Raw genomic sequence first — 113,734 nt, 5'->3', positions numbered from 1 at the left:
AAGATGCTGGTCCAGTTCGGGCGCAGCTCGTGCGGCTTGTCCGAGGCACGTTGCAACGAACTGCTAGCCAGCGTGCAAGACGGCATGACCCGCGCGATGGCAGAGCTTTCAGCGTATCAAAGCACTCACCCTGAATTCGCGGTGGTAGGGGAGAAGATGACTGCGGCGTGGACGGCAGGACTGGCCAAGAGTATCGCGGTGCAATGACCTTCCCGACTTAAGTCTACCGCCGCGCAATATCCGAAAAGTAAAACTTATCCAACGTATGCCGCGACTCGGTGTACTCGAACTGCCGCCCGTCCTGCAAAAACGTCTGGTTGCTCACCACGATCACATGGCTCTGACCTTCAAGGTCCAGGTGTGTCTGGTCGTCCTTGCTGCGCGGTAGGGCTTCGATGGTGCGTTGGGCGTAGGCGATTTGCAGTTGCAAGGACTGTTCGATAAACGCGTAGATCGACTGTTCGGCAATCGAGCGGTCCAACCCTGGGATCACGTCGGCCACGAAGTGGTTGATGTCGAGGATCACCCGTTTGCCGCCGATGCGCCGTACTCGTTTGATACGGGTGATCAGGGTGCCGGGTTCGGCTTCGATGTGTTGCAGCAGTGAGCCTTCCAGCGGGAATTGGGTGAACTCGACTACTTCAGTGCGTACGTCGTCGCCCAGGTCTGCGTGGGTTTCGTGGAAGCTGACGATGCCGCCGAGTTGGAACTCGATCGGGTTGGGCGACAACACGAAGGTGCCCTTGCCGTGGATCTTTTGCGCAAACCCGCGCTCCTGCAACTGCTCGATGGCCCGACGCACGGTGCCTCGGCTGGCCTGGTAGCTGTCCATCAATTCGGTTTCGGAGGGGAGGCGCGTGCCGCGTTGCAGGCGTTCAGTGGTGATGCTGGCAAGCAGATCCGTATAGATCTGGTTGTATTTGCTCATGGGGATGGCTCTTTGCCGGGGTTGCGGTCAAGGCAGGAACCTTAGTGGCCCGGCTGGGGTTTGTCCATTGGACCCTTGGTAAATCAGGGTCTCTGTAGGAGCGAGCTTGCTCGCGAAGGTCGTTAACGATGACGCGAAAGCCTGATACCCAACAGCGCCCTCAGGTTCTTCGCGAGCAAGCTCGCTCCTACAAAAAAACCAGGCACATAAACTTTTTGTAACTCGTACAGACGAGTTGTTGCTTTAACTCGTACAGACGAGTACTTTTGCCCTCGGCGTGCTGCCAATGACTGCCCCCAATAAAAAAAACCAAAGTGGAAACCAAGCATGAGCCACGACTATTCGACTATCGCCCGCGAGATTCTTGAAAACCTCGGGGGCACAGGCAACCTTGAGCAAGCTGCCCACTGTGTGACCCGCCTGCGCCTGGCGCTCAAGGACCCGAGCCTGGTCAACAGCAGCGCGCTGAACCAGGTCGATCTGGTCAAGGGCTCGTTCTTTACCGGCGGCCTGTTCCAGGTGGTGATCGGCCCCGGTGAAGTGGAGAAGGTCTACGCCGCCCTGCGCGAACAGACCGGCCTCGCCGCCGCGACCATTGCCGATGTGAAGAAGAAGGGCGCCGACAAGACCAACGCCATGCAGCGCCTGGTGCGGGTGTTCTCCGATGTGTTCATGCCCATCCTGCCCGCGTTGATCATCGCCGGCCTGTTGATGGGCGTGAACAACCTGATGGGCGCCAAGGGCATGTTCATCGAGGGCAAGACGCTGCTGGAGGCGTATCCGAACCTGGATGGCCTGTGGAGCCTGATCAACCTGATGGCCAACACCTCCTTCGTCTTCCTGCCGGCCCTGGTGGGCTGGTCGGCTGCGAAGCGGTTTGGCGGCAGCGAAATCCTCGGCATCGTGCTTGGCCTGATGCTGGTGCACCCGGACCTGCTCAACGCCTGGAACTACGGCAAGGCAGTCGCTGGTCTCGACGGCCAGAGCCTGCCGTACTTCGATATTTTCGGTTGGTTCAAGATTGAAAAAGTCGGCTATCAGGGCCAGATCCTGCCGATCCTGATGGCGGCCTACGTGATGAGCGTCATCGAGAAATGGCTACGGGCGCGGGTGCCCAACGCGATTCAACTGCTGGTCGTGCCGATCACTACCATCGTTGTCACGGGGGTACTGGCCCTGGCGATCATCGGCCCGGTAACCCGCCACCTCGGCATCCTGATCACCGAAGGCGTGGTCACCCTGTTTGACCTGGCACCGATGGTTGGCGGGGCGATTTTCGGATTGCTGTATGCGCCGCTGGTGATCACCGGCATGCACCACATGTTCCTCGCCGTGGACCTGCAACTGATCTCTACCCAGGGCGGCACCTTTATCTGGCCGATGATCGTGATGTCCAACCTGGCCCAGGGCAGCGCCGCGCTCGGTGTGTTCTACATGACCCGCAATGCGCGGGACAAAAGCATGGCCTCGACCTCGGCGATTTCTGCGTATTTCGGCATCACGGAACCTGCGATGTTCGGCGTGAACCTGCGCTTCAAGTTCCCGTTCTATGCCGCGCTGCTCGGCTCGGCACTGGGCAGCATTTTCCTGTCGCTGAACAAGGTCCAGGCGTCGGCCATCGGCGTCGGTGGCTTGCCTGGATTCATTTCGATCATTCCGCAGTACATCCCCAGTTTTGTGATCGGGATGGTGATCGCGATTGTCGTGCCGTTCGTTTTGACCTGTGCGTTGAGCATGAAGATTGTTCGGCCTGGGTATCGCGTTGCCTGATCCGGCGCAATCGGGGGCAAGTCGAGTCGTCGCACCGCCCCTCCCACATTGGAACGCATTTCAAATGTGGGAGGGGCGGTGCGACGACTCGACTTGCCGCCGATGAGGCCCGACAGGCCTGCTCAAAAATCAACTGAAGGAACCCACCATGCAAGACTGGCAACACTCGGTGATCTACCAGATCTACCCCAAAAGCTTCCACAGCCACGCGGGTAACGCCACCGGTGACCTGCTGGGCATTGTGGACAAACTCGACTACCTCAAGTGGCTGGGCGTCGACTGCCTGTGGATCACCCCGTTCCTGCGCTCGCCGCAACGCGACAACGGCTACGACATCAGTGACTACTACGCCATCGACCCCAGCTACGGGACCATGGCCGACTGCGACCTGCTGATCAGCGAAGCGGCCAAGCGCGGCATCAAGCTGATGCTCGACATCGTGGTCAACCACACCTCCATCGAACACGAATGGTTCCAGCAGGCGCGCAGCAGCCTCGACAACCCGTACCGCGACTTCTACATCTGGCGCGACCAGCCGAACAACTGGGAATCCAAGTTCGGCGGCTCGGCCTGGGAATACGAGGCGCAAACCGGCCAGTACTTCCTGCATCTGTTCGACCACACCCAGGCCGACCTGAATTGGGACAACCCCAAGGTGCGCGCCGAAGTGTTCAAGCTGATGCGCTTCTGGCGCGACAAGGGCGTGGGCGGCTTCCGCCTGGACGTGATCAACCTGATCTCCAAGCCCGCCGATTTTCCCGAGGACAGCACGGATGGCCGGCGCTTCTACACCGACGGCCCGAACGTGCACGAATACCTGCAGGAAATGCACCGCGAAGTCTTCGAAGGGCATGACCTGATCAACGTTGGCGAGATGTCGTCCACCAGCCTCGAGCATTGCATTCGCTACTCGAATCCTGCGTCGAAAGAACTGTCGATGACCTTCAACTTTCATCACCTGAAAGTCGATTACCCGAACCTGCAGAAGTGGGTAAAGGCCGACTTCGATTTCCTGCAACTCAAGCAGATCTTCTCTGACTGGCAACTGGGCATGCAGGCCGGCGGCGGCTGGAACGCTTTGTTCTGGTGCAACCACGACCAGCCGCGGGTGGTCTCGCGCTTCGGCAACGACGGCGAGCATCGCGTGGTCTCGGCCAAGATGCTCGCCACCGCGCTGCACTTTCTCCAGGGCACGCCGTATGTGTACCAGGGCGAAGAGTTGGGCATGACCAATCCGGGTTTCGACCGAATCGAGCAGTACCGCGATGTGGAGACCCTGAACATCTTCCGCCTCAAGCGCGATGCGGGGGAGTCCGCGGCGTCGAGCATGGCGGCGATCATGCAGAAGTCCCGCGACAACGGCCGTACGCCGATGCAGTGGCATGCCGGGGAAAACGCCGGTTTCAGTACCAGTGAACCCTGGATTGGCATTCCGGCCAATGCCTCCATCATCAACGTCGAAAGCCAACGGGATGACCCCGAGTCCGTGCTGCATCACTACCGCGCGTTGATTGCGTTGCGCCGTCATGAACCGCTGATCCAGGAAGGTATTTATCGCGAGCTGCTGCAAGGCCACTCGCAAGTCTGGGCGTACCTGCGCGAAGGCAATGGCGAACGCCTGCTGGTGCTGAACAACTTCTACGGCACGCTCTGCGAAATCCAACTGCCGGACAACGTGATCAACCAGGCGACCGAGCAACGCCTGCTGATCAGCAACTACCCCGACTGCCCTGTGCGAACGGGCACGGTTGCATTACGCCCTTACGAATCGTTCGTGCTCCACCTCAAGGACTGAGACCCGCTGTAACCCTGTGTGGGAGCACGGGGCGCTGCAAAAAACATAATAAAAAAATCGGAGTGCTTCATGAAAACAACAATAAAGCTGGGCCTCGTTGCGTCTTGCCTGGGCCTGCCGTTCGGCGCTCAAGCCCTGGAATTTGCCGGTTACCTGCGCAGCGGCGCGGGCACTTCCACGGGCAGCGGCCCGCAGCAGTGCTTCCAACTGCCGGGGGCGCAATCCAAGTACCGCCTGGGTAACGAATGCGAGCAATACGCCGAGCTGGAGCTGCGCCAGGACCTGCTCACCCTCGACGACGGCTCGGTGCTCAGCGTCGATGCCATGGCATCGCTCTACAACAAATACGACCGCGCGCTGAAGTTTCAGGGCGAAGACAACGGCACCGCGCGCATGCCGCAGATGTATGCGCAATGGTCCAACCTGCCAGCGCTTAATGGCGGTTCGCTGTGGGCCGGCCGGCGTTACTACAAACGTAATGACATCCATATCTCCGACTTCTACTACTGGAACCAGAGCGCCACGGGCGGTGGTATCGAGGACGTACTGATCGGCGACCTCAAGTACAGCTACGCCATTTCCCGTAAGGACAATCTGTACCAGAAGGAATACGCGACCCGTCATGACTTCAACGTTGCAGGCTTCAAGACCAACCCCGGCGGGGAGCTGGAGCTGGGCCTTAGCTACATCGAAAAAGCCGGCGGGCGTGACACCAACAGCGGCTGGGCAATCACCGCGCAGCACGTGCAAAAACCTTTCCTGGGCGGCAAGAACAAGTTCGCCTTGCAGTACGGCGAAGGCCCCGGCACCGGCCTGGGTTACACCGGCAATACCTTCCTGGACAACAGCAGCAAAAGTTACCGCGCCGTGGAGTTTTTCGACTGGCAGGTGACCCCGCGTTTCGGTGGGCAGATCGAAGCGGTATACCAGAAGGATATTCGTCCGGGCAGCCAGGACCAGACCTGGATGTCCCTCGGTGTGCGCCCGGCGTATGCCATCAGCGAGCAGTTCAAACTGGTCACCGAGCTTGGGCATGATCAGGTCGAGGCTACGGGTGGGACGCGCAAGCTGAGCAAGTTCACCTTCGCCCCGACCTGGTCGCCCAAAGGCCCGGATTTCTGGGCTCGGCCGGAAGTGCGCTTGTACTACACCTATGCCACCTGGAACGAAGCGGCCAAGCGTGCGGCGAATGAATTGGCGGCGGGATCGGCGCTGTCCGATACCGGCTCGTATGGCACGGCGCGGCATGGCTCGAACTTCGGCGTGCAAGTCGAGTACTGGTGGAAATAAACATAGGGTTGTTCGCGGACCGATAATGTGGGAGCGGGCTTGCTCGCGAAGGCGGTGTATCAGCTATACATGCCGTGACTGACACACCGCATTCGCGAGCAAGCCCGCTCCCACACTTGATCTTCGTCACCTCAGGACTTGTATCCACCCAATGATTTTTATAGAACAAAACAACAGGTGAAGTCATGACCACAACGCAACCCCTGGAATTGCTGGCGCCCTTGTCGGGTGTGCTGCTGGCGCTGGACAAGGTGCCCGACCCGGTCTTCTCCAGCCGCCTGATCGGCGATGGCCTGTGCATCGACCCCACGTCGCAGACCCTCTGCGCGCCATTGGCCGGGACGATCAGCAATATCCAGGACAGTGGCCATGCCGTCAGCATCACCGACGACAACGGCGTCCAGGTGCTCATGCACATCGGCCTGGACACCGTGAACCTGGCGGGCAAGGGCTTCACCCGGTTGGTGCAGGAAGGCCAGCGGGTGGAGGCCGGGCAGCCGTTGATCGAATTCGATGCCGACTATGTGGCGCTCCATGCGCGCAGTCTGCTGACCTTGATGCTGGTGGTCAGCGGCGAGCCGTTCAGTGTGTTGGCAACCGATCTTGTGGCGGTCGGCCAACCGCTGCTGCAGTTATCCCCAGGTGAAGCCGTTGACGCAGTGGACGAGGAGGAGGGCGATGCGTTGTTCTCCAAACCGCTGACCTTGCCCAATGCCAACGGTTTGCACGCCCGCCCGGCGGCGGTATTCGCCCAGGCCGCGAAGGGCTTCAAGGCGAGCATCTACCTGCACAAGCAAACCCAGAGCGCCAACGCCAAATCGCTGGTGGCGATCATGGCGCTGCAAACCGTGCACGGCGACACGTTGCAGGTGAGCGCCGCGGGTGAGGATGCCGAAGGGGCGATCAAGGCGCTGGTGGCCTTGTTGGCTGAAGGTTGTGGCGAGGTAGTGGCGAGCGTTGCCGAGCCGTTGGCAACGCAGTCGTCGGCGACCTTGCTACGGGGTGTGTGTGCATCGCCGGGTTCGGCGTTTGGCCAGGTCGTTCAAGTGACCGAGCCTGAGCTGACTATCACTGAACAAGGCGCGGGTGAAGCCACTGAGCGTGCTGCTTTGGCGCGTGGCCTGCGGGCTGCCACCGAGGCATTGCAGGCGCTGCGGGACAAGGCTGCTGGCAGTGCCCAGGCCGAGATTTTCCGCGCTCACCAGGAATTGCTCGAAGACCCGACCTTGCTGGAACAAGCCCACAGTTTGTTGGCGGAGGGCAAGAGCGCCGCGTTTGCCTGGAACAGTGCCACGCTTGCGACCGTCAAGCTGTTCCAGGGGCTGGGCAATGCGCTGATCGCCGAACGCGCGGCAGACCTGGCGGACGTCGGCCAGCGCGTACTGAAACTGATCCTGGGCATCCAGGACAGTGCCTGGGACTTGCCGGAGCGTTCGATCCTCATCGCCGAGCAATTGACCCCTTCGCAGACGGCCGGCCTGGATACCCGCAAAGTGCTGGGGTTCGTCACGGTCGGCGGTGGAGCGACCAGCCACGTCGCGATCCTGGCCCGTGCCCTTGGCCTGCCGGCCATTTGCGGTGTTTCCACCCAAGTGCTGGGGTTGGCTAACGGCAAGCAGGTACTGCTCGACGCTGACAAAGGCGAGCTGCACCTGGAGCCGAACCTGGCCGAGATCGAGCAGTTGGAAGCGACTCGCAGGCAACAGGTGCTGCGCCATCAGCACGATGTGGCGCAGGCGTCGTTGCCCGCCACTACCCGCGACGGTCATCACGTCGAAGTCACCGCCAACGTGGCCTCCTTGCAGGAAGTGGAGCAATCCCTGACCCTCGGTGGTGAAGGCGTCGGCCTGCTGCGTTCGGAATTCCTCTACCTGGACCGCAACCGTGCGCCAGGCCCCGATGAACAAGCAGCCACCTACACGGCCATCGCCCGTGCCCTGGGCTCCGAGCGCAACCTGGTGGTGCGCACCCTGGACGTCGGTGGCGACAAGCCGTTGGCCTATGTGCCGATGGATGCCGAAACCAACCCGTTCCTCGGCCTGCGCGGTATTCGCCTGTGCCTGGAACGTCCTGAGCTGCTGCACGAACAGTTCCGCGCGATCCTTGCCAGCGCGGGCTTTGCGCGGCTGCACATCATGTTGCCAATGGTCAGCCTGCTGTCGGAGCTGCACCTGGCGCGCAAGATTCTGGAAGAGGAAGCGCTGGCGCTGGGGCTTACCGAGCTGCCGAAGCTGGGCATCATGATTGAAGTACCGTCCGCCGCGCTGATGGCGGATGTGTTCGCGCCCCACGTGGATTTCTTCTCCATCGGCACCAACGACCTGACCCAATACACCCTGGCCATGGACCGCGACCACCCGCGCCTGGCCAGCCAGGCCGACAGCTTCCACCCGGCGGTGTTGCGCCTGATCGCCACCACCGTCAAGGCCGCCCATGCCCATGGCAAGTGGGTAGGGGTGTGCGGTGCGCTGGCCTCCGAAGCACTGGCCGTGCCGATGCTGATCGGGCTGGGCGTGGACGAGTTGTCAGTCAGCGTGCCGCTGATCCCCACCATCAAGGCCACCGTGCGCGAACTGGACCTGGCCGACTGCCAGATCATCGCCCGCCAAGTGTTGGGCCTGGAAGAAGCAGCCCAAGTGCGTGAGGCCCTGCGCCAATATCACGCAGCTACCGTTGAAACCTCACCTGTCATGGAGCTTTGAGCATGTTCGAGAAATTGCAGCGGGCGTTCTGGAAGGCCCTGACGCCGGACTTGATTGCCGAGACGGCCACTGCGCCGACGCAGAGCCTGTTGTCGGCCGAGGTGCTGAACGCGTTGGGTGGGGCGGATAACCTCAAGTCGCAGCAGCGTGTGGCGCTGACGCGGGTGCGGGTGCAGTTGCAGGATATGGGGCGGGTGGATGAGGGGGCGTTGAAGGCGGCGGGAGTACCGGCGGTGATGGTGCTGGCGGGCGGCTTGGTCCACCTGCTCACCGGCCTCTAAACCAGGTAGAAATCCCAATGTGGGAGGGGGCTTGCCCCCGATTGCAATGTATCTGTCAGCTTAGTTGTAACTGACACACCGCTATCGGGGGCAAGCCCCCTCCCACCGGGTTTTGCTGTGTTCTTACAACTGCGGGTTGTCTTCCGGCGGCTTGGTCTTGTCGATACCCGGCACATGCAAGTTGCCTTCGACCACCTGGTTGCCCTCCAGCTGCGGCTGGGTCACCCAGGTGAGGATGTCGTAGTAACGCCGGATGTTCGCCACAAAGTGCACCGGCTCACCGCCTCGTGCATAGCCGTAGCGGGTCTTGCTGTACCACTGCTTCTGCGACAGGCGCGGCAGCATCTTTTTCACATCCAGCCACTTGTTCGGGTTCAGGCCTTCGCGCTTGGCCAGGGTGCGCGCATCCTCCAGGTGACCGGTGCCGACGTTGTAGGCGGCGAGGGCAAACCAGGTGCGATCCGGCTCGGCGATGCTGTCGTCCAGTTCATCCTTGATCTTGGCCAGGTACTTGGCGCCGCCCATGATGCTTTGCTTGGGGTCCAGTCGGTTGGACACGCCCATGGCCTGGGCGGTGTTCTGGGTCAGCATCATCAGGCCGCGCACGCCGGTCTTGGAGGTGACGGCTGGCTGCCACAGCGATTCCTGATAGCCGATGGCCGCCAATAGGCGCCAATCGACCTTTTCTTCCTTGGCATAGGCGCGGAAGTGTTTCTCGTACTTGGGCAAACGCTGCTGCAGATGCTGGGCGAAGGTGTAGGCGCCCACATAGCCGAGTACATCGACGTGCCCGTAGTAGCGGTCTTTCAGGCGCTGCAACGTGCCGTTCTTTTCGACTTTATCCAAGTAGCTGTTGATCTCGTTGAGCAGGCTGTTGTCTTCACCGGCAGCCACGGCCCAGCTCTGGTTGCTGGCATCGCCGAGGTCGAACGCCACGCGCACGTTGGGGAAGTACACCTGGTTCATCGCCACTTCGTTGGAGTCCACCAGGGTCAGGTCGATTTGCCCCTCGTCCACCATGCGCAGCAGGTCGACCACCTCAACGGCGTCGGATTCTTCGTATTCAATCGCAGGATTCTGCTTTTTAAGCGCCGCCAGTTGCTCGGCGTGGGTGCTGCCCTTGAGCACCATGATCTTCTTGCCCACCAAGTCCGCCGCGTTCGTCGGGCGGGACTGGCCATTGCGGTAGATGATCTGCGGGGTGACTTCAAGGTAAGGGTGGGAGAAACGCACCTGCGCCTTGCGCTGTTCGCTGCTGACCAGGCCGGCGGCGGCGAGAACCGGGCCGTTGGGTTTGCCCAGCTGGCCGAACAGGTCGTCGAGGTTGTCGGCGGTCTCGATCTCCAGCTTCACGCCCAGGTCGTCGGCGAAGCGCTTGACCAGTTCGTACTCGAAACCGGTTTCACCGTTGCGGTCCTGGAAATAAGTCGCCGGGCTGTTCCGGGTGATCACCCGCAATACGCCATCCTCCTTGATTCGCTCGAGCGTGCTGGGTTTATCAACACAGGCGCTGAGCATCAGGAAGAGTCCGGTGGCGATGAGCCATTTGGCGCATCGCGGTCGCAAAGCCGTTGGGGAGAACATCTGCGCAGTATACGCAAACGGCCCACGGCGCCATATCTCGACAGCATGGGCGTTGTCTGCTAGCGCCGGAAAAACTGTGCTGCAACCCGCAGAAACGCTGCTTGGCGAGGGATTGTGACGGTTAAAATAACTGCGCCGAATGCCCTCCATGACCCCGCGAAAGGGGTGTAATCCGGCCAACTGACGTTCGGCGGCAGCCACCGGTAGCGTTTCGGGTGCCGTTGGCGGCGGTTTACGCTAGAATGCACGGCCTCAAAGCACACCCCCTTCCCGAGGCTGTCCCGAAGATGTTGATCCTGCGCGGCGCTCCTGCCCTTTCTGCCTTTCGCCACAGCAAACTCCTTGAGCAACTGAGCCAGAAGGTTCCAGCTGTTACAGGCCTGTACGCTGAATTTGCTCACTTCGCCGACGTTACCGGCGTATTGACCGCCGACGAACAGCAAGTGCTCGCACGCCTTCTGAAGTACGGCCCAAGCGTTCCCGTTCAAGAGCCGACGGGCCGCTTGTTCCTGGTTCTGCCACGGTTCGGCACCATCTCGCCTTGGTCGAGCAAGGCCAGCGATATCGCCCGCAATTGCGGCTTGGAGAAAATCCAGCGCCTGGAGCGTGGTATCGCTTTCTATGTCGCCGGCCAGTTCAGCGATGCCGAGGCCGAGCTGATCGCCAGCAGCCTGCATGACCGCATGACCCAGATCATCGTCAGCCAGCTGGAACAGGCTGCCGGCCTGTTCAGCCACGCCGAGCCCAAGCCGCTGACCGCGATTGACGTGCTCGGCGGTGGCCGCGCCGCCCTCGAGAAGGCCAACACCGAACTGGGCCTGGCCCTGGCCGAAGACGAGATCGACTACCTGGTCAACGCCTTCAACGGCTTGAAGCGCAACCCGCACGACATCGAACTGATGATGTTTGCCCAGGCCAACTCCGAGCACTGCCGTCACAAGATCTTCAACGCCAGTTGGGATATCGACGGCGAAAGCCAGGAAAAAAGCCTGTTCGGCATGATCAAGAACACCTACGTGATGCACAGCGAAGGCGTTCTGTCGGCTTATAAAGACAACGCCTCGGTCATCGTCGGCTCCGTCGCCGGCCGTTTCTTCCCGGACCCTGAGACCCGCCAGTACGGCGCGGTGCAGGAGCCGGTGCACATCCTGATGAAGGTTGAAACCCACAACCACCCGACTGCGATTGCCCCGTTCCCGGGTGCAGCCACCGGTTCCGGCGGCGAAATCCGTGACGAAGGCGCTACCGGCCGTGGCGCCAAGCCCAAGGCGGGCCTCACCGGTTTCACCGTGTCCAACCTGCAGATCCCAGGCTTTGAACAGCCATGGGAAGTGCCGTACGGCAAGCCTGAGCGCATCGTTACCGCGCTCGACATCATGATCGAAGGCCCGCTGGGCGGCGCCGCGTTCAACAACGAATTCGGGCGTCCGGCGCTGACCGGTTACTTCCGTACTTTCGAACAGTCCATCACCACCCCGCGTGGCGATGAAGTGCGCGGCTACCACAAGCCAATCATGTTGGCCGGCGGCATGGGCAACATCCGTGAAGAACACGTCAAGAAAGGCGAGATCCTGGTCGGCTCCAAGCTGATCGTGCTCGGCGGCCCGGCGATGTTGATCGGCCTCGGCGGCGGCGCCGCTTCTTCCATGGCCACCGGCACCAGCTCGGCAGACCTGGACTTCGCTTCCGTACAGCGCGAAAACCCAGAGATGGAACGCCGCTGCCAGGAAGTCATCGACCGTTGCTGGCAGTTGGGTGACAAGAACCCGATCAGCTTCATCCATGACGTTGGCGCGGGCGGTTTGTCCAACGCCTTCCCGGAACTGGTCAACGATGGCGACCGCGGTGGCCGCTTCGAATTGCGCAATATTCCAAACGACGAGCCGGGCATGGCCCCGCACGAAATCTGGAGCAACGAATCCCAGGAACGCTACGTGCTGGCCGTTGGCGCAGAAGACTTCGCGCGCTTCCAAGCCATCTGCGAGCGTGAGCGCTGCCCGTTCGCCGTGGTCGGCGAAGCCACTGCCGAGCCGCAACTGACGGTCACCGACAGCCACTTCGGCAACAGCCCGGTGGACATGCCGCTCGAAGTGCTGCTGGGCAAAGCCCCGCGCATGCACCGTTCAGCTGTGCGTGAAGCCGAGTTGGGCGATGATTTCGACCCAAGCACGCTGGAACTGGCCGACAGCATCGAACGCGTGTTGCACCACCCGGCCGTGGCGAGCAAAAGCTTCCTGATCACCATCGGCGACCGCACCATCACTGGCCTGGTTGCCCGTGACCAAATGGTCGGCCCGTGGCAGGTTCCGGTGGCCGACGTTGCCGTCACCGCCACCAGCTTCGACGTCTACACCGGTGAAGCCATGGCCATGGGCGAGCGTACCCCGCTGGCCCTGCTCGACGCTCCTGCGTCGGGCCGCATGGCCATTGGTGAAACCCTCACCAACATCGCCGCGTCGCGCATCGGCAAGCTGTCCGACATCAAGTTGTCGGCCAACTGGATGTCCGCTGCCGGTCACCCGGGTGAAGATGCGCGCCTGTACGACACCGTCAAGGCGGTCGGCATGGAGTTGTGCCCTGAGCTGGGTATCACCATTCCGGTGGGCAAGGACTCCATGTCCATGGCCACCCGTTGGAACGAAGACGGCGTCGACAAGACAGTCACCTCGCCGCTCTCGCTGATCGTCACCGGTTTTGCACCGGTCACCGACATCCGCCAGACCCTGACCCCGCAACTGCGCATGGACAAGGGCACCACCGACCTGATCCTGATCGACCTGGGCCGTGGCCAGAACCGCATGGGCGCCTCGATCCTGGCACAGACCCATGGCAAGCTCGGCAAGCAGGCACCGGACGTCGATGACGCCGAAGACCTCAAAGCCTTCTTCGCCGTGATCCAGGGCCTCAATGCCGACGGCCACCTGCTGGCTTACCACGACCGTTCCGATGGTGGTCTGCTGACCAGCGTCGTCGAAATGGCCTTCGCCGGTCACTGCGGCCTGAACATCGTGCTCGACAGCGTTGCCGAGGCAGCGTGCGAGATCAACGGCATCCTGTTCAACGAAGAGCTGGGCGCAGTGATCCAGGTGCGCCAGGACGCTACCCCGGACGTACTTGCACAGTTCAGCGCCGCCGGCCTGGACGACTGCGTGGCCGTGATCGGCCAGCCGATCAACAACGGCGAGATCAACATCTCGTTCAATGGCGACACCGTGTTTGCCGGCCAGCGCCGCTTGCTGCAACGCCAGTGGGCCGAGACCAGCTACCAGATCCAGCGCCTGCGTGACAACGCCGACTGCGCCGAGCAGGAATTCGACGTGATCCTGGAAGAAGACAACCCGGGCCTGAGCATCAAGCTCAGCTTCGACGTCAACCAGGACATAGCCGCGCCTTACATCAAGAAAGGCATTCGCCCACAGGTTGCCGTGCTGCGTGAGCAGGGCGTCAACGGCCAGGTGGAAATGGCGGCCGCGTTCGACCGTGCCGGCTTCAATGCGATCGACGTGCACATGAGCGACATCCTCGCTGGTCGCGTTGACCTCAACGAGTTCAAAGGCCTGGTGGCCTGCGGCGGTTTCTCCTACGGCGACGTGCTGGGTGCCGGTGAAGGCTGGGCCAAATCGGCCCTGTTCAACAGCCGTGCGCGTGATGCGTTCCAGGGCTTCTTCGAGCGCAACGACAGCTTCACCCTGGGTGTGTGCAACGGTTGCCAGATGATGTCCAACCTCAGCGAGCTGATCCCGGGCAGCGAGTTCTGGCCGCACTTCGTGCGTAACCGTTCCGAACAGTTCGAAGCCCGCGTTGCGATGGTGCAGGTGCAGGAGTCCAACTCGATCTTCCTGCAAGGCATGGCCGGTTCGCGCATGCCAATCGCCATCGCCCACGGTGAAGGCCACGCTGAATTCTCCAGCGAAGAAGCCTTGCTGGAAGCCGACCTGTCCGGTTGCGTGGCCATGCGTTTCGTCGACAACCACGGCAAGGTCACCGAGACCTACCCGGCCAACCCGAACGGCTCGCCGCGCGGGATCACCGGCCTCACCAGCCGCGACGGTCGTGTGACCATCATGATGCCGCACCCGGAGCGTGTATTCCGCGCCGTGCAGAACTCGTGGCGCCCGGAAGAGTGGAACGAAGACGGTGCCTGGATGCGCATGTTCCGTAACGCCCGCGTGTGGGTGAACTAAGGCCGTGTACAAGCTCAGCTTCTTCGTGCCCGACAGCCATGTGGAGACGGTGAAAGCCGCCGTCTTTGCCGCTGGCGGCGGGCGCATCGGCAACTACGACAACTGCGCCTGGCAGGTGCTGGGCCAGGGCCAATTCCGCGCGTTGGACGGCAGCCAGCCGTTTATTGGGCAGGTGGGCCAGGTTGAAGTGGTTGAGGAGTGGAAGGTTGAGCTGGTGGTGGCGGATGAGTTGATTGTGGCTGTAGTGGCTGCGTTGAAACTCAGTCACCCCTACGAGACACCGGCGTATGAGGTGTGGCAGTTGGCGGACTTTTGATTCGCTGGCTGCAAAAACAAGAAACCCGCTGGGCCAGTTTGGTCAGTGGGTTTTTTGTTGGCTGTGAGGGCCCATTCGCGAGCAAGCCCGCTCCCACATTCGACTGCATTCCTCCAGGGTAAACGCGATCGAATGTGGGAGCGGGCTTGCTCGCGAAGACGTCGGCACAGGCACCTCAGATCTTTTCCACAAGCCTTTCAGGTTGTCCCTCGGAACTCCTCTCACTAATCTTGATCGTTCCCACGCTCCGCGTGGGAACGCATCCTGTGACGCTCTGCGTCACCCATGTGCAGGGTTGTGGACGCGGAGCGTCCGGGGCGGCATTCCCACGCAGAGCGTGGGAACGATCGGTCAGGCGTTGATTGGGCGGGTAACCAGGCGCTCCAGCGCCTCTCCCAATCCGCTGGCCTTGCCACCAATCAACAGGTGCCAAACGCCGCTATCCAGTTGGCTCACACCCTGGCAACCCAGCGCCGTCAGGTCCGCTTCAGATAGCACCGAATCATCCCCCAGTTCCACCCGCAAGCGGGTCATCGCCACCGCTTCCAGCTGCCGCACATTCGCGCGGCCGCCTAAAGCATTCAGCCACTTCTCGGCTTCCTGCACATTCACCGCCACCGGCTTATCCACAGGGGAAACCTTCACCGGCGCACTGGCAACAAACGAAGGCATGGCCAGCCGAATCTCATCGGCGATGCTATCCGCCATCGGCCCGACCACGACCTGCAAGCTGCCGCCGTTCCCTGGCCGGACCACGGCCATGGCGCCCAGCGCTTTCAACTCTGCATCTACGGCCTTGTTGCGATCCACCATGTCCAACCGCAGGCGCGTGGTGCAGGCGCCGACGCTCAGCAAATTCTGCGCACCGCCCAAGGCCTGGATGTAGGCCAATGCGCGTTGGTTATCGGTCATCACCTCAGCCTGCACCACCTGGATATCTTCCCGCCCTGGCGTCTTCAGGTTGAACCGACGAATGCAGTAGTTGAACACGCTGTAATAGATCAGCGCATAAGCCAAGCCAACCGGGAACACCAGCCAGCCATTGGTGGACTTGCCCCAACCCAGCACCATGTCGATAAAGCCGCCGGAGAAGGTGAACCCAAGGTGGATGTTCAGCAGGTTGGTGACCGCCATCGACAGGCCGGTCAGCACCGCATGGATCAGGTACAAAAACGGCGCGAGGAACATGAACGCAAATTCAATCGGCTCGGTCACCCCGGTCAGGAACGAGGTCAGCGCCATCGACAGGAAAATCCCGCCCATCACTTTGCGGCGTTCCGGCAAGGCGTTGCGGTACATCGCCAGGCACGCAGCCGGCAGGCCAAACAGCATCACCGGGAACATGCCGGTCATGAACTGGCCGCCTTTGGGGTCGCCGGCGAAGTAGCGGGTCAGGTCTCCGGTCACCACGGCACCGGTCACCGGGTCGGTAAAGGTGCCGAACACAAACCACGCCATGTTGTTGAGGATATGGTGCAGGCCGGTGACGATCAGCAGGCGGTTGAACACGCCAAACACGAAGGCGCCGAGGCTGCCGCTCTCCATCAGCAACACGCCGAAGCTGTTGATGCCGTGCTGGATCGGCGGCCAGATCAGGCCAAAGATCACGCCCAGTGCCACCGCCGAAAACCCGGTGACAATCGGCACGAACCGTCGCCCACCAAAGAACGCCAGGTACTCCGGCAGCTTGATGTCCTTGAAGCGGTTATACAGCCCGCCTGCCATCAGGCCGCTGGCAATACCGGCGAGCATGCCCATGTTGATGGTCGAGTCCATCACCTTGAGCGTGGAAACCATCACCAGGTAACCAATCGCCCCGGCCAGGCCGGCCGTGCCGTTGTTGTCGCGGGCAAAACCCACGGCGATGCCGATGGCGAAGATCAGCGCCAGGTTGGCGAAGATCGCCTGCCCGGCGTCGTGCATCACCGCGATGTTCAAAAGATCCGTATCACCCAGGCGCAGCAGCAGGCCGGCGATCGGCAGGATCGCAATCGGCAGCATCAGTGCACGGCCCAGGCGTTGCAGGCCTTCGATAAAATGTTGGTACATGGCGAGTCTCCTTTTGTTGTTGTTATCAGCTCAGCGGCCAGTGGTGTTGACAGGCTTGGCGAACGGCCTTGGCGCTGCTCAGGTCGAGCAGGCCCTGGCTCAGTTGCCGGCATTGCGCCGCGTCCAGGTGGCGGACGCGGTCCTTGATTTCCCCGATCTGTGGCGGGCTCACCGACAGCTCGCTGACCCCCAGGCCGACCAGTACCGGCGTGGCCAGCGGGTCGGAAGCGAGGGCACCGCACACGCCGACCCAGCGCCCGTGTTTCGCAGCGCCTGCGCAGGTCTGGGCGATCAGCCGCAGCAGCGCCGGGTGCAGCGCATCGACGCGGGCGGCGAGGCCGGCGTGGTCGCGGTCCATGGCCAGGGTGTACTGGGACAGGTCATTAGTGCCGATGGATAAAAAGTCCGCGTGCCTGGCCAGTTGCTCGGCCATCAATGCCGCGGCGGGCACTTCGATCATCACGCCCAGTTCGGGGCGCTGGGTCAGTTCCAGCTCGGCGCACAACTCGTCCAGGCGTTGGCGGATCTGCAGCAGTTCATCCACTTCGCTGACCATCGGCAGCAGGATGCGGCAGCGTTCCAGCGGGCTGACTTGCAGCAGCGCCCGCAGTTGCTGGTCGAGCAGTTCCGGGCGTACCTGGGCCATGCGGATACCGCGCAGGCCCAGCACCGGGTTGGCCTCGACCGGCAGTGGCAGGTAGTCGAGCTGCTTGTCGCCACCTACGTCGATGGTGCGGATGATCACCGACTTGTCGCCCATGGCATCCAGCACGGCCTGGTAGGCCTGGCGTTGTTCCTGTTCGTCCGGCGCGGTGCGGCGGTCGACGAAGAGAAACTCGGTGCGCAGCAGGCCGACGCCATCAGCGCCGTTTTCAAACGCCACCTGGGCTTCGGCACTCGAGGCGACATTCGCCGCGACTTCGATGCCCACGCCATCGGTGGTACGCGCCGGTTGTTGGGCCTGCGCTTGTTGTTGCTGGCGCCGCAGGTTTTGCGCGTCGCGAATCTGGTGGACTTCGGCGTGGCGCGCGTCGCTGGGGGCCAGTTCCAGGCGGCCGTTGGCGGCGTCGAGGACCACCCGTTGGCCTTGGGGCACGTCGAGTACTTCGGCGCCCAGCGCGACCACACAGGGCAAGCCTTTACCACGGGCCAAAATAGCCACATGGGAAGTGGCGCCGCCTTCGGCCATGCAGATGCCGGCGGCATTTTGCGCGCTCAGTTGCAGCAGGTCGGACGGGGTCAGTTCGTGGGCGCTGACAATCGCACCGGCGGGCAATTCGAAGTGCCAGGCTTCGCCCAGCAGTACGCGCAGTACCCGTTGTTGCAGGTCGCGCAGGTCGTTGGCGCGTTCGGCAAACAGTGGTTTGCCCAACGCCAGCAACACGGCACATTGCGCCTGGATCGCATCGCGCCAGGCATGGGTGGCGGCGCTGCCGTGCTCGATGGCGCCGGTGGCGGCGTCCAGCAGGGTCGGGTCTTCCAGCAGGGCGAGGTGGGCGGCGAATATGTCTTCTTCCTCGACGTTCTTGCGTTGGCGCGCGTGCTCCAGGGTGCTGCGGATTTCGCTGCGCACTTGCTCCAGGGCGGCGTCCAGGCGTTGCAGTTGCTCGTCGGCAGCATGCTTGCCGGTGTCTGCCGGCAGTTCGATACCGGTCAGGCGAAACAGCGGCCCGCAGACCAGGCCCGGTGCGGCACATACGCCTTGCAACACACCGACTTCGGTATTGACCCGACGGGGCGCGGCGACGACTGGGGCGTGGTGTTCTTCGTTGATCACGGCTGACAAGGCCGCGACCACCGCCTGCATCGCCGCCTCGGCATCCTTGCCGCGACAGCTCACACGCACCTCATCGCCTTCGCCAATCCCCAGGCCCAGCAAACCGATCAGGCTGTCACACGAGGCGGTTTTATTGCCAAAGTGCAGCGAGGCCTGGCTGCTGAAACCCTGCGCAGCCTTGCGCACCAACGCCGCCGGGCGGGCATGCAAACCACCACGATGGGTGATGCGTACGCGGGCGCTGGCTTCACCCGCCGAGTTATCCAAAGACGCCGAAACCGACGCGGCCAAACGCGCCACAATCTGCAACAACGGCTCACCGACCTTGACCGTTCTAGCCGCCACCGAGCGCAACTCGAAGCGCTCGCCATTGGTCAGGATGATCAGGCTGACCAGGCTCTTGCACTGGCGCGCAATGCGGTCCAGATCAAATTGCACCAATGCCTGGCCCTTGCTAACGCGCGCGCCGTCCTTGACCAGCAAGGCAAAGCCTTCGCCGTTCAGTTCCACTGTATCGATGCCCACATGCATCAACACTTCGGCACCGTTATCGGCACGGATCGTCAGCGCATGCCCGGTGCGGGCGACGTGGATGATCACCCCGTCACATGGCGCATGCAGGCAATCGTTCAACGGGTCGATGGCAATGCCGTCGCCCATGGCGCCGCTGGCGAACACTTCGTCGGGAACATTGCCCAGGGCCAACACCGGTCCGCTGAGGGGGGCGCTGAGGGTCAGGTCATTATTGTTGTTGGACATGGGCACGGTACTCATCAGGAAAACGCCACTCAGTGAGTGCGGGTAACTTTGCTCAGGTGACGCGGCTGGTCCGGGTCCATGCCCCGGGCTTCAGCCAGGCCAGCGGCCATCACGTAAAAGCTTTGGATGGCCAGGATCGGGTCCAAACTCGGGTGTTCGGCGCGGGTCAGGGTCAGGTCGCGCTCGGCGATGTCGTCCGGCGCGGCCAGCAACACGCGGGCACCGCGTTGGCGCATATCGGCGGCCAGGCTCAACAGGCCCGCCTGCTCGGCGCCACGCGGGGCGAACACCAGCAGGGGGTAGTTATCGCCAATCAAGGCCATCGGGCCGTGGCGCACCTCGGCGCTGCTGAAGGCTTCGGCCTGGATCGCCGAGGTTTCCTTGAGCTTGAGCGCGGCTTCCTGGGCGATGGCAAAACCGGCGCCTCGACCGATCACCATCAGTTGCTGGCAGTCGCGCAGGGCGTCGATGGCGACCGTCCAGTCCTGCTTGGCGGCGGCACGCAGTTCGTCCGGCAGGGCGCGGCAGGCTTGGAGCAAATCGGCTTCCTGGTTCCAGTGGCCAATCAGCAGCGCGCTGGCACTCAGGGTGGCGATAAAACTTTTGGTGGCGGCAACGCTTTGCTCCGTCCCGGCGCACAGCGGCACATGGAATTCACAGGCGGCTTCCAGCGGCGAGTCTTCGGCGTTGACCAGCGAAATGCTCAGGGCGCCGCGTTTGCGCAGCAGGCGCAAGCTGTTGACCAGGTCCGGGCTTTGCCCCGACTGCGAGAAACCGAACGCCACTTGGCCGCTGACTTTCAACGGGGCTTGCAGCAGGGTCACCACCGACATCGGCAGCGACGCCACTGGAATGCCCACGTGTTGCATGGCCAGGTAGGCGAAGTAGCTGGCGGCGTGGTCGGAGCTGCCCCGGGCGATGGTCATCGCCACTTGCGGCGGCTGGCGGCGCAGGCGACCGGCGACGTCTTCCAGCAGCGGGTCCAGGCGTTGCAATTGCGCCGATACGGCGTCGCAGGAGGCCAGGGCCTCTTCAAGCATTTTTGAAGTCAATGGTTTCTCCTTCGACCATTACGTCGGTGAGTGTCAGGGAGCGGTCCAGGCGTACGCAGTCGGCGAAGCTGCCGGGTTGCAGGCGGCCGCGTTCTTCCAGGCCCAGGTAGTCCGCAGGAAATTGCGACAGGCGTTGTGAGGCTTCGCTGATGGGCAGGCCGATCTTCACCAGGTTGCGCAGCGCCTGGTCCATGGTCAGCGTGCTGCCGGCCAGGGTGCCGTCGGCCAGGCGCACGCCGCCCAGGCATTTGGTCACGGTGTGGCTGCCCAGCTTGTACTCGCCATCGGGCATGCCAGCGGCAGCCGTAGAATCAGTGACGCAGTACAGGCATGGGATCGAGCGCAGTGCCACGCGCATGGCGCCGGGGTGCACGTGCAGTAAATCCGGGATCAATTCGGCGTACTTGGCGTGTGCCAGCGCGGCGCCGACGATGCCTGGCTCGCGGTGATGCAGCGGGCTCATGGCGTTGTACAAATGGGTGAAGCTGGTGGCGCCGGCAGCAAGGGCGGCGACGCCTTCTTCATAGCTGCCCAGGGTGTGGCCGATCTGCATGCGCACGCCGCGTTCGCTGAGGGCGCGGATCAAGCCGTCATGCCCGGCGATCTCCGGGGCGATGGTGATTACGCGGATCGGTGCCAGGCGCAGGTAGGCTTCCACTTCGGCCATCAACGCGGTGTGGGCGAAGTTGGGTTGGGCACCGAGTTTTCCCGGATTGATGTAGGGGCCTTCCAGGTGCACACCCAGTACGCGGGCGCTGCCCGTCGGACGCTGTTCGCAGAAGGTGCCGAGTTGGCCGAGTACGCTGGAAATTTCATCCACCGGTGCAGTCATGGTCGTGGCCAGCAGAGAAGTCGTACCGAAACGCACGTGGGTGCGGGTGATGGTCTCGAAGGCATCGCTGCCTTCCATGATGTCCTTGCCACCACCGCCGTGGACGTGCAGGTCGATAAAACCTGGCAACAGGTAGGGCCGGTCGTTGTCAGCCGGGTCGCAGGGGGCGCCTTCGATGGCGATCACTTTGCCGTGCTCGTGCACCAGGCGGCCGCGAATCCAGCCGTTGGGCGTGAGGATGTTGTCTTCGGACATGGGCAGTTCTCTAGATTCGCAGTTCAGCGGAATAGTCATGGCGGCGCAGCTCTGCGACGAAGTCGTAGTAGTCGTTGCGGCAGTAGGTGTCGGTGATTTCAATCGGCGTGTTGTCGGCGGTGTAGCCGACCCGGGTCATCAGCAGCATGGCGGTGCCGGGGGCAATGCCGACCAGCTTGGCGAACTCTTCAGAGGCGTTGATCGCCTGCACATGCTGCAGGGCACGCACGATGGGTTTGCCGATGCTTTCGAGGTATTCGTACAGCGAATTGCCAATGCCTTGCGGGTGCGGCAGTACCGAGGCGGGCAGGGTGCTCATTTCAATCGCCATCACCGTGTCATCAGCCTTACGCAAGCGTTTGAGGCGTGCCACTTTATCGGCGGGCGACAGGCCCAGGCGGATCATCTCTTCGTGGGTCGGCTGGGTCAGTTCACGCTCCAGCCATTGGGAGCTGGGTACAAAACCCTTGAGCCGCAGCATTTCGCTGAACCCCGACAGGCGCGACAGCGGCTGTTCCAAGCGTGGCGATATATAGGTGCCGGAGCCTTGATTACGGCGGATCAGCCCTTGGGCAAACAACACTTCCAGCGCCTTGCGAGCGGTGACTCGCGAGATGCTCAATTGCTCGCTGAGGACGCGCTCCGAGGGCAGGGCCTGTTCGGAGGTCCACTGGCCGGCATGGATCGCTGCTTCCAGTTTGCGCGCCAATTGCAGGTACAGCGGCGTGGATTGTTTATCGTCGGGGCGCAGGGCCAGGATGGGGTTCATCTGTCAGGTTTCCGATGCGGTTATTGGAGTGTTGTCGCCCGGTATTGGCCGGAAATTAATACCACTTAAATACCATGTCAATGCAGCCAAAACGGTGCAAATAGTGATTTCAGGGCTCCTCAATGGGTCCTGATATCAAGTGGTATTAGAGAGGTCTTTATCGAGCACAGAACGGCGCAGCCCGCGGGGGAGAACTGGTATTCACCGGCGGGCGCAGAGTGGGGCGGGAGTTTTTTTTGAATTATTTTACGAACGGTACGAGATTACGGACGAATCTCGATCAGTGTGCCGTCCTTGACCAGGTTCCAGACTTCACGCATGTCCACGTTGCGCATGCCGATGCAGCCGTCGGTCCAGTCCAGGGTGTGGAACCACTGCTCCGGGTAATCCTCGGTGTCAGGGGTGCCGTGGATCATGATCATGCTGCCGGGTTTCACGCCTTCGCGGCGGGCGCGTGCGGCGTCGCTGATATTCGGGTAGGAGATGTGCATGGCTAGGTTGAAGCGGTCGCTGGTCTTGCGCCAGTCGATCCAGTAAAGCCCTTCTGGCGTGCGGCGGTCACCCTCGATCAGCTTGTGGCCCTTGGGGTTCTTGCCCAGGGAAATACGGTAGGTCTTGAGCGGCTTGCCGTCATTGATCAACTGCAACTGATGGGCGGACTTGAGCACCAGGACCTTTTCGACGGTCTTGCCGCCCAGGGTTTCCACGGTCGAGGCTGATGACAGGGTCGCGAACGACAGGCAGATAAGGGCAAGCAGCCAACGCATTAAAACGGTATCCCTGGTCATGGAGCGGGCAACACCCGCGGCTCTACCGCCTCGCTGCGCACCGGGAACGCCTGTTGCCGACGGTCAGCGAAATAGTATTCGAGGGTACGCCCGACTGTGCGGAACGCCAGCTCGGACCAAGGGATGTCGGCTTCGTCGAACAGCTGCACTTCCAGGCTTTCGGGGCCGGCGGCGAAGTCCAGGTCAAGCAGGTCGGCGCGGTAGAAAATATGCACCTGATTGATATGCGGCACGTCGATCAGCGTGTAGATGCTCAGGTTGTGCACGCGGGCGCAGGCTTCTTCCAGGGTTTCGCGCATGGCGGCCTGTTCCACGGTCTCGCCGTTCTCCATGAAGCCGGCGGGCAGGGTCCAGTAACCCAGGCGCGGTTCGATGGCGCGGCGGCACAGCAGCACTTTGTCGCCCCACACCGGCACCGTGCCAGCAACGATATTGGGGTTCTGGTAGTGGATGGTCGAGCAGTGATCACACACAAAGCGCAGGCGGCCGTCGCCTTCGGGGATGCGTTGGGTAACCGGTTTACCGCACTGGCTGCAGAAATTCATGCTGGGGTTCCTGGAAAGTGCGCCTATCTTGGCGTGACGGGCAGGGCGCTGCAAGTTGTCGTTTAGCGACACCGGGCGGGTTTTGGGGTTGGGCACCTGCGTGCTTTGGTGCATGATGCAAGGTAGCCAACAGACCGAGATGACTCATGCTGGACGAGCTACTTCGCCGGGTAAGCAACCACACCCCCCACCTGCTTGAAACCGACGGGCGTTTCCCCGAGGCCGCGGTGTTGGTGCCGATTACCCGCAGTGACGAACCTGAGCTGATCCTGACCCTGCGCGCCAGCGGCCTGTCGACCCATGGTGGCGAAGTGGCCTTTCCCGGCGGGCGCCGCGACCCCGAAGACCCGGACCTGATCTTCACCGCGCTGCGCGAGGCCGAAGAAGAAATCGGCCTGCCGCCCGGCCTGGTGGAAGTCATCGGCCCGCTGAGCCCCTTGATCTCCCTGCATGGCATTCGGGTTACGCCGTATGTCGGCGTCATACCCGATTACGTCGAATACCTGGCCAACGATGCCGAAATTGCCGCGGTTTTCAGCGTGCCGTTGGACTTCTTCCGACAGGACCCGCGCGAACATACCCACCGGATCGATTACCAGGGCCGCAGTTGGTACGTGCCCAGCTATCGGTTTGGCGAATACAAGATCTGGGGGCTGACGGCGATCATGATTGTCGAGCTGATCAACCTGCTCTATGACGACGCCAAGATCAGCCTGCATCAACCGCCCAAGAGTTTTATCAATACCTAAGCCATCGCTTGAATGGCACCGCCGTGAGGAAAAACCATGAAATACCGCCTGGGCGACGCCCGCGTCGAGACTCATCCGCAGAGCTGGGTAGCGCCGAATGCCACGCTGGTGGGCAAGGTCAAGCTGGAGGAGGGCGCCAACGTCTGGTTCAACGCGGTGTTGCGTGGCGACAACGAACTGATCCTGATCGGCAAGAACAGCAACGTGCAGGACGGCAGCGTGATGCACACCGACATGGGCTACCCGCTGACCCTCGGCACCGGCGTGACCATCGGCCATAACGCCATGTTGCACGGTTGCACGGTGGACGATTACAGCCTGATCGGCATCAATGCGGTGATCCTCAACGGCGCCAAGATCGGCAAGCACTGCATCATCGGCGCCAATTCGCTGATCGGTGAAGGCAAGGAAATTCCCGATGGTTCGCTGGTGATGGGCTCGCCGGGCAAGGTGGTGCGTGAACTGACCGACGCGCAGAAACGCATGCTCGAGGCCAGCGCCGCGCACTATGTGCATAACTCGCAGCGTTATGCGCGGGATCTGGTCGAGCAGGAAGAATGAACCCGATTGAACGTCCTGTTGCGTCGCCGTGCGTGAGTATTTGCGCGCTGGACGATGACGACATTTGTACCGGCTGCCAGCGGACCGTGGATGAGATTACGCGCTGGAGCCGCATGGATAATGCCGAGCGTCGGGTGGTGCTGGGGTTATGTCATGAGCGGGCGCTGGCGAGTGGGTTGGTGTGGATGATGCCTGAGCGCTCGGGCAACTGATCGATCGCTATCGGGGGCAAGCCCCCTCCCACATTTTGACCGCATTCCTACAGATTAAACGCGGTCACCTGTGGGAGGGGGCTTGCCCCCGATAGGGTCCACCCAGACGACATATTTTAAAATGTGAAGTACCCTGTGCCCCTTGTTCACAGGTCCACTCCCATGCTCTTCCTGATCGCCTACATCAGCAGCGTCGTGCTGATCAACTTCGCCTTCTCCACCGCCCCGCACCTGGACGTCATCTGGTCCGCCTGGGGTGGCCTGGTCTTTATCCTGCGCGACATGGTGCAAACCCGCTTCGGCCACGGCGCAATTATTGCCATGCTGGCGGCGCTGGTGCTGTCGTACGTCACGTCCGACCCCGCCATTGCCCTGGCCAGCGCCACGGCGTTCGCGGTGTCCGAGTGTATCGACTGGCTGGTGTTCAGCATCACCAAGCGCCCGCTGCACGACCGCCTGTGGATCAGTTCGGCGCTGAGCATTCCCCTCGATACCTTTATCTTCTTCGGCCTGATCGGCGCGCTTACCCCGGCGGTGGCGGGGACTGCGCTGGTGTCGAAGTTCGCCGGGGTCACGGTGGTGTGGCTGATCATGGCCTGGCGCATCCGCAAGCGCGCCGTCGCCAACTGAGGCCAATTCCTGCAGTTCATGTAAAATGCCGGCCTTTCTCCCAATGATCCGCTCCCCTGAGGACCTGAGATGACCCGAATCGGAACTCCATTGTCGCCAACCGCGACCCGCGTTTTGCTGTGTGGCTGCGGTGAGCTGGGCAAGGAAGTGGTAATCGAACTGCAGCGCCTGGGCGTTGAAGTGATTGCCGTGGATCGCTACGCCAACGCGCCGGCCATGCAGGTTGCGCACCGTAGCCACGTGATCAACATGCTCGACGGCGCCGCGCTGCGTGCGGTGATCGAGGCGGAAAAACCGCACTTTATCGTGCCGGAAATCGAAGCCATCGCCACCGCCACCCTGGTGGAATTGGAAGCCGAAGGCTTCACCGTGATCCCGACCGCGCGCGCCACCTCGCTGACCATGAACCGCGAAGGCATCCGCCGCCTGGCCGCCGAAGAGTTGGACCTGCCAACCTCGCCGTACCACTTCGCCGATACCTTCGAAGACTACAGCAAGGCCGTGCAGGACCTGGGCTTCCCGTGCGTGGTCAAGCCGGTGATGAGTTCGTCGGGCAAGGGCCAGAGCCTGCTGCGCAGCGTCGATGACGTGCAGAAAGCCTGGGACTACGCCCAGGAAGGCGGCCGTGCAGGTAAAGGCCGCGTGATCATCGAAGGCTTTATCGACTTCGACTACGAAATCACCCTGCTGACTGTGCGCCACATCGGCGGCACCACCTTCTGTGCGCCAGTCGGCCACCGTCAGGAGAAGGGCGACTACCAGGAATCCTGGCAGCCACAGGCCATGAGCCCGATTGCCCTGGCCGAATCCGAGCGCGTTGCCAAGGCGGTGACCGAGGCCCTGGGTGGCCGTGGCCTGTTTGGCGTGGAGCTGTTCATCAAGGGCGATCAGGTGTGGTTCAGCGAAGTGTCGCCACGCCCGCATGACACGGGTTTGGTGACCCTGATTTCCCAGGACCTGTCGCAGTTCGCGCTGCACGCTCGCGCCATTCTCGGCCTGCCGATCCCGTTGATCCGTCAGTTCGGGCCTTCGGCCTCGGCGGTGATCCTGGTGGAAGGGCAGTCGACCCAGACGGCGTTCGCCAACTTGGGCGCTGCGTTGAGCGAACCTGATACCGCGCTGCGCCTGTTCGGCAAGCCCGAAGTGAATGGCCAGCGCCGCATGGGCGTGGCGTTGGCGCGGGACGAGTCGATTGAAGCGGCTCGGGCCAAAGCGACCCGTGCCTCCAAAGCGGTTGTAGTAGAGCTCTAAAAGCATCGGGGGCAAGCCCCTCCCACACTTGATCCAGTTCACAGCGTTAGATTTGTGAATACATCCAAATGTGGGAGGGGGCTTGCCCCCGATAGCGGTCTATCAGGCGACCTTGTTCAAGTCATTGTTCCGCGTCTCTTTCAGGCACAGCACAGCAATCAGGCTGAGCAACGCCGCCGCCGACACATACCCACCGACATAACTCAGCCCACCCATCGCCACCAGCTTGGTCGCGAAGAACGGTGCGGCGGATGCCCCCACAATTCCCCCCAGGTTATACGCCGCCGAAGCGCCGGTATAACGCACGCGGGTCGGGAACAGTTCCGGCAACAGCGCGCCCATCGGTGCGAACGTCACGCCCATCAGGAACAGCTCCAGCGCCAGGAACAGCGCCACCGCCCAGGTCGAACCGTGGGTGAGCAATGGCTCCATGGTAAAGCCCGACAGAATCGCCAGGATCGCACCGACAATCAGCACCGGTTTGCGTCCGTAACGATCACTCGCCAGGGCTGCCAGCGGAGTCGCCAGGCCCATGAACAGCACCGCAAAGCACAGCAGGCCGAGGAAGGTCTCGCGGCTGTAGCCCAGGGTTGAAACGCCATAACTCAGGGAAAACGCAGTGGTGATGTAAAACAACGCATAGCACACCACCATTGACGCAGCGCCCAGCAACACCGGCAGCCAATGCTGGCTGAACAGTTCCACCAACGGCACTTTGACCGGCGCTTCCTTGGCGACGGCGTTGGCGAACACCGGCGTCTCGTGCAACTTCAGCCGTGCGTACAGGCCTACCATCACCAGCGCCGCGCTGAGGATGAACGGGATGCGCCAGCCCCAACTGCGGAATTGCTCATCGCTGAGACTCATGGCCAGGATCAGGAACAAGCCGTTGGCTGCCAGGAACCCGATCGAAGGGCCGAGCTGCGGGAACATGCCGAACCAGGCGCGTTTGCCCTTGGGCGCATTCTCGGTCGCCAGCAGCGCCGCACCGCCCCATTCGCCGCCCAGGCCCAGGCCCTGGCCGAAACGCAGCACGCACAACAGGATCGGCGCCCACGCCCCGATGCTGTCATAACCGGGCAACAAACCGATCAGCGTGGTGCACACGCCCATCAGCAGCAGCGAGGCCACCAGGGTCGATTTTCGCCCGATACGGTCGCCAAAGTGACCGAACAGCGCCGACCCCAGTGGGCGGGCGATGAAGGCGATACCGAAGGTCAGGAACGACGCCAGCATCTGCGCGGTGCCGGAGGTCTGCGGGAAGAACACCGGGCCGATCACCAGCGCAGCGGCCGTGGCGTAGATATAGAAGTCGTAGAACTCGATGGCGGTGCCGACGATGCTCGCCGTGGCGACCCGTGCGGTCGAGTTGGTCGGGGCAGCGGCGGGCGCGGCCTCGTTGTAGGTGGTGCTCATGGTGGTATCCCTGACGGTCATTGCGCGTTTGGACGCGGATTATTATTGGTCGAACTCCCATGGATCAGGGTAGCGCGCGGGGCGGCTCGGGATGGGAGCGAACACCGGTCAGACGCGGTATGGCGGTGCCAGGACGCGTTCAGTGCGGGTAGCACGCGGTCGGGCGGGGCTCTGGTAAGCCGTCCCGATTATAGGAAGGGGTTTGAACATACAACAAGTCAAAATGTGGGAGGGGGCTTGCCCCCGATAGCTGTGTATCAGCCACTTGATGCGGCGACTGACACTCGGCCATCGGGGGCAAGCCCCCTCCCACATTATTTGATTGTGTTTTTGCCTGTGAATTAAGCGGCGACCGGCATCCGGCTGGTATGCCAGATCAGCACCTTGCTCACCCGGTTGTCCTCGGTCTCGAGGATTTCCAGGCGGTAGCGGCCGATCTTCAGGCACACCGCGCAGTCCGGAATGGTCTCCAGCGCTTCGGTCACCAGGCCATTGAGGGTCTTGGGGCCGTCGCTGGGCAGGTGCCAGTTCAGGCTCTTGTTCAATTCGCGGATCGAGGCGGCGCCGTCGATGATGTAGCGGCCATCCGGTTGCGCTTCGATATGCGGGTTGTCCGCACTTTGTTCGCTTTCAAATTCACCGACGATTTCTTCGAGAATGTCTTCCAGGGTCACGATGCCGAGTACTTCGCCGTATTCATCCACCACCATGCCCAGGCGGCGCTGCTGTTTGTGGAAGTTCAGCAGTTGCAGTTGCAGCGGGGTGCTTTCCGGGACGAAGTAGGGCTCGTGGCAGGCGGCGAGCAATGCCTCTTTGGTCAGGCTGGCGTCGGGCAACAGGTGCTGGATCTGCCGCGTGTTGAGTACGGCTTCGACCTGGTTGATGTCGCTGTGGAATACCGGCAGCCGCGTACGCTGGGAGGTGCGCAGTTGTTCGATGATCTCCTCGATGTCGTCATCCAGGTTGATGCCGTCCACCTCGCTGCGAGGCACCAGGATGTCGTTGACGGTGATGTTGTCCAGGGCATGGATGCCTGGCATGCCGGGGGTGCGCCCTTCGGCGACCTCGGGTTCGGGTTCTTCATCATGGTCAGGCAGCGGTTCGTCGCTTTTCTTCACCATGCCGGTCTTGCGCGCAAACGGGCGCAGCAGCAACAGACTGATACCGTTGAGCAGCCAGGCCAGGGGGTAGACGATTTTCAGTGGCACGCCCAGTAGCGTATTGCCGAAGCCCAGTACCGCTTGCGGATAGCGTGTGGCCAGGGCACGGGGCAGGTAGTCGGCCAGTATCAGCAGGATCGCGCAGGAGATCAGCCAGCCGAGCCATGGCCCGTTCTGCGCCCAGGCGTAAATGGCCAGCAGCGTGCACAGGATGACCACGGCGGCGCGACACAGGCTGTTGCACAGGATCAGGCTATTGCGCGGAAAGCTCAGGCGGGTGGCCGCCTTGTCCCCCTGGCGTGTACCGGGGCGCAGGGCCAGCAAATGTTGCTGGGCGGCCTCGATGGCGGTGAACAGCGCGGCCCACAATACCAGCAGGGCGATTACCGCGAGCATCGGCTCCAAGGGCAAGTTGTCCATGATCGCCGCCCGTCAGATATGCAGGATGTATTCGCGAACCAGCTTGCTGCCGAAATAGGCCAGCATCAGCAGGCAGAAACCGGCCAGGGTCCAGCGAATCGCCTTGTGCCCGCGCCAGCCGAGGCGATTGCGGCCCCACAGCAGGACGCTGAACACGATCCAGGCCAGGCAGGCCAGCAGGGTCTTATGTACCAGGTGCTGGGCGAACAGGTTTTCGAAGAACAGCCAGCCGGAGATCAGCGACAGCGAGAGCAGGGTCCAGCCGGCCCACAGGAAGCCGAACAGCAGGCTTTCCATGGTTTGCAGCGGCGGGAAGTTCTTGATCAGCCCGGAGGGGTGCTTGTGCTTGAGCTGGTGGTCCTGCAGCAGCAGGAGCAAGGCCTGGAACACCGCGATGGTGAACATGCCATAGGCCAGGATCGACAGCAGGATGTGGGCGAGGATGCCCGGCTCTTCATCAATCACCGGCACCGTGCCGGTGGGCGCGAATTGCGCCAGCAGCACCGTCAGCATGCCCAGCGGGAAGAGCAGCACCAGCAGGTTTTCGACCGGGATCCGGTAACAGGCCATCAGGGTCAGCGCGATGACGGCCGCCGCGATCAGGCTGGCGGCACTGAAAAAGTCCAGGGCCAGGCCGACCGGCGTCATCAAGTGCGTGAACAGGCTCGCCGCATGGGCGAGCAAGGCGAGGACACCAAGGCCTACCAACAGGCGTTTGTCCGCCTTGGTGCCCTGGGCCAGACGAGTGCCCTGATAGACGGTCGCAGCGGCGTACAAGATGGCGGCGGCGAGGCTGGGTAGCAAACTGGGTGACAAAGGGAGCATAAATCCTGTTAGGCAAGCCCGAAAGGCGCTGAGTTTGGCATACCCCCGCGCAACACGAAAGACTCCCGGGCCAGACAGCGGGTGTGCATGGACGCAGTCTTCGCTATAATCCGCGACCTGCCCACGCCGCAGGCTCGCCGAGCGCTGTTTTTAATAGCGATTTACCACAGCCTGGGCCGCCATTACCTCGGTCTATGAATAGGGCCTGAAAGGATCGCGCATGTTTGAAAATCTGACTGACCGTCTCTCGCAGACGCTGCGCCACGTTACCGGCAAGGCCAAGCTGACCGAGGACAATATTAAAGACACCCTGCGTGAAGTGCGCATGGCGTTGCTGGAAGCCGACGTGGCCTTGCCGGTGGTGAAGGACTTCGTCAACTCGGTCAAAGAGCGCGCGGTGGGCACCGAAGTGTCCCGCAGCCTGACCCCAGGCCAGGCGTTCGTGAAGATCGTCCAGGCCGAACTCGAAAGCCTGATGGGCGCGGCCAATGAAGACTTGAACCTCAGTGCGGTGCCGCCGGCTGTCGTCTTGATGGCGGGTCTGCAAGGTGCGGGTAAGACCACCACCGCCGGCAAGCTGGCGCGCTTCCTTAAAGAGCGCAAGAAGAAGTCCGTGATGGTAGTGTCGGCCGACGTGTACCGTCCGGCCGCTATCAAGCAGCTGGAAATGCTCGCAGGCGAAGTGGGCGTGACCTTTTTCCCGTCCGACCTGAGCCAGAAGCCGGTCGACATCGCCAACGCTGCCATTAAAGAAGCCAAGCTCAAGTTCATCGACGTGGTCATCGTCGATACCGCCGGCCGCCTGCACATCGATGAAGAGATGATGGGCGAGATCAAGGCGTTGCATGCCGCGATCAACCCGGTCGAGACGCTGTTCGTGGTCGACGCCATGACCGGCCAGGACGCGGCCAACACCGCCAAGGCCTTCGGCGACGCACTGCCGCTGACCGGCGTGATCCTGACCAAGGTCGACGGCGATGCCCGTGGCGGTGCCGCGCTGTCGGTACGTGCCATCACCGGCAAGCCGATCAAGTTCATCGGTATGGGCGAGAAGAGCGAAGCGCTCGAACCGTTCCACCCTGAGCGTATCGCCTCGCGTATCCTCGGCATGGGCGACGTGCTCAGCCTGATCGAACAGGCCGAAGCCACCCTCGACAAGGACAAGGCCGACAAGCTGGCCAAGAAACTGAAGAAGGGCAAGGGCTTCGACCTCGAAGACTTCCGCGACCAACTGCAACAGATGAAGAACATGGGCGGCCTCGGCGGCCTGATGGACAAGCTGCCGAACATCGGCGGTGTGAACCTGGCGCAGATGGGCAATGCCCAGGGCGCGGCAGAGAAGCAGTTCAAGCAGATGGAAGCCATCATCAACTCCATGACCCCGGCCGAGCGCCGCGACCCTGAGCTGATCAGCGGTTCGCGCAAGCGTCGGATCGCCATGGGTTCCGGCACCCAGGTGCAGGACATCGGTCGCTTGATCAAGCAACACAAGCAGATGCAGAAGATGATGAAGAAATTCTCCGCCAAGGGCGGTATGGCCAAGATGATGCGCGGCATGGGCGGTATGTTGCCCGGCGGCGGCATGCCTAAAATGTAAAGTATTCGAGCGGGAGCCCAGCTCCTGCTCCGACCCACAGGGATGTGGGATCTCCAGCAAACCCGCCGTTGGCGGGCGCTGACTCGCCGTTTTAACCGACGGCTCTATAGCAGATCTGAGTGGCACGCTGATAGGCGCCAGAAAAAGACATTTGCAAAAGTCCGGATATTCCTTAGAATATGCGGCCTTTCGGGCACCTATGCCCGCTGTGCATTTAGATTTGCAGCACCGACTACAGGAACGATGTTCACATGCTAACAATCCGTCTTGCCCTTGGCGGCTCCAAAAAGCGCCCGTTTTACCACTTGACCGTAACCGACAGCCGCAACCCGCGCGACGGTTCGCACAAGGAACAGGTTGGCTTCTTCAACCCTGTTGCTCGTGGTCAAGAAGTTCGTCTGTCCGTGAACCAAGAGCGCGTAGCCTACTGGCTGAGCGTGGGTGCACAGCCATCCGAGCGCGTTGCAAAACTGTTGAAGGACTCGGCTAAGGCCGCAGCCTGAGCAATATGAACGCGACGCCAGCTGTTGCTGATGATTTGATCGTTATCGGCAAGATTTACTCGGTTCATGGCGTTCGCGGCGAAGTGAAGGTGTATTCCTTTACTGATCCGACTGAAAACCTGTTGCAGTACAAAACCTGGACGCTCAAGCGCGAGGGTAGTGTGAAACAGGTCGAGCTGGTCAGTGGACGCGGGAGCGACAAGTTCCTGGTCGCAAAGCTCAAGGGTCTTGATGATCGTGAGGAAGCTCGTCTTCTGGCCGGTTATGAGATCTGCGTGCCGCGCAACCTGTTCCCTGAATTGACCGACGGCGAGTACTACTGGTACCAGCTGGAAGGTCTGAAGGTTATTGATCAACTCGGGCAACTGTTCGGGAAAATCGATCATCTTCTGGAAACCGGCGCCAATGATGTAATGGTGGTCAAGCCTTGCGCTGGCAGCCTGGATGATCGCGAACGCCTGTTGCCGTATACCGAGCAATGCGTGTTGGCCGTCGACCTGGCAGCGGGCGAGATGAAGGTGGAATGGGACGCGGACTTCTAGGCGTGGCTAATTTGCGCATTGAAGTGATCAGTTTGTTTCCCGAGATGTTTTCCGCCATCAGCGAGTACGGCATCACCAGTCGGGCGGTGAAACAGGGGCTGTTGCAGCTTACCTGTTGGAACCCGCGAGACTACACGACGGATCGACATCACACTGTGGACGATCGCCCATTTGGCGGTGGTCCGGGCATGGTGATGAAGATCAAGCCCCTGCAAGACGCGTTGGTTCAGGCCAAGGCCGCTGCCGGGGAGAAGGCGAAGGTGATTTACCTGTCCCCTCAAGGCCGTCAGCTGAAACAGGCTGGGGTCCGCGAACTGGCGAATGAGGAAGCACTGATCCTGATTGCCGGTCGCTATGAAGGCATTGACGAGCGTTTTATTGAAGCTCATGTCGATGAAGAGTGGTCGATTGGGGACTATGTCCTGTCTGGCGGCGAGCTGCCGGCGATGGTCCTGATAGATGCGGTTACACGACTGCTGCCTGGAGCTTTAGGGCATGCGGACTCCGCGGAGGAAGATTCCTTCACGGATGGTTTGCTGGATTGCCCGCACTACACCCGACCGGAGGTGTATGCGGATCAGCGTGTTCCCGACGTATTGCTAAGTGGCAATCACGCACACATCCGGCGTTGGCGTTTACAGCAGTCCCTTGGTCGGACCTATGAACGACGCGCCGATCTTCTGGAAAGCCGCTCGCTTTCTGGAGAAGAGAAGAAGCTGCTCGAGGAATACATCCTCGCGCGGGACGATAGTTAACAACGTATCGATGGTAGGTCCATTGACTTACCTTAGGAGCACAGCATGACTAACAAAATCATCCTTGCACTCGAAGCAGAGCAGATGACCAAAGAGATCCCTACCTTTGCCCCGGGCGACACCATTGTCGTTCAGGTGAAAGTGAAGGAAGGCGACCGTTCGCGTCTGCAAGCGTTCGAAGGCGTGGTAATCGCCAAGCGTAACCGTGGTGTGAACAGTGCTTTCACTGTTCGTAAAATCTCCAACGGTGTTGGCGTAGAGCGTACTTTCCAGACCTACAGCCCGCAAATCGACAGCATGGCCGTCAAGCGTCGCGGTGACGTACGTAAAGCCAAGCTGTACTACCTGCGTGACCTGTCCGGTAAAGCAGCTCGCATCAAGGAAAAACTGGCTTAAGTCCAGTTTCCCGATGCAGAAAAAAGCAGCCTACGGGCTGCTTTTTTGTGCCTGAAATTTGTCCCTTTCCCGGTATTTGTCCATGACCACCCGTCTTGAAGAAATCCAGCGTCGCACCGACCTGTCCGTCACCCACGTGACCAAGGCTGTGTTCCCGCCGACCACCAACCACCACAACACCTTGTTCGGTGGCACCGCCTTGGCGTGGATGGATGAAGTGTCGTTCATCACGGCCACGCGTTTTTGCCGGTTGCCGCTGGTGACCGTCTCTACCGACCGTATCGATTTCAATCACGCCATCCCGGCGGGTTCCATCGTCGAGCTGATCGGCCGTGTGATCAAGGTCGGCAACACCAGCCTCAAGGTCGAGGTGGAAGTGTTCGTCGAGAGCATGAGTGCCGATGGTCGCGAAAAGGCGATCCAGGGTGTGTTCAGTTTTGTGGCCATTGATGCGGACAAGCGCCCGGTACCGGTGCTGCCTGGATTTGTAGACTGATTCAGATCGAGTCGCGGCCATCGGGGGCAAGCCCCCTCCCACATTTGGAACGCATTCCTCTGTGGGAGGGGGCTTGCCCGCGATAGGATGTCGCTGACAACACCTTTTCCAAGTGCGAACCCCCATGCCTGCCATTGACCATCCATTGATCGACCGTTTCCTCGACGCCCTGTGGCTGGAAAAAGGCCTCTCGGACAACACGCGCCAGGCTTACCGCAGCGACCTTGCGCTGTTCAATGGTTGGTTGCAGGAGAAAAACCTCGAGCTGATCAACGCCGGCCGCGAGCTGATTCTCGACCACTTGGCCTGGCGTCTGGAACAGAACTACAAGCCACGTTCCACCGCACGATTTCTTTCCGGCGTGCGTGGTTTTTATCGCTATCTGTTGCGGGAAAAGCTGATCGCCCTCGACCCCACCCTGCAAGTGGATATGCCACAACTTGGCAGGCCATTGCCCAAATCCCTGTCGGAAGCCGACGTGGAGGCGTTGCTCGCCGCCCCCGACCTCAGCGAGGCCATCGGTCAACGCGACCGCGCCATGCTCGAAGTGCTCTACGCCTGTGGCCTGCGGGTGACCGAGCTGATCAGCCTGACCCTGGAGCAAGTCAACCTGCGCCAGGGCGTGTTGCGGGTGATGGGCAAGGGCAGCAAGGAGCGCCTGGTGCCAATGGGCGAGGAGGCGATTGTGTGGGTCGAGCGCTATATGCGCGATGCCCGCAGCGAACTGCTCGGCGGACGTCCTAGCGATGTGCTGTTTCCCAGCCTGCGTGGCGAGCAGATGACACGCCAGACCTTCTGGCACCGCATCAAGCACCAGGCCAAGGTCGCCGGGATCGGCAAGGCGCTGTCACCCCACACGCTGCGCCATGCATTCGCCACGCATTTGCTCAACCACGGTGCGGATTTGCGTGTGGTGCAGATGCTGCTCGGGCACAGCGACTTGTCCACCACCCAGATCTACACCCACGTGGCGCGCGCGCGTTTGCAGGATATGCACGCCAAGCACCACCCGCGAGGCTGAAAACGTCCAATTTATCCGGCCACGGGCTGCCCTGCGGCCCAACTGTGGTAGGCTTTGTCGGTTAGCAAAGGGGACGACCCAGACCTGTGTTTCCAAGCAGTGTTACTGCCCGTCCCTGCATCTGCCTTCAGGAGTTCCCATGCGCTTGACCCAGATTATTGCCGCCGCAGCCATTGCGTTGGTTTCCACCTTTGCCTTCGCCGATGACGCTGCCGAGCAGACCATCCGCAAGAGCCTGGCCAACCTGCAGCTCGACACCCCGATCGAGAGCATCAGCGCCAGCCCGATGGCCGGCCTGTACGAAGTCAAACTCAAGGGCAGCCGCGTGTTGTATGCCAGTGCCGATGGTCAATACATCGTCCAGGGCTACCTGTTCCAGTTGAAGGATGGCAAGCCGGTCAACCTGACTGAAAAAGCCGAACGCCTGGGCGTGTCCAAGCTGATCAATGGCATTCCAGTGGCCGAGACTGTGGTTTACCCGGCTATCGGTGAGACCAAGACCCACATCACCGTGTTCACCGACACCACCTGCCCGTACTGCCACAAGCTGCACGCCGAAGTGCCTGCGTTGAACAAGCTGGGTGTGGAGGTGCGCTACGTTGCGTTCCCGCGCCAGGGCCTGGGTTCGCCGGGTGACGAGCAGTTGCAGGCAGTATGGTGCTCGGCCGACAAGAAAGCGGCGATGGACAAGATGGTCGACGGCAAGGAAATCAAGGCCGCCAAATGCGCCAACCCGGTTTCCAAGCAGTTTGCCCTGGGACAGTCCATCGGCGTCAACGGCACACCGGCCATCGTTTTGGCTGACGGCCAAGTGATTCCGGGCTACCAGCCGGCACCACAAGTTGCGAAACTGGCGCTGAGTGCCAAATAAACCAGCATCGTCGAACCTTTGACGATCATGGCCTGTGGACAAGTCGACAGGTCATTAATTGAAAGCCGCAGTCGTGCGGCTGTTTTCCACGGCCGACCTCGCGTCGGCCGTTTCATGGGGAGTTCTTCAGTGAAACCGGTCAAAGTAGGCATCTGTGGGTTAGGGACCGTCGGTGGCGGCACCTTCAACGTACTTCAGCGTAATGCTGAAGAAATTTCCCGCCGTGCAGGTCGCGGGATTGAAGTGGCGCAAATTGCCACGCGTTCGCCAAAGCCTCAGTTCGAAACGACCGGTATTGCGATTACCAACGATGTCTTCGCCGTGGCCACCAACCCTGAAATCGATATCGTCATCGAGCTGGTGGGCGGCTACACCGTGGCCCGCGAGTTGGTGCTCAAGGCCATCGAGAACGGCAAGCACGTGGTTACCGCCAACAAGGCGCTGATCGCGGTGCACGGCAACGAGATCTTCGCCAAGGCGCGCGAGAAGGGCGTGATCGTGGCATTCGAAGCCGCCGTGGCCGGTGGCATCCCGGTAATCAAGGCGATCCGTGAAGGCCTCTCCGCCAACCGCATCAACTGGGTGGCCGGCATCATCAACGGCACCGGCAACTTCATCCTCACCGAAATGCGCGAGAAGGGTCGCACCTTCGAAGACGTTCTCGCCGAGGCCCAGGCCCTGGGTTACGCCGAAGCCGACCCGACCTTTGACGTGGAAGGTATCGACGCGGCGCACAAGCTGACCATCCTGGCGTCCATCGCCTTTGGTATCCCGCTGCAGTTCGACAAGGCCTACACCGAAGGCATCACCAAGCTGACCACCGCCGACGTGAACTACGCCGAAGCCCTGGGCTACCGCATCAAGCACCTGGGCGTTGCGCGCAGCACCTCAGCCGGTATCGAGTTGCGTGTGCACCCGACGCTGATCCCGGCCGACCGCCTGATCGCCAACGTCAATGGCGTGATGAACGCGGTGATGGTCAACGGTGACGCCGCCGGTTCCACGTTGTTCTACGGCGCAGGCGCCGGCATGGAGCCAACCGCTTCGTCGGTGATCGCCGACCTGGTGGACGTGGTGCGTGCGATGACCAGCGACCCGGAAAACCGCGTGCCGCACCTGGCCTTCCAGCCGGACTCGCTGTCGGCCCACCCGATCCTGCCGATCGAAGCCTGCGAAAGCGCCTACTACCTGCGCATCCAGGCCCAGGATCACCCGGGCGTATTGGCCCAGGTGGCGAGCATCCTGTCCGAGCGCGGTATCAATATCGAGTCGATCATGCAGAAGGAAGTCGAGGAGCAAAACGGCCAGGTGCCGATGATCCTGCTGACTCACCGCGTGCTTGAACAGCACATCAACGATGCCATCGCCGCCCTGGAAGCCCTGCAAGGCGTGGTCGGCCCGGTGGTGCGGATTCGCGTCGAACACCTGAACTAATGGTTTTGCGGCAAGGGCCCCGCTGCTTCGGCGGCCCTTGTTCAAAAATGCTCTAGAGGAGCCAGTCATGCGTTATATCAGCACCCGCGGCCAGGCACCGGCCCTGAATTTCGAAGACGTCCTGCTCGCAGGCCTTGCCACTGACGGTGGCCTGTACGTGCCGGAAAACCTGCCACGCTTCACCCAGGAAGAGATCGCTTCGTGGGCCGGCCTGCCGTACCACGAGCTGGCCTTCCGGGTGATGCGCCCGTTCGTCACCGGCAGCATTCCCGACGCCGATTTCAAGAAGATCCTCGAAGAAACCTACGGCGTGTTTTCCCACAACGCCATCGCGCCTCTGCGCCAACTGAATGGTAACGAGTGGGTGCTGGAGCTGTTCCACGGCCCGACCCTGGCGTTCAAGGACTTCGCCCTGCAACTGCTGGGGCGCCTGCTGGATTATGTGCTGGAGAAGCGCGGCGAGCGCGTGGTGATCATCGGTGCCACCTCCGGTGATACCGGTTCGGCGGCCATCGAAGGTTGCAAGCACTGCGAAAACGTCGACATCTTCATCCTGCACCCGCACAAGCGTGTGTCAGAAGTGCAGCGCCGCCAGATGACCACCATATTCGGCGAGAACATCCATAACATCGCCATCGAAGGCAACTTCGATGACTGCCAGGAAATGGTCAAGAACAGCTTCGCTGACCAGAGCTTCCTCAAAGGCACGCGCCTGGTGGCGGTGAACTCGATCAACTGGGCGCGGATCATGGCCCAGATCGTCTACTACTTCCATGCATCGCTGCAGTTGGGCGGCCCAGCGCGTTCGGTGTCGTTCTCGGTGCCGACCGGTAACTTCGGCGACATTTTCGCCGGTTACCTGGCGCGGAACATGGGCCTGCCGATCAACCAGTTGATCGTTGCCACCAACCGCAACGACATCCTGCACCGCTTCATGAGCGGCAACCAGTACGTCAAGGAAACGCTGCACGCGACCTTGTCGCCGTCCATGGACATCATGGTCTCGTCGAACTTCGAACGCCTGCTGTTCGACATGCACGGTCGCAACGGTGCGGCGATTGCCGGCTTGATGGACACTTTCAAGAGCGGCGGCGGTTTCAGCGTGGATGAAGAGCGCTGGAGCGAAACCCGCAAGCTGTTCGACTCCCTGGCCGTGGACGACGCGCAGACCTGCGAAACCATCGCTGAAGTCTATGCCCAGACCGGCGAGCTGCTCGACCCGCACACCGCCATCGGCGTGAAGGCCGCCCGCGAGTGCCGTCGCAGCCTGGATATCCCGATGGTCATCCTGGGCACCGCCCATCCGGTGAAATTCCCGGAAGCGGTGGAGAAGGCCGGTGTTGGCAAGGCGCTGGAGTTGCCGGTGCACCTGGCTGACCTGTTCGAGCGTGAAGAGCGTTGCACCGTGTTGGCCAATGACCTGAAGGCCGTGCAGGCGTTTGTGAGCCAGCATGGCAACCGGGGTAAGCCGTTGTAAGGCACACCGCGCAGACAAAAACGCCGCTTTCCCTTCCTTGGGTCAGCGGCGTTTTTCGTTTCTGGCAGGCCCCGTTTGGTACACGCGGCTATGTGAGTAGTTTCTGCACGATGGCCAAGACAGTGCTGAACGCCGTAAACATGGCCATGACTACGCCCAATGGATACCAGAAATTCTCACGGGTTATCTTGTGTGTCTCGGCAGTGAGTTTGCGTTGCTCGGCATAAATGCGTGATATGTCGGCGTGAATCTTCTCAAGCGCAGCTTGCTCTTTGTCGTGTTCAAGCATCGTATTTATCCTTCGCAATATGGGCCTTTTGACATGCGCTCCTGCCTGCAAGGCAAAGTAATCAGCGCCCACCGAGTATAGGATTCACCTTGGGCCTCAACGCCCGGAAACCCCAAAAAAGCCGCCCATTGCGTAAGCACTTATGTGCGACCGTTTTTTCGTTGTCATGTTGCAAGCGCATGCTGGAATCCGTCACCCCCTGACGGCCCCATAAAGACGATAAAGCGAACTTTCCTACGTCACAAACAGTCACTTAGGATAGATGCAGCTCCCGTTGAAACGATTGTTCCCGAACTATTGAGTGGTGATCGAGATGGAAAGTATCAGCCTATTGCTCGAAGAAGCACTGAGCCCTTATCAGGTTACGCTGACCACCTCTGGTGTGCAGGACGAGTGCCTGGTAACCGTGAAGAATCCTGCTGGCGCCATCGTGGTCGAGCGTGACGTCGACCGCGCCCAATTGATGGACAAGCGCATGCTGGTGGATGTGGTGGATTGCCTGCTGCGTGACATCAAAATTGCCGAAGGACGTCTGGAGCCCTCGGTCATCGCGGCCTTGCGCAACGCAGCCCAGACTCGCAACGCCACCGCCGCATGAAGAATTGTTTAACTGTGGAAACTTCCTACAGCGTGGCCGGTCAGATTTTGTAACAGCAAGAGCAAACATTGTGCTCCGGTGTTTGTGCCTTGCTGTACTGGTCTTTGTAGGCCACGTTTAACCCCAAAGTGTCTCCCCACTCTTTGGGGTTTCTTTTTGCCTGCGATTTGTCACGGCTCTGGCGAGTCCTGGAAAAAACTCGGGTTATCCCGCAGGTAATGGGTGCGCATGATCGGGTCCAGCCATGAGGCATACGACTGCTGCACTTGTTCCAGCGGGATCTCGCGCAGTATCTGGTCGATTCGTTTGATGGCCCGGCGCCCCTGGGGCGTATCCGAGCAGCCGATGTGCGTACGCTGATACGGCGCCGAGCCTTTGATCGGGTAGAAGCTCAGGTCATCCGAGGCGATGCCTTGCTGCATCGCGTGGTAGCGGATCTCCGGCCAGTAACCCAGCACGGCCTCCAAGCGACCCAGCCGCTGCATTTGTAACAGGCTGCCCAGTGCATCGTTGCCGTAGTGCAGCGCGAGTGTGTGCGTGTCGGCCTGTTTGAGCTGTGTATCAATAAGAGGCCCGTAGCTGCGCTCCGCAGTAGCGCCCACCCGTGCCTTGTGCGCATCGAGGAACGCCTGCAGGTCAAACTGGCCCTGGGAGATATAGGCGGCCATGGCTTCCTGCTGGCTGCGCCGGATCGTGATCCCATTGCTGGCGACCACAAAGGCCTGGTTGGAAAACACCACGTACCTGGCCCGCTCGGCGGTCCACAACAAGGAAGGATCACAGGTGAATGTGGGCTCGCGCAGCATTTGTGTGCCCCGTGCGCGATTGACGTGCAGCACTTGGTGCCGGTATTCCGGCAGGTGCTCGATCAGCCTCGGCAACAGTTGGTCCAGTGCGCCCTGGCCTTTGCGCGGGCCTTCGAAAATGGTCAGCGGCGGTAAATCGCGCAAAAGCCAGATCAGTGTGTCCTCGGCATTGGCCGGTAGAGGCCAGGCGCAGGCCATCATGATCGCGAGGTACAACTGAGCAACCCTACGGGCCATCAGATCACGCCTTTCTCGCGCAGACGCACAATGCCAGCAGCGTCATAACCCAGCCCGCCGAGCACTACGCTGTTATGTTCACCCAGTTGCGGCCCCACCCATTCACAGCTGCCCGGCGTTTCCGACAGCTTGGGCACGATGCCCGGCATCTTGAATTCCTTGCCGCCGGGAAGCTGGGCCTTGAGGAACATTTCCCTGGCGAGGAATTGCGGGTCGCCCAACATGTCCTCGGCACTGTAGATCCGGCTGGCAGGCACCTCGGCTTTGTTCAGCACGTCTATCACCTGATCCAGCGGCAGCGAGTTCACCCAACGATCGATCACTCCATACAGCTCGTCGCGGCGGCTATCACGCCCGTCGTTGCTGGCCAGTACCGGATCGTTGGCCAAATCTTCACGGTCGATGGCCGACATGAAACGCTTGAAGATCGCATCGCCATTGGCGCCGATCTGCACATGCTTGCCGTCGGCGCTCGTATGGATGGACGAAGGCGTGATGCCGGGCATGATGTTGCCGGTGCGTTCGCGAATAAAGCCGAACACGTCGAACTCCGGGATCATGCTTTCCATCATGGCGAAGATGGCTTCGTACAGCGCCACATCCACCACCTGGCCCAGGCCACCGTTGACCTCGCGATGACGCAGCGCCATCAGTGCGCCGATCACCGCCCACAACGCGGCAATCGAGTCGCCGATGGAAATGCCGGTGCGTACCGGCGGGCGGTCTTCGAAACCGGTGATATAGCGCAGGCCGCCCATGGATTCACCCACAGCACCGAACCCTGGCTGGTCTTTCATCGGCCCGGTCTGGCCAAAGCCGGAGAGACGCACCATCACCAACTTGGGGTTCAGCGCGTGCAGGGTCTCCCAACTCAGGCCGAGCTTTTCCAGCACGCCGGGGCGGAAGTTCTCGATCAGGATGTCGGCGTCCGCCAACAGCTTCTTGAGAATGGCCAGGCCGTCCGGGTGCTTGAGGTTCAGCGTCAGTGACTGCTTGTTGCGCGCCTGCACGAACCACCACAGTGAAGTGCCCTCGTACAACTTGCGCCATTTTCGCAGCGGGTCGCCGCCGTCCGGCGATTCGACCTTGATCACCTCGGCGCCGAATTCGGCGCAGATACGTGAGGCGAACGGGCCGGCGATCAGGGTGCCGAGTTCGATGACTTTCAGGCCGGCAAGCGGTTTGGCATTAAACGACATGAGGATCCTTGTCTGCGCAGGGCGGTGGTGTGATGCCTTTTAACATAGGCGAGCTGCCCAGGGCAGCGCCGGATTCGTTGATTGGCCTCGTCATCGGTTAGACTGGCCGCCTTTCCCTGTCTCTAGAAGCCCGTTCATGGCCCAGCCGTCCACGACCTACAAATTCGAACTCAACCTCACCGACCTCGACCGCTCGGTGTACGAGAGCGTCAAACAGACCATCGCCCGCCACCCGTCGGAAACCGAAGAGCGCATGACCGTGCGCCTGCTGGCCTACGCCCTCTGGTACAACGAGCAGTTGTCGTTCGGGCGTGGCCTGTCAGATGTAGACGAGCCAGCCCTGTGGGAAAAAAGCCTGGATGACCGGGTGTTGCACTGGATCGAAGTCGGCCAGCCCGATGCCGACCGCCTCACCTGGTGTTCGCGCCGCACCGAACGCACCAGCCTGCTGGCCTACGGCAGCTTGCGTGTGTGGGAAGGCAAGGTGGTGCCGGTGGCAAACAACCTGAAAAACGTACACATCGCTGCCGTGCCGCAGGAAGTCCTTGAGACCCTGGCCAAGGACATGCCGCGTGTTATCAAGTGGGACGTGATGATCAGCGAAGGCACGATCTTCGTCACCGACGACCGCGGCCAACACGAAGTACAACTGCAATGGCTGGTTGGCGAACGCGGTTGACTGTGGGCGCGCGCTGTTCTCTGTAGGAGCGAGCTTGCTCGCGAAAAATCTGAGGGCACCGCGTTCAACCAGGCACCCTGCGTCATCGTTGACCACCTTCGCGAGCAAGTTCGCTCCTACAGTCAATCAAAGAGAAGTCACCACCGCCCCATGCGTATCGACCCCCGCCCGTTGCCCGCCGTCCTGCCGTTTCTTGGTGAATTGCCGCCGCTGTTGACCCGTCTTTACGCCGCGCGCGGGGTACAGTCCGAGGCCGAACTGGATAAAAGCCTGGCGCGGTTGATTCCCTACCAGCAGCTCAAGGGCATCGACGCGGCGGTCGACCTGCTGGTGACAGCATTGGAGCAACGCCAACGCATCCTCATCGTCGGTGACTTCGATGCCGACGGCGCCACCGCCAGCACCGTGGGCACCTTGGGGCTCCGGTTGCTCGGCGCGGCCCATGTCGATTACCTGGTGCCCAACCGTTTCGAATACGGCTACGGCCTGACCCCGGAAATCGTCGCGGTGGCCCTGCAGCGCGAGCCGCAGTTGCTCATTACCGTGGACAATGGCATCTCCAGCGTCGAAGGTGTGGCAGCGGCGAAGGCTGCGGGGTTGCAGGTGCTGGTGACCGACCACCACTTGCCCGGCGACGAGTTGCCGGCGGCAGATGCCATCGTCAACCCGAACCAGCCCGGCTGTGAATTCCCGAGCAAGGCGCTGGCCGGCGTGGGCGTGATCTTCTACGTGCTGATGGCCTTGCGCGCGCGCCTGCGCAGCTTGGGGTGGTACGAGAACACGCCACAGCCAAACATCGGCGAGTTGCTCGACCTGGTCGCCCTGGGCAGCGTTGCTGACGTGGTGCCCCTGGACGCCAACAACCGCATCCTGGTGCATCAGGGGCTGGAGCGTATCCGCGCCGGTCGTGCACGGCCGGGGATCAAGGCGATCCTCGAGGTGGCCAAGCGCGACGCCGCGCGTATCACCTCAACCGATCTGGGCTTTATCCTCGGGCCGCGCCTGAACGCCGCCGGGCGCCTGGATGACATGAGCCTGGGCATCGAATGCCTGCTCACCACCGACGTTGCCGCCGCCCGTGAAATGGCGGCGCAACTGGACGGCATGAACCAGGACCGCAAATCCATCGAGCAAGGCATGCAGCGCGAGGCTCTGGCCCAGCTCAAGGACTTGCCGGTGGAGTCGATGCCCTACGGTTTGTGCCTGTTCGACCCGGAATGGCACCAAGGTGTGATCGGGATCCTGGCGTCACGCATGAAAGAGCGCTACTTCCGCCCGACCATCGCCTTCGCCGACGCCGGCGATGGCTTGCTCAAGGGCTCGGGGCGCTCGGTGCAGGGGTTCCATATCCGTGATGCCCTGGCGGTGGTCGCCAGCCAGCATCCGAACCTGATCAGCAAATACGGCGGTCACGCCATGGCGGCCGGGCTGACATTGCCCGAGGAAAACTTCCCGCTGTTTGCCGAAGCCTTCGATGCCGAAGTGCGTCGGCAACTGCGCGAAGAAGACCTGACCGGTCGTCTGCTGTCAGATGGCACGCTGGCGGTGGAAGAGTTTCACTTGGAGCTGGCTCGTGCGCTGCGGCATGCCGGGCCGTGGGGGCAGCACTTTCCCGAGCCGTTGTTTCATGGCGTGTTTCAGTTGGTGGAGCAGCGCGTCGTGGGCGAGCGGCACTTGAAAGTTGTGCTCAAGAGCGAATGCGGCTCCGTGAAGCTCGATGGCATTGCGTTTGGGGTGGACCGGGAGATTTGGCCGAACCCAACCGTGCGCTGGGTGGAATTGGCCTACAAGCTGGATGTGAACGAATTTCGCGGGAATGAGACCGTGCAGTTGATGATTGCGCACATCGAGCCACGTTAGATTTCACCAACACCACAAACCAATGTGGGAGGGGGCTTGCCCCCGATGCCGGTGGGTCAGCTACAGATAAGCTGACTGAAACACCGCTATCGGGGGCAAGCCCCCTCCCACATTTTGATGGGTGTAAGGCTCGGGCTTATTCGGTTTTGGTTTGGTGTTTGACGATGATATCCACCAACCGCTTGGCCAGCGCCGGGTAGTTCTCATCGAAGTGATGTCCACCTGGCAGCTTGATGGCTTCACCTACGGCCGTCTTGTCCGTGCAGCCACTCTCGTCGACTTCTTCGGCGCCGTAGATGCACACCACTTTGTCGGCCGGCAGCTTGGCCATTTCCGGGCCGGTGGCGGCTTCTTTGCCGGCATTGCCCAGCCAACCTTCCACTTCAATCTCGAAGCTGCCTGTGCGCGCAAACGCCAGCAGGATGATTGCGTCCACACGCTGCTGCTCGTTCTCCGGCAGGCGATTGTAGATGGCTGGCAATACATCGGCACCGAACGAATAGCCGGTCAGTACGAAGCGCTTGGTGCCCCATTTCTGACGGTAGTGCTGCATCAGCTCGGTGAGATCCTTGGCGCTTTGTTCGGGAGTCTTGTGCTGCCAGTAGTAGCGCAGGGTGTCGATACCCACCACCGGGTAGCCGATCTTGGCCATCTCGCCAGCCACGTCGCGGTCGAGGTCACGCCAGCCGCCGTCGCCGGACAGGAACAGGGTGACAGTGTCCTTGGCCTGGCCGGCCGGTACTTCAACCACCGGGATCGCCAGGCCACCGTTGTCGGAGCCCACCAGTTGCTTGCGCAACTCGTTGTTCAGCACTTGCGGGTAATGAATGTCGTAGTCGCTGATGCTGGTGGTGGCACGCGGTGTGTCACGGACGAAACTGGCGGCGTCATCCTCAGGGTTGTCGTTCCAGGCCACCAGCCAGTTGCCGTGGGCGGAAGTTTTCGGCAGCGGGTCGGTGCAGCCTGGCTGGGTCATGGCGAAGCCGACGGAGATGGCATTGGCCTTGTCGTCGGTCTGTGCCGCCAGCCAGCGCCAGGCCAGGCTTGCGCCGGGGCCGATGCCACTAACCAGCGTCGCCGGGCCCTTGAGCTGGCCCAGGGCGCTTTGCAGCGCTTGTTCCTGCAGTTTGCAGTCATCCTTGGGCAGGATCACCTGGACAATCTGCGCCTTGCCGCCTTGGCTCAAGGCAATCAGTTGACTGTCGGTCAGGGTTTCATCGGCCATCACGGCCACGGCCACGCGGGCTTTCGGCGTGCCGTTGGGGGTCACGCGGGTCATGACCGAACCATCGGCCTGGGGCAGTTGCTCCAGCACCGGTTGTGGGGCAGGGCGGTTCCAGTACCAATAGCCACCACCCAGGATCAGGGCGAGCAGCACTACAAAGGCCAATACATACCGCCAGGAGCGTCGAATCATCAGCGTTTCACCAATCCAGTCAAGCCGCCCGCGATCAGGGCGGCGGTATCGGCCAGTGCCACCAGCGGATCAAGTCCTGCGGGCACGGCCATGTAACGGGGTTCCCAGTCAGGCTGGAACTTGTCTTTGAAGCGGCGCAAACCTTGGAAGTTATACAGTTGCTCGCCACGGCGGAACACCATCGAGCCCAGGCGTTGGGTCAGCGGGGCGCCGCGTCGTGGTTGCAGGCCCGACAACGGCACCATGCCGAGGCTGAAGCGGGCGTAGCCGTGACTCTTATAGTGTTGAATCAGGCCGACCATCATGAATTCCATGGTCAGCTTGGGCGCGTCCGGGTGGGCGCGCATCAGGTCAAGACTGGCCAGGTCATGGTTGTAGGTCTCGAGCAGGTTGGCGAAGGCCACCGGGCGCCCTTCGAAGCGAATGATCGCTATGCGAAAGTGTTTGAGGTAGTCGTCGCTGAAGCGCCCCAGGGAAAAACCCTTTTCCCGCACGTTCTTGCCGGTCAGCCAGGCATCGGAGATCACCTTGAGCTCGTCCATCGGCGCCGTGCCCGGTTCGCAGATCTCCAGGGACAAGCCGTCCCGCGAGCCACGGTTCCAGGTGTAGCGCAGGTCCTTCATCTCTTTGCCCTTGGCTTCCAGGTCAAAGCGTTTCAGGTCGACGCGGGCTTCTTCGCCCAGCTTGATCGCGGTGAGGCCGATGTCCATGTAGTACGGCAGGTTCTCCGCGCGCACCTGGTAGAACACCGGGCGGGCGTGGTGGATGTCGCACAGGTCGCGGAACTGCCAGATCATCTCGGCGCGGGGTTGGGTCGGGCCGATAGGGTCGTACAACGCCACCAGGCTGCGACCGCGACGGGCGTACATCAGGAACGCTTCGTCGTTGGGGTGGAACAGCAGCGCCTTGTCACCGGTGAGCGCCAGGCCGCCATCAGGCTGGGAAGAGGCCATCAGGATCTTGCTGGCGCGCTCCAGTTCATCGGGTGTCGGCAAATGGATCACCGGGCGCGCGGTACGCAGCAGCCAGGTCAGGGACACGATCACCAGCAACACGGCGGCGCCGAGCAGCGAGCGCAGGCCACGGGGGGCGTTGGCGTCCAGGGTGAACTGCCACCACAGCTGGTGGCTGTACGGTACGTCCTGATAGGCGAACAGCAACAGCCAGATCGACGCTCCGAGCACACAGACACTGGCCACCAGGTACAGCGGCGAGAACGGCAGCTCGGTGAGGCGGCTGGCACGATAGAACGAGCGTCGGAAGATCGCCAGCAGGATCGCGGTCATCGTCATCAGGCTGGCTTCTTCCCAGTCGAAGCCTTTGAGCAGCGAGAGCAGGGCGCCCGCCAGCAAGAGCACCATAGTCAGCATCCAGGCGGCCGACAGGCGTCGACGCAGGCCTTGGGCCAACAGCAGGCACAACACGCCGATCAGGCTGGCGCCAAAGTGCGAGGCGTCAATCAGGCGGTGGGGAATCAGGAAGCCGATGTTTTCCAGGCGCGAGTCGATTTCGGGCGTGGCGCCAGAGAACAGCAGGACCACGCCGGACAGAAAAACCAGGACGGCCAGTACTGGCGCCGCCAGCCCCGAGGCGACCCGCAGGCTTTGCTGGGTCTGGAACAGGCGCTGCGCTTCGTTGACCAGCAGGAACACGCAGGCGATCAGCAGGGGCAGCACCACGTAGATCATGCGGTACAGCAGCAGGGCGGCGGCCAGTGGCGCGGCGCCCAGTTTGTCAGCGAAGGCCGCCAGCAGGATCGCTTCGAATACACCCACACCGCCCGGTACATGGCTGAGTACACCGGCGGCCAGCGCCAGCAGGTACACGAGCAGGAAGGGGCCGAAGGGCGGCGCCTCGGGCAGCAGCATATAAAGGACGGTAGCGGCGGCGGCAACGTCCAGTGCGGTAATGATCAGTTGCAGGAAGGTCAGGCGACGGCCCGGCAGGCGCAAGGTGCGGCGGCCGGCTTTGACCAACAGGTTGTCCGGGTAGGGTTGCTCCGGCAGGCGACGGCGATAAATGCCGATGCACAACACCGCCGACAACAGCAGCACCGCGCCGGCAATACCGCCCAGCACCGCTTGCGGCAAATGCAGGTAGGTCGATGCGGCGGGCAGGTTGCTCAGTGTTGCCAATGCAGCCAGTGGCGGCAGGGCAGTGCCCAGCGCCAGGCTGGCGAACACGGTCATATGGGCGACTTCGGATGCACCGATGCCATGGCGTGCATATAAGCGGTAGCGTACCGATCCGCCGGAAAGCATCGACAGGCCAATGGCATTGCCGATGGCGAACGCGGTAAAGCCGCCGAGGGCCAGGGTCTTGGCGGGCAGGTTTACGCCAGCATAGCGGGCGCCGGAGAATTCATAGCCCAATAGAATGACAAAACCGGCAACGGCTGCGGCAAACGCTCCCAGCAGCGCGGGCTTGGGCACTTCCAGGATCGAGTCGTGGAGGGCGTAGAGGTCCAGCTCCAGCAGCAGGTGGCGGCAGGCGATCAGGGCGATGGCAAACAGCAATAACGTGACGGCCAGCCCGATAGGTTGCCGGTACTTGCTCACCAGATCCAGCCAACGCAAGCGAGTGGGTGTGATCGGTTGTTCTGCTGTGACGGTGTCTTGTGGTTCAGACGAGTTGGCGCGCATCAATCACCTCGTGGATTGTGCGCGACAGGATGGAGGTATCCAGCCAAGTTACCAATCCCTATGGACAAAATAATTACAAATATTAACGCGTATCGCCGGGGGCGGCGACTGCGGCCATTGGTCGTAGAGGGCAGCGCTTGAGCATTGAGCATAGCTTGCAATGAGATGGACTCTACAAACCGTGTACGGTTTCATGAAAGATGCCATGCCATTGTTTCAGAAGAACTTTTTCACCGGATACAAAAAAGGCCACTCTTTCGAGTAGCCTTTTTTGATGTTTGGTTGCGGGAGCCGGATTTGAACCGACGACCTTCGGGTTATGAGCCCGACGAGCTACCAGACTGCTCCATCCCGCGTCTGTGGGCGGCATTCTACAGTCCAGCGGCGAGGTGTCAACCGTTAATGGGCCGATGGGTCAAATAAGTGTGAATTAGCCGTTGAATGTCGGCCATGCACCGTAAGTGCGCGAAGGGCAAAGATTTTTTGTCTTACAATTTTTGTACAGGACAAAACAGGCACGCACAAAAAAGGCCACTCTTTCGAGTAGCCTTTTTTGATGTTTGGTTGCGGGAGCCGGATTTGAACCGACGACCTTCGGGTTATGAGCCCGACGAGCTACCAGACTGCTCCATCCCGCGTCTGTGTGTCGGCATTCTACAGAGGAACGCCGGTGTGTCAACCTGTGAATTAAAGAAAAGCGCTTGTGGTTCAATCGCTTAGCTCTCCATAAAGACCCCTTGATACCCCGCGGGCCCAGTCTGGCCGAGGCTTTCAGCTCTATCGGAAGGCCGAATCCGATTGAGAAAATAAATTCATCCTCGAATTTTCCTACCGCTTAAGCGGAAGATTCAAACTACTGGTGCTATATACAGGTGTGAATGCGATACTGGCCACCCGTAGGTACATACCCCGTTTATATGACGCAGCGCAAAATCATCCACGTCGACTGTGATTGCTTCTACGCCGCCATCGAGATGCGCGATGACCCGAGCCTGGCGCAAAAACCGCTGGCAGTGGGCGGCTCGGCGGACCGGCGCGGCGTGATTGCCACCTGCAACTACGAGGCGCGCGCCTATGGCGTGCGCTCGGCCATGTCGTCGCGGCATGCCTTGAAGCTGTGCCCGGACCTGACCATCGTCAAGCCACGCATGGACGCTTATAAGGAAGCCTCCAAGGAAATCCAGACGATCTTTCGCGACTACACCGACCTGATCGAGCCGCTGTCGCTGGATGAGGCTTACCTGGATGTGTCCGACACCCCGCACTTTGGCGGCAGCGCCACGCGCATCGCCCAGGACATTCGTCGCCGTGTCTCCAACCAACTGCACATCACCGTATCCGCAGGCGTGGCGCCGAACAAGTTCCTGGCCAAGATCGCCAGCGACTGGAAGAAACCCAACGGCCTGTTTGTGATTACCCCGGACCAGGTCGAAGACTTTGTCTCACAGTTGCGGGTCAGCAAGTTGCACGGTGTGGGCAAGGTTACGGCCGATAAACTGGCGCGCCTGGGCATCGAAGACTGCTTGCAACTGCGCGAGTGGAACAAGCTGGCGCTGGTGCGCGAATTCGGCAGTTTTGGCGAGCGGTTGTGGAGCCTGGCGCGTGGGATCGATGACCGTGTGGTGCAGAACGACAGTCGTCGGCAATCGATCAGTGTGGAAAATACCTATGACGTGGACCTGCCGGACCTCTCAAGCTGCCTGGCCAAACTTCCCGAACTGATGGAGACCCTGGCCGGGCGCATGGCGCGCATCGATAGTAGTTACAGGGCGGGCAAGCCGTTCGTGAAGGTGAAGTTTCATGACTTTACCCAGACCACATTGGAGCAGTCCGGGGCAGGGCGGGACCTGGAGAGTTATCAACAGCTGCTGACGCAGGCGTTCAACCGGGGAGGGAAACCGGTGCGGTTGTTGGGGATTGGGGTGCGGTTGCTGGATTTAAGCAATGGCAACGAACAGCTCGAGTTCTCCTGGTAGAGACCGAGAACCACATGTGGGAGCGGGCTTGCTCGCGAATACGGAGTGTCAGTCACCAGATGCATTGACTGATCTACCGCATTCGCGAGCAAGCCCGCTCCCACATTAGATCTACAACATTTTTGAAGTCTTAGCGCGCGCCAGGATCCGCCACCAACCGCCCCGCATCCTTGGTCAGCGCTTGCAGGAATTCCTGCTGCAACTCGGGATCATTGCGCGTCAGTTCGATCAGGCTTTGTTCCAGTTCACTGGCTTCTTCTTCCAGGCCCAGCTCCGACAAGCGCTTGACCCGATGCACCCACTGGCTGACTTCGTCGTCTTCCAGATCGTCGTAGATCAGGCCGTGGGCTTCCAGCAACTTGCCGCGCAGGGTGCTGCTGATCGCCAGGGTCGAGTCCGAATGCACGTCGTCCTGGCCATCTTCCACGCTGATCTTCAAGGTGGTGACGCGGTTCAGGTCCTGCTCGGCAAATGGGCTGTCCAACAGGTTCAGGCGCAGGACGCCGTTGCGGTCGGTGGTCAGCTCATGGGTCTGCTTGCCGGCGGTGACCTGCACCGGGCGTTCGCTCCAGGGCAGGCTCGAATACTCCACGCGCTTGTCGCGCTGGACTTCATCGATACCCGCCAGGTTCTGTTGCGCGCGACCGTGGGATTGCACGTTCATGAACGGGTTGAGGCCGTCCACGCCATAGGTCAGCCAGTCATGGGTCATGCTGGTCGGCAGGTGGCCGAGGGCGAAGATATTCGCCACATTGGCACCCGCGCCCGCCACCAGGGCAACCGCACCCAATGGCATCTCGTAGAGCTTGCGCCAGGGCTGGTAGGGGGTATAGCGGTCGTAACGGCGGGTGACTTCGAACTCGGTGACCTCGAAGGTCTTCTGCTCGTGAATACGAACCCGACGTTGCGGCAGCTCCAGCACTTTGGGCTCGCCTACATCGATCTGCAGGCTGTGGTCTAGCAACTTACGCTCGACCCGCTCTTCGTGCTCACTGCGTTGCGACATCTGGTTGGCGCAGCCGCTGACCAGCAGGGCGCCGCACAAGGCGGCGCCCCCCAGGGCTCTGGTGTTTCGCTTGAACATGACTTCTCTTGATCTGGTTTTCAGCGACGAATACGCGCCTGAAGGAAAGACAGCACGTCAGCCACCGGTAACGGTTGGGCTTCGGCTTCGGTCCGGCTCTTGTATTCCAGATTGCCATCCGCCAGGCCGCGGTCACTGACCACGATCCGGTGCGGGATGCCAATCAGTTCCATGTCGGCGAACTTGATGCCCGGGCTGGTTTTCTTGTCCCGGTCATCCAGCAGCACTTCAAAACCAGCAGCCGTCAATTCGGCATACAGCTTGTCGGTGGCTTCGCGTACTTGCTCGGTTTCATAACGCAGCGGCACCAGCGCGATCTGGAACGGCGCCAGGGCGTCACTCCAGATGATGCCTTTCTCATCGTTGTTCTGCTCGATGGCCGCCGCAACCACGCGGGATACGCCAATGCCGTAGCAGCCCATGTCCAGGGTGATCGGCTTGCCGTTCTCGCCCAGCACTTCGCACTTCATCGCCTTGCTGTACTTGTTGCCCAGCTGGAAGATGTGCCCGACTTCGATCCCGCGCTTGATTTCCAGGGTGCCCTTGCCGTCCGGGCTTGGGTCGCCAGCTACCACGTTACGCAGGTCGGCCACGGTCGGCACCGGCAGGTCACGTTCCCAGTTCACGCCGAAGTAGTGCTTGTCGTCGATGTTCGCGCCGATACCGAAGTCGCTCATCAGCTCCACCGAACGGTCGATGATGATCGGCAGCGGCAGGTTCAGCGGGCCGAGCGAACCGGCACCGGCGCCAATGGCGTCGCGCAGTTCGGCGTCGGTGGCCATGACCAGCGGGCTGGCCACGCCAGGTTGCTGGGCCGCCTTGATTTCGTTGAGCTCGTGGTCGCCACGGATCACCAGGGCGATCAGCTTGCCTTCTTCCTCGGCGCGCACGATCAGGGTCTTGATGGTCTTTTCAATCGGTAGATTGAATTTTTCCACCAGGGCCGCGATGGTCTTGGTATCCGGCGTGTCCACCAGGCGCAGCTCTTCGGCCGGGGCTGGACGGGAAGTTTCCCGTGGCACGGCTTCGGCTTTCTCGATGTTCGCCGCATAGTCGGAACCGTTGCTGAACACGATGTCGTCTTCGCCGGACTCGGCCAGCACGTGGAATTCGTGGGAGCCGGCGCCGCCAATGGAGCCGTTGTCCGCCTCAACCGGGCGGAACTTCAGGCCCAGGCGCGTGAACACGTTGCAGTAGGCCTGGTGCATGCGGTCGTAGGTGACCTGCAAGGACGCCTGGTCAGCGTGGAACGAATAGGCGTCCTTCATGATGAATTCGCGGCCGCGCATCAAACCGAAGCGAGGGCGGATTTCGTCACGGAACTTGGTCTGGATCTGATACAGGTTCAGCGGCAGCTGCTTGTAGCTGCTCAGCTCGTTGCGCATCAGGTCGGTGATCACTTCTTCGTGGGTCGGGCCGGCGCAGAAATCGCGGCCATGGCGATCCTTGAAGCGCAGCAACTCAGGGCCGTACTCTTCCCAACGCCCGGATTCCTGCCACAGTTCAGCCGGTTGGGTGCTCGGCATCAACACTTCCAGAGAGCCGGCGGCGTTCATTTCTTCACGAACGATGGCTTCGACCTTGCGCATCACCTTCAAGCCCATGGGCAGCCAGGTGTACAGGCCGGAGGCCAGTTTGCGGATCATGCCGGCGCGCAGCATCAGCTGATGGCTGATCACGACCGCGTCGGAAGGCGTTTCTTTCTGTGTGGCGAGCAAATATTGACTGGTACGCATGGTAGGCCGTTGTCGGTTGCTTGGACTTGAAATGACTTGGGATTGTACGGGCGCCGGCTGCTGGAGTACAGGCATCAGAATGCAGAGGGGTATGTGGGAGGGGGCTTGCCCCCGATAGCGGTGGATCAGTAACACATAAGCGCCTGACAACCTGCTATCGGGGGCAAGCCCCCTCCCACATTGTCAGTCTTCGGCCGGGGGACTCAACCGCGCCCGCCGATTCTCCTGGAACCAGTGCAACGCGATCAGGAACAGCGTCGGCACGCCCAGCAGGCAGGTGATCAGGAAGAAATTGTGATACCCGAATTTCTCCACCATCACCCCCGAATACCCGCCGATCAGGCGCGGCAGCAACAGCATGATCGAGCTGAGCAGGGCATATTGGGTGGCGGAGAACTTGAGGTTGGTCAGGCTCGACAGGTAGGCCACAAAGGCCGAGGTCGCCAGCCCTGAGCTGAAGTTATCCAGGGAAATGGTGAAGATCAGCATCTGCAGGTCGGGACCCATGTCGGCCAGCATCACGAACAGCAGGTTGGTGCCAGCCGACGCCACACCGCCGATGAACAGGATCGGCAGGATGCCGAAGCGCACGATCAGCAGGCCGCCCATGCCCGCGCCGAGCAAGGTCATGATCAGGCCGAAGATCTTGCTGACCCCGGCGATCTGGTCCTTGGTGAAGCCCTGGTCGATGTAGAACACGTTGGCCATCACGCCCATCACGGTGTCGGACATGCGGTAGGTGGCGATCAGCCCCAACAACAATAGTGCCTGCCAGCGGTAGCGCAGGATGAAGTCGTTGACCGGTGTCAGCACCGGCGCGAGACCCCGGCGCCCCATGGCCGACAGGCACAGCGACGTGAGGGTGATATAGAGGATGGCGCGCAGGAAGGCGCGGTCTTCCATCAGCAGCTCCCACAGGCTGACGCCGTGGAATATCACGCTGCCGAAATCAGTGTTGAACAGCTGGGTAAACATCGCCGGCACCGATACCAGCAGCACGATCAGCACAAACACCGAGGCCAGTTGGTGCACGAAGCTGTAGCGCCCGGCCTGCAACTGGGTGCGCAGTGGCACATCAGGTTCGCGCATGAACAGCGTGGTCAGCAGCGCCGGGATCATCAGCACGCCGAACAGCACGTAGGTGCCGGTCCAGGCCGAGTGCTTGTAGTTGAAGCCGGTAGAGCCGAACCCTTCGGCAAAAAACAGTGCGCCTGCCGTGGCCAACAGGGCGGCGATGCGATAACCGGACATGTAGCTGGCGGCCAGCGCGGCCTGGCGACTGTCGTCGGCGATTTCCAGGCGGTAGGCGTCCACCGCGATGTCCTGGGTGGCGGAGGCGAAGGCGACGATAACGGCGATAGCGATCAGCCAGGACAAGTGTTTCTGCGGGTCGCAGAAGCCCATGCCGATCAATCCGAGGATCACCAGCGACTGGGCCAGCACCAGCCAGGAACGGCGGCGGCCGAGTTTACCGAGCAGCGGCAGGCGCCATTGGTCGAGCAGTGGCGACCAGACCCATTTGAAGGCGTACGCCAAACCGATCAGGCTCGCATAGCCGATGGTCTCGCGCGCCACACCGGCCTCACGCAACCACACTGACAGCGTCGAGAACACCAACATGTAAGGCAGGCCGGCGGCAAAGCCGAGCAACAACAGGACTAACGTCGAAGGGCTGGCATAGGCAGCGAGCGCGGCGCGCCAGGTTTTACGGGGCATGGGCTGGAGTCTGCCTCAGATTTGCGGAAACAAAGCGCGCACTCTAACCGCTGTGCTCTACCGGGCGCCAGCCATGGCGCTGAATATCCACGCGATTGTTGCGGACCGTGACGCCTTCGTCGCGCAAACGCGCCCGTTGTTCGTCGCCCGAGGCACTGCCCACCGGCAGACTTATCCGACCACCGGCACCCAGCACACGGTGCCAGGGCAACCGGGTGTCCTCGGGCAGTTGGCTCAACGTACGGCCCACCCAGCGTGCCGCGCGGCCAAGGCCAGCCAGGTGAGCCAGCTCGCCATAACTCACGACGCAGCCTTCGGGCACTTGCGCCAGGGTCAGGTACAGCGCAGTACGGCGCATCTCGGCGGGGCTTTGCGGGGACTCGGCAGGTTGGTTCATTGAGCGGCTATCCGTTGAAATCGTCGGCATAGTTGTAAGAAACGTCTGTAAACATGGCGACGAGCATTGAACTCGACCCCGATACTTGAGTCAGTCCTAGCTATCTAACACGATAATGCCTCCTTTTCGCCAACCTTGAGCCCCATACCCGCTTATGTTGTCCAGAACCCTGTTGTGCCTTGCTGTTTTCAGCGCCTCCACACCCTTGTTGGCCGATACCGTCTGGTTGAAGAACGGTGACCGCCTGACCGGCAAGATCAAGGTCTTCGACGGCGGCAAACTGTTGATCCAGACCGATTACGCCGGTGCCATCCCCGTGGACTGGAAACAGGTGAAAACCCTGGAAAGCGACCAGGAACTGCTGGTCAAGCAGGACGCCTACACTGGCGAGAAGGCCAAATCCCTGAAAGCGGCGGATGACGGCAAGGTGGTGTTGGCCAATGGTGAAGCGCCCAAGACGGTGGAGTTGGCAAGCATTCAGCAGATCATCAAGCCCAAGCCCGTGATCGAAGACCTGGTGTGGAAGGGCAACGTGGACATGGCGCTGGACTACAAGCGCGCCGACAAAGACACCAACGACTACGACATCGACTTCAAGACCACGGCGCGGCATGGCCAGTGGCGCCATACCGGCCAGGGCGAATACAACCGTGAGTTCCAGGACGATGTCACCACCACCGACAACTGGGCCCTGGAATACGACCTGGACCGTTTCCTCACCGAGCATTGGTTCTGGCAGGGACGCTTGACCTACAAGCGCGACAAGGTCGAAGACCTGTCCCGCCAACGCACCGTCGGCACTGGCCCCGGCTACCAGTTCTGGGATGATGAACTGGGCGCGTTCTCCCTCGGTTCGCTGGTCAACCGCACTGACTATGAATATGCCGAGGGTGGCAAAGACAACTTCTACTCGGTGGCCATGAAGTGGAACTACAACCGCTACTTGGTGGGCAAGACGGTTGAGTTCTTTACCAATGGTGAACTGGGCCGGCCGATTGATGGGCCCGTGGATTACTCCCTGGATGCGGAAATGGGCCTGCGCTACAAAGTCACCGAATGGGCCTCCCTCAACCTCAAGGCCGAGCGCGACATCATCAGCGGCGACTCCGAGAGCAGCCTGAGCAAGACCCGCTACACCGCTGGTTTCGGTGTGGCCTGGTAACACGGGCGTACAAAACCTGCTTGGCAACCTTTGCGGATATGATTACCTTGCGTTGAGATCCATTCCCATATGCCATGGGCGGCTGAATACCCGAGGAGTCATACGTTGAGCGCACAGGTTGCCAAGAACGCCCGAGAGCTGTTGCTCAAGGAATACCGTGGGGCTCTCTCCACTTTGTCCAAAGCCATGCCTGGCTTCCCGTTCGGCTCGGTTGTGCCTTACTGCCTCGACGAACAGGGCCGCCCGTTGATCCTGATCAGCCGCATCGCACAGCACACCCATAACCTGCAGAAAGACCCCAAGTGTTCGTTGCTGGTCGGTGAGCGTGAGGCCGATGACGTGCAGGCCGTCGGGCGCCTGACCTACCTGGCCGAAGCGGAAAAACTGGAAGAGGTCGACGCCATCGAGGCGGCGGCCGAGCGTTACTACCGCTACTTCCCGGACTCCGCCAACTACCATAAGGCCCACGACTTCGACTTCTGGGTACTCAAGCCCGTACGGCATCGCTACATCGGCGGTTTTGGCGCGATTCACTGGGTCGACCAGTTGACCCTGGCCAATCCGTTCGCCGGCAAGGCCGAGCGCAGCATGATCGAGCATATGAACAGCGATCACACCAAGGCCATTGCCCATTACGTCGATCTCAGCGGTTTGCCGACCTCCGAGCCCGCTCAATTAGCCGGCATCGACAGCGAAGGCATGCACTTGCGTATCGGCCAATCCTTATATTGGTTGCCGTTTGCGGAGCCTTGCAACACGCCGACACAAGTACGCGAAGCCCTGGTTTCATTGGCCCATGCCGAGGCCTGGCCGAAAAAAGCCACTGCTGACGCTTGAATTCACGAAACGGCGACGTCATCTAAGGTGGACTGGCAAGGCATTCTTGCGTTGAGGAACCATTTGATGCGCCCTTTTTTATTGCTCTTTCTGCTGTTTCCGGTGTTGGAGCTGTTCGTATTCGTTCAAGTCAGCAGCGCGATCGGGTTTTTCCCTGCCCTGTTGCTGATCATTCTCGGCTCGATGCTTGGCGTTCTGGTGCTGCGCGTCGCCGGCCTGGCCACGGCGCTACGTGCTCGTGAAAGCCTGAACCGTGGCGAGCTGCCCGCACAGACCATGCTTGAAGGCCTGATGATGGCCCTGGCCGGTGGCCTGTTGATCCTGCCGGGCTTCATCAGCGATGTGGTGGGCCTGGTGATGTTGCTGCCGTTCACCCGCAAGCTGCTGGCCGGCAAGATGCGCCAGCGCGCCGAAGAGGCGGCGATTCGCCAGCGAGCCTTTGCCGACGACCTGCAACCCCGTGGCGGCCCGGCCCCGCGCCAACCGCTGGGGCGTGAAGGCGATGTGATCGAAGGCGAGTTCGAACACCGCGACAGTAAATAACCGCTTCATTGGCACGGCACCTTCGGGTGCCGTGTTGCTTTCAACCGTTGGCGCCTGCAAAAAATTTCCGCCGCGGCCCCTTGTAATAAGCTAATGCGCCCTTATGTAACGGTCACCGCAAGGTTTCTGGTGGCGACACCAGACAGACTTCCGCGTCTTGCTTGGCGAGGCGCGACCGGCACCGCCGGAATACAACCCGCCGGTACAGACACCGGCCGATGAAAAACACAATTAGGAGAGATCGACAATGAGCAAGCTTCGTCCTCTGCACGACCGCGTCGTAATCCGTCGCAGCGAAGAAGAAAAGAAAACCGCCGGCGGGATCGTTCTGCCAGGTTCGGCTGCTGAAAAAGCCAACCACGGTGTGATCGTCGCTGCTGGCCCAGGCAAGACCCTGGAAAACGGTGAAGTGCGTGCTCTGGCCGTTAAAGTCGGTGACAAGGTTGTATTCGGCCCTTACTCCGGCAGCAACACTGTGAAAATCGACGGCGAAGACCTGCTGGTCATGGCTGAGAACGAGATTCTCGCCGTACTGGAAGCTTAATTTTCCCGCTCATTTTCCCGTTACTCCAAAGTATTTAAGGATTATCGATCATGGCTGCTAAAGAAGTTAAATTCGGCGATTCCGCCCGCAAGAAAATGCTCACCGGTGTCAACATCCTGGCTGACGCAGTAAAAGCGACCCTGGGCCCGAAAGGCCGTAACGTGATCATCGAGAAGAGCTTCGGCGCTCCGACCATCACCAAGGACGGCGTTTCCGTCGCCAAAGAAATCGAACTGGAAGACCGTTTCGAAAACATGGGCGCGCAGCTGGTTAAAGACGTTGCCTCCCGTGCCAACGATGACGCAGGCGACGGCACCACCACCGCTACCGTCCTGGCCCAGGCGATCGTCAACGAAGGCTACAAGGCCGTTGCTGCCGGCATGAACCCGATGGACCTCAAGCGCGGTATCGACAAGGCGACCATCGCCATCGTTGCCGAGCTGAAAAACCTGTCCAAGCCATGCGCTGACACCAAGGCTATCGCCCAGGTAGGTACCATCTCTGCCAACTCCGACAGCTCCATCGGCGACATCATTGCCGAAGCCATGGAAAAAGTCGGTAAAGAAGGCGTGATCACCGTTGAAGAAGGCACTGGCCTGGAAAACGAGCTGTCGGTTGTAGAAGGCATGCAGTTCGACCGTGGCTACCTGTCCCCGTACTTCGTCAACAAGCCGGAAACCATGGTTGCCGAGCTGGACAGCCCGCTGATCCTGCTGGTCGACAAAAAGATCTCCAACATCCGCGAAATGCTGCCAGTGCTGGAAGCCGTTGCCAAAGCCGGCCGCCCACTGCTGATCGTTTCCGAAGACGTTGAAGGCGAAGCCCTGGCGACTCTGGTTGTGAACAACATGCGTGGCATCGTCAAAGTCGCAGCCGTCAAGGCGCCAGGCTTCGGCGACCGTCGCAAGGCCATGCTGCAGGACATCGCCGTTCTGACCGGCGGTACCGTTATCTCCGAAGAGATCGGCCTGAGCCTGGAAAGCGCTACCCTGGAAAACCTGGGCAGTGCCAAGCGCGTGACCATCTCCAAGGAAAACACCATCATCGTTGACGGTGCTGGCGTAGAGCAGGACATCCAGGCTCGTATCACCCAGATCCGTGCCCAGGTTGCCGAAACTTCGTCCGACTACGACCGTGAAAAACTGCAAGAGCGTCTGGCCAAGCTGTCTGGCGGCGTTGCAGTGATCAAGGTTGGCGCCGGTTCCGAAGTTGAAATGAAAGAGAAGAAGGCCCGCGTTGAAGATGCCCTGCACGCAACCCGTGCAGCCGTTGAAGAAGGCGTGGTACCTGGCGGTGGCGTTGCGCTGATCCGTGCTCTGGAAGCCCTGACCAACCTGACCGGCGACAACGCTGACCAGAACGTCGGTATCGCTGTGCTGCGTCGCGCTGTTGAAGCGCCACTGCGCCAGATCGCTGCCAACTCCGGCGACGAGCCAAGCGTTGTGGTCAATGAAGTCAAGAACGGCAAAGGTAACTACGGTTACAACGCTGCGACTGGCGTCTACGGCGACATGATTGAAATGGGCATCCTGGACCCTACCAAGGTGACTCGTTCCGCGCTGCAAGCTGCAGCTTCCATCGGCGGTCTTATCCTGACCACCGAAGCTGCGATTGCCGACAAGCCTAAGGCTGAAGGCGCAGCTGGCGGCGGTATGCCAGACATGGGCGGCATGGGTGGCATGGGCGGCATGATGTAAGCCAGCCTTACCCGGCTCATAAAAAACCCCGCCTGCAGTGATGCAGGCGGGGTTTTTTTATGCCCGATCGAGCGTTCAGCCCATGCCGCCTCGTCGCAACAACTTCTTGAAGGTCATCCCTCTGGCGAGCGCCGAGGGCACACGTGCAGCGGACCACGGTGCAGACGTGTGGCCGAGCGGGCCTTGGGCAGACAGAGTCGCGGCTTTAGTGCGTGGCCTGGGTATGGGCCGCCGCCAGCGGCTGGACATGGTCACCTCGCCCAGCAGTTTAAGGGTGTGGGCGTCGTAGCCGGGCGACTTGATCGAACCAGGAAAGTCAGGCGCTGCGCGGCTCACGGCAGCCGCTTGGCTGGCCAGCAGTGAGCAGGCGACGATACACAGCGATAGCATCAACGTGGGTAAATGCTGTTTGGGGGGACGCATGAACGGGCTCTCCAACCGGGTCCAGAGGACGGGGCCCAGGGCTCAGGGGCAACCCTGGATCAGGTGGCGAGATTACGGAGAATGCCAGCGGTCCACTGTCACAGGCTGTAACACGAAGGTTACTGCGGGCGCAGTGGCAGGATCAGCGTCAGGCGTGCCCCGCCCAACGGGCTGCGCGCCACCGACAGCTCACCGCGATGCCATTGGCTGGCGCGCCTGGCCAGTGCCAGCCCAAGGCCGAAGCCGCCGGGCTCATCGCCGCCCATGGCCAGTCGTACAAACGGCTCGAATATCTTTTCGCGGTTTTCGGCCAGTATGCCGGGGCCGTCGTCGTCCACATGCAGCACCAGGTGCTGGTCATCCTGGCGGGCAGCACTGACGCTCACTTGGTCGCGGGCGTAGGTGATGGCGTTGCTCAACAGGTTGCGCACGATCAGATGCAACAAGGCGCGGTCGCCGATCAGTTGCAGGTCCGCTGGCTCGGTGTCCACGTTCAGCCGGCGCTGATGCCCGTCGAGCAAGGCAAACTCCTGATGCAACCAGTCACGGATAGGGATTGGCTCATGCTGCAGGTCGGCGGGCGCGCCGGCCATCCGGGCAAAGGCCAGGCTGGCGCGCACCAGGGCTTCAAGTTCTTCCACATCGGTTTGCAGGCGTTCCTGCAAGCGCGTGCGGGTAGCGGGATCGTCGCTTTTGCTCAGCAGGGTCAAGGCGAAGCGCATGCGGGCCAACGGTGTGCGCAACTCATGGGAGACGGCCTGGGAAACTTCCCGGTGGCGTTCGCTCATGGCGTTGATGTCTTGGGCGTGTTGCTGCAAGGTCTGCAGCACGGGCGCCCATTCCTTGCCCATGGCCGGCAGCATCGCGTTGGGCGTGCGAGCCAGGGTGCCCAGGCAGGCATCGAGCGCTTGCAGGTCGGCGCTACGCTGGCGGCGTGCACGCAGACCGAACCACATCCACAGCACCAGCGGCAGGGCGGCCACGCATGCGGTGATCCCATACACCGGGAATTGCAGCAGGTCCTTGACCTCGGCGGTTCCCCACATCGGGCCGAATTGGATCAGCGTTTTGTCGTCGAGCGGGAAATAGGTGATGTCTTCGTCGCTGCTCTGCGCCGGTTGCTGGTGTTGCAGCATGATCAGCGCTTCGGGCGGCAGTTCGACCTCACCCAGGGTGACGAGGCGGATCGGGTACTGGAAGCGCGCGCGCAGTACCTCCATACGGGCTTCACGCTGGTCAGCCGGCAAGGCCTTGAGCTGCTCCGCCACCAGATAGCCAGGCCCGGCCATCAGGCGCAAAAAGCTGTACTCGCCGACAAATACCGAGGCATTGGCGCACAGCCACAGCAAATACAGGGTCAACGCGCCCCAGCCGGTGCCTGCGAGAATCGCCATCCAGGGTCGCACTCTAGAGAACATGCCGGGCCTCTTGCGGTGTTTCGACAAACAGGTAGCCCTGGGCCGTGATGGTCTGGATCGTCACCGGGCAGCCCAGGCTCATCAGTTTTTTGCGCAGGCGCGACACGCGCATGTCCACCGAGCGATTGAGCCCGTCGTACTCCAGGCCGCGCAGGCTTTGCAGGAGTTTTTCGCGGGTCAGCAACACCCCGCAGTGGCGGGCAAAGATCGCAAGCAACTCGAACTCGGCCACCGAGAACTGCAAGGGCACCTCGTCGAGCCAGGCGAAATGGCTGTTGAGGTCCAACCGGAATGTGCCCCACTGGTAATACGCACGGGGCGCCTGGGGATGGCGACGCAGCAGCGAGCGGATACGCGCCAGCAACAACAGCGGGTCGACCGGCTTGACCACGTAGTCGTCCGCACCCACGTTGAACCCCGTCAGTTGCTCGGCGTTTTCGTCCAGCGCCGTCATCATCAGGATCAGGCCGGGGTACTCCTCGCGGATCTGTCGGCACAGGGTAAAACCGTCGATGCCGGGCAGCATCACGTCCAGGATCAACAACGCCGGTTTTTCGTCGAGAATGCGCTGGGCGGCCCGGTCGCCACGGTGTTCCACCGCCACGCTGAAACCTTCGGCGCGCAGGAATTCCGCCGTCAGGGCGGCCAGTGGGCGGTCATCTTCGATCAGCAGCAGGGTGTCGGACATGAAAGGGCGTCGTCGCCGGAGAATGGGCGCAAGTGTTACGCCCTTGCCCCGCAGGAGGCAAGGGCCACGCGTGGCGATCAGCGGGCGCTGATCGCAGGTTCTGCGACCTTCGGCGCTTTCCAGCCCAGCAACTGCTGTTTGAAGCCATAGCTGGCGGCCTGGTAGTAGGTGATGGCGCGCAGGATCAGCGGGTCATCACTGCCCACCCGCAGCTCCTGGCTCTCGCCCAGGGCTTGATCGTGGCGACGCAGGCCCTGGCGTGGGCTGAGGATCGCCAGGTCTTTGCCGTCAAACAACCCCAGGTGCTGGTAGTTGCCGACCACCACACGCGGTGGTAGCGGATTGTCTTGCAACAGGTTACGGCCGAAGAAGGTCGATTCGTAGCTCAGGTTGAGCAGGCCGAGCAAGGTGGGCGCCAGGTCGATCTGGCTGGCCAGTTGCGCGGTTTCCCGGGCGTCGACCAACTTGGGGGCATAGATGAACAGCGGAATCTGGTAGTTGCTGATGGGCAGGTCTTCCTTGCCTGCGCTGCCGGCCGTGTGGTCGGCGACGAACACGAAGATCGTGTTGTCGAACCACGGCTTCTGGCGTGCCGCCTCCAGGAATTCGCCGATGGCGTGGTCGGTGTACTTCACCGCGCCGTCGCGGCCGTTACCGGATTTGATATCGATGCGCCCATCCGGGTAAGTGTAGGGGCGATGGTTGGAGGTGGTCATCAGTTGCAGCAGGAACGGCTGCTGCTTGGCGTAGTCGGCATCGGCCAGCTTCAGGGTTTGTTTGTAGAGGTCTTCGTCGGCCATGCCCCAGGCGTTTTTGAATGAGATCTCCGATTCGGGCACGCTGCTCTGGTCGACGACCCGATAGCCGTTGCCGCTGAAGAAGGCATTCATGTTGTCGAAGTAGCCGCGTCCGCCGTAGACGAACACACTGTCGTAGCCGATGGCGGTGAGCTGCTGGCCCAGGCTGGCGAAGCCACTTTCGCGCCCGATGCGCTTGACGATCGAACGCCCCGGTGTCGGTGGGATGGCCAGGGTAATGGCCTCCAGGCCTCGATCCGTGCGGGTGCCGGTGGCATAGAAGTTATTGAAGTACAGGCTCTGCTTGCGCAGCGCATCCAGGTTGGGCGTGAGGTTGCGCTCGTCGCCGTTGCTGCCCATGTATTTGGCGCTGAAGCTTTCGATGGTCACCAGCACGATATTGGGTGTGCGCGGCGTGCCGGGGTTGTCGATGGCGCGGCGGATGTCCAAGGGATCCTTGTCGATGAAGCGAGCATTGGGCTCACTCAGTTCGGCGCGCAACTGTGTGGCGACGACGTCCGCGGGCAGGCTTTTATAGAACTGGGTGTAGTCCAGTTCATTGTTACGGAACGCGGCGAAAAACTGATACGGGCCATTGCTCGCCAACTCGTTCTTGTAGGCGTTGCCGCCTTGGGCGCGCGGGCTGTCCTGACTGATCAGTTGCAGGCTGAGGCCGGCAACGACCAACAGGCCCAGGGCATTGACCAGACGGCCACGCATTGCCGGCAGCGGTGCATTCATCGCGGCGTTGAACGGTTTGCGCAGGGCCAGGCTCAATACGACCGCGAGCATTGCCAACAGGCTGAGCAACTTGCCGATCGGGTAGGACTCCAGCAGGTTGTTCAACACCTCATCGGAGTACACCAGGTAATCGACGGCGATAAAGTTGAAGCGCACACCGAATTCATCCCAGAACAACCATTCGGCGACCGAGGTGAACAGCATGGCGAACAGGCTGACGGTCAATACCGCCTGCAGGAACCAGCGGTGACCGCGACGGCGCCAGAGGGCGGGTGGGCATAGCAGCAGATACAGCCCCAGTGGCAGTGCCGCGTAGGCCAGAAAGCCGAGGTCGTACAGCAGGCCCACGCCAAACACCGGCAGCAGGTTGCCACCGACTTCATCCAGGTGAGTAATGAGCAACACGCTGCGCGTGAGCAGGAACACAACCAGCCAGGCACCGGTGACCAACAGCAAATAGCGCATAGGCGCTGTTTTGAGAAACCCCATGTCCAACTTCCTTATATCGATGGGCGCGATCTTCGCCCTGACACTGTAGTCAGTTTGTGAAGCTATAGTGAAAATCTCGTTCAACTAAAATATCGGTTGAAAACCTTTATCGACGGCCCTTGCGGGTCTATCCCTGAGCCACACTTGGCCTTAAGCTGCGCGAGCCAACACGGCCGTTACCGCGTACGGAGACACTGCCCATGCGAATTCTATTGGTTGAAGACAACCGCGATATTCTGGCCAACCTGGCCGATTACCTGGGGCTCAAGGGCTACACCGTGGACTGTGCGCAGGACGGTTTGTCGGGCCTGCACCTGGCCGCCACCGAGCATTACGACCTGATCGTGCTCGACATCATGCTGCCCGGCATCGATGGCTACACCCTATGCAAACGCCTGCGTGAAGATGCCCGCCGCGACACGCCGGTGATCATGCTCACCGCCCGCGACCAGCTGGATGACCGGCTGCAGGGCTTCAAGTCCGGCGCCGATGACTACCTGCTCAAGCCCTTTGCCCTGTCGGAACTGGCCGCCCGCATCGAAGCCGTGCTGCGCCGTGCCCAGGGCGGCGGTCGCCGCGCCCTGCAGGTGGGTGACCTGAGCTACGACCTCGATACCCTGGAAGTCACCCGCGAAGGGCGCCTGCTCAAGCTCAACCCGGTCGGCCTGAAGCTGCTGGCGGTGCTGATGCAGAAGAGCCCGCACGTGCTGCGCCGCGAAATTCTCGAAGAAGCCCTGTGGGGCGACGATTGCCCCGACAGCGACAGCCTGCGCAGCCACGTTCACCAATTGCGCCAAGTGATCGATAAGCCGTTCGCCAAGCCGTTGCTGCAAACGGTGCACGGTGTGGGTTATCGCCTGGCTGAGGGTCGTGATGGAGTTTAAGCAAAGCCTTGCGCAACGGATCATCATCGCCTTTGCCTTGATGAGTGCGTTGGTGGCGGGGGCCTTCGCCATGGGCATCGTCGCGACGGTGCACCTGGTGGAAGAGAAGTTGATCTCGGCGGGCTTGGGCGGCGACTTGCAACGCCTGTTGCTGATGGACACCGTCGAGGACTGGCGGCACCGGCCCGAGCCAGACCAGCTGTTTTATTTCAGCGGCGGCCCCGGCGACTTCGAGTTGCCCAAGGACCTGCGTCACCTTGAGCCCGGTTTCCATGAAGTATTCCGCGAGGCGCTGTCGTACCACGCCATGGTCGAAGTGGTCGATGGGCGGCGCTACGTGCTATTGCAGGATCAAAGTGATTTCGAAGAACGCGAGCGCGTGTTGTTCGCCGTGGTGCTGGTGGGCTTTGTGCTCAGCCTGGCGCTGGCGGTCTTCCTGGGTTGGGTGCTGGCCCGCAAGGTGATGGCGCCGGTGGTGCGTCTGGCCCGTCAGGTGCGTCACCGCGACCAATTGCTCGGGCTGGCCCCGCCCCTGGCGCCGGATTACGCGGCGGATGAAGTGGGTGAGCTGGCGGTGGCATTCGACGCCACGCTGGGACGGCTGCGCCAGGCGCTGTCCCGTGAACAGCTCTTCACCAGTGACGTGAGCCATGAACTGCGCACGCCTTTGATGGTGCTGGCCAGCTCCTGTGAGTTGCTGCTGGAAAACCCCGCCATCGATCAGCGCGGGCGCAACCAGGTCTTGCGCATTGCCCGGGCCTGCGAAGAAATGCGTGAACTGGTGCAAACCTTCCTGATGCTGGCCCGCGCCCAGCACAACGACGCGGCAATGTCGCCCCAGGTCAGCCTGACGCAGGTGGCCGATGATCTGCTCGGCATCTGGCGCGAGCCTATCGAGCACAAAGGCCTGGAGCTGATCTACCAACCCGGCAACCCCCTGGATACACGCTATAACACCACCTTCCTGCATGCAGTGATGGGCAACCTGCTGCGCAACGCCCTGCACTACACCGAGCAGGGTTTTATCCGACTCACCCTGGAGCCGAGCGGATTTATCGTGGAGGACAGCGGTGTCGGTATCCCCGAGGAGAAGCGCGAGGCAATGTTCGAGCCGTTCGTACGCGGCAGCGAGAAGCGCGGTGAGGGCCTGGGGCTGGGGCTGTCACTGGTCCAGCGTATCTGCGAGAACCAAGGCTGGAGCGTCAGCCTCAGCACCATGGAGCCCAACGGCTGCCGCTTTCATGTGCAATTGAGTCAGGTCAACGCCTGACTCCACCCCCTGCCGCTATCCTGCCAGAGATCCCGCTAATTCGGCGAAGATGGCCCCATGCTATCGCTTGTGTCTGTAAAGTCTTGAAATGTATGGGATTGGACAGGACAAGTTTTTCACAACGGGTTGACCTGTTGATCACAGTGCGCTGCTTAAGGTTGTAGGCATCAGCTACTGGAGATCCGTTGATGTCAGATCCGATCAAGCTCGAATTTTCTGAAAAGTACGACGAAGAGCACGCTCACGAATATTTGCTCAAGCATCAGGACAATCTGGCGCGCCGGTTGTCCCACAAACGCGACGAGCAATTGGCCCGTGGTGCGCTGGCGATGGCGGGTGAGCCTGGCCTGGTGCTGGACTTGCCGTGCGGCGCTGGGCGTTTCTGGCCCTTGCTGGCGGAAAAACCCAACCGCGTGATCATCGGTGCCGACAATTCGGCGTCCATGTTGAAGGTGGCGATGGCCGCCCAGCCCACCGATGTGGTGAAACGGGTACGGCCCTTGCAGACATCTGCCTTTGATATTGATCTGCAAGATAACGCGGTCGACAGCATTTTCTGTATGCGCCTGTTGCACCACATTGGTGACCCGGCGCATCGCATGGCCATATTGCGGGAGTTTCAACGCGTTACCCGTGACAGCGTGATTATCTCGTTATGGGTAGACGGCAATTTCAAGGCCTGGAAACGTAAGCGTCTTGAACAGCAACGTCGTGTAAAAGGTGAGCAGGAAGGTTACCAAAACAGGTTTGTGTTACCGGCTGCTACTGTTGAAGCAGAATTTGAGGAAGCCGGTTTTCGTGTTCAGGAATCCCTGGACTTCATACCGCTCTACGCCATGTGGCGAGTGTATGTATTGCGCAAGAGGTAACAGGATGGCAGTTGAGTGCGTAGCAGGCAGTCATGTAGCGCCCGAGGAACGATTTGATTATTTCTGGCGCCAGCAAGGCGAGTGGGTCGAAGAGCCCAACCGTCGGCGTGGTGGTGAAAGCGGTGTGCAGCGTGTGATCAGCCCCAACGGCCGCTTGCTCTACAGCAAACGCCAGACCGGGCACATCTACCGCAGTTGGCTGCATCCGTTTGGCCGTCCGACGGTGCTGCGCGAGCGCGATGCGATCAAGGGCCTGCGCCTGTTGGACGTGCGTGTGCCGGAAATGGTGTTTTGCGAAGCGCGCCGTGACCCCGAGCACCAATGGAAAGCGCTGTTGGTCACCGCGGCCCTCGACGGTTTCGACGAAATCGAGAACTGGTATGCCGCCGGTGGCCGCGAGCAATACGGCGAAGTGGTGCATGAGCGTGTACTCAAGGAACTGGCCGGTACCCTGGCGCGCATGCACAAGGGCCGATGGCAGCATGGCTGCCTCTACATCAAGCACATCTTCGTGCGGGTGACGGGCGAGGGTGACTCGGCCAACGTCGAGGTGGCGCTGCTGGATTTCGAGAAATGCCGCCAGCGCCTGACCGCTTATCGGGCCGCCTCCCATGACATGCTGCAATTGCGCCGCCATTCGTCGTGGAACGATACCGACTGGAAGAAACTCAGCTACTTTTACGAGACGGCGTTTGGCAGCGCTATCAAGGGTTTAACCAGATGAAGCTAGAAATAGCACGAGGTCTGTTCCTGGTCGGGGCGTTGGGCGTTGCAGCCTTGGCGCTGGCGGCGTGGGAACAGCCTCGCACACAGGTACTCAGTGCAACGCAGGGTGGCGCGCAATGCCTATTGCCGCGCGTTGCCAAAGCGAGCACGGCGGCCAAGCCTGATCATGAGTTGTTGCTGTTCATGTTTGGAATGTCTCAAGGGATGAGGCCACAGAGTTGATGAGTTTAAAACCAAAATGAAAAGGCCTCGCGTTGCGAGGCCTTTTTTTGGGTGGCATCCGGCTCATGTCGGGTGAGAAAAGACTTGCACTCAGATCAGATGCAGATGGTTATCCCAGAGCCCTGCCGGCAATTCCAGCGGCTTTGCAATCAGCTGTTTCTGACGACAATCGTAGAACCGGCAACGGCCCTGGCCCGACGTCACGACAAACCCATCCTTGACCGCGCCCACGCCGGCGCAGTCGGGCAGCGGCCCGTCCAGGCGCAGTTCGCCGCTGTCCATGTCCCAGATAAAGAAGCGATTGCCCCGTGGGGCGGTCAACGCCACCAGGCGCAATTCGCTGTGTACCGCCACGCTGGCGGTGTAGTGCCCCATCGCCTGCAACTGCTCGTCAGCCACCGGAAACGCCACGAACGGCTGCCCCGGACGCTTGATCGCCAGCAACTCGGAGCGCTCCTGGGACGGTCCCATGAACTGCTGCCCGGTGAGGATGGTGCCATCGCTGGCGATCCCCATGTGGCGCACGCTGTTCATTTGCTGGCCGAGGGTTTCCTTGCTGATCAGCGTGCCATCGCGGTGCATCAGCACCAGGCTCGGCTCCATGGCGTTGAGGTTCATCTCCACGCGGCTTTCGGCTTCGGTGCGAATGCCGCCGTTGGCCACCACCAGGGTTTCGCCGTCGGGCATCCACGACACTTGGTGCGGGCCGATGCCGTGGGTGGAGATCTCGCCGCTGTGCACCAGCCGCTCGCCTTCGAACCGGTACACACCGAGCAGGCCACGGCCGGGGTCGGACGTGTCGTTCTCGGTGGCGTACAGCCAGTCGCCGCTCTTGTGGATGACCGCGTGGCCATAGAAGTGGCGGTTGAGCTGGGAGGTGATGGTTTGCAGCAGCGCGCCATCGCGCAGGTCGATCAGGTAACTCTCGGTGCCCGGGCGACGGGCGACAAACAGCGCAATCGGCAGCGTCGGGTGGTTGATGATGTCGTGGCAGCGCTGGCCGACCTGCGTGGCAAACACCGGCTTGCCGTCCAGGCGATAGCCCACGGCGTAGTGCTTGCCGTCTGCATCATCCCGCGCCGAGAGCAGCAGCGGGCGCTTGTCTTTGCTTTTGAACAGCGTCCAGCCGCCCAGTGTGAGTGCACTGAGCAGCACGCTACCAACGGCCAGAGCCTGTCGCCTGAGCATTATCAGTCACCGTCGTTGGCGTTAAAGCCCAGTTGGATGCCCAGCGCCTTGGCCAGTTCGCCTTCGTGCAGGCGGTGGACGACGTTGAGGCTGTCGTAGAGGTCGTTGAGCTGTTGGCGCCCGGCGTCATCGGCCAGCAGTTCATTGAGGGTGCGCTGGTTGCTGGCGAACAGTTTCAGGGACGCGGCGTAGGCGTTGTCGATCTTGTCGGCCAATGGCTTCTGCTCGGACGGCAGCAGGCCACGCAGGCCTTTGTTGTCGACGCCGACCCACACGGTCTGGGCCGCCGCCAGGCTGGCTTCGAGGCTTTGCAGGGACGACTGGCTGCGCCATGCGTCGGCCTGGAACGGCTGCGGGATGCCCTTGGTCTGGCGGCCCATCGGCGTGCCGAGTTTTTTCTTCAGGGTGTCCAGTGCGGTGACCTGCACGCGCAGCAGATCGGCAATGGCTTCGTGGGAGTCGGCGTAGCGCTGGTTGGGGAACTTGGTCATCTGCGCCAGCATGCCGTCGGTGCTGTTCCAGCTGGCCAGGATCTCCTCGGCCAGGGCTTTCTGACGGTCGCCGATGGCGACCAGCAGCGGGCAGTAACGGGCCTTTTGCGCGTCGTCGGCGATATCGGTCTTGGCGTCGTAGAGGATGTATTCGTAGGCGGACAGGCCCTGCACCACCACGCTGGACTTGGCCAGGGCGGCGCCGTCGATCTGCGGTTGGCTGGCGACCAGTTGCTCGACCTGGCGGCCGACCAGGTTCTTCTTGTCCGGCCAGAACTGCACCTGCCACGAACGGTTGCCCTCGGCCAGCGGCCCGATCAGCAGCGGTTGCAGCTCGGCCCAGGCCTTCTGTGCATGCAGGAAGTCGGCACGCGCGGTGTCCAGGCTTTCTTTGCCCTGGCAGTAGGCCAGCGCGCTGACGGCCAGTTGCCGGTCGGCTTCGACCCAACGGCTGTAGGTCGGCAGGATCACTTGCTTGGCGATGGCCGCCGAGGTCACTGCTTGCGGGTCTTGCGGCGAGCAGGCGCCGAGGGCGAGGGCGGCCAGGCTGGTGAACAACAACTTGGGACGGAACATGTCGAGCTCCCTTCTGTCAGTGGGGCGAAGCTTATAAAGAATTCAGGAAGGCCAGCAACGCAGCGCGTTGCTCGGCATTGAAGGACAACACATGCTGCTGCGCCGCTTGTGCTTCACCGCCGTGCCATAGCACGGCTTCGAGCAGGTTGCGGGCGCGGCCGTCATGCAAGAACTGGGTGTGGCCACTCACGGTTTGTGTCAGGCCGATGCCCCACAACGGCGGCGTGCGCCAGTCGCGGCCACCGGCCTTGAATTCGCTGCGGTTGTCGGCAAGGCCCGCTCCCATGTCGTGCAACAGCAGGTCGCTGTAGGGGCGGATCACCTGGTTGGCCAGTTCAGGTTCGGCAGCAGTGGCGGCCGTGGTGAACGTGGGCTTGTGACAGCCTTGGCAACCGGCTTGATAGAACAGGTTTTTACCGGCCAGCACCTGCGGCGTGTTGACGCCACGACGCGCCGGTACGGCCAGGTTGCGGGTGTAGAACAGCACCAGGCGCAGGATGTTGTCGCTGACTTCCGGCTCGCCATCGGGGCCATTACCGTTGGGGGCCTGTTGGCAGGCGACTTGGGCATCGGTGCAGTCATCAAAGGGTCTCAGGGACGTAGTGAGGCCCATATCACCAGAGAACGCGTGAACATTTTGTTGATTGAGATTCGGTTGCCCGGCTTTCCAGCCAAAACGCCCGAGCACGGTGTTTTGCTGGGCGTCGTCCCAGACCCAATTGGCGCGACCGACGATAGCTTCCTTGTCGGCGGTCTTCGGGTCGGTGTTGCGCAGGATATCGGCGTCGCTGATGGCTTCGAGCAGGCCCAGGCCAATCATTGGCGGGGCGATGCGCGCAGAAAAGCGCGTGTCGGGGTGCATCGGGCCGTAGCCAAGCTGGGTGATCTGCAGGTCGGGCTTGCGCAACTCGACCACCGTGCCGTCCTTGAAGGTGACGTTGACCGGCGTGTAGTCGACCCGCACCTTGCCTTCCGGTGGCACGCCCGGCACCGCCATGTCCTGCAATTGCCCACCGTAGACCGGCTCGGGCACCACGCCAATCTGCTCGATGGCCTTGGCATAGGCGGGTGCATCCGGAATCGACAGGCGTACCAGCATCGACACCGCGTTGGGCGCATCGGGCAGCGGCGGGTGACCACGGCCGTCTTTTATATGGCAGTTCTGGCAGGCATTGGTGTTGAACAGCGGGCCCAGGCCATCACGCGCGGTGGTGGTGGACGGTGCTATCACCCAGGGGCTGCGAAAGAAGCTGTTGCCGACGCTGAAGTCCAGGCGCCGGGTAGGCGACAGGTTGGCCGACGGCAGGGAAAACGCGTTCTGGTCGCGCTTGTTCACCGTTGCTGCGCCGCCCGCCCGTGATTCACCCGGCTCGGCCTTGGTAAACCTGGGCGCGTCATCGCAGGCGGCCAGGCTCAGGGCCATCAACGCTGCTGACAGGCGAAGTAACGAACGGAACATCGAATTTCCTGGGCGACGACGAAAAATAAGGTCGCAAAGTCTAACAGGGCAGGGCGCAATGAATAAGAGCAATTATCGTTTGGTGGCAACCCGATTCATTCCCGCTAGAATGACCGCACATTTTTTCTGGAGGTGGCCCATGCAGGCTCTCGACGCTTTGCTCAACCGTGTTTCCGTGCCGCGCCTGCTGGAGCCGGCACCGACCCAGGAGCAGCGCGATGTGCTGTTTGCCGCCGCCATGCGTGCGCCCGACCACGGCCAACTGCGCCCTTGGCGTTTCCTGACGGTTGAAGGCACTGCCCGCGAGCAGATGGGCACCTTGTTGGCCGAAGCAGCCCGGCTGCAAGACGCCGATGCGCCGCAAGCGGTGATCGACAAGGCCCAGAACGGTCCGTTGCGCGCGCCGTTGGTGGTGGTGGTGATTGCTCGTTTGCAGGAGCACTTCAAGGTGCCGAAGTCCGAGCAACTGCTGGCTGCTGCCTGTGCGGCTCATGGCATTCTGTTGGCAGCTTATGCTCAGGGGATTGGTGCGGTGTGGCGCACCGGTGAGTTGTCCTATTCGGCCCATGTGGCCAAAGGCCTGGGGCTGACGGCGGATGAGGAGGTGATTGGCTTCCTGTACCTGGGCACGCCGCAGAACCCGCCGCGTACTGCTGCTAAAGAAGACCTGACGCAGTTTGTCAGTGCCTGGACCGGTCTCTAAATCCAAAGTGATCAAACTGTGGGAGGGGGCTTGCCCCCTCCCACTTTAGTTTTGTGGTGTTTCTTAAACCCTGAACTGATCCATCAACTTCATCTGCTGGCTGGCCAGTGCATTGAGTTGGCTGCTGATGGCCGCCGACTCGGTGGCCTGGCCGGTGAGGGTTTCGGTCACGGTACGGATCGCCGAGACGTTGCGGTTGACCTCTTCGGCCACGGCGCTCTGCTGTTCGGCGGCGCTGGCGATCTGCAGGTTCATGTCGCTGATCACGGTGACCGCATCGCTGATCTTGCCCAAGGCCTGCACCGCCTGATGGATCTGCCCGGCATTGTTCTGGGCCTGGCTCTGGCTGGAATGCATGGTCGCCACCACGCCACGGGTGCCGCTCTGGATGCGTTCGATCACCAGGCGGATTTCCTCCACTGAATCCTGGGTGCGCTTGGCCAGGTTGCGCACTTCGTCGGCCACCACCGCAAACCCTCGGCCGCTTTCCCCGGCGCGTGCCGCTTCGATGGCGGCGTTGAGGGCCAGCAGGTTGGTCTGCTCGGCAATGCTGCGGATCACCTCCAGCACTGAGCCAATCTGCTCGCTGTTGACCGCCAGGGCTTCGACTTCGCCCACGGCCTTGCTGACTTCTTCGGCCAGGGTGGTGATGTCGCGGGTGCTCTGCTCGATGATCGACATGCCTTCCCGCGCCGACTGGTCGGCACCGCGTGCCGCGCTGGCGGCATTCGACGCGCTGTTGGCGACGTCGTGGGCGGTGGCGCTCATTTCGTTGGAGGCGGTGGCCACCTGGTCGATTTCGCGGAACTGCACCTGCATGCCTTCGCTGGTCTGGCGTGCGATGGCTGAAGACTGGTCTGCGGTGCCGCGGGCTTCGGTGATGCTTTGCTTGATCTGGGCGATGGTCGGTTGCAGCTTGTCGAGGAACCGGTTGAACCAGTTCACCAGTTCGCCCAGTTCATCCTTCTTGGCGTACGCCAGGCGTTGGGTAAGGTCGCCGTCACCGCTGGCGATGTCCTTGAGCATGACGGCCACGCTGTTGATCGGCCGGGTCACGCCGGTGGCGGTCAGCCAGATCAGCAGCAAACCCAGCAGGCCAGCGGCGGCGGCTACCAGCAGGGCCTTGAGGGTGCCGGCTGCCTGGGCGTTGTCGAGTACTCCCTGCAACTTGACGTTATCAGCGAGCATTACCGCTTTTGGCAGCTTGATCACCACGCCCCAGGCTTTGGCGTCGGCAATCGGTTTGACCGGGTACACGGCGCGCATGGTGCCGTCCTGCTCGCGGATCATGCGGTTGTCACTGGCCAGCAATTGCACGATTTCCTTGCCCTCGGCGCCGAGGGTGTCGACCAGGTTCTTGCCGACTTTGGCGGGTTCGCCGCTGTAGGCCGCAATCAGGCCGGTGCTGGACAGAATTTCCAGGTGTGCGGCGCCGTTGAACAGGTCTTTCTGCGCGGCATCGGTGGCGGCCTGCAACGCGTTCAGGGCGATGTCGACGCCGACCACGCCGATGACCTTGCCGTCCACGATCAGCGGCAGCGAAATGGTGGTCATCAGTACGGGCTTGCCGGCCACGGTGTCTTCGTACGGGTCCAACAGGCAGGTGCTGCGGGTGTCCCGTGGACAGGTGTACCAGATGTTGTAAGGGGTGCCGCTGAGGTTGAGGCTGGTCTTGGTCAGGTCGTCTTCGACCATGATGGTGTTCAAGCCTTCGCCTCCCGCACGGCTCCAATAGCTGGAGAAGCGGCCTTTTTCATTGGACACGCGTGCCTTGTCGTCGATGAACTCACTGTCCTTGCCATCCAGGCCGTTGGGTTCGAATGACAGCCAGATACCCAGCACCTTGTTGTTGCGCTCGAACGCGGTTTTCAGGCTTTGGTTGAGCGCTTCGCGCAGCGCGCCGGGCTCCAGCCCGCGTTGGGCGGCCAGGTTGCGCAAGTCCTTGATCTGGTCGGCCAGGGCGGTCACGGCCACCAGGCTGTCGCCGAAGGTTTTTTGCAATTGCACCGCTTGCTCGGCGGCCTTGGCTTGCAGCAGTTGTTCGACACTGGCGGTGAGCATGCGCGAGCTTGAATCGCTGACCAGTTGATCATTCTGGGCGGTGTTGTAGAGGTTGATGCCGACGACCAACGCAATCACCCCCAGCAGGCAAAGGCCGGACAACAGCACGATTTTCAAGCGGATGGAGAGGGTGTTGAACATAGGCTCACTCGCGAATGGACTTGTTGGAAGGCACGCAGTGCAGGCCAAGTCCATTCAGCGCTATGTCTGCAACATCGGCGTAACAAACCATTTCATGAGAGGGAGGCGATGAGTGGTAGGAAAAACCCTACATGCAGCGTCAGACGGGTGCTGCAAGACGTTCCGGGCGAGACCAGATCCACAGGTTGCCCAGGCTCATTCCGGCAATGGCCAGGTAGATCGGCCAGCCGTGGTCGAGCATCACCAGCATCAGGGCGGCGCACAACAGCATGCTCACAGTGGCACTGACTTTAGCCCGGCGCGCAATGATCTTGCCGTTGCGCCAGTTGAGCAGGATCGGCCCGAACAGCCGGTGGTTCTCCAGCCAGGCGCTGAGGCGTGGCGAGCTTTTGGTGGCGGCCCAGGCGGCCAGCAGGATGAATTCAGTGGTGGGCAAACCCGGAACCACAATCGCGATCAACCCAATGCCCAGGCTGACATAGGCCAGCAGGCCGAAGAGGATCCGGGCGATTTTCGAGGTGGAAGGGGTTTTGCGGGTCATGGTTTATTTGTAACGTCGCGAAGTGAGCGCCAACTGTGGGAGGGGGCAAGTCGAATCGTCGCACCGCCCCTCCCACAGTTGATGGCATTTCAATCTGGATGTCAGGCCAATTCAGGGGCGCTAGCGTACGCCTGTTCGAGCAAGACGGTGAAGCGTACAAACGCGTCGATTGCGCCTTTTTCCACGGCGGCTTCTTCTTCGGCGCTGAATTCCAGGGCGTCGAGGGTGCGGGTGAAGCTTTTCCAGCCTTCGGCGCGACCACCTGCCGGCTCACCCAGGTGACGGGCACCGAAGGTTTCGCTCAGGCCCAGGCCCACGGCACGCTTGATCAGGAACGCAGCGCCCAGCTTGGAGCCTTCGGACACGAACAGCCAACCCAGGGCTTCGGCCTTGCTCGGGTTTTTCACGGCGCCGGCGACCGGTGCAGGTACGTCGGTGTCCAGGTCGCCCAGGTCCAGTTTGGCGGCTTCGGCACGGCACCGTGCGGCCAGGTCTGGCACGATCTTGATCAGTTCGGCATCGTTGTACAGGGCCACCAGTTCCGATTGGAACAGGTACTGCGCCACCACGAAACGGGCAAAGTTGGCCTGGGTTTCAAACGGGGCGTGGGCCTTGACCAGTGCGTCGAGCTTGGTGTGCGGCTCGTTGGTGATCTGGTTCAGGCGCTGGGAGCGCAGGCTTGCGCGTTCTGGGGTAGGGGAAGCGGTCATGAAAAAGTCCTTGAGAAGGGATGCGCCTTAGTGCCCGAAAGAGAGCTGTTATCAACTAGACGAACAAGAAGACGCGGCACAGTAAAAAATCCTCACCCCGGCGCTGAACAAATACGTCGAGGTGAGGCGGGTGTCATCAGATGTCCCAGATCACGTTGATCGCAAAGTTGCGGCCGGGCTGGGTCAGGCGGTCGAGGTTGGCCGGGCCGGTCACAGCGGCTTCGCCGACACTGTCGTAGCTGCGCACGTCATCCCAGTTCCAGTACTTCTTGTCGGTGAGGTTGTAGAGGCCGCCGTTAATGGTCACGTCGTGGGTGACTTTGTAGAAGGCGGTCAGGTCGACCACACCGAAGCCAGGGGTCTTGAAGGGGCCGCTGGTGTCGCCGTCCGGCGCGTGGAAGGTGGTGCTGTCGACGCGATCCTGCTTTTTCACCAGGGTCCAGCTCAACAGGCCACCGTAGTTGTCCTGGTCATAGCCCAGGCCGAAGACGCCCTTGAGCGGGTTGACGCTGTTCAACGGCTCGCCGTTATCGTCGTTGCGGCCGTAGGCGTAGGACACCGAGCCCTGGGTGTAGAGGCCCTGCGGAGCGCCAAAGGCATCCAGATTCAGGCGGCCCTTGGCTTCGGCGCCCTTGATGGTGGCGCGCTTGATATTGATGGCCTGGAACTGTTCAAGGCTGCCGCCGGCAACGGCATTGTCTTCGTCGATAAAGTCGCGGTATTTGTTGTAGAACACGGCGATCTCGAATGATCCTTCGTCGAACTTGCCGCGAATCCCGGTTTCGACGCCTTTGCTGGTTTCTGGCTTGAGGTCGGGGTTCGGTTCGACGGTGTAGCCAAGGTTCAGGTTTTCAAAGCGGCCGTACAAGGCCTTGGCGGACGGCGTACGGAAACCTTCGGCGTATTGGCCGAACCAGGTGTATTGGTCCGTCAGGGCGTAAGTCAGGCCAAACTTGGGCGTCACACGGTGCCAGGTTTTTTCCTTGTCGCTCACCGGGTCCGCGCCTGTCGGGTTGACGGTGTTGAGGAAGGCCTGGGTCAGCTTGGGTTTGAGCTGGGTGTAGTCGTAGCGCACGGCGGGCAGGAAGGTCCACTTGTCCCAGGTGATCTGGTCCTGTGCGAACAGCGAATAGGTGTTGATGGTCGGATCGGGGAAGTCGCTGGACTTCTTCACACTGTCGCTGGCAATCGGGCTGGGCGCGCCGATGGCGGTGCAACCACTGCCCACGGCCACGCAGGTCGCGCTGCCCTCGCGCGAACCGGTGACTTTCTGCTGCTTGAGGGTGGTGCCGTAAGTCACTTGGTGGTCGGTTTCACCGAGGCTGAACGCTTTGTCCAACTGGGCGTCGAAGAGCCACTGTTTTTCCTGGTAGAGCGTGTCGCGGGTGCGCAAGACACGACGGCCTGACTGATAGATCTCGGCGGTGGTCTGGTCGGTCTTGGCGATCTGGTAGTTGAGGCTGGTCTTGATGCGGTCGGCAATCGGTGACTCGAGGGCGAAGCTGTTTTCCAGGCCGAAACGTTCACGGGTAATGGTGTCGTTGCCACGACGATCACGGTAGAGGTTGAAGCCTCGGCCGCCGATGAACGGGCCGCCTACCGCGTTCTTCAGGTTGACGTCGCGATCGTCCTTGTACTTCTCATAGGTCAGGCCCAGGCGGTTGTCATCGCCATAGTTCCAGCCGAGTTTGGCCAGGATGTTGGTGGTGCGCGCGTCCTCCGGGTTGGCTCCGGTGCGGGCCAGGCCGGTGGCGTTGTTGCCGTCGTAGGATTCGGTCTCGTGGCCATTGCGCTGGCTCAGGTGCAGCAAGCCATCGAAGTCTTGCACGCGGCCGGCGACGGTGCCGGAGGTCAGCCAGCTTTCGTCGGCGGAGCTGTAGCCGGTCTTGAGGCGGGCGCCGAAATCCTGGCCGGGCTTGATGATGTCGTCCGGGTCGAGGGTGAAATAACTCACGGCGCCGCCGATGGCGCTGCTGCCGTACAGGGCGGAGGCCGGGCCACGCAGGATCTCTACGCGCTTGACGATCTCAGGGTCGACGTAGTTGCGGCGGGTCTTGGCGTAGGGGCCGTTGAAGAAGTTGTCGGGGACTTCCACACCGTCCACCTGGGTGAGGATGCGGTCGCCGTCGATACCGCGGATGTTGAAGCCGGCGTTACCGGAGCGGGTGCCCGCGCCGCCGACCGAGACGCCAGGCTCGTAGCGCACCAGTTCGCGGATGTTGTTGACGTTCTGGCGGTCCAGTTCTTCGCGATCCTGCACGCTGACGGTGCTCGGTACGCTGTTTACATCCTGCTCGTTGCGGGTGGCGCTGATGGTCACCTGTTGCAGGTTGAGGGTGCTGCCCGCCGTGCGCTTTTCGAGGACGATGTTGTTGCTGCCCAGCTTGCGGTAGCTCAGGTTGGTCCCCACCAACAGCCGGTCCAAGGCTTTTTCCGGCGGCAACGGGCCACGTACGCCAGGGGACGACACACCCTGGGCCAGTTCCGCCGGCAGGCCGACTTGCCAGCCGGTCACGGCGGTAAAGGCGTTGAGCGCGGAGACCAGCGATTGCTGCTCGATGCTGAAGTTGTAGTTGCCGTGGCTGCGTGGGGCAGGTTCGGCGGCGGTGGCGGTCATCATTGGCGCACCGGCCAGCAGGATGGCGGCCGTCAGCAAGGACAGGACGGGCGAAGAGGACCGGCGGTTGAAACAAGAGGACATCGAGAGCGCTCCGGGGTACGAATCTTATAGTTGCGAACTGAATCAAATAGGAATCAGTTGCATTGGCTAAGACGAGACGTACCACCGTCGGCTATCGAGTAAAAATAATTCTCATTTAGTTCAGGATCACCAGCGCCGGGTATTCCGACAGCCTGGCCGAGGTGATGTGGGCCAGGGAGCGCACCACGTCCAGCGGCTGGTCGAGGCGGTAATTGCCGGTGACGGCGACGCTGGCGAGTTGGTCGTTGGTGTTGACGATCCAGCCGGGGTAATAGCGGCGCAGTTCGGCCAGGACTTCGCTCATCGGGCAGTTTTCGAAGATCAGCCGACCTTGTACCCACGCCAGATCCTTGTTGGCGTCCAGTTTGGCGGGCGCGCCGAAACCCTTGGGGCCGATACGGATGCTTTCACCGGCGCTCAGGCGCACGCGGGCATCGTCGAAGGTATTGCTCAGGTCGACATCGCCACGCTGCACCTGCACCTGTGCTTCGCCATTGAGGTAGCGCACGGCGAAGGCTGTATCGCGCACGCTGGCACGAACGGGGCCGGCGTCGATTTCCAGGGGCAGGCCATGGGTGGGCTTGATTTCGAAAAACGCCTCGCCCTGATACAGGCGGGCGATGCGCTGGTGGTCCCTGATGCTGCTGGAAAACGCCGAGTTGGTGTTGAGCAACACCTTCGAACCATCTTCCAGTTGCAGGCGCTGGCGTTCACCCACCACGGTGAGGTGATCGGCTTGCAGGCGCACCGGCAGGTTGCTGAAGCTGAACAGGCCGATCAGCAACACGGCGGCGGTGGCCAACGGTTTCCAATGGGGCTTGATCCGCCGCCAGGCGCTGGGCTTACGCGGTGCTGCCAGGGCCACGGCGGCGCTGTGCACTGGCGCGCCACCCCAGGCAGCCTGGGCCTTGGCGAAGGCGTGGACGTGGGCGGGATCGCTGGCCAGCCAGGCTTCGAATTCGGCCTGCTGCCCGGGTTGCGGGCACTGCAAGGCGATCAGCCAGTCGAGGGCTTGGTCCATAGCCGTGTCTTGCAACACCTCATGAGCCAACTCATGGGGGCGCAGTTTGTTCGGGTCCGTCACGGTGTTCCTCGGGTCTTCGCCACGTTCTATTCAACTTTCCTACAGCTTGGGTCGACGTTTCTGTCGGGTGAAGCTTAAGGCCGATCCAGCCGTTCGGCCACACCTACACAGATGGCCATGATCAACTTCAGTTCCTTTTGCACGGTGCTCAAGGACACTTCCAGCTGATCGGCAATCTCCTGGTAACTGCAACCGTGCAGGCGGCTGAGGATGAAGATCTGCTGCTGGCGGGCGCTCAACTGGCCCAGACTGACGCTCAAGGCCTCGAGCATTTGCTCGGCCTGGGTGGCATCTTCGGGCGTGCTGATGGGGGCGGCGACACTTTGCAGGACATCCAGCGGGACATCTTCCTGCAGCGTACGGGCCTGGATCCTGCGCGCACGCAGATGATCCAGCGCCAGGTTGCGCGCGGTCTGATAGACGAAGGGTTCAAGGTGATCGATCGGCCGCTCGCTGAGGGCCCGGGTGACGCGCAGGTAGGTTTCCTGCAACAGGTCCTCGGCGGTGCTGTGGTTATTCACCATCCGCTGCAAGGTGCGAAGCAGAATCACCCGTTGGGTGAGAAAGACGTGGTTGAAGCGAGATTGGCTCACAGTGCTACCAGACCGATTTGCAGTTAATGATAATGCTTATCATCAACCCAAATGGCAAGCAGCTATTTTCCTTATGCGCGACACAAACCAATGTGAGAGGGGGCTTGCCCCCGATGGCAGTGTGTCAGTCATCAAAGATGTTGAATGTGCCACCGCTATCGGGGGCAAGCCCCCTCCCACACAAGCCCCTTCACAAGGTCCCGCGCAGCTCACATTACTCGGCGTTGCACAGCGCCAGGCAGTTATCCAGCATACGGTTGGAGAAGCCCCACTCGTTGTCGTACCAGGCAAGCACTTTCAGCAATTTACCGCTGACCTTGGTGTGATTGGCATCGAAGATCGACGACAGCGGGTTATGGTTGAAGTCACTGGAAACCAGCGGCAGGGTGTTGTAGCCGAGGATCTTCGAGTGCTGGCTGGCTTCTTTGAGCAGCGCGTTGACTTCTTGCGCCGTGGCTTCTTTCTTCAGTTGTACGGTGAGGTCCACCAGCGACACGTTGATCACCGGCACCCGTACCGCCATGCCGGTCAGCTTGCCCGCCAGCTCCGGCAGCACCAGGCCTACCGCTTCGGCGGCGCCGGTCTTGCTCGGGATCATGTTCTGGGTGGCCGAACGCGCGCGGTACGGGTCGGTGTGGTAGACGTCGGTCAGGTTCTGGTCATTGGTGTAGGCGTGGATGGTGGTCATCAGGCCGCTTTCGATACCCAGCTCGCGGTGCAGCACTTGAGCCACAGGCGCCAGGCAGTTGGTGGTGCACGAGGCGTTGGAGATGATCTGGTGGGACTGACGCAGAATGTCATGGTTGACGCCGTAGACCACGGTGGCGTCCGCGCCCTTGGCCGGTGCCGAGATGATCACCTTGCGTGCGCCGGCGGTAATATGGGCGGCAGCCTTGTCACGGTCGGTGAACAGGCCGGTGCATTCGAACACCACGTCGATCTTGTGCGCGGCCCAGGGCAGGTCGGCCGGGTTGCGGATGGCACTGACGGCAATCCGGTCACCATTGACGGTCAGGCTTTCCTGATCGTGGGCGACCTCTGCTTCGAAAGTGCCATGTACGGTGTCGTATTTGAGCAGGTGGGCATTGATCGAACTGTCGCCCAGATCATTGATGGCGACGATCTGCAAATCCTGGCGGTAGCCTTGGGTATACAGTGCGCGCAGGACATTACGGCCGATACGGCCAAAACCATTGATTGCGATACGAAGAGTCATTGGAAAGTGCCTGTCGTCGATTTGTTGTAAGAATTACAAGATTATTCGCATAAAAATAGAAAACAAGCCTTTTTAGTGGCAATATTTTGTTCAATCTACAACGAGTGACCTGAATCAACTGGTCCGATGATCCAAACGACTCCCTGCCATCCCATGCGCTGCGGGCGTTTGATCAGCATAGACACTCAGGTCGCCACATCCGTTAGCCTGGAGTTCTACACATGCATCCCCGCGTTCTTGAGGTCACCGAACGGCTTATCGCCCGCAGCCGCGCCACCCGCGAGGCTTACCTTGCGCTTATTCGCGGCGCAGCCAGCGACGGTCCGATGCGCGGCAAGCTGCAATGCGCCAACTTTGCCCACGGCGTGGCCGGTTGCGGCACTGAAGATAAAAATAGCCTGCGCATGATGAATGCCGCCAACGTGGCAATTGTTTCGTCATATAACGACATGCTTTCGGCGCACCAGCCGTACGAACATTTCCCTGAACAGATCAAGAAAGCCCTGCGCGAAGTCGGCTCGGTCGGCCAGTTCGCCGGCGGCACGCCCGCGATGTGCGACGGCGTGACCCAGGGCGAACCGGGCATGGAGCTGAGCCTGCTCAGCCGTGAAGTCATCGCCATGTCTACGGCGGTAGCGCTGTCCCACAACATGTTCGACGCGGCCTTGATGCTGGGCATCTGCGACAAGATCGTCCCCGGCCTGATGATGGGCGCGCTGCGCTACGGTCACTTGCCGATGATCTTCGTACCGGGCGGGCCGATGCCGTCGGGCATTTCCAACAAGCAGAAGGCCGATGTGCGCCAGCGCTACGCTGAAGGCAAGGCCACCCGCGAAGAGCTGCTGGAATCGGAGATGAAGTCCTACCACAGCCCCGGCACCTGCACCTTCTACGGCACCGCCAACACCAACCAGTTGCTGATGGAAGTGATGGGCCTGCACCTGCCAGGCGCCTCGTTCGTCAACCCGTACACGCCGCTGCGTGACGCGCTGACCCGCGAAGCCGCGCACCAAGTCACGCGCCTGACCAAGGCCAACGGCAACTTCACGCCGATCGGCGAGATCGTCGACGAGAAATCCATCGTCAACTCCATCATCGCGCTCAATGCCACCGGCGGCTCGACCAACCACACCCTGCACATGCCGGCCATCGCCATGTCGGCGGGCATCATCCTCACCTGGGACGACATGGCCGACCTCTCCGAAGTGGTGCCGACCCTGTCCCACGTGTATCCGAACGGCAAGGCTGACATCAACCACTTCCAGGCGGCGGGCGGCATGTCGTTCCTGATCCGCGAGCTGCTCGAAGCCGGTCTGCTCCACGAAGACGTCAACACCGTGGCCGGCAAGGGCCTGAGCCGCTACACCCAGGAACCGTTCCTGGTCGACGGTGAGCTGATCTGGCGCGACGGCCCCATCGAGAGCCTCGACGAAAGCATCCTGCGTCCCGTGGCCCGTGCGTTCTCGCCCGAGGGCGGCTTGCGCGTGATGGAAGGCAACCTGGGGCGTGGCGTGATGAAAGTCTCGGCCGTGGCCCTTGAGCACCAGATTGTCGAAGCGCCCGCCGTGGTGTTCCAGGACCAGCAGGACCTGGCCGACGCGTTCAAGGCCGGCCAGTTGGAAAAAGACTTCGTCGCGGTGATGCGCTTCCAGGGCCCGCGCTCCAACGGCATGCCGGAATTGCACAAGATGACGCCGTTCCTCGGGGTGTTGCAGGACCGTGGCTTCAAGGTCGCGCTGGTAACAGACGGGCGTATGTCGGGCGCGTCGGGTAAGATCCCCGCCGCGATTCACGTCAACCCCGAAGCCCAGAGCGGCGGACCACTGGCGCGGGTGCGCGATGGCGATATCATTCGCGTGGATGGCGTGAAGGGCACCCTGGAGCTTAAGGTGGACGCCGAAGAATTTGCAGCGCGCGCGCCTGCCACGGGCCTGTTGGGTAACAACGTGGGGGCCGGTCGCGAGCTGTTTGCATTTATGCGCTTGGCCGCAAGCTCCGCAGAGCAGGGCGCAAGCGCCTTTACCTCTGCCTTGGAGACGCTTAAGTGAAGTTAGCGCTGGTCGGTGACATCGGGGGCACCAATGCCCGTTTTGCGTTGTGGCGGGATCAGGAACTGCATTCGATCCGTGTGCATGCCACGGCGGATCACAAGAGTCCTGAAGAGGCGATCAAGGTCTACCTCAAAGAGGAAGGCCTGGAAATCGGGGACATCGGCGCGGTGTGTCTTTCTGTCGCTGGCCCGGTAAGCGGCGATGAATTTAAATTCACCAACAATCACTGGCGCCTGAGCAAGACTGCGTTTTGCAAGGCGTTGCAGGTGGATGAGCTGCTGCTGGTCAATGACTTCTCGGCCATGGCCCTGGGCATGACCCGCCTCAAGCCCGACGAATTCCGCGTGGTCTGCGAGGGCACGCCGGAGCCGTTGCGGCCTGCGGTGGTGATCGGTCCGGGCACTGGCCTGGGTGTCGGTACATTGCTGGACTTGGGCGGTGGCCGCTTTGCGGCGCTGCCGGGGGAAGGCGGGCATGTCGACCTGCCGCTGAGCAGCCCACGGGAAACCCAGCTGTGGCAGCACATCTACACCGAGATCGGGCATGTCAGCGCTGAAACCGCTTTGAGCGGTGGTGGGTTGCCAAGGCTGTACCGGGCGATCTGTGCGGTCGACGGCCATGCGCCGGTACTGGAAACCCCCGAAGCCATCACGGCCGCCGGCCTGGCCGGTGACCCGGTGGCGATGGAGGTGTTGGACCAGTTCAGCATCTGGCTGGGCCGCGTCGCCGGTAACAATGTGCTGACCACCGGTGGACGCGGTGGTGTGTACATCGTGGGCGGGGTGATACCGAGGTTTGCCGACTTCTTTATCCACAGCGGTTTTGCCAGGAGCTTTGCTGATAAAGGCTGCATGAGTGACTACTTCAAGGGCATTCCGGTGTGGTTGGTGACCGCGCCGTATTCCGGGTTGACCGGGGCTGGCGTTGCGTTGGAACAGGCTTTTGCATAGGGACTGATGGCCCTATCGGGGGCAAGCCCCCTCCCACATTTGGAACGCATTCCAATATGGGAGGGGGCTTGCCCCCGATGAGGCCATCAATAACACCCCATAACAACAAGGAGGACCCCGTGAGCGTAATCAGTAAATCGATCCTCTTGGTCGACGACGACCAGGAAATCCGCGAATTGCTGCAGACCTACCTCAGTCGCGCCGGTTTCCAGGTGCGTGGGGTGCCGGATGGCGCGGGGTTCCGCCAGGCGATGAACGAGGCGCCGTGCGACCTGGTCATCCTCGATGTGATGTTGCCGGACGAAGACGGTTTCAGCCTTTGCCGCTGGATCCGCCAGCACCCGCGCCAGGCGCAGGTGCCGATCATCATGCTCACCGCCAGTTCCGACGAGGCCGACCGTGTGATCGGCCTGGAACTGGGCGCCGACGACTACATCGGCAAACCCTTCAGCCCTCGCGAGTTGCAAGCGCGGATCAAGGCCTTGTTGCGCCGTTGCCAGTTCGGCCAGGAGCGCAGCAGCGGCGGCGATGTGCTGGTATTCGATGAGTGGCGGCTGGATATGATCAGCCACCGCCTGTTCCATGTGGACGGCGAAGAAGTGATCCTCTCCGGCGCCGACTTTGCCTTGCTCAAATTGTTTCTCGACCATCCGCAGCAGATCCTCGACCGCGACACCATCGGCAACGCTACCCGGGGGCGCGACCTGATGCCGCTGGATCGCATCGTCGACATGGCCGTCAGCCGCCTGCGCCAACGCCTGCGCGACACCGAAAAGCCCCCTCGTCTGATCCGCACCGTGCGGGGCAGTGGTTATCAACTGGCAGCCAGCGTGGTTGCCGGCAATGTCCACTGAACATTTGATCGAACACCGCCGGCGTTTCCCGGTGCCGCGCTCGCTGCTGGGGCGCATGCTGCTGCTGACGCTGTTGGCGGTGTTGTTCGCCCAGGCGCTGTCCAGCGTGATCTGGGTCTCACAACTGCGCGCTACCCAGCTCGAAGGCCTGGTCACCAGCGCTCGCAGCCTGGCACATTCGATGACCGCCAGCGTGAGTTACTTCCGTTCGTTGCCGGTGGCCTACCGCCCGCTGGTGCTCGATCAACTGCGTAGCATGGGCGGCACGCGTTTCGTGGTGACCCTCAATGATCGTCCGCTGGACATGGCCATCCTGCCGCAGACCCCGCGTAAACAGGCGGTGCTTGAAGCGGTGGATGAGGTGTTGAAACAGACCCTCGGCGCCGATGTGCATATGTCGGTGGAGTTCGTCAGCGCCGAAGACCTGCGCATCTTCAATGCCGGCCTGAAACTCGATGAGCTGCCGCGTTCCTGGGCGCACTACGCGCTGACCCTGGAACCGGTGAACCCGCCGGTGCTGGTCACCCAGATCCAGCTCGCCCCGGGCGAATGGTTGTATATCGCCTCGCTGTTGCCCGAGCCCTACACCAGCCTTGAAGAACAAGGCCTGCCGTCCCAGCAGGTGTGGTTTATCGTGCTGACCAGCGGTTTCCTGTTGCTGTTCATCGGCCTGCTGGTGCACTGGCAAAGCAGGCCGCTCAAGCGTTTGGCGCGGGCGGCGCGGGACATGTCCCTGGGTGCGGACGTGGAACCGGTGGCCGAAGGCGGCGGCAGCGAAGTGGTGGAAGTGGGCCGTGCGTTCAACGCCATGCGTGAGCGCATCAGCCGCTACCTGACGGAGCGCAGCCAATTGTTCAGTGCGATTTCCCACGACTTGCGCACACCGATCACCCGCCTGCGCCTGCGCGTGGAACTGCTGGAAGACGAAAACCTGCAAACCAAGTTCGGCCGCGACCTGGATGAACTGGAGTTGCTGGTGAAGGGCGCGCTGCAATGCGTGAAAGACACGGATATCCACGAAAACATCGAGCCGGTGGACCTCAACCATGTGCTCGAATGCCTGGTGGAGCCTTACGTGGCACCCAACGGCAACGGCCGGGTCACGCTGAACGGTGCAGCCCTGGCGGCGTATCCGGGCAAGCCGCTGGCGCTCAAGCGTTGCATTGGCAACCTGATCGACAACGCCTTGAAGTACGGGCAGAACGCCCATCTGCATATCGAGGACGATGGCGCGGAGTTCGTCCTGCATGTGGATGACGAGGGGCCTGGCGTGCCGGAACAGCGTCTTGAGCAGGTGTTCGAACCGCACTTCCGCCTGGCCGGACAGCAACAGGGATACGGCTTGGGCCTGGGGATTGCGCGCAACATTGCCCACAGCCATGGCGGTGAAGTGAGTTTGCAGAATTTGCGTGAGGGTGGGTTGCGGGTGACGTTGCAACTACCCCGCAGTTTGGACTGAGCGGGCACCCTGTAGGAGCGAGCTTGCTCGCGAAAAACCTCGACGCAAACGCGGGGTGCCTGGATGAATGCGGCGTCCGGTCGTTCTTCGCGAGCAAGCTCGCTCCTACAGTGATGCGGGGGTGTTTTCAGATGCTTTGGCGCAACCGCGCCAGGTCACGCAACGGTGGTGCGCCAAACAACCGGCTGTACTCCCGGCTGAATTGCGACGGGCTTTCATACCCCACGCGATACCCCGCCGCCGACGCCTCCAACCCTTCGGCAATCATCAACCGCCGTGCTTCCTGCAAGCGCAACTGCTTCTGGTACTGCAACGGGCTCATGGCGGTGATCGCCTTGAAGCGGTGGTGCAGGGTCGAGACGCTCAGGTTCACTTCCTTGGCCAGGTCATCGATGCGCAGCGGTTGTTCGTAGTTGCCGTTCAACCACTTGATCGCCTGGCTGACCCGATGGCTCTGACTGTTGGCCACGGCGATTTCATACAGCCGATAGCCCTGCGGCCCGCGCAGCAGGCGATAAAGAATCTCCCGGTTGATCAACGGCGCGAGCATGGCGATGTCTTTGGGTGTGTCCAACAGACGCGCCAGTCGCAGCACAGCGTCCAGCAGTTGACCGTCGATGCGGTCGACGTACATGCCGCGAGAAGTCGGGCGCGACGGTACGCCCATCGGGCCAGCCTCGGCAATCAGCGCAGTGAGCTGCGCCGGGTCGATGTTGATGCGCACCGACAGGTTCGGGTCTTCGGGCGTTGCATCGATGATCCGCCCGGCCACCGGCATCGCCACCGAGAACACCAGGTAGTTGAGCGGGTCGTAGGCAAAGATCTCGTCGGCCAGGCGTACTTCCTTGCTGCCGCTGGCCAGGATGCACAGCGCCGGCTCCACCAGCACCGGCATGAAGTCGCGCGGGGTGTTGTGGCGGTTCAGAAACAGGGTGGTGATGGCCGTACCGTAGGAGCCGTCCTCCCAGGTATGCCGGTGCACGATGCTGGCCAGTTCGGCGCGCTGTTTTTCCATCTCGGCGTCGAGGGGGATGGCTTTATGTTCGGGCGACGACATGGAACGTCCTCTACGGGCTACTTCGATGGGTTCAGCTTAGCGGCGGCTTTTCAAATAGTGTTACGTCGATTCTGCATAATCCTTGCCTGATCCTGCGATACATCGTGAATCAGGCAATCGCAAGGCCTGTCATCTCCCTGAAACAAGGCGTTGGCCCCTGGAATAAAACCGCTGTGCCAGACGTCCTCCCTACGCTTCTCGCAGGATTGTGCAATAAGCCGACAGGAATTGACTAACCGCGCGCCGACCCGCGCCGTTATCTTTGATCCTGTGGCAACACGCCCTCACAGTGCTTGCCGAGCATCACTTCTCAACGGGAGAGTCGAACATGTCCACCCCCATTCCCGCGAGCCATATGGCCTTTATCCGCGCCCGCAGCGGGTGCAGTACCGAACTCGGTGCACGCTTGAGCAGTTTGATCGAACCGGGCCGCCAGGCTCAGGGTTGCCTGCAATTCTCGTTGCAGCATTCCCAGGTCGATCCCGATGTATGGTTGATCTCCGGTTTCTGGAGCAGCGAACAGGCGATGAGCGCCTACTTCAATTCTCCAGCGCTGATGATCTTTACCGAGCTGTTGAACGACATGGTCGTGCGCAGCATGGACTTCCAGACCTTTACCGATGCATCCGCCGCACACGCCTACGGCGAGTACCTGCAACTCGCCGGCTGAAGGTCTAGAATGGCCGACTTTCCATTGGCCAGGACCTGCAACATGGCACGTAAACAATTTGCCCACCACGAAGCCGTATCTGCCGTAGTACCGGGTGAAGGGGGCTACAGCGCCGCCGTCGCCGTCAAGGCACTCGATGGCATGGGCGCCCCGCAGTTTCACAAGATCCTGGATGGACAGACGTTCAAGACGGCCGCCGATGCCGATGATGCAGCCACCGTGCAGCTTGAACGGCTGATCGGTGTGGATGAAGAGGGTCAGCTGACCTGGGCGAGCGCCGCCAACTGAGTAACGCCGACAATCTAATGTGGGAGGGGGCTTGCCCCCGAAAGCAGTGTGTCAGTCAACAACGATGTTGAATGTGCCATTGCCATCGGGGGCAAGCCCCCTCCCACGTTTTATTGTATTTCAGTCAAGGTTTGCCGGCGCCTGGGCGATACATCTTGAACAGTGCCTCCGGCCCCAACTGGAAGTAATCCGCCGGTCCGCCACCGCGCAAAATCGGCTCGGCGGCGGCGGTGTCGTAGATGCCATCCTTGAGCAGCCACTTGGCGATATGCACCGCGACCACCTCGCCGAGCACCAGCCAGCTTGGCACCAACTCTTTGTCGGCACGTTGCAGCTGAATGATTTGCGTCACCTTGCATTCGAACGACACCGGGCTCTCGCCCACTCGCGGTACACCAACGATCTTCGAGGCCACCGGGGTCAGCCCGGACAATTCGAATTCATTCACGTCCGGTGATACCGGGGCACAACTCTGGTTCATCTGCTCGGCCAACGGGCGGGTGGCCAGGTTCCACACAAACTCGCCGGTCTGCTCGATATTGTTCAGGCTGTCTTTGCGCCCGACGCTGGAGAATCCAATGATCGGCGGAATGTAGTTGAACGCATTGAAAAAACTGTAGGGCGCCAGGTTCAGGCGACCTTCGTTGTCATGGGACGAGATCCAGCCGATCGGCCGTGGACCGACGATGGCATTGAACGGGTCATGGGACAGGCCGTGGCCGTTGGCGGGTTCGTAGAAATGGATATCGTCTGGCATGGCCGGGGTTCCTGCAGTGGTCGTCGATGAAGTGGCCATACTATGGAATTTTCATTCGTCGCCCACCTATTTTTCACAGCTCCACCGTCAGTCTGCGCCCACTGTCGACAACCCAATAAGTCGGCCTATTGAGAGACTGAGCTTTGGAGCCTTCCCCCTTATGAATAAACTTCCTCAGATCACCCTGGCGTTCTGGGTCATGAAAATCTGCGCGACCACCCTGGGCGAAACCGCCGGGGATTTGCTGTCGATGACCCTCAATGTCGGTTATGCCATCAGTTCGATGATGCTGATCAGCGTGTTCCTGATCACCCTGGTGACGCAACTGCGCTCGAAAACCTACAACCCGGTGCTGTACTGGATCGTGATTTTGTCCACTAGCACCGCAGGCACCACGATGTCGGATTTCATGGACCGCACCTTGGGGCTGGGTTATGCCGCGGGCTCCATGATCCTGATCGCGATCCTGATGATCATCTTCGCGTTGTGGCACCTCAGCGGCGATTCGCTGAACGTGAACAAAGTGCAGACCTTCCGGGGGGAGTTGTTCTACTGGATGGCCATCCTGTTCTCCAACACCTTGGGCACCGCGTTGGGCGATTTCCTGGCAGATGACTCAGGGCTGGGTTTTGCCGGCGGCGCCTTGTTGATCGGCTCGGCGATTGCGGCGGTGGTGGCACTCAAGTACTTCACCAAAATTTCTTCGGTGCTGTTGTTCTGGGTGGCGTTTGTACTGACCCGGCCGTTCGGTGCGACCTTGGGTGACTTCCTTACCAAGCCCCATGAAAAGGGCGGGTTGGACTTCGGCACCATCGGTTCGTCGGCAGTGTTGGCGGCGGTGTTGGTGGTGATGATTGCGGGGGCGTCGTACGCGCAGCGGCGGTACGGACGTAAGACGATCGCCGAGTTGTCCTGATTCAATCTGTGGGAGGGCTTGCCCCCTCCCACAGGGTTGACTGCAACTGACGTTTAGTCGGTGGTAATGCGCGAGTGCTTGCGGGTGTCCTTCATGGTCACGTAGACCACCAGCGACACCGCGATGCACGCCGTCACGTACCAGTAATAACCGGTTTCCATGCCGATGCTCTTGAACCACAGCGCGATGTATTCAGCGGTGCCGCCGAAGATCGACACTGTCAGCGCATACGGCAGGCCCACGCCCAGCGCACGGATTTCGGTGGGGAACAGCTCGGCCTTCACCACGGCGTTGATCGAGGTGTAGCCGCTGACGATGATCAGCGCCGCCATGATCAGGAAGAACGCGCCCCACCAGGTCTGGATGGTGTGCAGGGTGGTGAGGATCGGCACGGTGAACAGCGTACCGAGGATGCCGAAGGCGATCAGGATCGGGCGCCGGCCGATCTTATCCGACAGCCCGCCGACGATGGGTTGCAGGCACATGAACAGGAACAGCGTCGCCGCCGAGATGGTGGTGGAGTCGGAAATGCTCATGCCGACGGTGTTCACCAGGTACTTCTGCATGTAGGTGGTGTAGGTGTAGAACGCCAGCGTACCGCCCATGGTCAGGCCGACCACGGTCAGCAGTTCCTTGGGGTGGCGCATCAGGGTGCGCATCGCGCTTTCCTTGGCCTTTTCCTTCTTGGTGAACGACTCGGTTTCTTCCATGCCGCGCCGCAGGTACAGCGCAACCACTGCGCACAGGGCGCCGATGGCGAACGGGATACGCCAGCCCCAGGCATACAGTTGCTCGGTGGTCAGCAGTTGTTGCAACACGATCAGCACCGCCAGGGCGATGAGTTGACCGGAGATCAGGGTCACGTACTGGAAGCTGGAGTAGAAACCACGACGTTCCTTGGTCGCCATCTCGCTGAGGTAAGTGGCGGAGGTGCCGTATTCGCCGCCGACCGACAGCCCCTGCAGCAAGCGGGCAAAGACCAGCAGGATCGGCGCACCGATACCGATGATTTCATAGCCCGGGCTCAGCGCAATCAGCAGCGAGCCGAAGCACATCAGGTAGACCGAGGCCATCAAGGCTTTTTTACGGCCGACCTTGTCGGCGTACAGGCCCATCAGCCAGCCACCGATCGGGCGCATCAGGAAGCCCACGGCGAAGATCGCGGCGGTGTTGAGCAGTTGGGCGGTGGTGTCGCCTTTGGGGAAGAAGGTCTTGGCGAAGTACAGCGAGAAAGCGGCGTAGACGTACCAGTCGTACCACTCGACCATGTTGCCGACGGAACCACTGAAAATCGATTTGATGCGGCTGGAGGTAGTGCGCTCTTTCGTCGGCGCGGCCGCCGACCCCAGAGGCAGGGCGTTGGAGTTATCCATTGAAGGATCCTTCATCTAGTTGTTTTTATGGAGCGGCGCGTGCGCAGCCTGGCTCGAGCTATAGCAGGAGCTGTGCCAGGTGGATGAAGGCCCGGTCTAGAAGGGTTTGGGGGATTTTTTGAGCGGAAAGTCGCTGATGATTTTCAGGGGGTGAGCGGAAATCCGCTTATGGCTGCGGTCCTCATCGGGGGCAAGCCCCCTCCCACACTTGAGCGTGTTCACAAATCAAAATGTGGGAGGGGGCTTGCCCCCGATAGCGGACTGCCAGTCAACACAAGGATTCGCCTAGAGAAACATCTCCCGCAGCAGGCCATGCCGCTGCATCTTCTCATTGAAGGTACGACGCGGCAGTTGCAACTCGGCCAGTACTGCCTTGATATCGCCTTTGTGTCGGGTCAGCGCGGCTTTCAGGCAGTGGGCTTCAAAGGCCTCTTGCTGGGCGGCCAGGGACTGTCCGGCCTCGATGCCTTCCGGTTCCGGGTCGCCAAGGCCCAGCACCTGGCGTTCGGCGACGTTGGCCAACTCGCGCACGTTGCCCGGCCAGTCATGGCTGAGCAAGCGTCCCAACTGCGCGCCGCTCAATGGCTCGACGCTGCGGCCCAGGCGTTCGGCGGCACTCTGTGCGAAGTGATCGAACAGCAACGGGATATCTTCGCGACGCTCACGCAGGGGCGGCAGGCGCAATTGCGCGACGTTCAATCGATACGCCAGGTCTTCGCGAAAGCGCCCGGCGCGGGCTTCTTCCAGCAGGTCCGGCTTGGTGGCGGCGATGATGCGCAGGTCCACGTGGATGCTCTGGTTGGAGCCCAGCCGTTCCAGCTTCTGCTCCTGCAGCACACGCAGCAGTTTTACCTGCTGGGCCAGGGGCATGCTTTCGATTTCATCGAGGAACAACGTGCCGCCGTGGGCGTATTCCAGTTTGCCGATGCGCTTGCCCTGGGCGCCGGTAAACGCGCCGCTTTCGTGACCAAACAGCTCGGCCTCGAACAACTGCTCCGGGATCGCCGCGCAATTGAGCGCTACAAAAGGCTTCTTGGACCGAGGGCCGAAATCATGCAGGCAGCGCGCGACCATTTCCTTGCCGCTGCCGGTCTCGCCACGGATCAGTACGTTGACCGGCAGGCTTGCCAGGTCCAGCACCTGGCGACGCAAGGTCTGCAAGCTTCGGGACACGCCCAGCAGTGTCGATTCCAACTGCGCCCGATGATCGGCCTGCTGATGCAGGCGACGGTTTTCCAGGATCAGCCCGCGCTTGTCCAAAGCACGACGCAGGCTGTTGAGCAGGGCATCCGGGCTGAAGGGTTTTTCGAGGAAGTCGTAGGCGCCATCGCGCATGGCTTCGACCGCCATCGGTACATCGCCATGGCCGGTGAGCAGGATCACCGGCAAATCGGCATCCCGGCGCCGCACTTCGGCCAGCAGTTCCAGGCCGCTGAGCCCCGGCATGCGCACGTCGCTGAGGATCACGCCGGGGAAATCCCTGGGCAGTTGCGCCAGGCATTCTTCGGCGCGACTGAATAGTTGCACCTCAAAGCCTGACAGGCTCAACCATTGCTCGACAGCCGTGCGAATGCTGGCTTCGTCATCGACCACAATCACCGCGTTCAACATAGGTCGGGCGTCTCCAGCGCGATGGGCAGGGTCAGGGTAAAGACTGCACCGTCGCCGCGGTTGCCGGCGATCAGGCGACCGCCCAATTCGTGCACGATAGCGTAGGACACCGCCAACCCCAAGCCGAGCCCGTCACCCACCGGCTTGGTGGTGAAGAACGGGTCGAACACGCTGTTCAGGTGCTCTTCGGCAATCCCGCCGCCGCTGTCGCTGACCGTCAACTGCCAGAGTTGCTGATCGGCGTGCAGGCGGATTTCCAGGCGTTTGCGCGGTTTGTCGGCCATGGCGTCGAGGGCGTTGCGCAGCAGGTTGATCAGCACCTGCTCCAGGCGGATGGCATCGCCGCGCACCCAGGCGGGTCGGGTCAGGTCCAGCACCACACCGATGGCTTCATCGCGCAGGCGTGCGTCGAGTAGATGCAGGGACTGGTCGACCACGGTGGCCAGGTCCAGGCGTTCGCGCAGGCCACTCGGGCTTTTGCGCGCGAAGGTCTTGAGGTGGCCGGTGAGAGCGGCCATGCGCGTGAGCATATCGTCGAGCGGCGTGAGGGCTTTGTAGGCGTCGTCGATACGGCCGTGGTCCAGCAGCAGGCGTAAGGTGGCCAACTGCATGCGCTGGGCGGTGAGCGGCTGGTTGATTTCGTGGGCGAGGGCGGCAGACATCTGCCCCAGCGCCGCCAATTTGGCCGATTGCACCAGGCCATCCTGGGCGGTGCGCAACGCCTGGGTGCGTTCTTCCACCAGTTGCTCAAGCTCCTCGCGACTGCGCTGGCGCAAGCGGGCCAGGCGCCAGCGTTGGGTCAGGAACAGGACCAGGAACACCAGCGCCAGCCAGGAGCCGGCGGCAGCCAGGCCAGCGTTACGTTGATCTTCAAAGGCGAACTGAGGCTTGCGCAGCAAGTGCAGGGTCCAGCCTTCGGCTTTCAGCGGCAAGGACTCCCAGATGTAATTGGCATTGCCGTCCGGGCCGTTGACGCGCATCAGGTGGCTGTTTTCGTCAAAACGCTGCAGGGTCTGGGTCTCCAGCGCCTGCAATTGTTTTTTGTCGTATTGGCGGGTGGCTTTCAACTCGGCGAGGTCGTTGGCGGACAACGGTCGCAGGTTGCGATAACGCCAGCCGGGCTGGTTGGCGATAAACACGATGCCACGCGCATCGCTGACCAGTAGCAGGTCATTGCCCTGGGCCCACTCGCGTTCGAGCTCGGGGAACTCCAGCTTGACCACCATGGCGCCGAGGAACTGCTCGTGTTCATCCAGCACTGCGCTGGAGAGGAAATACCCTGGAATCCCGGTCGTCACACCCACCGCATAAAAACGCCCGGTGCCCTGGCTCAAGGTCTGGCTGAAGTAAGGCCGGAACGCATAGTTATGCCCTACATAACTGCTCGGCAGGTTCCAGTTGCTGGCGGCCACCGCCAGGCCGGTGCGATCCATCAATTCCAGGGTGGAGGACTGCGCGGCGCCATTGATGCGTTCGAGCTTGCGGTTGAGCACGTCCTGGGTGGCGGCGTTCAGCGGGCCTTTCAGCGCGCTGATCATTTCCGAGTCCAGCGCCAGCACGGCGGGTAGCGCGCGGTAGCGTTCGATCAGGGTGTGCAACGAGTTGGCATAGAGTGCAAGTTGCTGATTGGCACGGGCGGCATCGTCCACCAGGGCCTGGCGTTCGGCGTGGCGAGTGGCCAGGGCTGCAGCCAGCAGGGCACCGGCGATGATCAGCAGGGAATAGAAGGTCAGACGCAGGGGGCGGGGAATCGCGATCATACGGTGATGGGCAGGCACGGTAAGGGGAGTGCACCATAGCATGCACGACGTTTATGTTGGGGAGCGGCGCTGTTGTGGCAAGCCCGCTCGCCACAACAAACCCAGTGGTCACAGAAGGCCCAGAGGTCACAACCGCCGCGTTTTCCACAGGCCATAAAAAAGGCGACTGAGCCATGGGCCGCAGTCGCCTTTATGTTTGGAGTGGAAGCGCTTATTGCACTTCTACCGCCAGGCTTTCACTGATCTTTTTCTGCCAGATCGCAGGACCGGTGATGTGCACGGATTCGCCCTTGCTGTCGACAGCAACGGTCACCGGCATGTCCTTCACGTCGAACTCGTAGATCGCTTCCATGCCCAGTTCGGCAAACGCGACAATACGCGACTTCTTGATGGCTTGCGCCACCAGGTAAGCAGCGCCGCCGACGGCCATCAGGTACACGGCCTTGTGGTCCTTGATCGCTTCGATCGCAGTCGGGCCGCGTTCGGATTTGCCGATCATGCCCAGCAGGCCGGTTTGCTCAAGGATCTGACGGGTGAACTTGTCCATCCGCGTCGCGGTGGTCGGGCCAGCCGGGCCAACCACTTCTTCGCGTACCGGATCAACCGGGCCGACGTAGTAGATGAAGCGACCTTTGAGGTCCACCGGCAGGCTTTCGCCCTTGTTCAGCATCTCGACCATGCGCTTGTGCGCGGCGTCGCGACCGGTGAGCATCTTGCCGTTGAGCAACACGGTTTCGCCCGGCTTCCAGCTCTGTACTTCTTCCGGGGTCAGGGTGTCGAGGTTGACGCGACGGGCCGACGGGCCGGCTTCCCAGACGATTTCCGGGTAGGCGTCCAACGGTGGCGCTTCCAGCGACGCCGGGCCAGAACCGTCGAGCACAAAATGCGCGTGACGGGTGGCGGCGCAGTTGGGGATCATGCACACCGGCAGGGACGCGGCGTGGGTCGGGTAGTCCATGATCTTCACGTCGAGCACGGTGGTCAGGCCACCCAGGCCCTGGGCGCCGATGCCCAGCTGGTTGACCTTCTCGAACAGCTCCAGGCGCATCTCTTCGATACGGTTTTGCGGGCCGCGCTTTTTCAGCTCGTGGATGTCGATGGATTCCATCAACACTTCCTTGGCCATCACTGCGGCTTTCTCGGCGGTGCCGCCGATGCCGATACCCAGCATGCCCGGTGGGCACCAGCCGGCGCCCATGGTCGGAACGGTCTTGAGCACCCAGTCGACGATCGAGTCGGACGGGTTGAGCATGGCCATTTTCGACTTGTTCTCGGAACCGCCGCCCTTGGCCGCCACGTCCACTTCCACGGTGTTACCCGGGACGATGGAGTAGTGGATCACGGCCGGGGTGTTGTCCTTGGTGTTTTTACGGCTACCTGCCGGGTCGGCCAGGATGGATGCACGCAGGACGTTTTCCGGCAGGTTGTAGGCGCGACGCACGCCTTCGTTGATCATGTCGTCCAGGCCCATGGTGGCACCATCCCAACGCACGTCCATGCCCACGCGCACGAACACGGTGACGATACCGGTGTCCTGGCAGATCGGGCGATGGCCGGTGGCGCACATGCGCGAGTTGATCAGGATCTGGGCGATGGAATCACGGGCCGCTGGCGATTCTTCGCGCAGGTAGGCTTCGTGCATGGCCTGGATGAAATCCACGGGGTGGTAGTAGGAAATGAATTGCAGGGCGTCGGCAACGCTCTGAATCAGGTCGTCTTGCTTGATCACGGTCATGAGTCGCGCTCCTCTATAAGGGAACATTCAATAAAGGTGGGCCCAGTGTTGCATCGGTCGGCTGGGTCCACCTTTCCAAGGCACGCCAAAGTGGTGCAGGCGCGACGCTAAAAAGGCGCGGCAGTATAACCCGGCGCGGTGGCCGATACACCCGACTATGGTCATGAATGCCTGGCTCGATTGGGTAGTAGGAGCGAGCTTGCTCGCGAAAAACTTGAATTTGATGGGTTTTGTCAGGCACCCCGCGTTATCGTTGGCGATCTTCGCGAGCAAGCTCGCTCCTACAGGTGAACGTTAAATGCCTGAACTGTACGTCGGCGAACGCCATTGGTCGGTAACCACCGGCAGCAACCTGCTGGATGCCTTGAACCAGGCGGGTGTGGCCGTGCCTTACAGTTGCCGAGCCGGCAGTTGCCATGCCTGCCTGGTGCGTTGCCAGGGCGAGGTCGAAGACAAGCAACCCGAGGCCTTGAGCCCGGCGCAGCGCCAGGACGGCTGGCGGTTGGCCTGCCAGTGTCAGGTCAGCGGTGACCTGCGGGTTGAAGCGTTTGACCCGGCGCGTGACGGCTTGCCGGCGCAGGTGGTGGGTGTCGATTGGCTGAGCCCGACCGTACTGCGCCTGCGCCTGCAACCGGAGCGAGGTTTGCGTTACCGGGCCGGGCAGCATCTGGTGCTGTGGGCGGGGCAGGTCGCGCGGCCTTACTCCCTGGCAAGCCTGCCCCAGGACGATCCATATCTGGAATTTCATCTCGATTGCCGTTTGCCGGGCGAATTCAGCGATCTTGCCCGGCAGTTGCAGGTGGGTGATCGGCTGCGCCTCGGCGATTTGCGCGGCGGCGCGTTGCAATATGACCCGGACTGGCAAACAAGGCCGCTGTGGCTGCTGGCGTCCGGCACTGGGCTGGGACCGTTGTGGGGCGTGTTGCGTGAGGCGCTGCGTCAGGATCACCAGGGCGCCATCCGCGTGATTCACCTGGCCCATGATGCCGAAGGCCATTACCTGGCCGAACCCTTGGCGCAGTTGGCTGCACAGCATCCAAACGTATCGGTGGAACTGTGGACGGCGGCGCAGGCGACCCAGGCATTGGCGCAACTGCGGCTTGTTTCGCGGCAAACGCTGGCCTTACTCTGCGGACACCCGGCCAGCGTCGAGGCGTTTTCCAAGCGCTTGTTCCTGGCGGGGTTGCCGCGTAATCAACTGCTGGCCGATGTGTTCCTGCCACGCGGTTGAGCGCTGAATTTTCCAGCCGCGAGAATCGCCATGACCGATGCCATCCAACAGTTGCGCGAGCGCGGGCTGCTGATCCTGCAGCTCAATCGCCCCGACAAGAAGAACGCTCTGACCCGCGCCATGTACACGCAATTGGCCGAGGCACTGGAGCACGCCGATGCGGACGCGGATATCCGCTGCGTGCTGATCCAGGGCAGCAGCGAGTGCTTCACGGCCGGCAACGACATCAGCGATTTTCTTGAACAGCCGCCCAGTGACCTCGACAGCCCACCGTTTTATTTCATGAAAAGCCTGCTCAACTGCCGAAAGCCCGTGATTGCCGCGGTGGCGGGCGCTGCCGTGGGGATTGGCACAACCCTGCTGCTGCATTGCGATCTGGTGTACATCAGCCACGATGCACGGTTGCGCATGCCATTCGTCAACCTGGGGCTGTGTCCGGAGTTTGGGTCCAGCCTGATTTTGCCGAGGTTGCTGGGGCACGCGAAAGCCGCCGAATTGCTGCTGCTGGGCGAGGGATTCAGCGGCGAACAGGCCGCGGCGTGGGGGCTTGCCACCGAAGCGCTGGGCAGCGGTGATGCGGCGCTGGCCAAGGCGCGTGAAATGGCCGAGCGTTTTGAGACCCTGGCGCCGGGGGCGGTGCAGGTGACCAAGCAGTTGATGAAGAGTGTGGATCGTGAGCAATTGCGCCAGGTGATCGAGGAGGAGGGCGCTTTGTTCACCCAACGGTTGAAGTCGCCTGAGGCGATTGCGGCGCTGTCAGCGTTTATCACCCGGCGATGAACGTGTGGTGGTTGATCGGGCTTCATCGGGGGCAAGCCCCCTCCCACTTTTGATCGGCGGCGCGGTCAAACGGTGGGAGGGGGCTTGCCCCCGATGAGGTTCTTTGGCATCACACAACCGCTTCCCTGAAATGCAAAAAGCCCCACCATTCACATGGCGGGGCTTTTGTTTTTCAGCGTGTCACTCAGACCTGCGGGTCGCCCACGTGCAGGATCTTCATGCCATTGGTGCCACCGGTGGTGTGGTAGCTGTCGCCCTTGGTCAGGATGACCCAGTCGCCTTGCTCCACGACGCCGCGTTTGACCAACTCGTCAATTGCCTTCTGGCTGACTTCGTTCGGTGCCAGCGAAGCCGGATCGAACGGAACGGTGTACACGCCACGGAACAGCGCTGCGCGAGCCTGGGCTTCACGGTGCGGGGTGAACGCGTAGATCGGCACCGAGGAACGGATGCGCGACATGATCAACGGCGTGTAGCCACTTTCGGTCAGGGCGATGATCGCTTTCACGCCCGGGAAGTGGTTGGCGGTGTACATGGCGGCCAGGGCGATGCTCTGGTCACAGCTTTCGAACTCTTTGCCGATACGGTGGCTGGAGGTCTTGCTGGTCGGGTGCTTTTCGGCGCCGAGGCAGATACGCGCCATGGCCTGCACGGCTTCCAGTGGGTACGGGCCAGCGGCGCTTTCAGCCGATAGCATCACAGCGTCGGTGTAGTCGAGCACGGCGTTGGCCACGTCGGACACTTCGGCGCGGGTCGGCATCGGGTTCTGGATCATCGACTCCATCATCTGGGTCGCCACGATCACCGCTTTGTTGTGGCGGCGTGCGTGCAGGATGATCTTTTTCTGGATACCGATCAGCTCGGCGTCACCGATTTCCACGCCCAGGTCGCCACGGGCAACCATCACCGCATCGGAAGCCTTGATCAGGCCGTCGAGGGTTTCGTCGTCGGCCACGGCTTCGGCGCGTTCGATCTTCGCCACCAGCCAGGCGGTACCGCCGGCTTCGTCGCGCAGTTTGCGGGCGTATTCCATGTCGGCGGCGTCGCGCGGGAAGGACACGGCGAGGTAGTCCACTTCCATTTCGGCGGCGAGCTTGATGTCAGCCTTGTCTTTTTCAGTCAGGGCCGGTGCCGTCAAGCCACCGCCACGACGGTTGATGCCTTTGTGGTCGGACAGCGGGCCGCCGATGGTCACGGTGCAGATCAGCTCGGTGCCGGTGGCGGTGTCGACGCGCATGACCACGCGGCCGTCGTCCAGCAGCAACTCGTCACCGACGCCGCAGTCCTTGACCAGGTCCGGGTAGTCGATACCCACGACTTGCTGGTTGCCTTCGGTCAGCGGGTGGCTGGTGGAGAAGGTGAAGGTGTCACCGATCTTCAGCTCGATCCGCTTGTTGGCGAATTTGGCGATACGGATTTTCGGGCCTTGCAGGTCGCCCAGCAGTGCCACGAAGCGGCCGTGCTTGGCAGCCAGGTCACGCACCAGCTTGGCGCGAGCCTTGTGCTCGTCCGGGGTGCCGTGGGAGAAGTTCAGACGGGCAACGTCCAAACCAGCCAGAATCAGCTGTTCGAGGACTTCCGGCGAGTTGCTGGCCGGGCCAAGGGTGGCGACGATTTTGGTACGACGGACGGACATGCACAGACTCCTGAGTTCAAGCGCTGAGGAAGGCTACTATGCTCTTTCGTTGTAGTCATTGTTCGTTTGCACTACTTATCGATGATTGACTTGTTTTCGCTGCGGCTGAATACGAACATCCTTGAAGATTTTCGACGAGGGGTCGATACACTGCACAAGACAGGAGAACCCTCATGCGAATTTTGCTCGTTGCTGCCCTGGCCGTCAGTGTTGTCGGCTGCACCCGTTGGTCGATGGACCATCACTTGAACAATGCCTATCGTGCCTACAAAGTCGGTGATTGCGAGCGTGTCACCCTGGAATTGTCCCAGGTCGACCGTGAAAGCCGTACCCGGCGCTATGTGCAGCCGGAGGTCTCGATGTTGCGCGGGCAGTGCCTGGAACGGCAAAAGCTGTTCGTTGATGCGGTGCAGACCTATCAATTCATCATCAATCAGTACCCGTCGAGTGAGTACGCCTATCGTGCTCGTGCGAGGCTCGATACCTTGCAGCAGCTGGGGCATTACCCCGGTGCAAGTGTCGCCCAGCCGCGTCCCGCTTCGTTGTGATGATATTCGTCATTTCATAACTGGCCCGTTGCCAGTCTTGGGCTATCCTTTGGATGTTCGTTTGTACAAGTTTCCATGCAAACGAATGTGGGGCCCGGATTCGGTAGCTGTTCTGGCGGCGGACTATTGCCTGTTGTCGTACCGAGATCCATGGAGAGCGGGCGTTATTTGCTCGTTCCGAATCACTGGCACGGCCGCAGTTATGGCCACTGGATGGCGATCTCACCATGTTTACCGACCGACGGATCGAGCGGCATAAGCTACCTTATTTCCTGCAAGTTTTTAACCGTCTGACCGACAAACCCATCGGTTTCTTGGGGAATCTCTCGGAAGACGGGCTGATGTTGATCAGTCAATTGCCCATGATGGTCGACGTGGATTTCGAGCTGCGCTTGAAGATTCCGGGGGCTGACGGCACCTTCCATCCAATTGATCTCACGGCTACCTGCCTGTGGAGTCACGAAGATATCAACCCCCAGCATTACGACTCCGGGTTCAGTGTGCAGCAGGCCCCGGAGGAGTATGGGCAATTGATCAACGTGTTGTTGCAGTACTTCAGTTTTGATCCCTTGCAGGCTTCGGCCTAGCTACAACCTACTGTTGACCCGGTTCGGGGGCTGTATCCCCCTGCCGTGGTCGAGTGCTGTTTTTCAGCGCTTTTTCTCAGAACGTTCCGGCTTTCTTCCAGCCCAGGTAGCGTGTCACCAGCGCGGGGCCCAGCTCTGACGGCAAGGCGTCCAGCACCGACAAACCATGTGCAGTCAGGCGGTCGTGCAACTCATCCCGTGTATTGAGGTAGTCGACGGTGCCGCTGTAGGCCAGGGCTTCGGGCAAGGTTTGCACGGGGGCTTGACGCAGTTGGTCGAGTACTTCCTCGCGCAAGCTGGCCACCAGCACCTTATGTTGGCGGCTGATGCGTTTGACGGCAGTCAATAATGCTTCATCGTCCTCGTCCCGCAAGTTACTCACCACAATGACCAAGGCTCGACGCTTCTGCCGGGCCAGCAGTTGGCTTGCCGCCGCCTGGTAATCGGCAGTGCGTCGGGTGGTGTCCAGGTCGTACACCGCATTGAGCAACAGGTTCAACTGGCTACTGCCCTTGACCGGCGCCAGGTAGCGCGACTGGTCACCGGCAAAGGTGCACAGCCCCACGGCATCGCCTTGGCGCAAGGCAACATAGCTGAGCAGCAGGCACGCATTGAGGGCGTGGTCAAAATGAGACAGCTCGTCATCCTGGCTACGCATGCGCCGGCCGCAGTCAAGCATGAACACAATTTGTTGGTCGCGCTCATCCTGGTATTCACGGGCGATGGGGGTGCGTTGTCGGGCGGTGGCCTTCCAGTCGATCTGTCGCAGGCTGTCGCCTTCGCGAAACTCACGTAGTTGATGAAATTCCAGGCCCAGCCCGCGCCTTTGACGCTGACGAACGCCCAGTTGGCTCAACCAGTTGTCCACACCCAGCAGTTGTGCGCCGTAGAGCCTGGCGAAATCCGGGTAGACGCGGGTGGCGTCGCTCACCTCGATATAGCGTCGTGCTGACCACAGCCCCATAGGGCTGGGCAGATGCACTTCGCAGCGGCTGAAACTGAAATGCCCGCGCCGCAGGGGGCGAAGACGGTAACCCAGCTCGCTGCGTTCACCGGGATACAAGGTTATGGGTTGAGGCATGTTCTCTACGCTCAACCCGTCGGGGGCATGATCGAATACCTGCACCGTCAGCGGCTGTGGGAAGTCGTGGTCCAGGGCCAGGCGGATTTCGCCCCAGCGCCCCAGCGCCAGGCTGCCGGGCATCTGCCGTTGTACACGTGGAGAGGGGCGGCGATGCACCCGCATGGCGTCCAGCATGGCTAACAGCAGCAGCGCCAGGAGTAGTCCCCAAACGACTGAGTGCAGGGTGTCCGGTACTGTGAGCTGCAACGCTGCCGCAGTGCCCAGAAGGATGCCCAGGCCCAGCAATGCGCCGAGCCAGTTCAACAGCAGACGAGTCGGCTTCATGGCCGAGTCACTGCCGGGGTGCCGGAATCTGATCCAACAATTGCCTGAGCACCTGGTCGACCTCCAGCCCATCGATATCCAGTTCTGGTGCGATACGTACGCGATGGCGCAGTACTGCCAGGGCGCATCCCTTGATATCGTCCGGTGTGACAAATTCACCACCGCGCAACAAGGCGCGGGCGCGGGCGCCGCGGACCAGGTCAATTGAGGCGCGCGGTCCGGCACCGATCGCCAGCCCTGGCCAGCTACGTGTAGCGCGTGCCAGGCGCACGGCATAGTCGAGCACTTGTTCGTCCAGGGCAAGGTCACTGGCAACCTGCTGAAGTTGCAGCACATCTTCGGCCTGCAATACGGTGCGCAATGGATGTACAGCCAGCATGTCGGCGCGCGACGAGCGTGTGACTTCGCGCACCATGTCCAGTTCCTGCTGCGCGTCGGGATAATCCATGCGCACCTTGAGCATGAAGCGATCCAGTTCCGCCTCCGGCAGGGGGTAGGTGCCTTCCTGTTCGATGGGATTCTGGGTCGCCAGCACCATGAACGGTTGGCCGATGGGCAGTGCCTCGCCTTCGAGCGTGACTTGCCGTTCCTGCATGGCCTCAAGCAAGGCGGCCTGGGTCTTGGCCGGAGCACGGTTGATTTCGTCGGCCAGTAACAGATGAGTGAACACCGGCCCCTTGCGCAGCTTGAACTGTTCGGTGTGCAGGTCATACACGGCGTGGCCGGTGACATCGCTGGGCATCAGGTCCGGAGTGAACTGGATACGCGCGAAATCGCCCTCGAAGCAGCGTGCCAGGGCGCGCACCAGCAAGGTTTTACCCAGCCCCGGCACACCTTCGAGCAGCACATGGCCACCGGCGATGAGTGCGGTCAGGACATCGTCGATCACCGCGTCCTGGCCAATCACTGCCTTGCGCAACTCAGTGCGCAGGGCTTGGGCTTGCCCACTGGCGCGTTGCAGGGATTCGCTGGTCAAGGCAGTAGCGCTTGGGAAATCACTCATAAGGCATTCCTGAGGGTTTGCAGGCGCGCCACCTGCCGGCTGAAATCGGCGCTGGAAAGCCGTTTTGCCGGGAGTGGGCCAAGGGCCTGGTTGATGACGTAAGAAGGTTGGCGCGTCAGGTGTTCAAGCACCCTGCACTGTTCCGCGTTGTCGAGGTGTTCAAAGCCGGGGTGATGGCGTCGGGCCGCACGCAAGATATCGCGCTGCAAGGCCCGCAGCAGCGTGCCCTGGCCGCTGCGTCGCAGCAGGAACTCGGCACTGGCTTTCAGGTGTTCCTGCAATTGGCGGCGAGCGGGGGATGCAGGGGCCTGAATCGGGCCTTGACGTACGCCGGCCCGCCAAAGTCCCAAGGCGACGAGGGTCGTGAGTGCTACCAAGGCTTGGGGGAAATACCGCATCAGCAAGGTGAACAGGTCGTCGAAGTCGCTATTGAACAGCAACGTCACGGCAGTGCCCTGGTTCAGGTACCACAGTAGCCAAGCATTATCGTGCTTGCCGATGTCTGGGGTTTTCCACAGGTCGCTGTCCGTGATCACTGTGACGCTGCCTTCCCCGAGGTCGAGCTGCATCAGGTGGCTGGCCCTTGCGCTGTTGGCGGAAAACTGAGCCAGGTGCCTGGGGTCGGTGAGGTTGAAATCTGTGTCGAAACTGAAATAAGCCGGTGCGGTTTCATTGTCGACATAAAGCTTGGTCAGGTCCGGGGCTTTCTTCTTTGATGGCTTTTTGAGGGAAGTGGCAGGTTCTTCCGGTTCTTCACTCAACGTCTGGTGAATCTGCAGGCGATCGAGCAGCAGGTCACCGCTTTTGCCAGTCTCTTCATCCCACAGCGCCTCGGCGACCACCAGCAAATGACCGCCGGATCTGGCCCACCCCAGCAACTGTTCTATCTGGCGTGGCGACATGTTGCTGCGCTCGCCGAGCAGCAGCAGGCTGCTGCCCTTGGCGGGCAAGCTGCTCAGCTGTTTCAGACTATTGGCATGCTCTACGGTGAGGCCTTGTTGGCGTAGAAAGTGTTCGGCCGCCAGGTAAGGATTGGCCAGTGCCTCCGGCGAAGGACCACGATCCACCACTTCGTCATAGGGAATCGCCTTGCTCCACACGTAGTAACCGCTCGCTCCAAGCAGGCATGCCAGCAATAACCCCACCCACAGTAATGGACGATTCATCGGTTGCTCCCTAGGCTGAACAGGGCGCGCCAATCACTGCACAGTTTCTGCTGGGCAGAGAGCGGAGGGAGGCGGTGACCATAAGCGAGGTTTTGCCAATGACGGGTCAGCTCATCACTGAAGGCAAGCAGTTGTGGTTGCTGCAACTGCTGTACACGTGCCAGGACCTGGCCTTCGGTATCAGCACCTTTCAACGGCAAATTGAAGTCATGCAATAACCGGCTGAGCAGGCCTCGATACAGCAGGCCGAGAGCTTCCCTGGGGTGGTTGGCCCATAGGTGTTCGGCGGCGCCGGCAACGTCGGCGGGCAAGGTTTCGGTGCCCAGTTCAAGGCCGAACAATTGCGTGGGCAGCGGTTTGGCAACCTCTGTCTTACGCGGTCCGCGCCTGCTGACGAAGGTGCGCAACCACTCGCGATAGCGCCACGCGAGCATGATCAGGCTACCGATGAAAACGCCCCACAGCAGAACTTCCAAGCCTTGGGCGATGTGCTTGAAGGTATTGCTGTTGAGGTTGTCCAGCAGGGCCTTCAGCCAATCGGGAAGTTTGCCGTCACTGTGTGTTTTGTTTTTACCGGCTGGCTTTTCTTCGCCAAACCGATAACGAATCACAGTTTCCGGGTTTTTGAAGGGCGGTTTGTCCAGCAGCGATTTGATGGATTGGCTCGCGCTCGGAGTGCTCAGTGGCTTGGAGGGGCTGGAAGCATCGGCCATGACGGGAGGGCTTAGAGGCAGCAGCATCAGTCCGATCATCAGTAGGATCAGCGGCGCCGCATTGCTCAGGCGTTGACGAAGACGTCGGAAGACCAACTCCAGGTCCCAGGCTTCCAATACGGTGCGACGATTAAGGTAGAGGCTGAAGCCGCAGGCGACATAGATGGGTTCCCAAAATATCAGGAGCAAGGCATAGAACGCGTTGCCCAGGTGCTCCAGCCACAACCCTTCCGAGCTTGTCGCCAACAACAGGCGTTGCCAGTCCCAGTCCATCTCGAGGTTTTGCGGGATGAACAGATAGAACAGTGCCATGCAACCAAACCACAGGCCGATTTCAAGGTGCATCCCGATGATGGTTAGCCATCGTGCGGCGCCGGCATTGCGTTGCTGCAACACGCCCAGGCGTTTCTGGCGCGCCGGGCCGTCCAGGCCTTCGAGTTGGCTCACCGGCATTACAAAGCTGCGGCTCAGGCTGAGCCGTCGCCAGGTCAGGCTGGCCAGCAGTTGACCCTTGAGGAGGCGCGGCCACTGGCGCACAGCGTGCTTGATAGTGGGCGTTTCACCAAACAGGGCCTTGGACAGAATGTACAGCGGCAAGCGGTCGAAGGCCGGCTTGAGCCACCAGAACAGAAATATGGCGGTGGACGGATACTGCCACAGCAGGGCTGTAAGCAAGGCGAACACAGGTAGGGTGACCAATGCCCAACTGCCCATCAATAGCAGGCGATGCTCCCGTGCCATCAAGGCGCCAAGATCCATGGCTTCCCAGGCAGTACGCGGCCGGATGACCACACTGGCATCAGTCAGGCGCATGGCGATTCCTTCCGGCAAAGCCCAGGTAAGTGCCCACCAGCAGCCATAGAACAGCGCCCACCAGGTATTTGATCCACGGGGTTATCACGGTGGTGGATGACCAATATGCTTCGACGAAGGCTGCGATCAGCAGAAACAGCATGACACCGCACAGCATTCGCACGCTCTTGCGTGCAGCCAGCCGCAATGATTCACCACGGGTCAGTTGTCCAGGGGCGATCAGTGCCCACCCCAACTGCAAGCCTGCGGCACCGGCGAGGGCGATCGCGGTCAGTTCGAATGCGCCATGGCCGATGACGAATGACCAGAAGGTCTGGCCATAGCCGATCTCGGTCAGGTGACCGGAGACCGCACCGATGATGAGGCCGTTGAAAATCAGAAAGAACACGCTGCCCAGGCCGAACAATAAACCGGCGGCAAACGTCTGGAACGCGATACCGATGTTGTGCATCACGTAGTAGCCGAACATCATCCAGTCTTCACTTGATGCACGCTCGGCGGCGCGGCCCAGGCGGCTGGCATCAGGGTCGTACATGGCCTGCATCTCGGCCACCTGTTGCGGGCTGACGATGCTGTAGATCAGGTCGGGAAACAGGTAGACCAGCAGGGCAATACCCACCAGGCTGCCAAAGAACAGCATGCTGGCGATCAACACGAAACGCCACTGTTCCCGTACCAGCCGAGGAAAATCGGCGAGTACAAAGCTCAGCGCATTCGCCGCCAGTTGGCTGCGATGACGGTAGAGTTGTTGGTGGCCGCGCAGGGCCAGTTGTTGCAATGGGTCTACCAGGTAGCTGCTGTAGCCGCGTTCCTGGGCCAGGGCCAGGTGCTGGCACAGGCGTCGATATTGATGAGGGAAATCGGCCACGTCAGCGGCCTTGGCCTGGCCTTGCTCCAACTGGGTGAGTTGCTCGGCGAAGGCTTGCCATTGGCGCTGGTGACGGCTTTCGAAAAGACTCTGTTTCATGTCGGCCCCAGCAGGCCGCGGGCCACGCCATTGAGTTGTTCCGCAGCTCGGGCGGGGGATACCTGCAAGGGCGCGGCGAGAATCGAGGCCAATTCGTGAACACGCTCGGTGGACAGTTCCCCTTGGCGTTCCGCAAAACCAAGGATCGCCCGTTGTTCACTCAAATCCAGGGCAAAGGGCAAGCGCAGGGCTGTTGCTTGAGGAATCTGAGGCCGTACCAGCGGCTGTTCCCGGTAGATCACCAGTGTGCCGGCGGCCAGGTCGCCCAGGCGCTTGAAGTGGGGGTGCTGCAGGCAACTGATCACGCCAAGGCAGTAGCCGAACGGCAGCATGTCCACAAACCGCAGCAGGTTGCGGACCAGTGAAGCGGACCAGCCAATCGGAGTGCCGTCATCTTGTACGACACGCAGCCCCATAACCTGCTTGCCGGGTGAGCAACCCTGGTTGAGCACCTCGAACAGCACCATGTACCACCAACTGATCAGGAACAGCAGCAGCGCTCCCAGGCCGATCCCGACGTTGCCAAGCAAAGCCAATGGCACCAACAGAACGCCCATGATCACCCCGCGTACACCCAGGTCGAAGGCAAAGGCGAGCACGCGCGGCACCAGGCCGGCCGGACGCAGGGGCAGGTCGATGCCCTCCGGGGTCTCGATCTGGTAGCGGGTGTCCAATGGGGCTGACGGCATCGCGATCCTTGGCAGTGCAGAGTGGCTGGAAGACACGGATGCTAGCAGTGTCGGGGATGGAAGCAACCATTCAAGGTCTTGCTGGATGTTTGTACAGTCTATTTGGTGCTGGTCGCGGAAGCCTTTCAGCGCCTAGACTTTGTCGATCTTCAGTACAGGAACAGCCCGTGACCTCCATTTTCTGGTACGACTATGAAACCACCGGCATCAATCCGCGCAGCGATCGCCCGCTTCAGGTAGCCGGCATTCGTACCGACCTCGAACTCAACGAGATCGGCGCGCCGGTCAATCTCTATTGCCATCCCGGCGACGATATTCTGCCTCACCCCATCGCGTGTGCGATCACCGGAATCACACCTGCAATACTCGCGGAAAAAGGCTTGGCCGAGGCTGACTTCATGACTCGGGTGCACACTGAACTGGCCGCCCCAGGTACGTGCGGTGCTGGTTACAACACGCTGCGGTTTGATGACGAGATGACGCGCTACAGCCTCTATCGCAATTTTTTCGACCCCTACGCACGAGAATGGCAGGGCGGTAACAGTCGCTGGGATTTGATCGACGTTGTCCGCACGGCCTACGCCCTGCGCCCGGAGGGCATTGAATGGCCGCAGCAGGATGGGCGCGTCACGCTCAAGCTGGAGCGTCTGACCGAAGCCAATGGGATCGACCATGGTCAGGCGCACGATGCGTTGTCCGATGTGCGTGCCACGATTGCGTTGGCTCGGCTGGTACGTGAGAAACAGCCCAAGTTGTATGAATGGCTGTTTCAGCTGCGCAGCAAGCAACGGGTAATGGACCAGGTGCGTCTGCTGCAGCCGATGGTGCATATTTCCGGGCGTTTTTCTGCCGAACGTCATTACCTGGGTGTTGTGCTGCCGCTCGCATGGCATCCGCGTAATCGCAATGCATTGATCGTCTGTGACCTCGGACTCGATCCGCAGGGGCTGCTGGACCTTGATGCCGACGCCTTGCGCCAGCGCCTCTATACCCGTCGTGACGATCTCGCCGACGGTGAATTGCCGGTCCCCCTCAAATTGGTGCATATCAACCGCTGCCCCGTGGTGGCGCCCTTGAATGTGCTGCGCGCAGAAGATCGTGAGCGTCTGCACTTGGACATGAATATTTTTCAGGAACGGGCGCTGCGGCTAACTGACGCACCGGAACTTTGGCGCGATAAGTTGGCGGCCATTTACGCGCACGAAGACTTCACGCCGAGTTCGGATCCTGAGCAACAGCTTTACGACGGTTTTATCGGAGACCGTGACCGGCGTTTATGTGAACAAGTCCGGACCGCTGAGCCTGCGCAATTAGCGCGCCAGCAGTGGCCTTTTGATGACGAGCGTTTGCCTGAATTATTGTTCCGCTACCGAGCGCGCAACTTCCCCGATACGTTGAACAGCGAGGAGCAACTGCGCTGGAAACTGTTCTGTCAGCAACGTTTGTCGAGCCCGGAATGGGGCGCGCCGAATACCCTTGATGCGTTTAAACAGGCTCGGCTTGAGTTTGCTGTTAGTGCTACACCGTTCCAGTCTCAGGTGCTGGACCAATGGCAGGAGTATGCGGACTGTCTAGCGATCAGAATGAATCTGTAGTCGGTTTTCGCAGACTATGCGGACAATAAAAAACGCCAGCAAGCTGGCGTTTTTAATGTGTCACGGGTCAGGCGCAAACCTGGTGAGGCTTAGCCCAGCAGGGTAGCCCAGCCTTCAACCACGTCACCGCCCCACTTGGCTTTCCACTCTTTCAGCGTTTTGTGGTTGCCACCTTTGGTTTCAATCACTTCGCCGTTGTGCGGGTTTTTGTACTGTTTGACTTTGCGGGCACGCTTGGTACCGGTAGTTTTTACGGAGCCGCGTGGAGCTTTAACTTTCGACTCTGGATCCAGCAGCGCGATGATGTCACGCAGGGATTTGGAGTATTCACCCATCAGGGCACGCAATTTACCTTCGAATTCCAGCTCGGTTTGCAGTTTGTCGTCTTGGGACAGGTTCTTCAAACGGGCTTGCAGCTCTTTGATAGCTTCTTCGGTGGCACGGTATTCGTTGATCAGAGACATGTGGACTACCTTATGTAGAGCGCTGATTGACAGGGATAGTGGCCCAATAATAGTCAGGCGGTTTCCTCAAGTAAACATTTAAGCTCGCATTTATGTGAATTACTTTGAATGTTTGTAGCAATGCTATGCATTCGAGTTAATTACTAGGGCGTAGACCCAAAGATAATCTGCTTGGAAAAGCGGGAACAGCCGTGGTATGCCGCACAGGTTCATATAAGGGTGGTAAAACCATAGGCTATTAAGGGACAAGGCTGGGGCCGGCGATCAGAATAAACGTTAACGAATACTGCAGTTTTCCTGCGCAATCGCTAGAATGGCGGCCTTTGCGAAGTTCTGGAGTTTCCCCCTAATGCGCACTTTTCGGCTGGTGATTGCTTGCCCGGACCGGGTCGGCATCGTTGCCAAAGTCAGTAACTTTCTGGCCTCCCACAATGGCTGGATCACCGAAGCGAGTCATCACTCGGACAATCTCAGCGGTTGGTTCTTCATGCGTCACGAGATTCGTGCCGATTCGCTGCCTTTTGGTCTTGATGCCTTCCGTGACGCGTTTGCGCCGATCGCTGAAGAGTTTTCGATGACCTGGCACATCACCGACACCGAGCAGAAAAAACGCGTGGTGTTGATGGCCAGCCGCGAATCCCACTGCCTGGCCGATTTGCTGCACCGCTGGCACAGCGATGAGCTGGACTGCGAGATCGCTTGCGTGATCTCCAACCATGACGACCTGCGCAGCATGGTCGAGTGGCACGGCATCCCGTATTACCACGTGCCGGTCAACCCGCAGGACAAGGAACCGGCGTTCGCCGAGGTCTCCCGCCTGGTCAAGCAACACGAGGCTGACGTTGTGGTGCTGGCGCGCTACATGCAAATCCTGCCGCCGGAACTGTGCCGCGAATACGCCGGCAAGGTGATCAACATTCACCACAGCTTCCTGCCGTCGTTCGTAGGGGCCAAGCCTTACCACCAGGCTTCCCTGCGGGGTGTGAAGTTGATCGGCGCGACTTGCCACTACGTCACCGAGGAACTGGACGCCGGGCCGATCATCGAGCAGGACGTGGTGCGTGTCAGCCACAGCGACAGCATTGAAGATATGGTGCGTTTCGGCCGCGACGTCGAGAAGATGGTCCTGGCCCGTGGCCTGCGCTACCACCTGGAAGACCGCGTGCTGGTGCACGGCAACAAGACGGTGGTGTTCTGACCGACCTGTTGTGATTGAAGAATGAAGGGCCTGGGCGTTAAATCGTTCCAGGC

The 113,734-nt window shown here is 61.2% G+C and carries 100 protein-coding genes, 2 tRNA genes and 1 pseudogene (1 of these 103 only partly in view); 51 read left to right on the top strand and 52 right to left on the bottom strand.

Going from position 1 to position 113,734, the window contains the following annotated elements:
- On the top strand, window positions 1–207 hold the end of the coding sequence (locus BLR69_RS15850; RefSeq protein WP_071496449.1) for a type II toxin-antitoxin system HipA family toxin. It extends 1,029 nt beyond the left edge of the window; the window shows 207 of its 1,236 coding nt (coding positions 1,030–1,236); its start codon lies off the left edge, out of view; the stop codon is at window positions 205–207.
- Between the two features lie 16 nt (window positions 208–223).
- On the opposite strand, the gene treR is transcribed toward BLR69_RS15850, so the two are convergent.
- Entirely contained in the window at window positions 224–928 is a 705-nt protein-coding gene (gene treR / locus BLR69_RS15845; RefSeq protein ID WP_071496450.1) for a trehalose operon repressor, read from the bottom strand.
- A gap of 327 nt (window positions 929–1,255) precedes the next feature.
- On the opposite strand from treR, the gene treP reads away from it, so the two are divergent.
- From treP to BLR69_RS15820, 5 genes are all read left to right on the top strand, one after another.
- Window positions 1,256–2,698, top strand: a complete 1,443-nt coding sequence (treP, locus tag BLR69_RS15840) for a PTS system trehalose-specific EIIBC component (protein ID WP_071496451.1) — start codon at window positions 1,256–1,258, stop codon at window positions 2,696–2,698.
- A 148-nt stretch (window positions 2,699–2,846) separates the two neighbouring features.
- Window positions 2,847–4,493, top strand: a complete 1,647-nt coding sequence (gene treC / locus BLR69_RS15835) for an alpha,alpha-phosphotrehalase (protein WP_071496452.1) — start codon at window positions 2,847–2,849, stop codon at window positions 4,491–4,493.
- Between the two features lie 69 nt (window positions 4,494–4,562).
- Window positions 4,563–5,783: a maltoporin gene (locus BLR69_RS15830; protein ID WP_071496453.1), complete on the top strand. Its 1,221-nt coding sequence runs from the start codon at window positions 4,563–4,565 to the stop codon at window positions 5,781–5,783.
- A 185-nt stretch (window positions 5,784–5,968) separates the two neighbouring features.
- Window positions 5,969–8,485 (top strand): phosphoenolpyruvate--protein phosphotransferase, encoded by a 2,517-nt coding sequence (ptsP, locus tag BLR69_RS15825; RefSeq protein WP_071496454.1) that lies wholly within the window; start codon window positions 5,969–5,971, stop codon window positions 8,483–8,485.
- Window positions 8,486–8,487: 2 nt separating this feature from the next.
- Window positions 8,488–8,766 (top strand): PTS transporter subunit EIIB, encoded by a 279-nt coding sequence (locus tag BLR69_RS15820; RefSeq protein WP_071496455.1) that lies wholly within the window; start codon window positions 8,488–8,490, stop codon window positions 8,764–8,766.
- 123 nt (window positions 8,767–8,889) lie between these two features.
- On the opposite strand, the gene mltF is transcribed toward BLR69_RS15820, so the two are convergent.
- On the bottom strand, window positions 8,890–10,350 hold the full coding sequence (gene mltF, locus BLR69_RS15815) for a membrane-bound lytic murein transglycosylase MltF (RefSeq protein WP_071496456.1): 1,461 nt from the start codon (window positions 10,348–10,350) through the stop codon (window positions 8,890–8,892).
- 287 nt (window positions 10,351–10,637) lie between these two features.
- On the opposite strand from mltF, the gene purL reads away from it, so the two are divergent.
- On the top strand, window positions 10,638–14,534 hold the full coding sequence (purL, locus tag BLR69_RS15810; protein WP_071496457.1) for a phosphoribosylformylglycinamidine synthase: 3,897 nt from the start codon (window positions 10,638–10,640) through the stop codon (window positions 14,532–14,534).
- A gap of 4 nt (window positions 14,535–14,538) precedes the next feature.
- Window positions 14,539–14,850, top strand: a complete 312-nt coding sequence (locus tag BLR69_RS15805) for an NGG1p interacting factor NIF3 (protein ID WP_071496458.1) — start codon at window positions 14,539–14,541, stop codon at window positions 14,848–14,850.
- A gap of 351 nt (window positions 14,851–15,201) precedes the next feature.
- On the opposite strand, the gene nagE is transcribed toward BLR69_RS15805, so the two are convergent.
- From nagE to BLR69_RS15765, 7 genes are all read right to left on the bottom strand, one after another.
- A complete protein-coding gene (nagE, locus tag BLR69_RS15795; protein WP_071496459.1) occupies window positions 15,202–16,899 on the bottom strand; it encodes an N-acetylglucosamine-specific PTS transporter subunit IIBC in 1,698 nt (565 codons plus the stop codon).
- A gap of 25 nt (window positions 16,900–16,924) precedes the next feature.
- Window positions 16,925–19,435, bottom strand: coding sequence for a phosphoenolpyruvate--protein phosphotransferase (gene ptsP / locus BLR69_RS15790; RefSeq protein ID WP_071496460.1), 2,511 nt, complete (start codon window positions 19,433–19,435; stop codon window positions 16,925–16,927).
- Window positions 19,436–19,464: 29 nt separating this feature from the next.
- Window positions 19,465–20,487: an SIS domain-containing protein gene (locus BLR69_RS15785; protein ID WP_134434977.1), complete on the bottom strand. Its 1,023-nt coding sequence runs from the start codon at window positions 20,485–20,487 to the stop codon at window positions 19,465–19,467.
- Window positions 20,468–21,574: an N-acetylglucosamine-6-phosphate deacetylase gene (gene nagA, locus BLR69_RS15780; protein ID WP_071496462.1), complete on the bottom strand. Its 1,107-nt coding sequence runs from the start codon at window positions 21,572–21,574 to the stop codon at window positions 20,468–20,470. Before nagA ends, BLR69_RS15785 begins: the two co-directional genes overlap by 20 nt.
- 10 nt (window positions 21,575–21,584) lie before the next feature.
- The gene (locus BLR69_RS15775) at window positions 21,585–22,343 is read right to left on the bottom strand and encodes a GntR family transcriptional regulator (protein WP_071496463.1); all 759 of its coding nucleotides are present in this window, start codon (window positions 22,341–22,343) and stop codon (window positions 21,585–21,587) included.
- Between the two features lie 263 nt (window positions 22,344–22,606).
- A complete protein-coding gene (locus tag BLR69_RS15770; protein WP_058423331.1) occupies window positions 22,607–23,110 on the bottom strand; it encodes a L,D-transpeptidase family protein in 504 nt (167 codons plus the stop codon).
- Window positions 23,111–23,127: 17 nt separating this feature from the next.
- Entirely contained in the window at window positions 23,128–23,676 is a 549-nt protein-coding gene (locus BLR69_RS15765) for an NUDIX hydrolase (RefSeq protein WP_071496464.1), read from the bottom strand.
- A gap of 146 nt (window positions 23,677–23,822) precedes the next feature.
- Here BLR69_RS15765 and BLR69_RS15760 point away from each other — a divergent pair, with 146 nt between their 5' ends.
- The 5 genes from BLR69_RS15760 (at window position 23,823) to purT (ending at window position 27,079) form a co-directional block, all read left to right on the top strand.
- Window positions 23,823–24,425: a CoA pyrophosphatase gene (locus BLR69_RS15760; RefSeq protein WP_071496465.1), complete on the top strand. Its 603-nt coding sequence runs from the start codon at window positions 23,823–23,825 to the stop codon at window positions 24,423–24,425.
- 36 nt (window positions 24,426–24,461) lie between these two features.
- The gene (locus tag BLR69_RS15755) at window positions 24,462–24,986 is read left to right on the top strand and encodes a gamma carbonic anhydrase family protein (RefSeq protein WP_010207972.1); all 525 of its coding nucleotides are present in this window, start codon (window positions 24,462–24,464) and stop codon (window positions 24,984–24,986) included.
- Window positions 24,983–25,198 carry a DUF1289 domain-containing protein gene (locus BLR69_RS15750; RefSeq protein ID WP_071496466.1) on the top strand — a complete coding sequence of 72 codons (216 nt, stop codon included), beginning with the start codon at window positions 24,983–24,985 and terminating at the stop codon, window positions 25,196–25,198. Before BLR69_RS15755 ends, BLR69_RS15750 begins: the two co-directional genes overlap by 4 nt.
- 162 nt (window positions 25,199–25,360) lie before the next feature.
- Entirely contained in the window at window positions 25,361–25,828 is a 468-nt protein-coding gene (locus tag BLR69_RS15745; RefSeq protein ID WP_015885703.1) for a VUT family protein, read from the top strand.
- 69 nt (window positions 25,829–25,897) lie between these two features.
- Window positions 25,898–27,079 (top strand): formate-dependent phosphoribosylglycinamide formyltransferase, encoded by a 1,182-nt coding sequence (purT, locus tag BLR69_RS15740; RefSeq protein WP_071496467.1) that lies wholly within the window; start codon window positions 25,898–25,900, stop codon window positions 27,077–27,079.
- 102 nt (window positions 27,080–27,181) lie between these two features.
- On the opposite strand, the gene BLR69_RS15735 is transcribed toward purT, so the two are convergent.
- The 3 genes from BLR69_RS15735 to BLR69_RS15725 form a co-directional block, all read right to left on the bottom strand.
- Window positions 27,182–28,495 (bottom strand): MFS transporter, encoded by a 1,314-nt coding sequence (locus tag BLR69_RS15735; protein ID WP_071496468.1) that lies wholly within the window; start codon window positions 28,493–28,495, stop codon window positions 27,182–27,184.
- Between the two features lie 341 nt (window positions 28,496–28,836).
- Complete coding sequence (locus BLR69_RS15730) at window positions 28,837–30,075, bottom strand: transporter associated domain-containing protein (protein WP_071496469.1); 1,239 nt, start codon at window positions 30,073–30,075, stop codon at window positions 28,837–28,839.
- 12 nt (window positions 30,076–30,087) lie between these two features.
- A complete protein-coding gene (locus BLR69_RS15725; RefSeq protein ID WP_071489286.1) occupies window positions 30,088–30,900 on the bottom strand; it encodes a cytochrome C assembly family protein in 813 nt (270 codons plus the stop codon).
- A gap of 220 nt (window positions 30,901–31,120) precedes the next feature.
- On the opposite strand from BLR69_RS15725, the gene ffh reads away from it, so the two are divergent.
- From ffh to thrC, 10 genes are all read left to right on the top strand, one after another.
- Window positions 31,121–32,497, top strand: a complete 1,377-nt coding sequence (gene ffh, locus BLR69_RS15720) for a signal recognition particle protein (RefSeq protein ID WP_003193965.1) — start codon at window positions 31,121–31,123, stop codon at window positions 32,495–32,497.
- 251 nt (window positions 32,498–32,748) lie between these two features.
- Window positions 32,749–33,000: a 30S ribosomal protein S16 gene (rpsP, locus tag BLR69_RS15715; RefSeq protein ID WP_003175899.1), complete on the top strand. Its 252-nt coding sequence runs from the start codon at window positions 32,749–32,751 to the stop codon at window positions 32,998–33,000.
- Window positions 33,001–33,005: 5 nt separating this feature from the next.
- A complete protein-coding gene (gene rimM, locus BLR69_RS15710; RefSeq protein WP_053135622.1) occupies window positions 33,006–33,542 on the top strand; it encodes a ribosome maturation factor RimM in 537 nt (178 codons plus the stop codon).
- Window positions 33,524–34,297, top strand: coding sequence for a tRNA (guanosine(37)-N1)-methyltransferase TrmD (trmD, locus tag BLR69_RS15705; protein ID WP_172832132.1), 774 nt, complete (start codon window positions 33,524–33,526; stop codon window positions 34,295–34,297). Before rimM ends, trmD begins: the two co-directional genes overlap by 19 nt.
- Window positions 34,298–34,342: 45 nt before the next feature.
- A complete protein-coding gene (gene rplS / locus BLR69_RS15700; protein ID WP_003175895.1) occupies window positions 34,343–34,693 on the top strand; it encodes a 50S ribosomal protein L19 in 351 nt (116 codons plus the stop codon).
- Between the two features lie 82 nt (window positions 34,694–34,775).
- Window positions 34,776–35,189: an acyl-CoA thioesterase gene (locus BLR69_RS15695; RefSeq protein WP_003193963.1), complete on the top strand. Its 414-nt coding sequence runs from the start codon at window positions 34,776–34,778 to the stop codon at window positions 35,187–35,189.
- Between the two features lie 124 nt (window positions 35,190–35,313).
- Window positions 35,314–36,210, top strand: coding sequence for a site-specific tyrosine recombinase XerD (gene xerD, locus BLR69_RS15690; protein WP_058423323.1), 897 nt, complete (start codon window positions 35,314–35,316; stop codon window positions 36,208–36,210).
- A 139-nt stretch (window positions 36,211–36,349) separates the two neighbouring features.
- The gene (locus BLR69_RS15685) at window positions 36,350–37,081 is read left to right on the top strand and encodes a thioredoxin fold domain-containing protein (RefSeq protein WP_010207987.1); all 732 of its coding nucleotides are present in this window, start codon (window positions 36,350–36,352) and stop codon (window positions 37,079–37,081) included.
- Window positions 37,082–37,210: 129 nt separating this feature from the next.
- Entirely contained in the window at window positions 37,211–38,515 is a 1,305-nt protein-coding gene (locus tag BLR69_RS15680) for a homoserine dehydrogenase (RefSeq protein ID WP_071496470.1), read from the top strand.
- Between the two features lie 67 nt (window positions 38,516–38,582).
- A complete protein-coding gene (gene thrC, locus BLR69_RS15675) occupies window positions 38,583–39,992 on the top strand; it encodes a threonine synthase (protein ID WP_071496471.1) in 1,410 nt (469 codons plus the stop codon).
- 88 nt (window positions 39,993–40,080) lie between these two features.
- On the opposite strand, the gene BLR69_RS15670 is transcribed toward thrC, so the two are convergent.
- On the bottom strand, window positions 40,081–40,281 hold the full coding sequence (locus BLR69_RS15670) for a hypothetical protein (protein ID WP_043205840.1): 201 nt from the start codon (window positions 40,279–40,281) through the stop codon (window positions 40,081–40,083).
- A 313-nt stretch (window positions 40,282–40,594) separates the two neighbouring features.
- Here BLR69_RS15670 and BLR69_RS15665 point away from each other — a divergent pair, with 313 nt between their 5' ends.
- A complete protein-coding gene (locus tag BLR69_RS15665) occupies window positions 40,595–40,879 on the top strand; it encodes a DUF3509 domain-containing protein (RefSeq protein ID WP_071496472.1) in 285 nt (94 codons plus the stop codon).
- 170 nt (window positions 40,880–41,049) lie between these two features.
- Here BLR69_RS15665 and BLR69_RS15660 read toward each other — a convergent pair whose 3' ends face one another.
- A complete protein-coding gene (locus BLR69_RS15660) occupies window positions 41,050–41,922 on the bottom strand; it encodes a TIGR02285 family protein (protein WP_071496473.1) in 873 nt (290 codons plus the stop codon).
- Window positions 41,922–43,121: a CaiB/BaiF CoA transferase family protein gene (locus BLR69_RS15655; RefSeq protein WP_071496474.1), complete on the bottom strand. Its 1,200-nt coding sequence runs from the start codon at window positions 43,119–43,121 to the stop codon at window positions 41,922–41,924. Before BLR69_RS15655 ends, BLR69_RS15660 begins: the two co-directional genes overlap by 1 nt.
- Window positions 43,122–43,257: 136 nt before the next feature.
- Here BLR69_RS15655 and BLR69_RS15650 point away from each other — a divergent pair, with 136 nt between their 5' ends.
- Window positions 43,258–43,800, top strand: coding sequence for a YaeQ family protein (locus tag BLR69_RS15650; protein ID WP_032858231.1), 543 nt, complete (start codon window positions 43,258–43,260; stop codon window positions 43,798–43,800).
- 21 nt (window positions 43,801–43,821) lie between these two features.
- Here BLR69_RS15650 and BLR69_RS31365 read toward each other — a convergent pair.
- A pseudogene (locus BLR69_RS31365) lies at window positions 43,822–43,926 on the bottom strand (outer membrane lipoprotein carrier protein LolA); the annotation flags it as partial.
- A gap of 24 nt (window positions 43,927–43,950) precedes the next feature.
- Between BLR69_RS31365 and recJ the strand changes: the two are divergent.
- Window positions 43,951–45,660, top strand: coding sequence for a single-stranded-DNA-specific exonuclease RecJ (gene recJ, locus BLR69_RS15645; protein ID WP_071496475.1), 1,710 nt, complete (start codon window positions 43,951–43,953; stop codon window positions 45,658–45,660).
- A gap of 136 nt (window positions 45,661–45,796) precedes the next feature.
- Here the strand turns inward: recJ and BLR69_RS15640 are convergent, their stop codons facing one another.
- The 4 genes from BLR69_RS15640 to BLR69_RS15625 all read right to left on the bottom strand — a co-directional run bounded on the left by BLR69_RS15640 (window position 45,797) and on the right by BLR69_RS15625 (window position 50,357).
- A complete protein-coding gene (locus tag BLR69_RS15640) occupies window positions 45,797–47,077 on the bottom strand; it encodes a virulence factor family protein (protein ID WP_071496476.1) in 1,281 nt (426 codons plus the stop codon).
- On the bottom strand, window positions 47,077–49,719 hold the full coding sequence (gene mprF, locus BLR69_RS15635) for a bifunctional lysylphosphatidylglycerol flippase/synthetase MprF (RefSeq protein ID WP_058423316.1): 2,643 nt from the start codon (window positions 49,717–49,719) through the stop codon (window positions 47,077–47,079). Before mprF ends, BLR69_RS15640 begins: the two co-directional genes overlap by 1 nt.
- A gap of 279 nt (window positions 49,720–49,998) precedes the next feature.
- Window positions 49,999–50,075, bottom strand: a tRNA-Met gene (locus BLR69_RS15630).
- 205 nt (window positions 50,076–50,280) lie between these two features.
- Window positions 50,281–50,357, bottom strand: a tRNA-Met gene (locus BLR69_RS15625).
- A 279-nt stretch (window positions 50,358–50,636) separates the two neighbouring features.
- On the opposite strand from BLR69_RS15625, the gene dinB reads away from it, so the two are divergent.
- Entirely contained in the window at window positions 50,637–51,695 is a 1,059-nt protein-coding gene (gene dinB / locus BLR69_RS15620; RefSeq protein ID WP_071496477.1) for a DNA polymerase IV, read from the top strand.
- 130 nt (window positions 51,696–51,825) lie between these two features.
- Here the strand turns inward: dinB and BLR69_RS15615 are convergent, their stop codons facing one another.
- The 4 genes from BLR69_RS15615 to BLR69_RS15600 all read right to left on the bottom strand — a co-directional run bounded on the left by BLR69_RS15615 (window position 51,826) and on the right by BLR69_RS15600 (window position 56,628).
- Window positions 51,826–52,779 (bottom strand): hypothetical protein, encoded by a 954-nt coding sequence (locus BLR69_RS15615; protein WP_071496478.1) that lies wholly within the window; start codon window positions 52,777–52,779, stop codon window positions 51,826–51,828.
- A gap of 20 nt (window positions 52,780–52,799) precedes the next feature.
- A complete protein-coding gene (locus BLR69_RS15610) occupies window positions 52,800–54,515 on the bottom strand; it encodes a proline--tRNA ligase (protein WP_071496479.1) in 1,716 nt (571 codons plus the stop codon).
- A gap of 183 nt (window positions 54,516–54,698) precedes the next feature.
- Window positions 54,699–56,231: an AmpG family muropeptide MFS transporter gene (locus BLR69_RS15605; protein WP_071496480.1), complete on the bottom strand. Its 1,533-nt coding sequence runs from the start codon at window positions 56,229–56,231 to the stop codon at window positions 54,699–54,701.
- A 43-nt stretch (window positions 56,232–56,274) separates the two neighbouring features.
- Window positions 56,275–56,628, bottom strand: a complete 354-nt coding sequence (locus BLR69_RS15600) for an MGMT family protein (RefSeq protein ID WP_058423311.1) — start codon at window positions 56,626–56,628, stop codon at window positions 56,275–56,277.
- Between the two features lie 154 nt (window positions 56,629–56,782).
- Here BLR69_RS15600 and BLR69_RS15595 point away from each other — a divergent pair, with 154 nt between their 5' ends.
- The 5 genes from BLR69_RS15595 to groL all read left to right on the top strand — a co-directional run bounded on the left by BLR69_RS15595 (window position 56,783) and on the right by groL (window position 61,411).
- Window positions 56,783–57,790, top strand: a complete 1,008-nt coding sequence (locus tag BLR69_RS15595; RefSeq protein WP_071496481.1) for a DUF481 domain-containing protein — start codon at window positions 56,783–56,785, stop codon at window positions 57,788–57,790.
- A gap of 105 nt (window positions 57,791–57,895) precedes the next feature.
- On the top strand, window positions 57,896–58,627 hold the full coding sequence (locus BLR69_RS15590; protein WP_071496482.1) for a HugZ family pyridoxamine 5'-phosphate oxidase: 732 nt from the start codon (window positions 57,896–57,898) through the stop codon (window positions 58,625–58,627).
- A 66-nt stretch (window positions 58,628–58,693) separates the two neighbouring features.
- Window positions 58,694–59,170 (top strand): FxsA family protein, encoded by a 477-nt coding sequence (locus BLR69_RS15585; protein WP_016975517.1) that lies wholly within the window; start codon window positions 58,694–58,696, stop codon window positions 59,168–59,170.
- Between the two features lie 247 nt (window positions 59,171–59,417).
- Window positions 59,418–59,714: a co-chaperone GroES gene (locus BLR69_RS15580; protein ID WP_071496483.1), complete on the top strand. Its 297-nt coding sequence runs from the start codon at window positions 59,418–59,420 to the stop codon at window positions 59,712–59,714.
- A 50-nt stretch (window positions 59,715–59,764) separates the two neighbouring features.
- A complete protein-coding gene (gene groL, locus BLR69_RS15575) occupies window positions 59,765–61,411 on the top strand; it encodes a chaperonin GroEL (protein ID WP_071496484.1) in 1,647 nt (548 codons plus the stop codon).
- A gap of 75 nt (window positions 61,412–61,486) precedes the next feature.
- On the opposite strand, the gene BLR69_RS30770 is transcribed toward groL, so the two are convergent.
- From BLR69_RS30770 to BLR69_RS15560, 4 genes are all read right to left on the bottom strand, one after another.
- A complete protein-coding gene (locus BLR69_RS30770) occupies window positions 61,487–61,834 on the bottom strand; it encodes a hypothetical protein (protein ID WP_083401712.1) in 348 nt (115 codons plus the stop codon).
- Between the two features lie 119 nt (window positions 61,835–61,953).
- Window positions 61,954–63,252, bottom strand: coding sequence for a sensor histidine kinase (locus BLR69_RS15570; RefSeq protein WP_071496485.1), 1,299 nt, complete (start codon window positions 63,250–63,252; stop codon window positions 61,954–61,956).
- The gene (locus tag BLR69_RS15565; RefSeq protein ID WP_071496486.1) at window positions 63,242–63,940 is read right to left on the bottom strand and encodes a response regulator transcription factor; all 699 of its coding nucleotides are present in this window, start codon (window positions 63,938–63,940) and stop codon (window positions 63,242–63,244) included. The genes BLR69_RS15570 and BLR69_RS15565 overlap by 11 nt, the downstream gene beginning before the upstream one ends.
- A gap of 77 nt (window positions 63,941–64,017) precedes the next feature.
- Complete coding sequence (locus BLR69_RS15560) at window positions 64,018–65,967, bottom strand: LTA synthase family protein (protein ID WP_071496487.1); 1,950 nt, start codon at window positions 65,965–65,967, stop codon at window positions 64,018–64,020.
- 200 nt (window positions 65,968–66,167) lie between these two features.
- Between BLR69_RS15560 and colR the strand changes: the two genes are divergently transcribed.
- The 5 genes from colR to BLR69_RS15535 all read left to right on the top strand — a co-directional run bounded on the left by colR (window position 66,168) and on the right by BLR69_RS15535 (window position 69,938).
- Entirely contained in the window at window positions 66,168–66,851 is a 684-nt protein-coding gene (gene colR / locus BLR69_RS15555) for a two-component system response regulator ColR (protein WP_003175870.1), read from the top strand.
- A complete protein-coding gene (locus BLR69_RS15550) occupies window positions 66,841–68,121 on the top strand; it encodes a sensor histidine kinase (RefSeq protein WP_071496488.1) in 1,281 nt (426 codons plus the stop codon). The genes colR and BLR69_RS15550 overlap by 11 nt, the downstream gene beginning before the upstream one ends.
- A gap of 188 nt (window positions 68,122–68,309) precedes the next feature.
- On the top strand, window positions 68,310–68,990 hold the full coding sequence (locus BLR69_RS15545) for a class I SAM-dependent methyltransferase (protein ID WP_071496489.1): 681 nt from the start codon (window positions 68,310–68,312) through the stop codon (window positions 68,988–68,990).
- A gap of 4 nt (window positions 68,991–68,994) precedes the next feature.
- The gene (locus BLR69_RS15540) at window positions 68,995–69,714 is read left to right on the top strand and encodes a lipopolysaccharide kinase InaA family protein (protein WP_071496490.1); all 720 of its coding nucleotides are present in this window, start codon (window positions 68,995–68,997) and stop codon (window positions 69,712–69,714) included.
- Window positions 69,711–69,938, top strand: a complete 228-nt coding sequence (locus tag BLR69_RS15535) for a hypothetical protein (RefSeq protein WP_028617789.1) — start codon at window positions 69,711–69,713, stop codon at window positions 69,936–69,938. The genes BLR69_RS15540 and BLR69_RS15535 overlap by 4 nt, the downstream gene beginning before the upstream one ends.
- 90 nt (window positions 69,939–70,028) lie before the next feature.
- Here BLR69_RS15535 and BLR69_RS15530 read toward each other — a convergent pair whose 3' ends face one another.
- The 3 genes from BLR69_RS15530 to BLR69_RS15520 are packed head-to-tail and all read right to left on the bottom strand — an operon-like array spanning window position 70,029 to window position 73,652.
- On the bottom strand, window positions 70,029–71,126 hold the full coding sequence (locus BLR69_RS15530) for a DUF1513 domain-containing protein (RefSeq protein WP_071496491.1): 1,098 nt from the start codon (window positions 71,124–71,126) through the stop codon (window positions 70,029–70,031).
- A 2-nt stretch (window positions 71,127–71,128) separates the two neighbouring features.
- The gene (locus BLR69_RS15525) at window positions 71,129–72,193 is read right to left on the bottom strand and encodes an imelysin family protein (protein WP_071496492.1); all 1,065 of its coding nucleotides are present in this window, start codon (window positions 72,191–72,193) and stop codon (window positions 71,129–71,131) included.
- A gap of 31 nt (window positions 72,194–72,224) precedes the next feature.
- A complete protein-coding gene (locus tag BLR69_RS15520; protein WP_071496493.1) occupies window positions 72,225–73,652 on the bottom strand; it encodes a di-heme oxidoreductase family protein in 1,428 nt (475 codons plus the stop codon).
- Between the two features lie 139 nt (window positions 73,653–73,791).
- Between BLR69_RS15520 and BLR69_RS15515 the strand changes: the two genes are divergently transcribed.
- Window positions 73,792–74,355 (top strand): NAD(P)H nitroreductase, encoded by a 564-nt coding sequence (locus tag BLR69_RS15515; protein ID WP_071496494.1) that lies wholly within the window; start codon window positions 73,792–73,794, stop codon window positions 74,353–74,355.
- Window positions 74,356–74,418: 63 nt separating this feature from the next.
- Here BLR69_RS15515 and BLR69_RS31635 read toward each other — a convergent pair whose 3' ends face one another.
- The 7 genes from BLR69_RS31635 to gap form a co-directional block, all read right to left on the bottom strand.
- Window positions 74,419–76,557 carry a methyl-accepting chemotaxis protein gene (locus tag BLR69_RS31635; protein WP_071496495.1) on the bottom strand — a complete coding sequence of 713 codons (2,139 nt, stop codon included), beginning with the start codon at window positions 76,555–76,557 and terminating at the stop codon, window positions 74,419–74,421.
- 139 nt (window positions 76,558–76,696) lie between these two features.
- A complete protein-coding gene (locus BLR69_RS15505) occupies window positions 76,697–77,098 on the bottom strand; it encodes a YbaN family protein (RefSeq protein WP_071496496.1) in 402 nt (133 codons plus the stop codon).
- A 101-nt stretch (window positions 77,099–77,199) separates the two neighbouring features.
- Window positions 77,200–77,808 carry a biliverdin-producing heme oxygenase gene (locus BLR69_RS15500; protein WP_071496497.1) on the bottom strand — a complete coding sequence of 203 codons (609 nt, stop codon included), beginning with the start codon at window positions 77,806–77,808 and terminating at the stop codon, window positions 77,200–77,202.
- Between the two features lie 136 nt (window positions 77,809–77,944).
- Window positions 77,945–80,509: a TonB-dependent receptor gene (locus tag BLR69_RS15495; protein WP_071496498.1), complete on the bottom strand. Its 2,565-nt coding sequence runs from the start codon at window positions 80,507–80,509 to the stop codon at window positions 77,945–77,947.
- Window positions 80,510–80,624: 115 nt separating this feature from the next.
- Window positions 80,625–81,593 carry a FecR family protein gene (locus BLR69_RS15490; RefSeq protein WP_071496499.1) on the bottom strand — a complete coding sequence of 323 codons (969 nt, stop codon included), beginning with the start codon at window positions 81,591–81,593 and terminating at the stop codon, window positions 80,625–80,627.
- Between the two features lie 74 nt (window positions 81,594–81,667).
- Window positions 81,668–82,186: an RNA polymerase sigma factor gene (locus tag BLR69_RS15485; protein ID WP_016975497.1), complete on the bottom strand. Its 519-nt coding sequence runs from the start codon at window positions 82,184–82,186 to the stop codon at window positions 81,668–81,670.
- A 214-nt stretch (window positions 82,187–82,400) separates the two neighbouring features.
- Entirely contained in the window at window positions 82,401–83,402 is a 1,002-nt protein-coding gene (gene gap, locus BLR69_RS15480; protein ID WP_058426789.1) for a type I glyceraldehyde-3-phosphate dehydrogenase, read from the bottom strand.
- A gap of 221 nt (window positions 83,403–83,623) precedes the next feature.
- On the opposite strand from gap, the gene edd reads away from it, so the two are divergent.
- The 4 genes from edd to BLR69_RS15460 all read left to right on the top strand — a co-directional run bounded on the left by edd (window position 83,624) and on the right by BLR69_RS15460 (window position 88,716).
- A complete protein-coding gene (edd, locus tag BLR69_RS15475) occupies window positions 83,624–85,450 on the top strand; it encodes a phosphogluconate dehydratase (RefSeq protein WP_058426788.1) in 1,827 nt (608 codons plus the stop codon).
- Window positions 85,447–86,403 carry a glucokinase gene (locus tag BLR69_RS15470; protein ID WP_071496500.1) on the top strand — a complete coding sequence of 319 codons (957 nt, stop codon included), beginning with the start codon at window positions 85,447–85,449 and terminating at the stop codon, window positions 86,401–86,403. The genes edd and BLR69_RS15470 overlap by 4 nt, the downstream gene beginning before the upstream one ends.
- A gap of 119 nt (window positions 86,404–86,522) precedes the next feature.
- The gene (locus BLR69_RS15465; protein WP_058423302.1) at window positions 86,523–87,257 is read left to right on the top strand and encodes a response regulator; all 735 of its coding nucleotides are present in this window, start codon (window positions 86,523–86,525) and stop codon (window positions 87,255–87,257) included.
- A gap of 31 nt (window positions 87,258–87,288) precedes the next feature.
- A complete protein-coding gene (locus BLR69_RS15460) occupies window positions 87,289–88,716 on the top strand; it encodes an ATP-binding protein (RefSeq protein ID WP_197681384.1) in 1,428 nt (475 codons plus the stop codon).
- Between the two features lie 127 nt (window positions 88,717–88,843).
- Here the strand turns inward: BLR69_RS15460 and BLR69_RS15455 are convergent, their stop codons facing one another.
- A complete protein-coding gene (locus BLR69_RS15455; protein ID WP_071496502.1) occupies window positions 88,844–89,773 on the bottom strand; it encodes an AraC family transcriptional regulator in 930 nt (309 codons plus the stop codon).
- Between the two features lie 328 nt (window positions 89,774–90,101).
- On the opposite strand from BLR69_RS15455, the gene BLR69_RS15450 reads away from it, so the two are divergent.
- Together BLR69_RS15450 and BLR69_RS15445 are read left to right on the top strand one after the other, a co-directional pair.
- Entirely contained in the window at window positions 90,102–90,443 is a 342-nt protein-coding gene (locus BLR69_RS15450) for an antibiotic biosynthesis monooxygenase family protein (protein ID WP_058423299.1), read from the top strand.
- Between the two features lie 42 nt (window positions 90,444–90,485).
- Window positions 90,486–90,731 carry a hypothetical protein gene (locus BLR69_RS15445; RefSeq protein WP_071496503.1) on the top strand — a complete coding sequence of 82 codons (246 nt, stop codon included), beginning with the start codon at window positions 90,486–90,488 and terminating at the stop codon, window positions 90,729–90,731.
- Between the two features lie 124 nt (window positions 90,732–90,855).
- Here the strand turns inward: BLR69_RS15445 and BLR69_RS15440 are convergent, their stop codons facing one another.
- The gene (locus BLR69_RS15440) at window positions 90,856–91,488 is read right to left on the bottom strand and encodes a flavin reductase family protein (protein ID WP_071496504.1); all 633 of its coding nucleotides are present in this window, start codon (window positions 91,486–91,488) and stop codon (window positions 90,856–90,858) included.
- A gap of 160 nt (window positions 91,489–91,648) precedes the next feature.
- On the opposite strand from BLR69_RS15440, the gene BLR69_RS15435 reads away from it, so the two are divergent.
- On the top strand, window positions 91,649–92,404 hold the full coding sequence (locus BLR69_RS15435) for a COG4705 family protein (RefSeq protein ID WP_071496505.1): 756 nt from the start codon (window positions 91,649–91,651) through the stop codon (window positions 92,402–92,404).
- Window positions 92,405–92,457: 53 nt separating this feature from the next.
- Here BLR69_RS15435 and BLR69_RS15430 read toward each other — a convergent pair whose 3' ends face one another.
- The 4 genes from BLR69_RS15430 to BLR69_RS15415 all read right to left on the bottom strand — a co-directional run bounded on the left by BLR69_RS15430 (window position 92,458) and on the right by BLR69_RS15415 (window position 98,883).
- Window positions 92,458–93,777: an MFS transporter gene (locus tag BLR69_RS15430; protein ID WP_058423295.1), complete on the bottom strand. Its 1,320-nt coding sequence runs from the start codon at window positions 93,775–93,777 to the stop codon at window positions 92,458–92,460.
- A gap of 285 nt (window positions 93,778–94,062) precedes the next feature.
- Window positions 94,063–95,388 (bottom strand): sigma-54-dependent transcriptional regulator, encoded by a 1,326-nt coding sequence (locus tag BLR69_RS15425; protein WP_071496506.1) that lies wholly within the window; start codon window positions 95,386–95,388, stop codon window positions 94,063–94,065.
- Window positions 95,382–97,148 (bottom strand): sensor histidine kinase, encoded by a 1,767-nt coding sequence (locus BLR69_RS15420; protein WP_071496507.1) that lies wholly within the window; start codon window positions 97,146–97,148, stop codon window positions 95,382–95,384. Before BLR69_RS15420 ends, BLR69_RS15425 begins: the two co-directional genes overlap by 7 nt.
- Window positions 97,149–97,359: 211 nt before the next feature.
- Complete coding sequence (locus BLR69_RS15415; RefSeq protein ID WP_071496508.1) at window positions 97,360–98,883, bottom strand: fumarate hydratase; 1,524 nt, start codon at window positions 98,881–98,883, stop codon at window positions 97,360–97,362.
- Between the two features lie 298 nt (window positions 98,884–99,181).
- Between BLR69_RS15415 and BLR69_RS15405 the strand changes: the two genes are divergently transcribed.
- Together BLR69_RS15405 and BLR69_RS15400 are read left to right on the top strand one after the other, a co-directional pair.
- Window positions 99,182–100,114 (top strand): iron-sulfur-binding ferredoxin reductase, encoded by a 933-nt coding sequence (locus tag BLR69_RS15405; protein WP_071496510.1) that lies wholly within the window; start codon window positions 99,182–99,184, stop codon window positions 100,112–100,114.
- A gap of 30 nt (window positions 100,115–100,144) precedes the next feature.
- Complete coding sequence (locus BLR69_RS15400) at window positions 100,145–100,894, top strand: enoyl-CoA hydratase-related protein (protein ID WP_071496511.1); 750 nt, start codon at window positions 100,145–100,147, stop codon at window positions 100,892–100,894.
- 184 nt (window positions 100,895–101,078) lie between these two features.
- On the opposite strand, the gene pyk is transcribed toward BLR69_RS15400, so the two are convergent.
- Window positions 101,079–102,530, bottom strand: a complete 1,452-nt coding sequence (gene pyk / locus BLR69_RS15395) for a pyruvate kinase (RefSeq protein ID WP_071496512.1) — start codon at window positions 102,528–102,530, stop codon at window positions 101,079–101,081.
- Window positions 102,531–102,703: 173 nt separating this feature from the next.
- Here pyk and BLR69_RS15390 point away from each other — a divergent pair, with 173 nt between their 5' ends.
- Both BLR69_RS15390 and BLR69_RS15385 read left to right on the top strand, forming a co-directional pair.
- A complete protein-coding gene (locus tag BLR69_RS15390; protein WP_071496513.1) occupies window positions 102,704–103,078 on the top strand; it encodes a tol-pal system YbgF family protein in 375 nt (124 codons plus the stop codon).
- Window positions 103,079–103,305: 227 nt separating this feature from the next.
- Window positions 103,306–103,665 (top strand): PilZ domain-containing protein, encoded by a 360-nt coding sequence (locus BLR69_RS15385; RefSeq protein ID WP_071496514.1) that lies wholly within the window; start codon window positions 103,306–103,308, stop codon window positions 103,663–103,665.
- Window positions 103,666–103,741: 76 nt separating this feature from the next.
- Here the strand turns inward: BLR69_RS15385 and BLR69_RS15380 are convergent, their stop codons facing one another.
- The 6 genes from BLR69_RS15380 to BLR69_RS15355 are packed head-to-tail and all read right to left on the bottom strand — an operon-like array spanning window position 103,742 to window position 110,424.
- Complete coding sequence (locus BLR69_RS15380; RefSeq protein WP_071496515.1) at window positions 103,742–105,073, bottom strand: DUF58 domain-containing protein; 1,332 nt, start codon at window positions 105,071–105,073, stop codon at window positions 103,742–103,744.
- A 7-nt stretch (window positions 105,074–105,080) separates the two neighbouring features.
- A complete protein-coding gene (locus BLR69_RS15375; RefSeq protein ID WP_071496516.1) occupies window positions 105,081–106,076 on the bottom strand; it encodes an AAA family ATPase in 996 nt (331 codons plus the stop codon).
- Window positions 106,073–107,242, bottom strand: a complete 1,170-nt coding sequence (locus BLR69_RS15370; protein WP_071496517.1) for a DUF4350 domain-containing protein — start codon at window positions 107,240–107,242, stop codon at window positions 106,073–106,075. Before BLR69_RS15370 ends, BLR69_RS15375 begins: the two co-directional genes overlap by 4 nt.
- Window positions 107,239–108,768: a DUF4129 domain-containing protein gene (locus BLR69_RS15365; protein WP_071496518.1), complete on the bottom strand. Its 1,530-nt coding sequence runs from the start codon at window positions 108,766–108,768 to the stop codon at window positions 107,239–107,241. The genes BLR69_RS15370 and BLR69_RS15365 overlap by 4 nt, the downstream gene beginning before the upstream one ends.
- On the bottom strand, window positions 108,755–109,735 hold the full coding sequence (locus BLR69_RS15360; protein ID WP_071496519.1) for a stage II sporulation protein M: 981 nt from the start codon (window positions 109,733–109,735) through the stop codon (window positions 108,755–108,757). Before BLR69_RS15360 ends, BLR69_RS15365 begins: the two co-directional genes overlap by 14 nt.
- Window positions 109,732–110,424: an RDD family protein gene (locus BLR69_RS15355; RefSeq protein WP_071496520.1), complete on the bottom strand. Its 693-nt coding sequence runs from the start codon at window positions 110,422–110,424 to the stop codon at window positions 109,732–109,734. The genes BLR69_RS15360 and BLR69_RS15355 overlap by 4 nt, the downstream gene beginning before the upstream one ends.
- A gap of 167 nt (window positions 110,425–110,591) precedes the next feature.
- On the opposite strand from BLR69_RS15355, the gene sbcB reads away from it, so the two are divergent.
- Window positions 110,592–112,019 carry an exodeoxyribonuclease I gene (sbcB, locus tag BLR69_RS15350; protein WP_071496521.1) on the top strand — a complete coding sequence of 476 codons (1,428 nt, stop codon included), beginning with the start codon at window positions 110,592–110,594 and terminating at the stop codon, window positions 112,017–112,019.
- An 89-nt stretch (window positions 112,020–112,108) separates the two neighbouring features.
- Here the strand turns inward: sbcB and mvaT are convergent, their stop codons facing one another.
- A complete protein-coding gene (gene mvaT, locus BLR69_RS15345) occupies window positions 112,109–112,483 on the bottom strand; it encodes a histone-like nucleoid-structuring protein MvaT (protein WP_071496522.1) in 375 nt (124 codons plus the stop codon).
- Between the two features lie 349 nt (window positions 112,484–112,832).
- On the opposite strand from mvaT, the gene purU reads away from it, so the two are divergent.
- Complete coding sequence (gene purU / locus BLR69_RS15340; RefSeq protein ID WP_010208067.1) at window positions 112,833–113,681, top strand: formyltetrahydrofolate deformylase; 849 nt, start codon at window positions 112,833–112,835, stop codon at window positions 113,679–113,681.
- Window positions 113,682–113,734 lie beyond the last annotated feature (53 nt).

Source organism: Pseudomonas azotoformans (genome assembly GCF_900103345.1).
Taxonomy (GTDB): domain Bacteria; phylum Pseudomonadota; class Gammaproteobacteria; order Pseudomonadales; family Pseudomonadaceae; genus Aquipseudomonas; species Aquipseudomonas azotoformans.
The sequence above is the reverse complement of the archived record's forward strand: the minus strand, read 5'-3'. Positions and strand labels throughout refer to the sequence as shown.

Excerpts from the sequence above, each read along its gene's own strand:
- treR (WP_071496450.1), bottom strand. The coding sequence starts at position 928 with ATGAGCAAATACAACCAGATCTATACGGATCTGCTTGCCAGCATCACC.
- treP (WP_071496451.1), top strand. The coding sequence starts at position 1,256 with ATGAGCCACGACTATTCGACTATCGCCCGCGAGATTCTTGAAAACCTC.
- treC (WP_071496452.1), top strand. The coding sequence starts at position 2,847 with ATGCAAGACTGGCAACACTCGGTGATCTACCAGATCTACCCCAAAAGC.
- BLR69_RS15830 (WP_071496453.1), top strand. The coding sequence starts at position 4,563 with ATGAAAACAACAATAAAGCTGGGCCTCGTTGCGTCTTGCCTGGGCCTG.
- ptsP (WP_071496454.1), top strand. The coding sequence starts at position 5,969 with ATGACCACAACGCAACCCCTGGAATTGCTGGCGCCCTTGTCGGGTGTG.
- BLR69_RS15820 (WP_071496455.1), top strand. The coding sequence starts at position 8,488 with ATGTTCGAGAAATTGCAGCGGGCGTTCTGGAAGGCCCTGACGCCGGAC.
- mltF (WP_071496456.1), bottom strand. The coding sequence starts at position 10,350 with ATGTTCTCCCCAACGGCTTTGCGACCGCGATGCGCCAAATGGCTCATC.
- purL (WP_071496457.1), top strand. The coding sequence starts at position 10,638 with ATGTTGATCCTGCGCGGCGCTCCTGCCCTTTCTGCCTTTCGCCACAGC.
- nagE (WP_071496459.1), bottom strand. The coding sequence starts at position 16,899 with ATGTACCAACATTTTATCGAAGGCCTGCAACGCCTGGGCCGTGCACTG.
- ptsP (WP_071496460.1), bottom strand. The coding sequence starts at position 19,435 with ATGTCCAACAACAATAATGACCTGACCCTCAGCGCCCCCCTCAGCGGA.
- nagA (WP_071496462.1), bottom strand. The coding sequence starts at position 21,574 with ATGTCCGAAGACAACATCCTCACGCCCAACGGCTGGATTCGCGGCCGC.
- BLR69_RS15775 (WP_071496463.1), bottom strand. The coding sequence starts at position 22,343 with ATGAACCCCATCCTGGCCCTGCGCCCCGACGATAAACAATCCACGCCG.
- BLR69_RS15770 (WP_058423331.1), bottom strand. The coding sequence starts at position 23,110 with ATGCGTTGGCTGCTTGCCCTTATCTGCCTGTCGTTCGCGACCCTGTCA.
- BLR69_RS15765 (WP_071496464.1), bottom strand. The coding sequence starts at position 23,676 with ATGAATTTCTGCAGCCAGTGCGGTAAACCGGTTACCCAACGCATCCCC.
- BLR69_RS15760 (WP_071496465.1), top strand. The coding sequence starts at position 23,823 with ATGCTGGACGAGCTACTTCGCCGGGTAAGCAACCACACCCCCCACCTG.
- BLR69_RS15755 (WP_010207972.1), top strand. The coding sequence starts at position 24,462 with ATGAAATACCGCCTGGGCGACGCCCGCGTCGAGACTCATCCGCAGAGC.
- BLR69_RS15750 (WP_071496466.1), top strand. The coding sequence starts at position 24,983 with ATGAACCCGATTGAACGTCCTGTTGCGTCGCCGTGCGTGAGTATTTGC.
- BLR69_RS15745 (WP_015885703.1), top strand. The coding sequence starts at position 25,361 with ATGCTCTTCCTGATCGCCTACATCAGCAGCGTCGTGCTGATCAACTTC.
- purT (WP_071496467.1), top strand. The coding sequence starts at position 25,898 with ATGACCCGAATCGGAACTCCATTGTCGCCAACCGCGACCCGCGTTTTG.
- BLR69_RS15735 (WP_071496468.1), bottom strand. The coding sequence starts at position 28,495 with ATGAGCACCACCTACAACGAGGCCGCGCCCGCCGCTGCCCCGACCAAC.
- BLR69_RS15730 (WP_071496469.1), bottom strand. The coding sequence starts at position 30,075 with ATGGACAACTTGCCCTTGGAGCCGATGCTCGCGGTAATCGCCCTGCTG.
- BLR69_RS15725 (WP_071489286.1), bottom strand. The coding sequence starts at position 30,900 with ATGCTCCCTTTGTCACCCAGTTTGCTACCCAGCCTCGCCGCCGCCATC.
- ffh (WP_003193965.1), top strand. The coding sequence starts at position 31,121 with ATGTTTGAAAATCTGACTGACCGTCTCTCGCAGACGCTGCGCCACGTT.
- rpsP (WP_003175899.1), top strand. The coding sequence starts at position 32,749 with ATGCTAACAATCCGTCTTGCCCTTGGCGGCTCCAAAAAGCGCCCGTTT.
- rimM (WP_053135622.1), top strand. The coding sequence starts at position 33,006 with ATGAACGCGACGCCAGCTGTTGCTGATGATTTGATCGTTATCGGCAAG.
- trmD (WP_172832132.1), top strand. The coding sequence starts at position 33,524 with ATGGGACGCGGACTTCTAGGCGTGGCTAATTTGCGCATTGAAGTGATC.
- rplS (WP_003175895.1), top strand. The coding sequence starts at position 34,343 with ATGACTAACAAAATCATCCTTGCACTCGAAGCAGAGCAGATGACCAAA.
- BLR69_RS15695 (WP_003193963.1), top strand. The coding sequence starts at position 34,776 with ATGACCACCCGTCTTGAAGAAATCCAGCGTCGCACCGACCTGTCCGTC.
- xerD (WP_058423323.1), top strand. The coding sequence starts at position 35,314 with ATGCCTGCCATTGACCATCCATTGATCGACCGTTTCCTCGACGCCCTG.
- BLR69_RS15685 (WP_010207987.1), top strand. The coding sequence starts at position 36,350 with ATGCGCTTGACCCAGATTATTGCCGCCGCAGCCATTGCGTTGGTTTCC.
- thrC (WP_071496471.1), top strand. The coding sequence starts at position 38,583 with ATGCGTTATATCAGCACCCGCGGCCAGGCACCGGCCCTGAATTTCGAA.
- BLR69_RS15670 (WP_043205840.1), bottom strand. The coding sequence starts at position 40,281 with ATGCTTGAACACGACAAAGAGCAAGCTGCGCTTGAGAAGATTCACGCC.
- BLR69_RS15665 (WP_071496472.1), top strand. The coding sequence starts at position 40,595 with ATGGAAAGTATCAGCCTATTGCTCGAAGAAGCACTGAGCCCTTATCAG.
- BLR69_RS15660 (WP_071496473.1), bottom strand. The coding sequence starts at position 41,922 with ATGGCCCGTAGGGTTGCTCAGTTGTACCTCGCGATCATGATGGCCTGC.
- BLR69_RS15655 (WP_071496474.1), bottom strand. The coding sequence starts at position 43,121 with ATGTCGTTTAATGCCAAACCGCTTGCCGGCCTGAAAGTCATCGAACTC.
- BLR69_RS15650 (WP_032858231.1), top strand. The coding sequence starts at position 43,258 with ATGGCCCAGCCGTCCACGACCTACAAATTCGAACTCAACCTCACCGAC.
- recJ (WP_071496475.1), top strand. The coding sequence starts at position 43,951 with ATGCGTATCGACCCCCGCCCGTTGCCCGCCGTCCTGCCGTTTCTTGGT.
- BLR69_RS15640 (WP_071496476.1), bottom strand. The coding sequence starts at position 47,077 with ATGATTCGACGCTCCTGGCGGTATGTATTGGCCTTTGTAGTGCTGCTC.
- mprF (WP_058423316.1), bottom strand. The coding sequence starts at position 49,719 with ATGCGCGCCAACTCGTCTGAACCACAAGACACCGTCACAGCAGAACAA.
- dinB (WP_071496477.1), top strand. The coding sequence starts at position 50,637 with ATGACGCAGCGCAAAATCATCCACGTCGACTGTGATTGCTTCTACGCC.
- BLR69_RS15615 (WP_071496478.1), bottom strand. The coding sequence starts at position 52,779 with ATGTTCAAGCGAAACACCAGAGCCCTGGGGGGCGCCGCCTTGTGCGGC.
- BLR69_RS15610 (WP_071496479.1), bottom strand. The coding sequence starts at position 54,515 with ATGCGTACCAGTCAATATTTGCTCGCCACACAGAAAGAAACGCCTTCC.
- BLR69_RS15605 (WP_071496480.1), bottom strand. The coding sequence starts at position 56,231 with ATGCCCCGTAAAACCTGGCGCGCCGCGCTCGCTGCCTATGCCAGCCCT.
- BLR69_RS15600 (WP_058423311.1), bottom strand. The coding sequence starts at position 56,628 with ATGAACCAACCTGCCGAGTCCCCGCAAAGCCCCGCCGAGATGCGCCGT.
- BLR69_RS15595 (WP_071496481.1), top strand. The coding sequence starts at position 56,783 with ATGTTGTCCAGAACCCTGTTGTGCCTTGCTGTTTTCAGCGCCTCCACA.
- BLR69_RS15585 (WP_016975517.1), top strand. The coding sequence starts at position 58,694 with ATGCGCCCTTTTTTATTGCTCTTTCTGCTGTTTCCGGTGTTGGAGCTG.
- BLR69_RS15580 (WP_071496483.1), top strand. The coding sequence starts at position 59,418 with ATGAGCAAGCTTCGTCCTCTGCACGACCGCGTCGTAATCCGTCGCAGC.
- groL (WP_071496484.1), top strand. The coding sequence starts at position 59,765 with ATGGCTGCTAAAGAAGTTAAATTCGGCGATTCCGCCCGCAAGAAAATG.
- BLR69_RS30770 (WP_083401712.1), bottom strand. The coding sequence starts at position 61,834 with ATGCGTCCCCCCAAACAGCATTTACCCACGTTGATGCTATCGCTGTGT.
- BLR69_RS15570 (WP_071496485.1), bottom strand. The coding sequence starts at position 63,252 with ATGTTCTCTAGAGTGCGACCCTGGATGGCGATTCTCGCAGGCACCGGC.
- BLR69_RS15565 (WP_071496486.1), bottom strand. The coding sequence starts at position 63,940 with ATGTCCGACACCCTGCTGCTGATCGAAGATGACCGCCCACTGGCCGCC.
- BLR69_RS15560 (WP_071496487.1), bottom strand. The coding sequence starts at position 65,967 with ATGGGGTTTCTCAAAACAGCGCCTATGCGCTATTTGCTGTTGGTCACC.
- colR (WP_003175870.1), top strand. The coding sequence starts at position 66,168 with ATGCGAATTCTATTGGTTGAAGACAACCGCGATATTCTGGCCAACCTG.
- BLR69_RS15550 (WP_071496488.1), top strand. The coding sequence starts at position 66,841 with ATGGAGTTTAAGCAAAGCCTTGCGCAACGGATCATCATCGCCTTTGCC.
- BLR69_RS15545 (WP_071496489.1), top strand. The coding sequence starts at position 68,310 with ATGTCAGATCCGATCAAGCTCGAATTTTCTGAAAAGTACGACGAAGAG.
- BLR69_RS15540 (WP_071496490.1), top strand. The coding sequence starts at position 68,995 with ATGGCAGTTGAGTGCGTAGCAGGCAGTCATGTAGCGCCCGAGGAACGA.
- BLR69_RS15535 (WP_028617789.1), top strand. The coding sequence starts at position 69,711 with ATGAAGCTAGAAATAGCACGAGGTCTGTTCCTGGTCGGGGCGTTGGGC.
- BLR69_RS15530 (WP_071496491.1), bottom strand. The coding sequence starts at position 71,126 with ATGCTCAGGCGACAGGCTCTGGCCGTTGGTAGCGTGCTGCTCAGTGCA.
- BLR69_RS15525 (WP_071496492.1), bottom strand. The coding sequence starts at position 72,193 with ATGTTCCGTCCCAAGTTGTTGTTCACCAGCCTGGCCGCCCTCGCCCTC.
- BLR69_RS15520 (WP_071496493.1), bottom strand. The coding sequence starts at position 73,652 with ATGTTCCGTTCGTTACTTCGCCTGTCAGCAGCGTTGATGGCCCTGAGC.
- BLR69_RS15515 (WP_071496494.1), top strand. The coding sequence starts at position 73,792 with ATGCAGGCTCTCGACGCTTTGCTCAACCGTGTTTCCGTGCCGCGCCTG.
- BLR69_RS31635 (WP_071496495.1), bottom strand. The coding sequence starts at position 76,557 with ATGTTCAACACCCTCTCCATCCGCTTGAAAATCGTGCTGTTGTCCGGC.
- BLR69_RS15505 (WP_071496496.1), bottom strand. The coding sequence starts at position 77,098 with ATGACCCGCAAAACCCCTTCCACCTCGAAAATCGCCCGGATCCTCTTC.
- BLR69_RS15500 (WP_071496497.1), bottom strand. The coding sequence starts at position 77,808 with ATGACCGCTTCCCCTACCCCAGAACGCGCAAGCCTGCGCTCCCAGCGC.
- BLR69_RS15495 (WP_071496498.1), bottom strand. The coding sequence starts at position 80,509 with ATGTCCTCTTGTTTCAACCGCCGGTCCTCTTCGCCCGTCCTGTCCTTG.
- gap (WP_058426789.1), bottom strand. The coding sequence starts at position 83,402 with ATGACTCTTCGTATCGCAATCAATGGTTTTGGCCGTATCGGCCGTAAT.
- edd (WP_058426788.1), top strand. The coding sequence starts at position 83,624 with ATGCATCCCCGCGTTCTTGAGGTCACCGAACGGCTTATCGCCCGCAGC.
- BLR69_RS15455 (WP_071496502.1), bottom strand. The coding sequence starts at position 89,773 with ATGTCGTCGCCCGAACATAAAGCCATCCCCCTCGACGCCGAGATGGAA.
- BLR69_RS15450 (WP_058423299.1), top strand. The coding sequence starts at position 90,102 with ATGTCCACCCCCATTCCCGCGAGCCATATGGCCTTTATCCGCGCCCGC.
- BLR69_RS15445 (WP_071496503.1), top strand. The coding sequence starts at position 90,486 with ATGGCACGTAAACAATTTGCCCACCACGAAGCCGTATCTGCCGTAGTA.
- BLR69_RS15440 (WP_071496504.1), bottom strand. The coding sequence starts at position 91,488 with ATGCCAGACGATATCCATTTCTACGAACCCGCCAACGGCCACGGCCTG.
- BLR69_RS15435 (WP_071496505.1), top strand. The coding sequence starts at position 91,649 with ATGAATAAACTTCCTCAGATCACCCTGGCGTTCTGGGTCATGAAAATC.
- BLR69_RS15430 (WP_058423295.1), bottom strand. The coding sequence starts at position 93,777 with ATGGATAACTCCAACGCCCTGCCTCTGGGGTCGGCGGCCGCGCCGACG.
- BLR69_RS15425 (WP_071496506.1), bottom strand. The coding sequence starts at position 95,388 with ATGTTGAACGCGGTGATTGTGGTCGATGACGAAGCCAGCATTCGCACG.
- BLR69_RS15420 (WP_071496507.1), bottom strand. The coding sequence starts at position 97,148 with ATGATCGCGATTCCCCGCCCCCTGCGTCTGACCTTCTATTCCCTGCTG.
- BLR69_RS15415 (WP_071496508.1), bottom strand. The coding sequence starts at position 98,883 with ATGACCGTGATCAAGCAAGACGACCTGATTCAGAGCGTTGCCGACGCC.
- BLR69_RS15405 (WP_071496510.1), top strand. The coding sequence starts at position 99,182 with ATGCCTGAACTGTACGTCGGCGAACGCCATTGGTCGGTAACCACCGGC.
- BLR69_RS15400 (WP_071496511.1), top strand. The coding sequence starts at position 100,145 with ATGACCGATGCCATCCAACAGTTGCGCGAGCGCGGGCTGCTGATCCTG.
- pyk (WP_071496512.1), bottom strand. The coding sequence starts at position 102,530 with ATGTCCGTCCGTCGTACCAAAATCGTCGCCACCCTTGGCCCGGCCAGC.
- BLR69_RS15390 (WP_071496513.1), top strand. The coding sequence starts at position 102,704 with ATGCGAATTTTGCTCGTTGCTGCCCTGGCCGTCAGTGTTGTCGGCTGC.
- BLR69_RS15385 (WP_071496514.1), top strand. The coding sequence starts at position 103,306 with ATGTTTACCGACCGACGGATCGAGCGGCATAAGCTACCTTATTTCCTG.
- BLR69_RS15380 (WP_071496515.1), bottom strand. The coding sequence starts at position 105,073 with ATGAAGCCGACTCGTCTGCTGTTGAACTGGCTCGGCGCATTGCTGGGC.
- BLR69_RS15375 (WP_071496516.1), bottom strand. The coding sequence starts at position 106,076 with ATGAGTGATTTCCCAAGCGCTACTGCCTTGACCAGCGAATCCCTGCAA.
- BLR69_RS15370 (WP_071496517.1), bottom strand. The coding sequence starts at position 107,242 with ATGAATCGTCCATTACTGTGGGTGGGGTTATTGCTGGCATGCCTGCTT.
- BLR69_RS15365 (WP_071496518.1), bottom strand. The coding sequence starts at position 108,768 with ATGCGCCTGACTGATGCCAGTGTGGTCATCCGGCCGCGTACTGCCTGG.
- BLR69_RS15360 (WP_071496519.1), bottom strand. The coding sequence starts at position 109,735 with ATGAAACAGAGTCTTTTCGAAAGCCGTCACCAGCGCCAATGGCAAGCC.
- BLR69_RS15355 (WP_071496520.1), bottom strand. The coding sequence starts at position 110,424 with ATGCCGTCAGCCCCATTGGACACCCGCTACCAGATCGAGACCCCGGAG.
- mvaT (WP_071496522.1), bottom strand. The coding sequence starts at position 112,483 with ATGTCTCTGATCAACGAATACCGTGCCACCGAAGAAGCTATCAAAGAG.
- purU (WP_010208067.1), top strand. The coding sequence starts at position 112,833 with ATGCGCACTTTTCGGCTGGTGATTGCTTGCCCGGACCGGGTCGGCATC.